The sequence below is a fragment of the Pseudomonas sp. GW821-FHT02A08 genome (assembly GCF_059422045.1).
Window position 1 is genome coordinate 57,672 of sequence record NZ_JBWKWD010000011.1, and the last position, 94,753, is coordinate 152,424.

The 94,753-nt window shown below is 55.9% G+C and carries 72 protein-coding genes, 2 tRNA genes and 2 pseudogenes (1 of these 76 running past the window's edge); 37 read left to right on the forward strand and 39 right to left on the reverse strand.

The annotated features are described in order from the left end of the window. Positions 1-1,981: the 5' portion of an exodeoxyribonuclease V subunit gamma gene (recC, locus tag AC07W4_RS10630; protein WP_495032383.1), read on the reverse strand. Its footprint begins 1,490 nt before the window's first position; the window shows 1,981 of its 3,471 coding nt (coding positions 1-1,981); the start codon lies at positions 1,979-1,981; the stop codon falls past the left edge of the window. Positions 1,982-2,506: 525 nt separating this feature from the next. On the opposite strand from recC, the pseudogene AC07W4_RS10635 reads away from it, so the two are divergent. The 3 genes and pseudogenes from AC07W4_RS10635 (at position 2,507) to AC07W4_RS10645 (ending at position 5,584) form a co-directional block, all read left to right on the forward strand. Further along, positions 2,507-2,836 (forward strand): annotated as a pseudogene (locus AC07W4_RS10635) (hypothetical protein). 51 nt (positions 2,837-2,887) lie between these two features. Then, entirely contained in the window at positions 2,888-3,385 is a 498-nt protein-coding gene (radC, locus tag AC07W4_RS10640) for a RadC family protein (RefSeq protein ID WP_076013790.1), read from the forward strand. Between the two features lie 357 nt (positions 3,386-3,742). Further along, positions 3,743-5,584, forward strand: coding sequence for a UvrD-helicase domain-containing protein (locus AC07W4_RS10645; protein ID WP_495032384.1), 1,842 nt, complete (start codon positions 3,743-3,745; stop codon positions 5,582-5,584). A 316-nt stretch (positions 5,585-5,900) separates the two neighbouring features. Here AC07W4_RS10645 and AC07W4_RS10650 read toward each other — a convergent pair whose 3' ends face one another. The 7 genes from AC07W4_RS10650 to zorA1 form a co-directional block, all read right to left on the reverse strand. Further along, positions 5,901-9,023, reverse strand: coding sequence for a type I restriction endonuclease subunit R (locus AC07W4_RS10650; RefSeq protein WP_495032385.1), 3,123 nt, complete (start codon positions 9,021-9,023; stop codon positions 5,901-5,903). A 188-nt stretch (positions 9,024-9,211) separates the two neighbouring features. Next, positions 9,212-10,384 (reverse strand): restriction endonuclease subunit S, encoded by a 1,173-nt coding sequence (locus AC07W4_RS10655; protein ID WP_495032386.1) that lies wholly within the window; start codon positions 10,382-10,384, stop codon positions 9,212-9,214. After that, positions 10,374-12,107, reverse strand: coding sequence for a class I SAM-dependent DNA methyltransferase (locus AC07W4_RS10660; protein WP_495032387.1), 1,734 nt, complete (start codon positions 12,105-12,107; stop codon positions 10,374-10,376). The genes AC07W4_RS10655 and AC07W4_RS10660 overlap by 11 nt, the downstream gene beginning before the upstream one ends. Before the next feature lie 432 nt (positions 12,108-12,539). Beyond that, entirely contained in the window at positions 12,540-15,788 is a 3,249-nt protein-coding gene (zorD, locus tag AC07W4_RS10665; protein WP_495032388.1) for a type I Zorya anti-phage system protein ZorD, read from the reverse strand. Then, on the reverse strand, positions 15,788-17,416 hold the full coding sequence (zorC, locus tag AC07W4_RS10670) for a type I Zorya anti-phage system protein ZorC (protein ID WP_495032389.1): 1,629 nt from the start codon (positions 17,414-17,416) through the stop codon (positions 15,788-15,790). Before zorC ends, zorD begins: the two co-directional genes overlap by 1 nt. Continuing rightward, positions 17,413-18,156, reverse strand: a complete 744-nt coding sequence (zorB1, locus tag AC07W4_RS10675) for a type I Zorya anti-phage system protein ZorB1 (protein WP_495032390.1) — start codon at positions 18,154-18,156, stop codon at positions 17,413-17,415. The genes zorC and zorB1 overlap by 4 nt, the downstream gene beginning before the upstream one ends. A gap of 13 nt (positions 18,157-18,169) precedes the next feature. Then, positions 18,170-20,362 carry a type I Zorya anti-phage system protein ZorA1 gene (gene zorA1, locus AC07W4_RS10680; protein ID WP_495032391.1) on the reverse strand — a complete coding sequence of 731 codons (2,193 nt, stop codon included), beginning with the start codon at positions 20,360-20,362 and terminating at the stop codon, positions 18,170-18,172. A gap of 607 nt (positions 20,363-20,969) precedes the next feature. Here zorA1 and AC07W4_RS10685 point away from each other — a divergent pair. The 10 genes from AC07W4_RS10685 (at position 20,970) to AC07W4_RS10730 (ending at position 39,445) form a co-directional block, all read left to right on the forward strand. Continuing rightward, the gene (locus AC07W4_RS10685) at positions 20,970-23,078 is read left to right on the forward strand and encodes a hypothetical protein (protein WP_495032392.1); all 2,109 of its coding nucleotides are present in this window, start codon (positions 20,970-20,972) and stop codon (positions 23,076-23,078) included. Further along, positions 23,053-24,990, forward strand: a complete 1,938-nt coding sequence (locus tag AC07W4_RS10690) for a dynamin family protein (RefSeq protein WP_495032393.1) — start codon at positions 23,053-23,055, stop codon at positions 24,988-24,990. Before AC07W4_RS10685 ends, AC07W4_RS10690 begins: the two co-directional genes overlap by 26 nt. Beyond that, positions 24,987-26,099, forward strand: coding sequence for a hypothetical protein (locus tag AC07W4_RS10695; protein WP_495032394.1), 1,113 nt, complete (start codon positions 24,987-24,989; stop codon positions 26,097-26,099). Before AC07W4_RS10690 ends, AC07W4_RS10695 begins: the two co-directional genes overlap by 4 nt. A 302-nt stretch (positions 26,100-26,401) precedes the next feature. After that, positions 26,402-26,617: a hypothetical protein gene (locus tag AC07W4_RS10700; protein WP_495032395.1), complete on the forward strand. Its 216-nt coding sequence runs from the start codon at positions 26,402-26,404 to the stop codon at positions 26,615-26,617. A 181-nt stretch (positions 26,618-26,798) separates the two neighbouring features. After that, complete coding sequence (locus AC07W4_RS10705; RefSeq protein ID WP_495032396.1) at positions 26,799-27,326, forward strand: hypothetical protein; 528 nt, start codon at positions 26,799-26,801, stop codon at positions 27,324-27,326. 317 nt (positions 27,327-27,643) lie between these two features. After that, a complete protein-coding gene (locus AC07W4_RS10710; RefSeq protein WP_495032397.1) occupies positions 27,644-31,378 on the forward strand; it encodes a hypothetical protein in 3,735 nt (1,244 codons plus the stop codon). Between the two features lie 559 nt (positions 31,379-31,937). Beyond that, entirely contained in the window at positions 31,938-33,107 is a 1,170-nt protein-coding gene (locus AC07W4_RS10715) for an IS30 family transposase (protein ID WP_495032398.1), read from the forward strand. A 332-nt stretch (positions 33,108-33,439) separates the two neighbouring features. Further along, complete coding sequence (locus AC07W4_RS10720; RefSeq protein WP_495032399.1) at positions 33,440-34,039, forward strand: patatin-like phospholipase domain-containing protein; 600 nt, start codon at positions 33,440-33,442, stop codon at positions 34,037-34,039. Further along, a complete protein-coding gene (locus AC07W4_RS10725; RefSeq protein ID WP_495032400.1) occupies positions 34,020-37,088 on the forward strand; it encodes a toll/interleukin-1 receptor domain-containing protein in 3,069 nt (1,022 codons plus the stop codon). The genes AC07W4_RS10720 and AC07W4_RS10725 overlap by 20 nt, the downstream gene beginning before the upstream one ends. Before the next feature lie 155 nt (positions 37,089-37,243). After that, positions 37,244-39,445, forward strand: a complete 2,202-nt coding sequence (locus AC07W4_RS10730) for a toll/interleukin-1 receptor domain-containing protein (RefSeq protein WP_495032401.1) — start codon at positions 37,244-37,246, stop codon at positions 39,443-39,445. 702 nt (positions 39,446-40,147) lie between these two features. Here the strand turns inward: AC07W4_RS10730 and AC07W4_RS10735 are convergent. Next, positions 40,148-41,110: a hypothetical protein gene (locus AC07W4_RS10735; protein ID WP_495032402.1), complete on the reverse strand. Its 963-nt coding sequence runs from the start codon at positions 41,108-41,110 to the stop codon at positions 40,148-40,150. 386 nt (positions 41,111-41,496) lie between these two features. On the opposite strand from AC07W4_RS10735, the pseudogene AC07W4_RS10740 reads away from it, so the two are divergent. From AC07W4_RS10740 to AC07W4_RS10760, 5 genes and pseudogenes are all read left to right on the forward strand, one after another. Beyond that, positions 41,497-41,623 (forward strand): annotated as a pseudogene (locus AC07W4_RS10740) (IS5/IS1182 family transposase); the annotation flags it as partial. Between the two features lie 780 nt (positions 41,624-42,403). Next, entirely contained in the window at positions 42,404-43,651 is a 1,248-nt protein-coding gene (locus tag AC07W4_RS10745; RefSeq protein WP_495032403.1) for a pentapeptide repeat-containing protein, read from the forward strand. Positions 43,652-43,907: 256 nt separating this feature from the next. Further along, a complete protein-coding gene (locus tag AC07W4_RS10750) occupies positions 43,908-44,297 on the forward strand; it encodes a hypothetical protein (RefSeq protein WP_495032404.1) in 390 nt (129 codons plus the stop codon). Between the two features lie 28 nt (positions 44,298-44,325). Continuing rightward, positions 44,326-46,425 carry a tetratricopeptide repeat-containing protein gene (locus AC07W4_RS10755; protein WP_495032405.1) on the forward strand — a complete coding sequence of 700 codons (2,100 nt, stop codon included), beginning with the start codon at positions 44,326-44,328 and terminating at the stop codon, positions 46,423-46,425. A gap of 36 nt (positions 46,426-46,461) precedes the next feature. Further along, complete coding sequence (locus tag AC07W4_RS10760; RefSeq protein WP_495032406.1) at positions 46,462-47,655, forward strand: patatin-like phospholipase family protein; 1,194 nt, start codon at positions 46,462-46,464, stop codon at positions 47,653-47,655. Between the two features lie 479 nt (positions 47,656-48,134). Here the strand turns inward: AC07W4_RS10760 and AC07W4_RS10765 are convergent, their stop codons facing one another. After that, positions 48,135-48,887: a hypothetical protein gene (locus AC07W4_RS10765; RefSeq protein ID WP_495032407.1), complete on the reverse strand. Its 753-nt coding sequence runs from the start codon at positions 48,885-48,887 to the stop codon at positions 48,135-48,137. Between the two features lie 275 nt (positions 48,888-49,162). Here AC07W4_RS10765 and AC07W4_RS10770 point away from each other — a divergent pair, with 275 nt between their 5' ends. After that, positions 49,163-49,501 (forward strand): RES family NAD+ phosphorylase, encoded by a 339-nt coding sequence (locus AC07W4_RS10770; RefSeq protein WP_495032431.1) that lies wholly within the window; start codon positions 49,163-49,165, stop codon positions 49,499-49,501. 174 nt (positions 49,502-49,675) lie between these two features. Next, positions 49,676-50,893, forward strand: a complete 1,218-nt coding sequence (locus AC07W4_RS10775) for a hypothetical protein (protein ID WP_495032408.1) — start codon at positions 49,676-49,678, stop codon at positions 50,891-50,893. Between the two features lie 836 nt (positions 50,894-51,729). On the opposite strand, the gene AC07W4_RS10780 is transcribed toward AC07W4_RS10775, so the two are convergent. Continuing rightward, the gene (locus tag AC07W4_RS10780) at positions 51,730-53,103 is read right to left on the reverse strand and encodes a phospholipase D-like domain-containing protein (protein ID WP_495032409.1); all 1,374 of its coding nucleotides are present in this window, start codon (positions 53,101-53,103) and stop codon (positions 51,730-51,732) included. Positions 53,104-53,472: 369 nt separating this feature from the next. Continuing rightward, positions 53,473-54,069, reverse strand: coding sequence for a recombinase family protein (locus AC07W4_RS10785; RefSeq protein ID WP_495032410.1), 597 nt, complete (start codon positions 54,067-54,069; stop codon positions 53,473-53,475). Positions 54,070-55,458: 1,389 nt separating this feature from the next. Here AC07W4_RS10785 and AC07W4_RS10790 point away from each other — a divergent pair. The 6 genes from AC07W4_RS10790 (at position 55,459) to AC07W4_RS10815 (ending at position 61,284) form a co-directional block, all read left to right on the forward strand. Next, positions 55,459-55,989 (forward strand): hypothetical protein, encoded by a 531-nt coding sequence (locus AC07W4_RS10790; protein ID WP_495032411.1) that lies wholly within the window; start codon positions 55,459-55,461, stop codon positions 55,987-55,989. A 134-nt stretch (positions 55,990-56,123) separates the two neighbouring features. Continuing rightward, entirely contained in the window at positions 56,124-56,393 is a 270-nt protein-coding gene (locus AC07W4_RS10795) for a hypothetical protein (protein WP_495032412.1), read from the forward strand. Beyond that, the gene (locus AC07W4_RS10800; protein ID WP_495032413.1) at positions 56,390-59,215 is read left to right on the forward strand and encodes a hypothetical protein; all 2,826 of its coding nucleotides are present in this window, start codon (positions 56,390-56,392) and stop codon (positions 59,213-59,215) included. The genes AC07W4_RS10795 and AC07W4_RS10800 overlap by 4 nt, the downstream gene beginning before the upstream one ends. Beyond that, positions 59,193-59,771, forward strand: a complete 579-nt coding sequence (locus AC07W4_RS10805; protein WP_495032414.1) for a hypothetical protein — start codon at positions 59,193-59,195, stop codon at positions 59,769-59,771. Before AC07W4_RS10800 ends, AC07W4_RS10805 begins: the two co-directional genes overlap by 23 nt. Positions 59,772-59,815: 44 nt before the next feature. After that, positions 59,816-60,232, forward strand: coding sequence for a hypothetical protein (locus AC07W4_RS10810; protein WP_224794411.1), 417 nt, complete (start codon positions 59,816-59,818; stop codon positions 60,230-60,232). After that, positions 60,133-61,284 carry a tyrosine-type recombinase/integrase gene (locus AC07W4_RS10815; RefSeq protein WP_495032432.1) on the forward strand — a complete coding sequence of 384 codons (1,152 nt, stop codon included), beginning with the start codon at positions 60,133-60,135 and terminating at the stop codon, positions 61,282-61,284. The genes AC07W4_RS10810 and AC07W4_RS10815 overlap by 100 nt, the downstream gene beginning before the upstream one ends. 84 nt (positions 61,285-61,368) lie before the next feature. Here the strand turns inward: AC07W4_RS10815 and AC07W4_RS10820 are convergent. The 9 genes from AC07W4_RS10820 to thrS form a co-directional block, all read right to left on the reverse strand. Next, positions 61,369-61,445: transfer RNA gene (locus AC07W4_RS10820), tRNA-Pro, on the reverse strand. Positions 61,446-61,534: 89 nt separating this feature from the next. Further along, positions 61,535-61,891 (reverse strand): MerR family transcriptional regulator, encoded by a 357-nt coding sequence (locus AC07W4_RS10825; RefSeq protein WP_003179985.1) that lies wholly within the window; start codon positions 61,889-61,891, stop codon positions 61,535-61,537. Then, the gene (gene ihfA / locus AC07W4_RS10830) at positions 61,872-62,174 is read right to left on the reverse strand and encodes an integration host factor subunit alpha (protein WP_002553164.1); all 303 of its coding nucleotides are present in this window, start codon (positions 62,172-62,174) and stop codon (positions 61,872-61,874) included. Before ihfA ends, AC07W4_RS10825 begins: the two co-directional genes overlap by 20 nt. 3 nt (positions 62,175-62,177) lie before the next feature. Then, positions 62,178-64,556, reverse strand: coding sequence for a phenylalanine--tRNA ligase subunit beta (pheT, locus tag AC07W4_RS10835; protein ID WP_495032415.1), 2,379 nt, complete (start codon positions 64,554-64,556; stop codon positions 62,178-62,180). Between the two features lie 26 nt (positions 64,557-64,582). Beyond that, complete coding sequence (gene pheS / locus AC07W4_RS10840; protein ID WP_007975711.1) at positions 64,583-65,599, reverse strand: phenylalanine--tRNA ligase subunit alpha; 1,017 nt, start codon at positions 65,597-65,599, stop codon at positions 64,583-64,585. 109 nt (positions 65,600-65,708) lie between these two features. Then, on the reverse strand, positions 65,709-66,065 hold the full coding sequence (gene rplT / locus AC07W4_RS10845; protein WP_007905879.1) for a 50S ribosomal protein L20: 357 nt from the start codon (positions 66,063-66,065) through the stop codon (positions 65,709-65,711). A 28-nt stretch (positions 66,066-66,093) separates the two neighbouring features. Next, on the reverse strand, positions 66,094-66,288 hold the full coding sequence (gene rpmI / locus AC07W4_RS10850) for a 50S ribosomal protein L35 (protein WP_002553160.1): 195 nt from the start codon (positions 66,286-66,288) through the stop codon (positions 66,094-66,096). 60 nt (positions 66,289-66,348) lie between these two features. Next, on the reverse strand, positions 66,349-66,900 hold the full coding sequence (gene infC / locus AC07W4_RS10855) for a translation initiation factor IF-3 (protein WP_172435703.1): 552 nt from the start codon (positions 66,898-66,900) through the stop codon (positions 66,349-66,351). Next, the gene (gene thrS / locus AC07W4_RS10860; protein ID WP_007975710.1) at positions 66,900-68,822 is read right to left on the reverse strand and encodes a threonine--tRNA ligase; all 1,923 of its coding nucleotides are present in this window, start codon (positions 68,820-68,822) and stop codon (positions 66,900-66,902) included. The genes infC and thrS overlap by 1 nt, the downstream gene beginning before the upstream one ends. Before the next feature lie 383 nt (positions 68,823-69,205). On the opposite strand from thrS, the gene AC07W4_RS10865 reads away from it, so the two are divergent. Together AC07W4_RS10865 and AC07W4_RS10870 are read left to right on the forward strand one after the other, a co-directional pair. Next, complete coding sequence (locus AC07W4_RS10865) at positions 69,206-69,505, forward strand: hypothetical protein (protein ID WP_495032416.1); 300 nt, start codon at positions 69,206-69,208, stop codon at positions 69,503-69,505. Positions 69,506-69,797: 292 nt separating this feature from the next. Continuing rightward, on the forward strand, positions 69,798-70,010 hold the full coding sequence (locus tag AC07W4_RS10870; protein ID WP_003179963.1) for a cold-shock protein: 213 nt from the start codon (positions 69,798-69,800) through the stop codon (positions 70,008-70,010). A gap of 70 nt (positions 70,011-70,080) precedes the next feature. Here the strand turns inward: AC07W4_RS10870 and AC07W4_RS10875 are convergent, their stop codons facing one another. Next, on the reverse strand, positions 70,081-70,401 hold the full coding sequence (locus AC07W4_RS10875; protein WP_008047240.1) for an I78 family peptidase inhibitor: 321 nt from the start codon (positions 70,399-70,401) through the stop codon (positions 70,081-70,083). A 165-nt stretch (positions 70,402-70,566) separates the two neighbouring features. After that, the gene (locus tag AC07W4_RS10880) at positions 70,567-70,872 is read right to left on the reverse strand and encodes a hypothetical protein (protein WP_007975706.1); all 306 of its coding nucleotides are present in this window, start codon (positions 70,870-70,872) and stop codon (positions 70,567-70,569) included. Positions 70,873-71,004: 132 nt separating this feature from the next. Between AC07W4_RS10880 and AC07W4_RS10885 the strand changes: the two genes are divergently transcribed. Continuing rightward, positions 71,005-71,217, forward strand: coding sequence for a hypothetical protein (locus tag AC07W4_RS10885; RefSeq protein ID WP_007993387.1), 213 nt, complete (start codon positions 71,005-71,007; stop codon positions 71,215-71,217). A 21-nt stretch (positions 71,218-71,238) separates the two neighbouring features. On the opposite strand, the gene AC07W4_RS10890 is transcribed toward AC07W4_RS10885, so the two are convergent. The 8 genes from AC07W4_RS10890 to AC07W4_RS10925 form a co-directional block, all read right to left on the reverse strand. Continuing rightward, entirely contained in the window at positions 71,239-72,207 is a 969-nt protein-coding gene (locus AC07W4_RS10890) for a nucleoside hydrolase (RefSeq protein WP_495032433.1), read from the reverse strand. A gap of 103 nt (positions 72,208-72,310) precedes the next feature. After that, positions 72,311-72,715, reverse strand: coding sequence for a D-ribose pyranase (gene rbsD / locus AC07W4_RS10895; RefSeq protein WP_495032417.1), 405 nt, complete (start codon positions 72,713-72,715; stop codon positions 72,311-72,313). After that, on the reverse strand, positions 72,712-73,629 hold the full coding sequence (gene rbsK / locus AC07W4_RS10900; RefSeq protein WP_495032418.1) for a ribokinase: 918 nt from the start codon (positions 73,627-73,629) through the stop codon (positions 72,712-72,714). The genes rbsD and rbsK overlap by 4 nt, the downstream gene beginning before the upstream one ends. A gap of 74 nt (positions 73,630-73,703) precedes the next feature. Further along, the gene (locus AC07W4_RS10905) at positions 73,704-74,723 is read right to left on the reverse strand and encodes a LacI family DNA-binding transcriptional regulator (RefSeq protein ID WP_495032419.1); all 1,020 of its coding nucleotides are present in this window, start codon (positions 74,721-74,723) and stop codon (positions 73,704-73,706) included. Positions 74,724-74,726: 3 nt separating this feature from the next. Continuing rightward, positions 74,727-75,704 (reverse strand): ABC transporter permease, encoded by a 978-nt coding sequence (locus AC07W4_RS10910; RefSeq protein WP_495032420.1) that lies wholly within the window; start codon positions 75,702-75,704, stop codon positions 74,727-74,729. Next, complete coding sequence (locus AC07W4_RS10915) at positions 75,701-77,254, reverse strand: sugar ABC transporter ATP-binding protein (protein ID WP_495032421.1); 1,554 nt, start codon at positions 77,252-77,254, stop codon at positions 75,701-75,703. Before AC07W4_RS10915 ends, AC07W4_RS10910 begins: the two co-directional genes overlap by 4 nt. Positions 77,255-77,309: 55 nt before the next feature. Next, complete coding sequence (locus tag AC07W4_RS10920) at positions 77,310-78,266, reverse strand: sugar ABC transporter substrate-binding protein (protein ID WP_495032422.1); 957 nt, start codon at positions 78,264-78,266, stop codon at positions 77,310-77,312. Positions 78,267-78,459: 193 nt separating this feature from the next. Further along, complete coding sequence (locus tag AC07W4_RS10925; RefSeq protein ID WP_495032423.1) at positions 78,460-78,921, reverse strand: hypothetical protein; 462 nt, start codon at positions 78,919-78,921, stop codon at positions 78,460-78,462. A gap of 352 nt (positions 78,922-79,273) precedes the next feature. On the opposite strand from AC07W4_RS10925, the gene AC07W4_RS10930 reads away from it, so the two are divergent. From AC07W4_RS10930 to AC07W4_RS10940, 3 genes are all read left to right on the forward strand, one after another. Then, positions 79,274-80,362, forward strand: a complete 1,089-nt coding sequence (locus AC07W4_RS10930; protein ID WP_008047250.1) for an asparaginase — start codon at positions 79,274-79,276, stop codon at positions 80,360-80,362. Between the two features lie 180 nt (positions 80,363-80,542). Further along, on the forward strand, positions 80,543-80,812 hold the full coding sequence (locus AC07W4_RS10935; protein ID WP_033047987.1) for a DUF1654 domain-containing protein: 270 nt from the start codon (positions 80,543-80,545) through the stop codon (positions 80,810-80,812). Between the two features lie 4 nt (positions 80,813-80,816). Next, the gene (locus tag AC07W4_RS10940; protein WP_495032424.1) at positions 80,817-81,506 is read left to right on the forward strand and encodes an endonuclease; all 690 of its coding nucleotides are present in this window, start codon (positions 80,817-80,819) and stop codon (positions 81,504-81,506) included. A gap of 83 nt (positions 81,507-81,589) precedes the next feature. Here AC07W4_RS10940 and AC07W4_RS10945 read toward each other — a convergent pair whose 3' ends face one another. Continuing rightward, the gene (locus tag AC07W4_RS10945) at positions 81,590-81,955 is read right to left on the reverse strand and encodes a hypothetical protein (protein ID WP_008047252.1); all 366 of its coding nucleotides are present in this window, start codon (positions 81,953-81,955) and stop codon (positions 81,590-81,592) included. Positions 81,956-82,205: 250 nt separating this feature from the next. On the opposite strand from AC07W4_RS10945, the gene csrA reads away from it, so the two are divergent. Continuing rightward, on the forward strand, positions 82,206-82,397 hold the full coding sequence (gene csrA / locus AC07W4_RS10950) for a carbon storage regulator CsrA (RefSeq protein ID WP_007975691.1): 192 nt from the start codon (positions 82,206-82,208) through the stop codon (positions 82,395-82,397). Between the two features lie 185 nt (positions 82,398-82,582). On the opposite strand, the gene AC07W4_RS10955 is transcribed toward csrA, so the two are convergent. Continuing rightward, the gene (locus tag AC07W4_RS10955; protein ID WP_495032425.1) at positions 82,583-83,038 is read right to left on the reverse strand and encodes a DUF2214 family protein; all 456 of its coding nucleotides are present in this window, start codon (positions 83,036-83,038) and stop codon (positions 82,583-82,585) included. A gap of 203 nt (positions 83,039-83,241) precedes the next feature. On the opposite strand from AC07W4_RS10955, the gene AC07W4_RS10960 reads away from it, so the two are divergent. Further along, on the forward strand, positions 83,242-83,994 hold the full coding sequence (locus AC07W4_RS10960) for a carbonic anhydrase (protein WP_008047254.1): 753 nt from the start codon (positions 83,242-83,244) through the stop codon (positions 83,992-83,994). Between the two features lie 75 nt (positions 83,995-84,069). Here AC07W4_RS10960 and AC07W4_RS10965 read toward each other — a convergent pair whose 3' ends face one another. Then, positions 84,070-84,264, reverse strand: coding sequence for a hypothetical protein (locus AC07W4_RS10965; protein ID WP_095943661.1), 195 nt, complete (start codon positions 84,262-84,264; stop codon positions 84,070-84,072). A gap of 251 nt (positions 84,265-84,515) precedes the next feature. Between AC07W4_RS10965 and AC07W4_RS10970 the strand changes: the two genes are divergently transcribed. Then, on the forward strand, positions 84,516-84,722 hold the full coding sequence (locus AC07W4_RS10970; RefSeq protein WP_008047256.1) for a hypothetical protein: 207 nt from the start codon (positions 84,516-84,518) through the stop codon (positions 84,720-84,722). Positions 84,723-85,016: 294 nt separating this feature from the next. Beyond that, the gene (locus AC07W4_RS10975) at positions 85,017-86,441 is read left to right on the forward strand and encodes a DUF1254 domain-containing protein (RefSeq protein ID WP_495032434.1); all 1,425 of its coding nucleotides are present in this window, start codon (positions 85,017-85,019) and stop codon (positions 86,439-86,441) included. Positions 86,442-86,935: 494 nt separating this feature from the next. On the opposite strand, the gene AC07W4_RS10980 is transcribed toward AC07W4_RS10975, so the two are convergent. After that, positions 86,936-87,012: transfer RNA gene (locus tag AC07W4_RS10980), tRNA-Val, on the reverse strand. 184 nt (positions 87,013-87,196) lie between these two features. On the opposite strand from AC07W4_RS10980, the gene AC07W4_RS10985 reads away from it, so the two are divergent. Further along, positions 87,197-88,480 carry an NAD(P)/FAD-dependent oxidoreductase gene (locus AC07W4_RS10985; protein WP_495032426.1) on the forward strand — a complete coding sequence of 428 codons (1,284 nt, stop codon included), beginning with the start codon at positions 87,197-87,199 and terminating at the stop codon, positions 88,478-88,480. A gap of 160 nt (positions 88,481-88,640) precedes the next feature. Here AC07W4_RS10985 and AC07W4_RS10990 read toward each other — a convergent pair whose 3' ends face one another. The 4 genes from AC07W4_RS10990 to AC07W4_RS11005 are packed head-to-tail and all read right to left on the reverse strand — an operon-like array spanning position 88,641 to position 94,218. Then, on the reverse strand, positions 88,641-89,612 hold the full coding sequence (locus AC07W4_RS10990) for an XdhC family protein (protein WP_495032427.1): 972 nt from the start codon (positions 89,610-89,612) through the stop codon (positions 88,641-88,643). 1 nt (position 89,613) lies between these two features. Further along, positions 89,614-90,852 carry a c-type cytochrome gene (locus AC07W4_RS10995; protein WP_495032428.1) on the reverse strand — a complete coding sequence of 413 codons (1,239 nt, stop codon included), beginning with the start codon at positions 90,850-90,852 and terminating at the stop codon, positions 89,614-89,616. A 2-nt stretch (positions 90,853-90,854) separates the two neighbouring features. Continuing rightward, positions 90,855-91,394, reverse strand: a complete 540-nt coding sequence (locus tag AC07W4_RS11000; RefSeq protein ID WP_007982256.1) for a (2Fe-2S)-binding protein — start codon at positions 91,392-91,394, stop codon at positions 90,855-90,857. Continuing rightward, complete coding sequence (locus AC07W4_RS11005; RefSeq protein WP_495032429.1) at positions 91,387-94,218, reverse strand: xanthine dehydrogenase family protein molybdopterin-binding subunit; 2,832 nt, start codon at positions 94,216-94,218, stop codon at positions 91,387-91,389. The genes AC07W4_RS11000 and AC07W4_RS11005 overlap by 8 nt, the downstream gene beginning before the upstream one ends. Positions 94,219-94,753: the final 535 nt, after the last annotated feature.

Below are 94,753 nucleotides of genomic sequence, written 5' to 3' on the forward strand. Positions count from 1 at the left end.
AGCCGCCCTCTTCAATGCTGGAAAGCCAGGTTTCATGCATCACACTCAACGGCAACAGTTCGTCGAACTGCGCGGACTCGCAGGTACGCAACCAGTCATCGAGCAGCTTGAGCAACTGGTTGACCAGCAATTCTTCGGCATCCCCCACCGGGCGGAAGAACACCTTCAACAGCGATTGCAGACGCTCTACCCAAAGCCCTGGTGTGGCCGGCTGCTGCAGGTCTTCGCGAGCAATTTCCAGGTGGTCAAGCAAGGTCAACAAAGGCCCCGCCAGTGCCGCTTCCAGCCCGGACACTTCGTCGTAGGGCTCGATGCCATTCAGCTCGGGCCCTTGGCCGGTCGCGTAGCCCAACAACATGCGGCGCATGCCGAAGCGCCAGGTGTTTTGCTCTAGGCCCGCTGGCATGTCCAGGCTCTCGCGCTGCTGCGCATCGAGGCCCCAGCGCACGCCGGCACCGTCGATCCAGTGCTGCAGGATCGGCACATCCGCTTCCTTGATACCGAAGCGCGCCCGCAGCGCCGGCACATCCAGCAGGTCGAGGATATTGCTGACGGCGAAGCGACTATGGGGCAGTTTGAGCAAGTGCTCGAGGGCGATCAGCAATGGCTGGCGCCCACGCTGTCCCTGGTCGGCCAAGGTAAAGGGCAGATAACGAGGGTCATGACGCGGCACCTGGCCGAACACGGCCTCGATATGCGGCGCATACGCGTTGATGTCCGGCACCATCACAATCACATCCCGCGGACTGAGCTGGGGGTCTGCGCTGAAGCGGGCGAGCAACTGATCGTGCAGCACTTCCACTTCGCGCTGCGCACTGTGGACCACGTGAAAGCGTACCGAGCGATCCTGCGCCACGTCGACAGGGCCCCAGACTTCACGGGTTTCCGCCAAAGGACGCAATTCGAGAATGTCGCTCTGCAATTGGCCCAGCAGAGTGGAAGGCGGTTGGTCATTGAACAGATCAATACGCCCGCCATTCAGGCCCTCGAACAGGTGCCGATAACTCGCCGGCTCGTCATAGTGGTCGAGCAAGTTGATGTAGTCGCGACCTTGCTTACCCCACGCGGCGAGCAACGGCTGGCCATGTTGATTCGCCGCCATGGGAACATTTCTGTTCGGCTGACGGCGATAGGTATGACCCAACAACTCCTTGTCGGCGACGATATCGCCCCAATGATGTCGACAAGGGTTGTGCACACACAGCAACACCTGGCTGTAGCGCGAGAGCATGGCCAGGGCTTCGAGCACCTGCGCCGGCATCGACGAAATACCGAAAACCACCACACGCCGAGGTAAACCATTCGGAGCCGGCCCTGCTTCACGCAAGTGTGCGACAAAGCGCTTGTGAACACCGGCACGGCTGCGCTCAAGAGCACCCTCGCCAACATCCGCCAGCACCTCACGCCACAGCTCCGCTTGCCACAGGTTGTCGGGACCCAGCGGCTTCACCCCGCCTTTGATGTGCTGTAGCTGATCACGCCCGGCTGCCCAGTCCTCCAGCCAATCGGCACGATAGACCTGATACTGATCAAACATTTCCGCCAGTCGCTCGGAAAGCTGGTGAAGCTTGCGCTGATCGTCATCGTCATGGAGGAAACGCTGCAAACTGCTGAAATTGGTTTTGCTGAGCAATTGAGGCAGCAAGCGCATGAGCCGCCAACTCAGTGCCGTCTTGTCCAGCGGTGAAGACTCGGGGGTTGTCTCGGCCCCCAAAACAGAGCGGTAGGCCTGCCACAGGAAGCGCGCAGGAAGCTGCACATCCAACGCTGCTGCGATACCACAGCCACCGTGTTCAGGATCTTCGGCCAGCGCCAGCTTCAACCATTGCGCGATGCCATTGCTGTGTACCAGCACGACTTCGTTTTCCAGTGGCGCCAGCGGGTAGCGCTGCATCCAGTGCACCGCGAGCTCACGCAAGTCGTCCAAACGATTGCCGTGAATGATCATGAAGCCGGGCTTCAACGAGTCCGCATCCTGCATACGCCACCCTCAGATCTGAATACGCAGCTCTGTGACACAGAGCAGCAAAATGCCATCACTTTAAAACGATAGGGCTACACGCCGCCAGCCCGAAGAAGGTCAGCACAACCCTTCACAGGTGCCGAGCATAGGTTGCCCAAGGAGGAGAGCAAATGCTGGGTGTTTGCACAGGTCAACTTCTCATGCACATACCCAACCGTTTCTGCTGAGACGACAGTGAGAAAGAAATTAAAAGGCGTAAAAATCTGTGCAGTTTGTTGACAGTCCACGGCCGGATACCCAATTCCACCAACGGCAAGTGATGCTCACCAAATGAAACGGCCAAAATATCCAAAGTCTCTCGTAGATCATCAGCTCCTAGATGATTTTTTCGGGGCAAATAACTCTCCGAATTGGTCAAAATCTCATTCAAAAAAATTCAAACCTATATCACCTCTGTGAACGCCAGCCGCATCAACTGCGGCAGGGATTTTGGCGTGCCCGCTTCTTTGGCTCAGCACGCTCATCACTTGAGAGGATTTACGTATGCATTCCCCTTGTCCTAGCTGCAGCTCTGGACGTGTCGTAACGAAAAATATCGGTAAGTAAACAGGTGGTTTGATTGGCGCTGCAGGCGGTGCAGTCAGTGGGGCCGCCGGAGCCCTGTCGGGAGCGGAAGCCGGTGCAGTACTCGGCATAGTCGGAGGGCCTGTTGGGATCGCCGTGGGCAGCATCGCTGGCGCCATACTTGGAGGGCTGTTTGGTGGTGCTGCCGGCGGGATCGCTGGGGCCACGCTGGGTGAACAGATTGATGACAGGGTGCTGGATAACTATCAGTGCCTGGAATGCGGTTACAGCTTCAGTATCAACCGTTAAGTCTTTACTCAATCCCCCTCCGTTCTCACGCACTCGTACAGGAATATCCGCATGAAATATCACAAGCTAATAGCCGGTGAAACGACCGGTACCTATGTCATGGACTCCCCTGTCACCGAAGCTGACATCCTGCAGATGGCTCAACAACTGGCGATGAGTCGCCTAGCTAAAGGTCGGGCCCTGACTGAACCGAAGCAGGTCTTCAGCCACCTGCAAACACTGCTGCGGTACCACGAGCACGAAATCTTTGCATTACTGCTGCTCGATACCAAACACCGGGTGATTGGTTTCAGGGAGCTATTCCGGGGCACGCTGGATGGTGCCAACGTGTATCCAAGGGAAGTGGTCAAGATAGCCCTAGAGCACAATGCCGCGGCCGTAATTCTGGTTCATAACCATCCCTCCGGTGACCCGGAGCCCAGCCAAGCCGATCGAACCCTTACGACCACCCTCAAGAACGCTCTCAACTTGGTTGGTACCCGGATATTGGATCATGTGGTGGTGGGTCATGAAGGTTGTGTTTCGTTAGCAGAACGAGGTTATCTGTAACTCCGAGGTCACTGCGGCCGATAGACTCCCTTGGCCGATGCCGAGGGGCTATCGGCACTGTTAGCTCTCACTTAATTTTTTGTCTGCCCCCCTGTACTTTGCTCCGGCTGCAGCCAAAGCCATGGTTGGAGACAATCCAGGTTAGGCTACTGTAGGAATCCGTCGACTGTGCTGGCGCGATCATGATGCTGCGGAAGAGACGATTAAGCAGGGGTGTTCTAGCCTCGATGTGTATTGAATAACCTAAAGAAAGCGGCTGCTCTCAAAGTTGAAAATTGCTTTCAGAAATAACTCCATAAAACCTAAAAGACTGCCTCACTTGCAAGCAGAGTGAGTTCTCAGGGAAGAATGATCTAAATGTCTAATGAAAGAGTGATCCATCCGCCCTTGCTTGAGCACGCAAAATTAAGGCAGCCACTGACCGCTGGCGAGCAACAGGTTTTTCAGATGTTCAACGAGAGTCTTACGTCCGATTGGGAGATTTACATTCAGCCCCATTTGAATGGCTTACGCCCGGATTTCGTTCTGTTGAATCCGAAGGTTGGCATCGCGGTGTTCGAGGTGAAAGACTGGAACCTGAACGCCATGAGGTACTTCACAAAGTTGGATGAATGGGGACATCCGACGCTCTGGGCTGAGAAGGACGGAAAAGAGTTCTGCCTCCAGAGCGAGAATCCTGTCACCAAGGTAAATCTTTATAAGAAGGAAATTTTCGACCTTTATTGCCCACGTATTCAGTCAGAGAGAGGATGGGCAACCATTACCGCGGGAGTCATCTTCCCTTTCGCACGAGCGGAGCAGGTCAAAGGCCTCCTGTCTCCTTTCTTAAAGACTAAGCAAGGTGACGATCACGCAAAATATCAACCAGTCACCGGTTTCAGCGAAATTTCAACAGGAAATATGGAGCTCGTATTCCCGGAAGCCAGCCGCAGCCACTCCTTTCTCATGTCAGAAAATTTGGCCAAAGATCTACGCGGTTGGCTTGTCGAGCCGGACTTCTCATCGACGCAAAGGGCGCCTCTGACCTTGGATCGTAACCAGCGGTCTTTAGCCGAAACTCGCACTGAATCCGGCTATCGTCGGATCAAAGGGCCGGCAGGCTCGGGGAAGTCCCTAGTGCTTGCGGCACGTGCCGCGAGGCTTGCTAACGAAGGCAAGTCTGTACTGGTCGCTACTTTCAACATCACGCTTTGGCATTATTTACGTGACCTCATCGTTCGCGACCTCAATGCACCAAAACGGATAAGGAATGTTCGATTCACTCACTTCCATTTGTGGTGCAAGCATGTCTGTTATGAAGCGGGATGGGAGCAGAGGTATGACGCTCTTTGGGCCAACGGCCGAGAGGATGTTCTGAATACCGAATTGCCACTTTTGGCAGCAGAAGGTGTCATGCAGCCAGGAGCTTCTCGATACGATGCCATTCTAGTTGACGAAGGGCAGGATTATCGCCCGCTGTGGTGGGATGTATTACGCAAGGCCTGCAAACCGAGCGGAGAGATGCTCTTGGTCGCAGATGCGACGCAAGACATTTACGGCACTGCTAAAGCGTGGACAGATGACGTGATGAAGGGAGCCGGATTCCCAGGGGGACGCTGGGCGCAACTTAGTGTCAGCTACAGATTGCCTCCAGATGCGTTAAACCTTGCACGAAGTTTTGCGGAGATGTTCCTTCCTGAAGATGTCGTCGATTTACCGCAGCCAGAGCAAGGATCACTTGATCTGTACCCGTGCCACCTTCGCTGGGTGCAATGTAGCCCGGAGAATGCCAAGGTCGTTTGTTCGGACGAAATCCTCGCCCTGATGCATCAGACCGGAAAGAACGGTTTGGCCAATGCTGACATCACCATGCTGACCGGAAATATGGCATCTGGGGCCGAGGTGGTAAGTCGTCTCAATGAATACAATATTCGGGCTGTTGATACGTTTGGTTCTGACCATCGCCGCAGGAAGATGGGCTTTTATATGGGCGATGCCAAGATAAAGGCAACCACCTTGCATAGCTTCAAGGGATGGGAGTCTCGCCTACTGGTCGTCTATGTGACAGAGGCTGCAAATGCGCAAAGCTTGGCGCTAGTCTACGCAGGCCTGACGCGGCTGAAGCGGAGCCAAGAAGGAAGCTGGCTGACGGTCGTTTGTTCCGCGCCTGAACTGAACAGTTTCGGAACGTATTTCCCAGACCATGCTATTGGCGGCTAATGGCTAATCAGGAGATAAACATTGAGCCGAGGGGGGATAGTCATCCAATCGATACATCTCCCGGGTATAGATCCGACTGGTCACGGTAGGGATGGCAGTTACCTACCACCCCGCTGAAACGTGCGTGCTACGCTGATAAAAACCATTGAATAGCTTCTATCCTTGCGTCCTGCAGTCATTCCTTCATCTAAAATTCCTCTTCGGGAATTGCCCAACGAATCCCATTTTCCATGATTCGCTCGCTTCGGCCAGGAAGCGCCAGAGACTAAGTTTCGACCGCCTAGGTCGCGCACCGTACGGAAATACGCTAAGTCCGCTACAACCATGCCTCGCAGAGCGTTTCTGCCTGATTGAGCACCAACTGCGCCGCTTCCTCGGCTTGATCCGGCGGATACTTGTACTTGCGCAGAATCCGTCGCACCAGGATGCGAAGTTTGGCCTTCACGCTTTCACGACTGCTCCAATCAACACTGACGTTGGCCCGCAAGCTGGCGGTCAGCTCGTGGGCAATTTTTGCCAGGATCTCGTCGCCCAACTCGCGCACCGAGGACTCGTTATTGGCCAATGCATCGTAAAACGCCAGCTCGTCATCGTTGAGCCCCAGTTCATCACCGCGCTTGCTAGCGGCAGCGAACTTCTTGGCCATTTCGATCAGCTCTTCGATGACCTGAGCGGTTTCGATTGAGCGGTTTTGATAGCGTTTGATCACATTGGCCAGTAGCTCGGAGAACTTCTTCTCCTGGGCCAGGTTGGTACTGTAACGGCTCTTGATTTCGCCTTCGAGCAAGCGTTCCAGCAGCTCTACCGCCAGGTTCTTCTCTGGAAGATTGCGCACCTCAGCGAGAAACGCGTCGTCGAGTAGGCCGATATTGGGCTTGTCCAGGCCCACTGCCTCGAATATATCCACCACATCGCCAGAAACCACGGCATTGCCAATGATCTGACGAATGGCCAATTCTCGCTCTTCGTCAGTCTTTTTCTGCTGACTGACTTCACGCTTGATCAAAATCACCTTGATCGCCTGGAAGAACGCCACCTCCTCGCGCACTGCCTTGGCTTCATCCAAGGTGCAACACAGGGTAAAGGCCTTGCTCATGGCCAGCGCGCTGTCAGCAAAACGCTTCTTACCGTCTTCCAGACCCAGCACATGATTGGCTGCCCCGGCGAGCAGCTTATGGCCGCCGATTAGGAAGTCGCTGTAATCGAAGCCATGCAGCAGGCTGCGCAGGACATCGAGCTTCTCCTCCAGAACTGAATAGGCTTCATGAGCATCCACTGTAGGCCGCCCTTTGCCCTTACTTCCGGTGTATTCCTTGAGCGCTGCTTTCAGCTCATTGGCGATACCGATGTAATCCACCACCAGGCCGCCTTGCTTGTCCTTGAAGACACGGTTAACCCGGGCAATGGCCTGCATCAGGTTATGGCCCTTCATTGGCTTATCCACGTACAGGGTGTGGACACAAGGTGCATCAAAGCCGGTCAGCCACATATCACGGACGATGACCAACTTGAGCGGATCGAGAGGATCCTTAAAGCGTTTTTCCAGACGCTTTTTTTGCTGTCCAGAGTAAATGTGCGGCCTCAACAAGGCCTTGTCCGAAGCACTACCGGTCATGACGATTTTGATCGCGCCTTTTTCCGGGTCTTCATCGTGCCATTCTGGACGCAAGGCAACGATCTCGTTGTACAGGTGCACGCAGATCTCGCGACTCATGGCCACCAACATGGCTTTGCCGGGTATCTGCCCCATGCTGACCAGGCCCTGGTTACGCTCTTCAAAATGCGCGACAAGATCTGCCGCCACGCTGTGGATCCGAGGTTCGGCCCCGACCACCTTTTCCAGTGCGGCCCAACGGCTTTTCAGGCGCGACTGCTGGTCATCCTCTTCATCTTCAGCCAGTTCATCGACCTGATCGTCGATGGCGGGTAGCTCACTGTCTTTCAACGACAATTTGGCCAGCCGCGATTCGTAGTAGATGGCGACGGTTGCGCCGTCTTCAGTGGCCTGTTGCATGTCGTAGACATGAATGTATTCACCGAAGACCGAGCGTGTGTCACGGTCTTCACTGGACACCGGTGTGCCGGTAAAGGCCACGAAGGTGGCATTGGGCAGCGCATCGCGCAGGTGCTGAGCATAGCCCACTTGATAACGAGCTTGGTTCTCTGCTGCTTGAAGCCCAGTCGGCGCTTTCAGTTCAGCATTGAATCCATATTGAGTGCGATGGGCTTCGTCGGCGATGACGACGATGTTTGGGCGCAGGGACAGTACCGGGAAGCTGTCTTCATCAACCCCTGGCATGAACTTCTGGATCGTGGCAAATACAATACCGCCACTAGGCCGGTTGGCCAGCTTGGTGCGCAAGTCACCTCGTGACTCAACTTGAACGGGCTGCTCGCGTAGTAGATCCTGAGACAGCGAAAACACCCCGAACAACTGGCCATCCAGGTCGTTCCGATCGGTTATCACCACGATGGTTGGGTTCTCCATCGCCGCTTCCTGCATTACCCGGGCGGCGAAGCACGTCATGGTGATGCTCTTGCCCGAGCCCTGGGTGTGCCAGACCACCCCGCCCTTATGGTTGCCACCGGGACGCGAGGCAGTGACCACCTGCTGAATGGCAGCGCGCACGGCGTGGAATTGGTGATAACCGGCAATCTTCTTCACCAGTCGACCGTCATCTTCGAACAACACAAAATAGCGCAGGTAGTCGAGCAGCATCTCAGGCGCCAATGCACCGCGCACCAAAGTTTCAAGTTCGTTGAACTGCCCCAACGGATCGAGGGTCTCGCCGTCGATGGTTCGCCAGTTCATGAAGCGCTCAGCATCAGCCGACAACGAGCCCATACGAGCTTCGCTACCGTCGGTAATTACCAGAATTTCGTTGTACTGGAACAGGTCCGGGATCTGTTCCTTGTAGGTCTGAATCTGATCGAATGCTTTGCCCAGGTCAGCCTTCACATCCGCTGGGTTTTTCAACTCAAGCAACACCAACGGCAGGCCGTTGACGAACAGGATGATGTCCGGACGCCGGGTATGTTTTGGCCCTAGGATGCTGAACTGATTGATGGCCAGCCAGTCGTTAGCCTTAACGTCGGCCCAGTCGATCAGGCGGATGAAGTCGCCACGAGTCTCGCCGTCTTTTTGGTACTGCACCGGAACGCCGCTGACCAACAGACGATGGAACAAACGGTTGGCCGCCAGTTGTACTGGCAGGCCCAGCTCGAGCACCTGCTTGAGGGCATCTTCGCGCGCGGCCAGTGGCACCTTTGGATTGAGCTTGGCCATGGCGCTGCGCAGGCGCTCGGTCAGTACCACCTGACGATAGTGAGCCCGCTCCGGGCTATCACCGTCATGCGCAATATCCGGTCCGTAGAGGTGCGTGTAGCCCACTTCAGCCAGCCAGCCGAGGGCTTCCTGTTCCAGTTGGTCTTCAGTCATTTCATTTCACTTCCTGTTCAGTTCGCCTGCCAGCTCTGCCTCGGTCAAGGCCATGTTCGGTAAAATTTCGATCCAAAGTTTTGGGCTAGTTGAGTTATATCCATTGCGCCAATTCGCGGGCAGTCTGCTGAGTGTCTGGCAGGCTCTGCAGGCGTTCAATCACCCGCTCGCGCAAATTCATAGCCATATCAGACAGTCTCTGACAACATATTTTCGATGGAGGCTTCCGTTTCTGGCAGGCGCAGTTGGCCGGACATCAGACGCGGTAGTAACGAGTCGCGAAGTTGCGTAAGGGTTTGAGCGTGCTGGCTGTTCAAGAACATCTTGTTTCGCAGTGAGGAGACGATCTCATCAAAAGACTCAAGAATAGATGTTGTCGCCACAACCACTGGTAACCTGTAGGCATTGTTTCGGTTCAGTCCAGGCACAGCAGCATCAGTATTCATGTCCTCAAGGCCGAGTGTTTGTAAAAGGTAGTAACAGTACGTCAAGGGATTATCCGTCCTGACGTAAAAAACGGTGTCGATAGGAAAGAAAGGTCTATCTTCCCAATAAAGGCTACCGACAGTCCCTTTCCGTCCTACGATGACTGATGGGCCATTGATCAATGATTCATTGTGGTAACCAGTGATCCCGCCTGAACCATATACAGGAACAGGGCCGTCAACCCGATCATTTGCTTTCAATGCTTTCCCGTAGGGTAACTCCATCAGGTCTTTGACTTTGCGTATCTTCCACCCTCTCGGCACCAACCCCTGCTCGGACTCTTCGAAGCTATCCGGAAATAGCTCCGCAGTAGCCGCGTCCATGCCTTCTGGCTCAAGTCCTTCGACCTTAGTGCGCACCGGGTCGAAATCGACGAACCAGGATTTGAATAGTGCCTGGGCGATGGTCTCGAGAGTCGTGTTGGTTTCGCGCAAAAGTTTTATGCGGTCGTCTATAGCCCCCAGAAAAGAAGCTATTTCAATCTGTTCTTCAAGTATCGGACAGATCATGGGCATAGGGTGCAAGTGGTTACGGTTGAGCGTTGGCACACCGCTCCCGGCGTTTAATCCACTGAAGTCGATAGACCGAAGTAAGTAGTAACAAAACCTCGGATTGTTACCTTTGAAATCCTTGACCCACAAGGTCGTGTTTAACGGCCAAAAATCGGTCTCGATATATTGTCCACCGCCAATACTACCACTTCGCCCAATTATAACCCCTGGGCCTTTTACGGGTGCCTTGCTGTGGTAACCGACAACTCCGGTAGAAGCGACAATAGGAACATTACCGTTCTTTCGGCTTTGAATAGGTAGATCCATACCCCGCTGCAGAGTCAATATTTCTCCAAGTGTCGTTTGTTCCCATTTAGAACTCATAGCCCAGCCCCTCCAACTTCTGCCGGATCAACTGATCGAGGTCCGTTCCCTTGGCCACCTGCTCACCCAACAGGGCGACGAGGCTCTGCATTTTGTCGGCAAAGGCCTCATCATCATCCTCGACAGCCTCCGCACCGACATAGCGTGCTGGGGTAAGCACGTACCCATGCTCGGCAATTTCAGCTAGGGTCACGCTGCGGCAGAAGCCAGCCACATCAGCGTATTCGCCAATTTCACCGCCGACATCCAGCGGCTCACCGCGCCAATTGGCTACGGCCTGGGCAATGCATTCGACTTCGCTGTCGAGCAGTTCTATCTGCACACGGCTGACATTAGTACCGAGGTTGCGCGCATTGATAAACAGCACTTCGCCCGGACGGGCGACTTTCTTTTTGGTGAGGAACCACAGACAAGCGGGGATCTGGGTATTGAAGAATAATTGACCGGGCAACGCGACCATAACTTCCACCACGTCGGCTTCGACCATGGCGCGGCGAATGTCACCTTCAGTGTTCTGGCTCGAGCTCATCGAGCCGTTGGCTAACACGATGCCGGCGCGGCCACTGGACTTAAGATGAAACAGCATATGTTGTAGCCAGGCGTAGTTGGCATTGCCTTGCGGCGGGGTGCCGTAGACCCAGCGCTGATCGCCCTCAAGGCTGCCGTGCCACCAGTCACTGACGTTGAACGGCGGGTTGGCCAAGACGAAGTCGGCGCGCAGATCATTGTGTTGGTTGCGGACGAAGGTGTCAGCGGGTTCACGGCCGAGGTTGAAGTCGATGCCGCGAATTGCCAGGTTCATCGCCGCCAGACGCCAGGTGGTCGGGTTAGATTCCTGGCCGTAGATGGATACGTCACCGAGCTTGCCACCATGGGCCTCGATAAACTTTTCCGACTGGACAAACATACCGCCGGACCCGCAGCAGGGGTCGTAGACCTTGCCATGGTGGGGGTTAAGCACCGCGACCAGAGTTTTGACGATGCTAGCCGGGGTGTAGAACTGTCCGCCCTTCTTACCTTCAGCGCTGGCAAATTGGCCGAGGAAGTACTCATAAACCTGGCCGAGCAGGTCGCGGGCTTGGTTGGAGTCGCCACCGAAGCCGATGGTCGATATTAGATCGACCAGCTCACCGAGCTTGCCATCAGGCAGTTGGGCACGGGCGTAACGCTTGTCGAGGATGTTTTTCAGTGGCGGGTTTTCTGCTTCGATTGCGGCCAGTGCCTCGTCAACGCGCTTGCCGATGTCCACCTGCTTAGCGGCGGCACGCAGCGACTCCCAGCGCGCCACTTCCGGCACCCAGAAAACATTCACTTCTTTGTAGTAGTCGCGCTCTTCCAGTTCGCTGGCCAGCAGCTCGGCGTCCTCCCTGCCCAGGTAGTAATCGTCGCTGGCGTCGGCAAATTTCAGCTCCAGCTCGGCGCGGCGGCCGGCGAAGCTGTCGGAGATGTACTTGAGGAAGATCAGACCGAGGACAATGTGCTTATACTCGGCGGCGTCCATGTTGGCGCGCATCTTATCAGCGGTGGCCCACAGAGTTTTCTGCATATCCTGCAGAGTACTGCTGGTTGTGTTGGCGACGGCTTTACGTCCTCGCTTTTTTTTCACCGGCTCAGGTTCTGCGCTGACCGAGGTTTCGCTCGGGGCATAACGGGCGCGGGCCTCGTTAAGTGCTTGTTCAGCGAGACTAATGGCGACCTGCTCGGCACCCTTTTGATCCGACATGGACTATTCCCTACTTTCGACGCAGATAAATTGCGCAGTAAAAATGAAAACCCGACCACAGAGGTCCGGGTGAAGATGGGCAGCATGATAACTGGTGGAAGATCTTTCGTCTGACTCCCTCAGCACTCATCGACACAATGACTGCTTCGGCTTATGCAACTCATGATGCCTATTTCCGCGCACAGTAAGCCGTTCAACTGTCAGCGCCAACACTGGACGTGCGCACAGGTAAATAATCCACTCAGATCTTGCTGGCGCTACTCCGCTAGGCAAGCGTTAGCACACTGAAAAAACTGTTTTCTTAGCAAATTTAAGTGAACCACCTGCGCCCATAATTGACACACTGTCGAGCAATAATCCCTGCCAACCAGAAACCTGGGCTTTGTTGTATCAACCTAAACCTTCAGAATCTTAAATCGTCTGATTCGACCTTTACCGCGCGCCCAGTAACCCCTCAAAATCCGAAGCCTGGATGTCCGAAGCCCCACTCAACATATCCCGCGCCAACGCCCGTCGCTTACTCAACAGCTCATCCAGCGTCGCCTCAAACGTCGGCATCGCCGCATCCCGAACCGTTGGGTAGTACACGTACACATCCTTCTCCTGCCCAATCCGATAGGCTCGATCCGTCGCTTGATCTTCCTTGGCCGGGTTCCAGCAACGTGTAAAGTGAATGACGTGGTTGGCCGACTGCACGTTCACTCCAAAACCGACGGCGATGGTCGACAGGATGATGACTGCGAAGCCTGGCAGCTCCTGGAATTGGTCGATCAGCTTCTGGCGACTATTGGCGCTCTGACTGCTGGTACTGGTATCGCCGTTGATGACGGTCGCCCTAAACCCGAAATGCTCCTGGATTGAGTGCTGCAATTCCCGCTGAATATCACGCAATTCGGTAAATACGATAACCTTGTCGCCGTTCCCGGCCCTTTTGATCGACTCGAGGGTTTGCATCAACCACTGCAGCTTCGGCGAGTTGTCGCGCAATCGCGTATCAGGCTGAACGCTATACGGATGAGCACAAATGAGCTTGAGCTTGTGCAGCAACCCGAGCATGCCGGAGGTCTTTTGATCGAGCTGTTCTTCAATCTGCTGCTTCTGGCTGTACGCGGATATTTCGGACAGGTACAGATTGCGCTGCAAGGCGTGCATGCTCAATGAACGGCATGCCGTGTCTTCAATTTTGGCCGGCAGGTCTTTGGCAATGTCTTGCTTGGTTCGGCGCAAAGTCTGCGGGTCGATAAGCCCACGCAAGCGATCCAGGGCAACCGTATCGCGCTCCAATGCGGCTTCGATTGGGCGCTGATACTCGCGACCGAACTGGTTCAAACCGCCTAGAAAACCTGGCTGAATGAAGTCGAACAGACACCAGAGATCGATCAGGGTGTTCTCGACAGGCGTACCGGTACACGCCACTCGAAATCTCGCAGGAATGGCTTTGATCGCTTGAGTCACCAGTGCAGCAGGGTTCTTCAGTTTCTGCGCTTCATCGCACACGACGATCGACCACTGCTGGCGCGCCAGGGAAAACTCCTGATCGCGAAGTGTCTCGTAAGTCGTCAGGACGATTCGGGCGCCGCCCATCCAACCTGGGCGCAGCAAATTCTTGATGCCTTTGGCTTTCAAGTCCGCAGGGATTTCTTCCTTCTTGAACTTCACTGCACTCAAGGCTGAGCCATACAGCTTTAGCACTGGCAGCGCGTCAGCGAAGAAGAATCGATGAAGCTCACGCTCCCAGTTATCAAGCAACGAAACTGGGGCGACGATCAGTGTCGGCTTGACCTCTGGGTACTTTTCCAGATACCAAACCAGGAAGGTGAGCAACTGGATCGTTTTTCCAAGCCCCATGTCATCAGCGAGCAAGCAACCTGACACGTCCGCGGGGGACAAGCGGAACAAATGCTGCAACCACGCGACGCCTTGAAGCTGGTGCTCACGCAATACGACCTCAGGCTTGAGCAAGCTGGGCAACTCTGGCGTCGCGTCCAAAGCGGCACGCAAGGCTGCCTGGCGAATCTGAACGTAGGTCGGTTCGTCGATGTTGTGGCCGATTTGCAGTACGGCGCGACCAACCTTTTCCTGTGGCTGGACAAGGCTGGTCTCGATAGGGGCGATTTTCTTGGACCAGGCAGCAAACAGTTGCTCGGCGGCGGCAATCGAGAGCGGTGTTTCGGACTCTGGCAAACAGACCGTTTCATCACCGGCAGCGCGAGCTTCGTCCAATCGCTGCTCAAACGCTTCAAATTGAGCGCGGTCGGATGGATCCCAACGCCCGAGGATTTCTGCGTCAATACCCAACGCCGCCACATCCTTCGGCAACCAGTTCTCGGTCGCCTCTTTGACCAGGAATGGCGAAGTAATTTTTTCCGCTTCCCCGATGCCAGTCACACGGTCGCCGTATAGAGACAGGTCCAGGACCGAATCGAACTCAATGCCTGCCGCTTCGTTTTGCCAACGCTTAAGCAGGTCGCTGATACCTGCCAACTGGCGCAAATCAAAATCGCTGAGCTCCAGCTCATAGCCCTGCCAGAAGCCCGCTGGCATACCAGCGGCCAGTTTCAGTTGCAACTCATGCACGAACGGCGCGAGGTCATAGGCCGCTTTGAATTCAACTTCGATGGGGGCTTGCGGGGTTGACGAGATCGGTTCGAGTGTCAGGTTTACCTGCTCGATGCGCTGTCCCGCTTCATCCAGTTTCGGTTCCAGATGAAAGCGGTGAAAGAAAATTCCGGCTTCGGCGAGCTCGTCTTCATAGGTCTCGGCATCCAGCACTTGCGCGGCACTTTCGCCGAGTGCGCTGTAAGGGTTGCGGACGAAAGAAAGGGCATCGTCGCCAGCGACCCGACGCCCGGGCAACGAGCGCACATAGTCCAATACAGATTTGACTTCAGGCTCAATCAGGACGTGGGTCAGCGATCCATCATCAGCGGTCACCCGGTATCGATCCTGAACCTGATTGGCACCGTCAAAACTCTCAAGCCAGTTTGCCGGCTGACCTTCGAAGGTTGGTTGCAGCTCGATAACCGGCGTATTACCTACTGTCGATTTTCGCGGGTTGAGTCGCAGGCTTTCAGGTTTGATTACGACGGTCTTATCCAGGAAACCATCCATACCGGCAGCCGCCTTGCGTGCCAGTTTTCTGATGCTGGCCCAGCCGATCTGGTTGGTTATTTCACCTGGCTCATTTTGTTGAGCCAGATAAAGCTGTCGTACCGCTCCGGTCAGTTTCCAGGACGCCTCAGGCAGAATTTCTGTGGTTCCGTGATACTGGACGATGGCGCCCGTACGCTGCACCTGCACATTGGCATTGGACTGCGGATCACGCCATCCACTGACAGCGACTATGAAATCGTCGGAGGCAAGACTGCCTTGGCTGCTCAATTGAGGGATGAGGGCTGTCTGTGGCGGCAACCCCAATAGCGGCAGACTTGTTAAGTGCTCTGGCTCATCAAGCAGCCGATAGAGCTCATCCCACGTCAGCAGCCAGCGATCGCTCAGTTGGGAGACGAACTCCTCTTCTTCCAACTGATCCAGATAGCTTGCCAGCGGCCAGGATTCTGCGTTTTCCGCCAAGCCAAGGGGATAACAAATGCCCTGCTCTTCAATGGAAAAAGCAGGTTCAGTTTTTTCTACCGTCGAATTCGGCTGCCGGCCAATCCCTTTTAGAAAACGCTTGAGCACTACTGTCTCCAGAACCGGAGTGGCTGTTGATTGACGGGCTTGAAACCCAGGCGCTGGAGCGCTGCAACGGCAGCCAGGTCGTTGGTATCAAGCTGGACCTGAAACGCACCGCCGCGCGCGCGCTGGTCATAGATTTTGTGCCTGGCCGACTTCAAAGCGTCACGGACTTGGTCCTCCAATGCCATGGGTTTGGATGACCCTGGCGTGCCGGCCTGACTCTGCACACGAATACCCCATTTCTCGAGGGCATCATCAAATTTGCTGAGCCAGCCTTCTATGCGATTCGGGCGGCTAGGTGCAGGTGAGTGCCGCATTCGATCCAGCGCACGGTTAGGCTGCTTCAGTTCGCTAGCCAACTCGAGTAGTGACTTATCTGGATTGAAAGGCGACTTGTCTGCTTGATACACATAGCAAGCATTACCGGTTCCGGAGAACTCCACGAAAAAATAGTTCCCGATCTGCATGATGACTGCGTTGTTATGACCGGGACCGCCAACCAGTCGGCTAAGGCGTCCTTTGTTCTTCTCACGGAAATGAACGAAGTCCCGCCCACTGTCATGCCAGGCATCCGAACCCATGACGATTCGGGTGTAGCTCATCTGGTTAGCAAAACGCAGCCAATAATGCAGACGTGATTGATCGACCTCTGCTTCCCCTTTGAGCAAGTTGAAGAAATGTTCGAGGTCTTCTTTCGCGAACCACGCTACGACCATCGCACAGACGTCTTTTTCAACGTACTGCAGCCAGCTGTTTTGCCTGGAACGAATTTGAGGGCTGCCCCAATTGTCGAGTGCAACCTGTTTGAGCAGCGACGACGGCTTTTCTCGATAAGCTGCCAAGTGATAACGCGACAGGCACGCACTCAGAATGTCGTTCATGTAACGCGGATGCTGCCGTCCGATATCGACAAGGTCGGCCAGGCGATGAGAAAACTCTGCGTCATCCAACATGAAAATACGAGAGATAAGTACGTTAAAGATCCTTCGCCACAGCCAGCTGCTGTCAGGGATCTGCGCAATTGTCTGCAGCGCTGAAAGGTCGCTGATCTCCCCCTTAAACATCTGGTCACCCAGCCTCGCACCAGCCTTTTCGGAGAAAAGCTCCTGATGCTGCTGGACGATTTGCACCCATTCCTTCTCGCGTCTTTGCTGACCTCTGACGCAATCAAAGCCAAGCTGAACGTCTGCCCGCAATACACACCAATTGGCGTTCTGATCAGGCGTGGCAGCCTCGTACCCAAAGTAGCTAAAACACAGCGCCAACCAGTCCCGGCGGCTCAGCCTTCGTTTTTCGATACGGTGATGGATTTCCTTGTGCACTCGGTCAAAGAGCTGGTCATCGTCCAGTATCGGCCCGACTCGATCACTCTTGTCCGAGAGACCGGCGAAGACCAAGCGCCACTCTGTAGCGTTGAGCGGCAGTACATTGCGGAACTTGCTTATCGCCGCACGGCGCTTTTCCTGAGGTGGCGGCAAGGCCTTTTCAGCGCGCTCGAATCGTTCGTAAAGATCAATTCCCGCAGCACCCAGACGGGGGAATCGCGCCAACGGTTCTGGCGCCGGCCCCGCTCGATGCGTGGAAAGACTCAGGTTAATAGCGGCGGAAAGCCTCGCGATAGGGCTGGTCATCGGTTCATCGCCAACTGACACTTTTCCATATCGGTGTTATTGAACACCGGCACATCTGGCTTGAGGTTTTCTTCCTTTTCCTTCAAGCCAAAGAACTGCATGCGCAACTCCACTCGCCGGCTTTCTTCCTTGGTGTCCTTTGCATTGTTGAAGGACACGCCACCCGCCAGGAACATCGATCTGATTTGCTGCTGGTGCTCCGGCGACAATCCGACCTGGAGCGGACTGCGACTATCGAGCAGACTGCACATCACCCACTCCGAACGCTGCAATGAAAGGTGCAGGTTATAAAGATAGGAACCATCGGTGTCTGTCGATCCCTCGATTACAACCTGCTTGAACCATTTACGGCCTTCTTCACTGTTAGCCGCATCCAGAATCATCGGCACAACCTCCTGAAGTGCCGACTGGCCATCATTGCTCAGCGCGTACTGGTTATGCCCAAAGCGGCCAGCATCGCCGAAGCTAATCCGGTTGTCCTTGCAGTCAACGACGATGGTCTTGCTGGCAGTCTTCGCCTTAAGGCTCAGGTGCTCGCAGATCTGACTGACGTCCTTATTACGCTGCTTCTCCCCCTGCTCCGCCTGGTTAATGCGCTGCGTCACAGAACTCAAAGCCGCCACCATGACAACGAGAAACAGAATCATCATCGCGGTCATCAAATCAGCGAAGGAGATCCAGAAAGGCTTCTCTCCTTCGTCTTTGGAGCGGGCTGCCGAAGGCATTTGCTTACCAAACATCGACTAGCCTCCGTTACTGCCTGATTCGTTCCATGATGTCGCCGAAGTCTTCGAGACTTTCCTTGACCCCTTCTACACCGCCAGCGAGGCTCTTGACTGCTTTATCCAGCTCGGCATCCAGGCTACCCAGGGTTTGTCTCAACACCCGATCCATGCCATCACCGAACTCTTTGAAGCCGTTACCCAGCACACCACTGATGTTTTCCAGGTATTCATACACTTCACGGTTAAGCGCCTGCATCCGCTCGCTTTGAACCTTCAGGTCCTGGAGATACTGGCTGCGGCCGCTGGCCTCCCCTTGTGCACTTGCGACAACCCCTTCGATGACCGCGAGCGTTTTCGCTAGTGCTTCACGATTGTTTCGATAGTCCGCGACCACGGTGTTCAACTCACGTGATGCCTGTGCAAGCTCAGTACCTGCGCCCTGGACTGTGCCCATCAGCCCCGCAGTCGACTCACTGGCTCGCGCAACGCTTTGTCCGGCCGTTTCGAACCGCTCAGCCGCCGCCCGCATTTTGTCTGCGCCTAGCTGCATGCTTTGCAAATGCTGCTCTGTTTGGGCACTCAACGCCTTAACGGTGTCCTGTGCAGACTTCTGTTGCTCTGACACTGTTTGCAGCAACGCCTTGACCTGCTCGTCAAGGCCGCCCACCAGGTCACGGGTGCCTTGATGCAGGTCAGCTTGTGCAGCGCGGGTGGTTTGATCCATCTGCTGCTGGCCTTGCTCCAATTGCTTGAAGACTACCGAGAGTTGCTCACCCAGCACCTCAACGGAGCCCGCAATTTTCGCCATGGTTTCCTGTTGACCCTGGCCGATGTTCTGCTTGATCGACTCAACAAAAGCCTGGAGATTCTCAGCCATTGCCTGTTGGCGAGCCTCGCTTTGAGCAAACAACTTCTCCAATTGCTCGGCCATTCGAGCGCCTGCCCCCTCCCCTTCGTTACCGATACGGGCAACCGAAGCCTGGAGATTGACGAGCATCTCGTTCATCCCCGCTTGCATGGCGTTCTGTCCGGCCTGCATATCGGAGAGTAACTGGGCAATCATGGTCGAGCTGTTTTGAGTCGATGACTCGCTGGCCGAACGCATATCCTGGATCAGCGTTGAAAAGCCCTGCTGCATCGACTGCATGGCAGCGACGGACTGGCCCATCAGTTCGTGCAGTCCATTGAACTGTTGGCCGAACGTACCTTCCAGCTTGTTCATGAAGGCAACCAGAACATCCTGAAGAAGGTTCTGTACTTGCCCTGATTGATCGCCACTAGCGGCCTGAACCGCACCCGCGATAGCTTCAAGCGGGGATTTGAGGCTGTTCTCAATTGCACCGCTGACCTGATCGGCCAACAACTGCCCAGAGTCACGGTAAGTGGTCGACAAGGTATCCGCTAATTTGAGACTTTCACGGACTTGGGTATCAACAAGGTTCTGCAGCATTTCACGCAGATCGGTAACCAGGCTGTCCTTGAGCTGACGGGTTTGGACCGAGCTTTCAGCACTCGAGCGCACAAGCTCCGCCAGATACTCCTCACCGACACCGCTGTCGAAAAGCCCGTCGATGGTTTCGTTGAACGTTTCAAGCAGCTTGTAGCATTGCCCTAGACGCCACTTTTCAGTAATCGTGACGGCTATAGAGGCCATGATTGAAATAAAGGAGCCGATGAACGCAAACAACACGTCCTTTAGCAGCTTGTCGACGCTGGCATTTACCTGTTCCGGGGTACTCGGATCAAAATGCTGAAGGCCAAGCATCAGGCCAAAGAAGGTTCCAACAATACCGATACCCGTCAAAATTCCAGGCAGGTGTTTATAGAATTCGGTCCCCAGCGGTGTATCAACCACACTTTGTGGTGAGAAAAAATGCGCCGCTCCGGCAGTGGCGCGCGACCGGACCAGGACCTGCTCACCTTCCTGAAACTCAAACTGGTCGTGCAGTGTTTCAGCGTACTCATGCCAGGAGTGCTCCAGCTTGCTTCCATTGAACAGTCGCTCCAATTCAGAGCGCCGCTGAGACGGGGCGAGCGCTTTCACACCCTGCACGCGTTTAGTCAGACTTTTCAGCTGACTGCCAAGTTTGAAGGATCTACAAAAATAACGGACAAAGTACCAAGCGCATAAAATGAAAACGAAGCCAACTACCATTTTTGGTGCGATCAGCTGCTCGGAGCTTGCTGCACCCCAAAGATGCAACAGCGTCGAAAAATCCATACTTTCCGCCTTCAATTAAGCAATTTTTGATGTTCAGGACGTGCGCAGCCCCATTGATGCGTCAATCGAAGACAGCACCTTGCTCGATAGATACTTTTTCGGGGCAAAACGAATTTTGGATGGAAGGCGGTGGCAGTTTCACAACGACCAATCTGCAGTCTTCCATGGACATAGCCTATAGAATCATGTCCTTATGCCAGCACCTTAGCCCGAGTCTTGAGCGACGTAAAGCTGGAAGCGATCGATGGATCTTTGACCTAAGAGTTTGGCCGCGGTTTGCTGGATATGACGCGGATAGCCAGTTAACCCGTCAGCGACCACCCTCGCCTCTCTGATCGTCAACGCAACTGGCCACCATGGCTGCCGAAAAACATGAGTCGTAAAGCCAATGCAGGACTAACCCGCCAATAGAACGTTTCTTGGGAAGTCTGAAATCAGCTCGAGTCAGCTCCAGAAAACCCAACAGCGAAGTCCAGCTAAATAAAACTGTTGCTCGGCCGATACGCTGGCAATTCACCCTTTTCCCTGCAGCGCATGTAATCACGTCCCAAGCCTTCGGCAGGGGTTGACCTAATACGACCAGCACCGTTTAACAAGGAGTCCCGGCATGTACGCCACCCTCATCGACCCGGTCAATGAAGCACTGCGGCAAATCCTCAAAATCGCCGCGCAGTTCGACCGCACCAACGCTGAGCGCGAAAAAATCCGCGCCGTGCTACGCAAATTGCTGGTCATCCGCGAAATGCACTCGACTTACTTCATTTGCGTAGGCGGGACGCAGGGCGCAGGCAAAACCCACCTGTTACGCGAACTCTATGGCCTAGATGATTGGCTGCAAGACAACCCTGGACGAGGTGAATGTCGTCCGCTGTTTATCCTCGAGCGAGACTGCGAAACACCTTATGCCTGCGGCGTAGATGAAAACGGCCAGGAATGCCCTATCGACCAGGAGACACTCTCCAAAGAGTTGCGCAGCTTCTCTACGGGCGAGCGTTTCTTGCTGCTGCGCTTATATGTGCCTCGCCGCCATTTCAGTGATGGCTTCGGTTTTCTGCTGCTGCCTGGGTACGAACGACTAAACCGAACCAATAGCCTTTGGCAGGAGGAAATGCGCGACACCCTCAAGCATGCCATGGGCAGCATCATGGTCACCAACGCCAATGCCCTGGCAACTCAGGCGACCAATGAAGTGCTCGTTGACATGTTGGAAAACGCCCTGCAGGGTCGACAACCAATCATTGCCATTGGCCGCACCGAAGGCAAAAGCGACGATGAGCGCGACACACTACGCCTTTCGGCCGCTGAAGCATGCCAAGTGCCTGCCGAGGAATTGGACCGGGTACTGTGCGTCGGACGCGGTGCCGAGTATCGCGCCCAATGGGCCCCGCAATTGATCGAAGCCCTGGCCAAGTACGCTCAAGTCCCTGACAGCATTCACCACCAGCGCCTGACGGATCTGCGCACCATCGTGGAACTGGAACTGGAAGCTGCCGTGACCTTGCTCGAATCGCTGGTGGAGGACGCCGGGGCGCGCGCCAGTGCCCAGGACACGTTGATTGACGCCATCCTTAACAAGTTCCGCCATTCAGTCGGTACCTACCGTAAAAAGTATCAGAAGTCCTTGCACTATTACGTTGGCCACTACGCTCATCAGGCCACGACCAGCGCCAAAAAAGCCTATGCCCAAGAAGAGGAAGGTTGGAGCAACAAACTAAGGACCGCCAAGGACTTTTTCCTGCTTAACGCCAGTGAGACCGAGCAACGGTTCATCGATCGCATCAATCAGCACTGGGAGGAGCAAGATGGCCAGACCCCGGTTGACGCGACCTATCTAGCATTAACGCATGTCGCAAACGACATGCTCGCGCTGGGCCATGCACCTGCCGATCATATCGACGCACACACGCTGTTGAGCCAGCGTAATCAAAATTTGCCTGAACGATACCTCGGTTACGAGAAAAACGACGGTGCAACCATCACCCCTTTCGGTAACAAGGTGGATCCGCAAGCGCTTCAAAAGCATATTTGCCTGCTGCTCAACGAAACCTCAACCGAAAACCACCTCGACGCCAGCACAACTCGAACCCAACAGTTCAATACTGCACTTCAGCACCTGCCGGCCTTGACGATGGAATACCTTCGCATGAGCCAAGGCGTCGCACTGTGTCGGCGCAACGTCGTAGATACCTCGCAACTAGTCAACTACGACCCTGCTCAGCTCGCCAAGGACATTGGCGAAACCCTGCCGAAGTTCACCCAGGGTGCCCAACAAGCTATCCGCGCCCTGCTGGCGATCACCGCCGTGGATTTGGCCATCGATGGCAGCCTCGATGTCATTCCGGCGCTCACCGGAGGCGCAGCAACCGGCCTCGGTGCCTCCTTATCGGTGGCTGCCGTCGGCCTGATGGGTCTTGGGTTCATTGGCTACAAAGCGGCAAGCTCAGTGCATCACTACGACGTGGCCAAACGGAACTTCATCGGCGCAAGTGTCGAGCGCTTCAAGGACCACCTGATCGAGTCGAGTCTTGAACACTATGACGAATTGATGGAGGTTATCGAGGCACGCATCCAGCACAACCTCAGCCTGGCGTACGGTGTGGACATAGACCAGTTCGCTGAGCGCGATGCACTGGCGCGCTCACTACGGGCACTAGACGTTTCGCGGCGCAATCTGGAGGCCGAGATCGACCGTGCCCATTCCCGCTACCTGGCTTGAACGCCACCGGCAGCGCCATGATTGGGCATTGCAGGCCTTCGACCGGTTCGTTCACGAACTAGCGCCGGAGGTTAGCGATCAGGTCAGACGTTCGGATCAGGTGACAGTGGTGGTCTATGGCGCGACTCAGGTCGGCAAGACCACCCTGATCCTCGACCTGCTTGGGCTGGCATCGAGCACACGCGATGAAGTGGCCCGCGTCTTGCGCGGCGGCCAAGCCCTAGGTAAGTCTGCCACCGTCATGCCACTGCGCTATGGCCGCGCGCCCGATGACCACTGGTACATCGGAGGCGACCTCCCGCTCGATGAACTCCAGGCATCCGATGCTCTGGCCAATATTCGGCTAGCAGTCGAGCAAGGCTCACGACAGGACACGGAGCTGACCGATATTCTAATCCCAGCCCGGCTATTCCCGGCCGCTTCGGACGACGCATTGGATGTTGACGTCAAACTGATCGACTTGCCCGGTTTGGATGCGCGCAACCGGCACGAACAGCAACTCGTAGAACAGCTCGCCCGACGTTATGTGACCGTGGCAGACCTGGTATTACTGGTCACCCAGGCCAGCAGTCTTGGCTTCCTACAACCAGAAAACCTGCAGATCGAGGAGTTGGCCCACTGGGCCAGCCAGCCAGTACGCTATCGCGTGGTGGTGACCTCTTGTTTCTCCCTTAGCAGCGTGCGTAACCGCTTCCTTTCCACACCGCTCGACGTGCAGGAAGTGCGTCAAGCGATGATCAGCGAGATCGAAACCCTCGATTTAACAGTTCCCCGGCGCTTTTCCGACAATCTCTATGTGCTGGAGCTGGGTGACTCCGCCCGTGAACTGGCCACCACTGATCCTGAGTACTACGCTCGAATTGCGCCGGTGGTCAGTGAATTCAGACAGCAACTGATAACTGACATTAAAAGCGCATCCGGTCCGTTCTCCCGGTTGTTTGCGGCATTTCAACTGGATAGCGTTGTACAAGGACAGATCGCCGTTTTTCGGGCACGCTTCGAAGAATGCAAAACAGAGCTGGAGGTAGAACTGCAAGCGTTAAAGACGCAACTGAATAAGCACTACCCAACACTGCCCGAAGATCTGTGTGGAGAGAATCTTCAGGATCACCAAGCCAACCTGGACGCAGAGTACACAACCCAAAAGCAGCTGGGTGCGACACTGAAGATCCTACTGCGCAACGATTGGATGCCTTTAATCGCGTCTTTATTTGACGGTCCACCTGTCAATGTCTCCTCTCAGAGTGTGTTAGCGCTGCAAGAGGCGCTCGAAGAGGAAAAGAAACGCTTGCGAGACCTGTCCCGACATTGGGTGGACAGCATCAAGAAAATGCTGGAGCGAGTGGCCAAGGATGAACTGAAGCTGCGTCTGCTCGAGTGTGCTGACCAGTTGCCCTCCATTGCTTTTGACGACAGAGACTTCCATCCGATCGAATATCATTTGGACAGATATAGCACCGACAGCTATTTCAGGACGTCGAGCTTCGAAAACGACACTACGGTGCTTGAAATGGCTTTTCGCAATAGCCAGCAACGCCATGCGGCATTAGCGCATCAAAGCTTCATTGACTCATTCCGAGCGCAGGCTGAGCACATCGATAAATCCGTGCGTACTCTTAAAGCGCAACGGCACACCGTGCAAAAAAACCTGCAACGACTCCAGGTCCACCTTGACGCCCTTGCGACACTGCAATCTGAACTGGATGCGAATCTGGCCAGGATGAGCGGTTCGCTGCAGATTGCCGAACACTTTGAACGGCATGTCAATGATGCCTTTCTGCAAGCCCTCCAAACCGTCAAGGCAGGTATCGTGAAGGGACCAACAGCCATGGACAAACTCCTGGCGCTGTTGAACACCCATTTGCTGATCAGCGAAGCGGAAAAACTCTATGCCGGAAAACCCCCGACATGACTGACAAAATAGTTCAAGACGAAATACGCGCGGCCAGGGAAGACATGGCACAGCTGCTTAACGATATTGTAATCACACCACTCAAAAGCGAACTCAATAGCCTGCTTGGCGACGCTCTGTATCCGATAGATAAAGAGATTAAGGTTCGCCACGATGGCGTGATGGCGCAGATCAGTAAGATCAAGCGAACTATTGATCGCCATTATCCCTCCACCAGTCTTCCACTAGATGACCAGTTTCAAGCGTTGCTGGATATCCAACACAGTGCCGAAGACCAGGCACAAACCCGGACCAACGAACTGGCGAATACGCTGAGCACTCAAGCTGAAACGCTCAGTCAGAAAACCTTGGAAGCTCTGCTCACCAAAAGCGATGCACTCGACGCCCGGTTGACCGACCACCATCAAGCCTTCCACACCCTTACGCAGACGCAGCTACAGGCCCTGAAAGATGCTAACCGTGTAGCCCATCGCGAAAGCAATGACCTGTTCCTCAAACAGATGGTCGTGCTGAATGACGCCCAGCAATGCGCTGAGACTCAGGCGATAGCCCGAGCCAACCATCTGACCGAAACTTTGAGCGCCCAAGCCGAATCACTCAGCCAGCTAACCCTGCATGCCCTGCAAACCCACAACGACACGCTCGAAGCCCGGTTAAACGACCACCACCAAACTTTTCAGACCCACACTCAAGTGCAACTGCAAGCACTGAGCGATGCAAGCGAAGTAGTCTATCGCGAGGGCAACGATCAGTTATTCGAGCAATTGAAGCAACTCGGCCACGAACGCACGAAGCGGCTGGAAGCGCTAATTGCCGTGCTGGCCAGCAAGGGCCGTACTTCGGTGACCCAGGCCATTACGCAGCAGGAGCAGCGTCTGCAAGCCACGTTCTCGTCACAAGCGGCAAAGGTCGGTGCGCAACATGAAGTTACCTTGCAAACACTTGCAGTCCTTCAGCAGCATCTGCTGGCGCAAGACGCCAAGATCGACGACCTGCAATGGCAGCTCCAGCGTGCAGCAGGACATGCCAAGACCCTGCTCTACAGTTGCTTGCCAATGGGTCTGGGCAGCTTAGGAGCGCTGGCATATTTAATTTTTCGCATTGGCTAGCGCTGGCATTGCGGGTTGCGTCGCGCCGCATAGGTAAAGGTCCCAGACTCATCGATAAAAATGTGCATATCTCTCCCTTTGTCCCTAGTTCGACTGAGATGGACACCCTCTCGATTCCTAGGGATTCGAACCCCTCCTTGCGTCCCTGTAGACCGCTTCAGGCCAGTAAATACTGCGCTTTCGCCCTTTACTCATGGCGTCCAGCGGTCCATGGTGGCCCTGAATCTGTCCTAATTTTGCCCTAAACCTCTTCACCACTACCGCTGCTATGCTTGGATCTTCCTCAGAAGGAGTCGCCCCCCATGCCAGGTGATTACTCACTACCCGATGTACTGGAAAGGATCTACCACAATCAGCTCGCTCTGGAGGCGGCGGTAATGGAGCTGACGTTGTGGGTGGAACAGCAGGACTCGGCTGAAGTAGGTAACAATGTCCGTGGAGCTCTGGAAGCTGTTGGGGAAAACGCGGGCCACATCAAACAGGGCTTGGCCAAGCTCAGGGGCACGAATCTAAGCTAGGCATCAGCCTTCCCGAGACGATTAAGCCTAACGATTCCCAATATGACGTTTCTCGTTAGACCGCTTTCGCAAAATGCTGACGCTCGATACACACAAAAGTAGGCTGCATCTGTGCGCTCAATGACTAACGGTAAAGCCGTGGGCTGCCGTGCTCCTCAAAGGTTAGGTCACAAAAAAGTTTATGACTCTCGATCAACATATCCAAATTTGGAACGCCATCGGCACTTGGGTTGCCGGGGTGGCCACACTGGCCGCAGTTATCGTCTCGCTACACCTTGCACGTCGAGCCGATCGAGTCCGCGTACGTATCTCTGTGGGCCTGAGGCTCGTATTCGCAGGAGATGGAACACCTGCCGAAGAACACGTTGGTTTCACCATCGTCAATCTTGGAGATCGGTCAGTTACCGTAAATGCAATTGGGTGGCACGTTGGGAGGGGAAAGAGCGCCCGCCAAAGCATTCAGCCTCTCTATGGGCAGTACACGCAGCATTATCCAAAGCAGCTCACGCACGGCGAGCAAGCAAACTTTATGGTTTCACTTCTGGTTCTACCATCCTGGCCGAAAGAGTTCGCCACAGGCTTCGTACAAGATCTATCACCGAAAAACCTCGGAACGCTACGAGCCCAGATTCACACGTCTTTGGGTCAAACGATTCAAGTCAAACCAGAAGAAAACTTACTACAGCGGCTTCGCGACGCTGGGACTTAACAGTCAATGTCGTGCCGACGCGCTCTGGTAAGCCCATTCCCACTGATCGTGCTTTTCTTGGTGGCCAGCGCTTGGGATCCACGCCAGACTGCTTCACGCCCTGAGAAAGTCAGTCGCGAAAGGCATGAGTGAGTCGTTTGCGGCCCATAGCGACAGACAGAAATCGGCCAGAAGCGGACGTTGATTGATCAGATCTAGGTAGTTATGCCAAGTCGCTGGAGAAGGCAATCGAATCACTGAAGTCGATGGCTGAGGGCCCCTCCACCATGATCATATGAATTCTGTTATAAGCAGAGTTTTGCATCCGTGGTGGGGTTATGTTTGAAATTACTGGCGCTGACATCACGGACTTGAACGACGGCGATCTTCGCACGCTCGTCGCTCGCTTGGCTTTGTCGGAGTTACGCGCACAAGGCTGTCCACTTTCTTCCGTTACTGCCGGGGGTAACCAGGATGCTGCGGACGGTGGACTCGACGTTCGTGTCGAATGCCCAAGTGAGATTGCTAAACCAGACTTCGTACCGCGAGCTCTTACCGGATTCCAAGTCAAGAAGCCCGATATGTCCGCCAGCGCAATTCGCAACGAAATGCGTCCCAAAGGTGTTTTACGGTCGGTCATAAGTGAGCTCGCAGAGGCGTCCGGCGCATATATTATTGTCAGTGCCCAAGGATCTGTCGCCGATAGGCCGTTGGCTGATCGGCGTGCGGCGATCCGCACTCAGATTAGCGAACTGCCCACCGCCAGTAAGCTCCATACCGACTTTTATGATCGGGACCGACTGGCCAACTGGGTAAATGAATACCCAGGCATTGCCGCATGGGTCCGTAACCGGACCGGACTCGGACTCACCGGCTGGAGCAGCATCGGCGATTGGAACGGAACAAAGGTCGCCGAACCCTCCACCTACCTCTTCAACGATAAAGCGTGCTTAACCGATGAGCGGTCTCGCGAACGCGAACAGCTGACCATCGGTGAAGGAATCGTTCGGCTGCGCGCAGCGCTACGAACGCCTAGGCAATGCATCCGACTAATCGGTTTGTCGGGTCTTGGCAAAACACGGCTAGTGCAGGCCCTTTTCGAAAGTGGCGTGGGCGAAGAACCACTGGACCCAAGCCTGGCGGTCTACACTGATTACTCCGTAGAAACCGATCCATCTGCCCGCGACATGGCACGCCAACTCGTCATGCGCGCCCAGCGCGCCATCCTCGTAGTCGATAATTGCAATCCGGCCACGCACAGTGAACTCGCCCGCATTTGTTCAGAAGGCGCGAGCAATGTCAGCTTACTTACCATTGAATACGACGTTCGCGACGATGAACCAGAGCGGACAGAGGTATTCCGCCTTCAGTCGGGATCCCCCGAGCTCGTATCGCAATGGCTAGAGCAGGCCTTTCCTGACATTTCACAAGTAGACCGAGAAACGATTGCAGATTTCAGCGACGGCAATTTCCGCGTTGCACGAGCACTCGGAGAAACACTAGGCAAGGGCGAAACCCTTGGCAAGCTCAAGAACCGCGACCTATTCAGTCGCATCTTCCAGCAACGCAACGAGCCCGATCAAAACCTGCTTTTGGCGGCAGAAGATCTCTCACTCCTCTATTCAGTAGACGGCGAGGACAGCTCGGACGATGGCGAGCTGGCACGGATTGGACGCATCCGCTCTGTCAGCGTACAGGCCCTGTATGGGGCGCTAGCCACCTTGCGCCGACGGGGTATAGTCCAGTCCCGCAGCCGGTGGCGCGCGATCCTGCCACATGCGATCGCCAACCCACTAGCTACCTTCGCACTGGAAAGAGTTCCGCCCGCGGATTTCGATCGTTTCTGCAGGTCGCTGACACCGCGAATGCAAAAGTCGCTTTCGCGGAGGTTAGGCTACCTTCACGACAGCCCCGAGATCCGGGCGGCCGTCGACCGATTTCTCCGTGCTGACGGTCCCTTCGGAGATCTTTTTTCGTTGGGCGAAGCTGGACTTCAGATAATCATCAACATTGCGCCCGTAGCACCCGAAGACGTGCTTGCGAAAATTGAATACGGACTGAATGATCCAAACGGGAAGCAGATTCTGGCGCCCAATTCTGGAATGCGTGGGCGGTGGATCCGTCTTATCAAAATGCTCGGCTACGACCCTCATATGTTCGAGCTCGCGGCGATGTTGCTGGCACGCTTTGTTGCCACCGAGCCTGATGACGATAAGAACAACTCTGCCCAAGAAGCGTTCGCTGAGTTGTTTCATTTACACTTGTCCGGAACTCGAGCCACTCCGAACCAACGACTTGAAATCGTCAAGAGACTGGCGAAGTCAGCCGATTCAACGCTACACCGATGTGCGTCTATAGCGCTCAGGGCATTACTGAAGGCAAGCTATTTTACCTCGTCGAACGACTTCGACTTTGGCGCACGATCGCGTGATTGGGGATGGGAACCAAAACTGAACCGAGAGGTTTGGGACTGGTACAACACCGCAATTGATCTCTGTGTCGAGCTATCACCTATCTTGGCGGACGCCCGTAACATCCTCGCCGATAGTATTCGCGACCTTTGGAAAATCGACGCCTGTCGTGATGCGCTCGACTGCGCCGCTGCAACCTTTGTGGACGAAAGCCCCTGGATCGAAGGGTGGATCAGTTTTCGAAAGTCGCTTCGTTTCGAGAGCAAGGCGATGCCTGATCATGTCAGGGCTAGGCTCGAGGCGATCATTCAGCGGCTGAAGCCTTCTGATCTCCTACATCAGGCTCGTGCTGCGATACTCAAACGTGGCTACGGTGGTTGGGACATCGCAGACAACGACGACAAGTTGAAGCCGTGGCAGCTTGCGGCATTGATGGCGCAGGATATCGGACGCCAACTTGCACAAGATCCAGAGACCCGCAAGGAGTTTCTCGCCGAACTTATGCTCAAGGCGAATCCGCAACATGTCGACGAATGTGGTCAAGGTCTTGCCGAAGGGGCAGAAAATCTCTCAAACATGTGGGATGAATTGGTCGCTCAATATACATCGGCGGATCCAAAGCAGCGCAAAGCTACGATACTCTGCGGATTTCTCTATCAGATGCATCAGCAGGATGCAGCTCTCGCTCAGACAAAACTAGAGGCAGTTGTCCACGATCGTGAACTCGTATCACGTCTACCTTATCTCCAGGCGCGCGTTGGCATCGATAATGACGGCATCGCAAGATTGCGGCGAGCAATCAGCAAGGGTGTACTCAAGGCCAGTGACTTTTACGACATCGCCAATGGCTCTGTGGGCGACTCATCCTCAGAGCCACTGGGAGCGCTGCTTTTAGATATCGCTGGGCTTTCAGGCGGCGTGGAGGTCGCCCTCGAAGTTTTGCACATGCATTTTTATCGTGACCGAAACGAAGGACGACCACAGAACAAATCACTGATCGAAATAGGCCGGGACCTTCTGCGCCGTACCGATTTCAGTAGAGTAAGTGAAATTCACGACATCGGCCTGCACACGGTTCTACGCATCTGCTGTGCAGGTGTCGACGGCGAAGAAGCTGCGCGTGAGATCTGCGCACTTCTCAGCGCTGCACTCAGGTCGGCCCACCTCTCTCTCCATGAAGTAAATAACGTGCTCAAGGCGATGTTCGAAACTCAACCCTTCATCGCATTGAACATGCTCTTGCTGCCAGGGAAAAATTTCGGTTTTGACAACCCGATTGAGGACATGGATCCGGTAGTTCTTCGCCAGTGGGCAGATATCGAACCCGCAATTCGTTACCCACAGCTCGGCGAAGCCATCGGATTGTTCAGACACAAAAACGGCGAAGCGCAAAACGACTTTCCGCCACTGATGTTGGAGATGCTCGAGTACGCGCCAGATAAACGCGCCTTCCTCGGAAATCCTTGGCCCCGTCTGCATCCCAGCGGCTGGAGCGGGTCGCTCGCCGACATTTTAGTATTGCGTCGGGCAAAGCTGCTCGATTTACGCGAGAGTCCGCATGCGGAAGTACAGCAGTGGGTCAATGAAATTCTGCCCGATCTGGATCGCTGGATCGAGCGTGAGCGCGAGGATGATTTGAAGCAAGAAGAGACTTTTGAGTAGAGCTTTTTTCACTTAGTGAGATCCCATCGGGGGGACTCACTGCAGCGAACTAGCCTTCCGGCATTGTTTTGTGACCGTGAGGGCAAAGCTGGGTACAGCATTGAAGACGAGCTATCCTGCCAATGAAAAATTCGCTCGCCCATGCGGGAAAACGTGCCGCGAGTACGGCCAACGAATCGACGCGGATGGCCTGCGTCCAGGTATTAAGCGCGACAAACGCAGCATACGACCATGCTCTGATAGATTTGGTCGAGACCGTACGGGTTGCTCTTTATGGGCCAGAAGAAGACTAGGTGAACTGTTAGCAGCCCTTCGTGACAGGCAGCAATCGGCCGAGACTGTGTAAAAACGTTTTAGAGCAGGTTTGACGGTCTGAACCAAAACGAAAATCGCGTTCCTACGCAAATTTCAGGTCTGCTGACTAGCCAAGCGCTGGCAGATTTTTACGTAGCAACGCAGATTTCCAAACGGTGTCTGCGTTTTTACACACTCAGGGCTGTGGATTCAACCGGTCGATGCAACACAACTAAATTCTGTGTAAGCAGAAGGAGTGTTGCAGATGAAGCAGAGACCTCGGATCTATTACACCGAAAGCCAGAAAAAACTGATGTGGGATCACTGGCAGAAAGGCGACTCTCTCCAGCACATAGCCCAACTATTTGATCGAAACCATTCATCGATACAGCGCATCTTGGCGGAAACAGGCGGTATCAGACCCGCTGTACGCCGCAGGTCCAGATTGGCGCTGACGTTGGCTGAGCGCGAAGAGATTTCGCGTGCAGTGGTGGCAGGTAACTCGATCCGTTCCATGGCCGCGCTGCTAGGGCGAGCAGCCTCTACGATCAGTCGTGAGATCAGACGCAACGGTGGCCAAGGATGCTACCGGGCTAATCAAGCTGATCAGGCTGATCAGGCTGCCTGGGATCGCGCACATCGACCTAAGGTCTGCAAACTTGTTGAGAACCGAGCGGTGGCGCAAATTGTTGCAGACAAGCTTCAATTACAGTGGTCGCCGGAACAAATTGCCGGTTGGCTGAAGCGTTCCTACCCGGACGATACGAGCTATCAGGTGTCACACGAGACGATCTATCGCACCCTCTTCATACAGGCTCGCGGGGCTCTGAAGAAGGAGTTGCTTGAGCATTTACGGCGCACGCGGGCCATGCGTCGCTCGCGCCATCACACGCAGAAGAAAGAAAATCACGGTCGCATCACAGATGCGGTATCGATCCGTGAACGCCCGGCTGCGGCTAAGGATCGGGCGGTGCCAGGTCACTGGGAAGGTGACCTGCTGTGCGGTAGCAGGAACAGCCAAATTGCCACTCTTGTTGAGCGCCATACCCGCTACGTAATGCTGGTGAAGTTGGTCGGTAAGGATAGCGAGACGGTCATCAGCGCCCTGATCGAAAACGCCCGCAACTTACCCCAGGAACTCTACCAATCGCTGACGTGGGATCGCGGCAAAGAGATGGCTGACCATAAGCGTTTTACGGTGGCGACCGACATCAAAGTCTACTTCTGCGATCCTCATCGTCCTTGGCAACGGGGATCGAATGAGAACACCAACGGGTTGTTAAGGCAGTACTTCCCGAAAGGAACCGACCTTGCGGATCACTCGCAGGCCACGCTCAATGAAGTCGCAAGGCAGCTAAATAGCCGCCCTCGGAAAACACTAGACTACGAAACGCCCGCTGAACGATTTAGCCAATCTGTTGCATCGACCGGTTGAATCCACAGCCATAAGCAGACAGTGGAAAGATTCACTGCGAAATGACTTGCGTCCGCTGCGCTCCATTCGCGCAGCTTATGGATGGTGGATGCTGACACTTAGTTCAAACTGCCTAGAAAGTACTACTCTTATGGCCTCATCGACTGAAATCGGAGCGCCGCTATGGATATCACAAAAGCCGGACCGCCAGAGATTCGTGACGTCGACGTTGACTGCGATGTCTTGTTCACTCTCAACAAGCGGGAAGTGGAGACTCTGAGCAACCCTGTCACTCAGGGTATGATCGCGGCACAGTTGGCTGGTGCCGCATCACCATTTGGGGCCGCTGCGGCGTGACCACCTACAACAATGCCGCCTTCCTTTCTTTCCAGATGGCCACCAGCGCGCCCTACCAAATGAACTGGTCCACCGGAGCCGACAGGTTGCTGATTGTTTCGGTGGGTACCGGCAGCGCCGCTACTGCCCGTCCCGGCCTCACACCCTCTGACATGTGGCTCCTTGACACTGCCAAGACCGTACCCGATGTGCGGATGAATGCCGCCAGTGCTGGCTGGGACATGGCCTGCCGACTACTCGGCGAGTGTCGCTTCGGCCACCCCATCGACCGGGAACACCTCGATATGGTCGGCCCCTTCGAGGGACGCCCAAACTTCAGCGGCACCAAACAGTTCGCCTACGTCCGCTACGCCCCAGACGTAAGTCAGCCGGGACTCGACGCGCTCGGCCTAGCCGACATTAAAGCAACCAACGTTCAAAACCTGGACTCCATTGAGCACATCGCTGACATCCAAAAAGTCGGTGAGGTCTTTGCCCGGAAACATCTTAACGTCGCCGAGCACTTACGCGGCTTCATCCGAGCAACAGTGGTGGCCTTCTGTAATGGTACGTCTCTAAAGAAAGATGGGCCAAACTATGAATTCTACCGAGCTTGAGCCTGCGCCGTCGAAGTCGCCTGATGGTGGCCCAATAACGGGATGGGCCAGATACTTCGGTTATGACATTTTCATTTCTTTCGCACTGGGCCCGAAGCCAAGAGGATGTCGAGCCTATGCGTCCGACTTGGCGCGCAGATTGCGGGAGCGCGGCTTCACTGTCTACTTCAGTGAAGATGAAGCGCCAGCAGGTTCTGAGTTGGACATCACGCTGCGTCGCGCACTACGACGCAGCCGCATATTGGTGGTGATCGCCAACCGAGGTACCTTGGCTGACCCACGCTACGTGCGACGGGAGGTAGAGGAATACATCGGCAACCGCAAGCAAGCAACCGTGGTGCCGATCAACGTCGATGGCGCGCTGCAGGACCCTGCGCTCACCGATACGACCCAAGAATGGCTGCCATTCGCTGGCCGTATCTGGGTCGACGAGGATGCCCAAGCCTGTGAATCTGGCCGCGTGAGTGACGCGGTGGTTGAACGGCTCGCGACAGCACCCTATGCCGTCCGATCGGTTGTTCGCCTGAGGGGCGCTATCGTGCTCGCACTGACTGGTTTTGCACTGATGGCCACCTTTGCACTACTTCAGCGCAATACAGCTATCGACGAACGCAATCATGCACAACAGGAACTACTGTCGTCGGCGGCACAGCAGGCTCTGTTGTTATCCCGTGATGGACGCGCTCATGAGGGCTGGGATGTTCTGGTCAACGCGCTTGCGCAGGCGCAGCCCGATGTAGACGGTGTATTGCCTAAAGGTTTTCTCGAGGCTGCGCTGACTTCGCTGGTGGAAAACCGGCGCGGCCCTACACTCGATTTCGATACGACTACTAACGCGCCAGAAGTTAGAGAAGAAGACGACGTTATGCCTCCACCATTTGCATTTGATGCCAGTGGTAATAGAGTGGCCGTGGCAGCCGGATCTCAACTGGCAGTTTGGACCACCGCCGACGGCCACCGTCTTACTCAAGTAGAGTTGCCGATCCATGCTGAGCAACTTACTTTCGCGGCAGGAGGCACCGTACTCATCGCAGAGGGACCTGCGCCGCTTCCCGAGCAGCCTGAGTCAGCCCCAGAAAAGCCTGGGGCAGATACGGAGCCTGCTGCTACCCAGCGCGCAATAGCCGTCGATATCGCGAGTGGCAAACTGACAACGTTACCACTGACATTATGTGAGCAATGGATTCCATGCCTTTCTGACGGTAGCGCTACCACGCACTTGCTGCCGATGGCCGACCTGCCGGCCACGGCACTGGTCGATTGGCCGCATGGAAAAGCCTTTATCGCAACGGCCGAAGGTCAAATGCGTGTGCACGAGAGGTCAGGAGAACAGTTTGTGTTGCTGACTCGCGTCCAGGACCATAACGAGGAATGGCTTCTACTCGATCGCAAGTCCGGCATCGCAGCTCCACTCAAGGTGCGCCTGCAGCGAAAAAAGGGAAGTGAAGCCAATCACTACAGCCTGGCTAGCGCGGCTCCTTTTATCGTCGCCAGCGCCGATCAATATCACCCTTACCCCGACATCGTGGTCCACCGAATAGTAACTGGCGCGTTGGGGCCACGTCTCGTGGAACCGCATCGTTTTAGTGCCAAGCAGGCAAGTGCCACTGAAGATGTGCGCATCGACACGAAGGGAACAACACTTATGTACCAGAACGCCGTCTACGGCACTGGTACCGGTGTAGGTATCGGTCGCACAGTGGTGCTCGATATTGCCAGCGGGAGAGAGGTATGGGCTCGGAGTGAGGGAGACGTGGTATGGGGGCACACGCTCGTCGCGCTTCAGGAGGACGGGGCTGATACACAGCTGCTGTCGGCAGAAACCGGGGCTACTTGGTTCATTGTGCCAGGCAAACCGATCGGGTTTGATCCCAGCGGGCACATGCTATTGATGTGGGACAGCGAAAGGAAGGCGTCCCCTTGGCCTCGAGTGCACTTGCTCGAGACACTCCCGATACGGCAGTTCGCACGTGACCCACGTGGCCCAGCCAGCACGCTTGAAGCCTGTATGCCGCTTAACGGATTGCGCTTCTCGACGCTAGGGGAGCGAATCGATCGGATTTGGAATAGCGATGACTGGCACCGACAGACCGCGCAGTCTGCCATGACCAAGGCGCCTTATGGCGTTAGTGAAACGGTATCAGCACGCTTGCCTATGAGTTTCGAACCGTTGAATGGAAAGACGCAAGTGGTGTTCCTTAAGGCAGACGGCAGCCGCTGGCATTTGAGCGATGATTCAGGGGAAACCGAGGACTTGGAGCGGGCAGAAGTTGAGCGCCGCTATCCGCTGCTCGGTAACGCACTAAACTCGGGCAAGGACATCAGGGCCTCATTGTCATCGTCGATGGATGGTCGCTGGAATGCTGTCGTGATGCTCATAAACGACGATAAGCAGCAGGTGGGCACTTGCAACGGATGGGCGCAGTGGACACTTTACCGGGGGTATGATCCAAATCCAGAAAAATCGGGGTGCACTACAGGTGGACCTTCCGCTCCGAATCAAGTACCCGAAGTATGGTTCCTACCAGGAGAGGTCGGAAGCAGAAATTCGATGCTTGTCGCAGTGCCAAGCGATACCTGTCATTACGAACTGCTGGACCCGGAGCAAGGTACCCAGCTGGGAGCCGTAATCCCGGCCTTTGGCAACGTGGTTAAGTTCGAGCGGGTGTCTCCCGATCTGCTTGTCATACACTCCACTGACTGGTATGGCGCGACGCGGGCCTATCAACTGCAAAGCTTGTCCTCGCCTAGCTCTGGACCGGTATTCATGCTCGCTGACCGTAACCCCGGCGACGAGGACGAAGCCCTTACAGTTAAGCAAGGCACCGCGACGGACAATCTGCATCTGCTGTATGTGCCTGCCGCTTATTCAGAAGAAAGCGACAGCGAGATCGGGGTCGCTTTTTCGACCGGTGGTGACATGCTAGAAATCACCCAAGAAAGCCAACCAACAACTATCATCACAGTCCCACCCTGGGGAGACCGGTTGATAGAGCGATTACGTAACGCCGTTCTGGCGCGGCGTCAGGAGCTTATAGTTAAGCCATAGCTGATCTGTTCGGGCTTGCCATTTGACGTCCTCGACAGTTCTAGCTGTGGTCCCAGTACGTCGCTCAGTGAAAGTACAGCGCAACTGGGCCTTTACTGACCACAAATAGCCCGCAGTGAGTTTTCACCGAAATTTTTCGCGAGCTCTCACAAACCATGAAATACGAAGCATTTATATCCTATAGTCACAAAAATGATCGGCTATTAGCCAAGAGCCTTCAACGAGTCATTCAGACACTCGGAAAGCCTTGGTACCTTGTCAGAGCTGCAAGAATATTCCGGGACGAATCGAGCCTTTCTGCCACCCCCGAACTATGGCCAACGATTAGGGAGGCCTTGAACAACTCGAGCTTTCTTTTACTCATTGCCAGCAGAGAGGCGGCGGAGTCCAAATGGGTATCGAAGGAAGTCGAATGGTGGCTGTCCAACAAGGGCACCAATACATTATTGATCATCCTTTCGGATGGAACACTTCAATGGAGCAATTCACTAGGTGATTTTGAAAAATCCGCTTCGAAATCGTTACCCCCCGCGTTATTTAAAAGGTTTCAAAGCGAACCACTTTGGATCGACCTCAGGGACTGGCGACATGCCAAAAATAATGTTAGTAATGACGTCCAATTTAAAGCACTGACGAGCAAGATTGCCGCTAGACTCAAGAATATCCCGCCGGAAGACTTGTGGTCTGAGGAATTAACACAACAGCGCCGAAACCTTCGAATAGCGGGCTTTTCAGTGGCAACCCTTGTTGCTCTACTATTCGCTTCCCTCTGGCTGACTTATTTTGCTATGCAGCAAAAAGCAACTGCACTAATCTCAAATATGGAAGCGACAGTTCGAAACGGAAACCACCCACAAACACTTGCTAGCGCAGTAGCATTGAAAAGACCGTATTTTCTAACAAATGCACAAATTCAGAAGGGCGAAGTCCTGCTATACGATGCCCTCTGGCAAAATCGATTAGTCAAGACAATACGAATTAACGATAAACAAACCCTTCAATTCGAGGATGGCACCGAGCATGTCTTAACCAAGCAATTCGAAGAGGGTATCGTACACCCTTTAACAAGGCTTACTCAAAGACTCACAGAGGGTCAAGACGATATCACAGAATACCATCCCCCTCGACACTGGCAGATGCCACAGGGGTTTGGTACCTGGAGCGATGATAGACGGCAAATCCGAATTGATGTACCCGCCACAAGCGAAAGAGCCCCCGCTTTCAGCATCACTGTGACATTGAATAAATGCCTCGCTAATGGGGATGACGCATATCGAATCGAAGAAAATGTAAGTGAGGATGAACCTCCCCACCTGATATCAAAAAAAGAACTGTTAGGCAACACATCGAAGGCAATAGAAGCTCGAAAGAATCTCATTGCCCCCATCTACTACGTAAAGTACGACAGTGAAAAGTGGTACCTACTAGTTGAAATAGCCTCACTTGCAACGATGAACAATTCTTTAAAAAACCAGGAAATTCTTTGCGCCTTGAGCATAGATCTTCAAACAGCAAAAATAGTTGGCATATACAACCCAAACCTTACATTAGGCTTATCTTCGCGGATTGATAATATCTATGGTCTTCGTCGAATATCACCTAATGCAAGAAGCTACCTAGAGATGAAAAATGGTGGCTCACTGACTATAAGCGCCCCTCCGCACCTGGAAGACAAAAGAATCCTCCTCGACAATTTGAGCAGCCTTCCATACAACAACGATATTGACCAACGCGTCGCATTCTCCAAAGATGGAAACAACTACATTGTCTCTGGCTATCGCCGCGAAGGGAGTTGGGAGCAACCCTATATAGCGAGCGTAGACCAACAAAACCGCATCAAACTTAACGGACATAACCAAGAAGTTATCACAGCCCTAATTTCTGACTCTGGAAAGACGGCAGCAACTATCGACCATGAATTAATCGCTAGATTTTGGAATTTAACCGAAAACCCTATGGGTGAATGGCTAGATAAAAGCCGCACCGCTATCAGGCCCGAATGGATTGCCGACTTTAAAATTGAACTGCACAACTTTGACAAAAAAGGTGAAAGCCAGTACAAAGACTTACTAAAACAACTCCTAAGCATAAAAGAACTCAACGGTCTTTACGCTGCAACGGGGCCAAAATGCGGGCGCACCATAGTTAAATTCGGGGGCAATGAAAAGTCTGGCTTAATAGGCGAGAGAGATGCTGCAGGGTACATTGGACTAGTAGATTTAAATCAAAGAAGACTTGTTTATTCAATCCCTGAATCGGATTTTACAGGGGAAGTTTTCTACTTCTGCTCTCCAGAGGACGCCGCTACCTTCGCGGTAGAGTTCGCAGATGAAACTCGAGGCACAGAGGGCATTTAGGGTGCTTCCACTTCGTTTTTTTCGTGTGGTTATTTCTGTGTATAGGCGCTGGCTTTGTAGACACTTCCTTGCCTCACGATGAGGCTCTTTAAGAGGCGCAATGAGCACCATCGCCGATCCATAGTCCGCGCCAATCCGTCCATTCCACCAGTCCCAGGCGGTCTATCTCATCGGCCACGAGAAACTCGTTCCTCATGATAGGGGCTGGGGCAATTTCGACGCAATGCGTGGTTACCCAGGTGGACATTGGTCAACATCATGTTTGCTTTTGGCCCGATTACTGCCTTCCAGCAACGGCAGCTTGGGTCGTTTTCAGCCGGTCGCGAGAGGCAGAAAACGATCCGGAGCTGCTGGTGGCAACAAGTAGAAAACGGCCAATTTCTGCCGATGCTGTCCGGCAGCTTCACGCCCTGAGGAGGTCAGTCAACCAAAATCGAGGTTCTTGAGGAGCGGTGAACCACGCTTCCTCAAGGCATTCAAATAGGTGGTTTCATCGTAGAGCGTCCTAGTCTGCCAGCACCGATACAAAATCCGAGTCCACTTAAACGCGAGTGCGTCACCGGGCGCTCATCACAACCACCCAGCGTCACGTCCTCGGGTTGGGCGCAGGCTCAATTTCCGGCGCTGCTCTGGCGACAGCTGCCAGCCACCACCTAGCTGCTTCTGTTTAGGACGTCGATTTTTAAAGAGATTGAAAGTGAGTTAAGCTCGCGCATCTATCCATAGTTCAAGTAATTTATTTCTAAGCTCTTGTCTGCTGTTAGTGCAATCAACTATATAATGAGCCCCGCCGCGCGCATTAAACAAGAGTCCGCTAGGCGTGTACTTCGGTAGTTCGATATCTTTCTTTTTTAATGCTGCCGTTATTTCATTCCAGTGTTCTTCCGCCCAAAACATGCTGCGCTCAGGAGGCATAAAAAAAATGGTTTTGGCTAGCAAATAATGGGTTTCGTGTATGTAAATCACTTCTTCAGTAATGCTTTCGGTATGCCAAGGGAATATAAAAATCCCCATACAGTGCTTGAGTAGAAGTCGAATATCTTCTCGCCAAGTCTCATCAGTTGACGGTACTCTCGCGGCACCCAATTTTACATCTTTAATTTCATTACCTAGGCAAAGAGTCGGCCCAATTGGAGACAGTACTTGCGTCAGTTCGTCGTCAATTGTCGTCGAATAAAGCATATCTACGCTCATAAGATTACTAGGCTCGTACCAGGCACAACCCGTATTTTCAGCGTCGAACGGTCTTAGAAAAACAAAGTAACGACGTGGGCGACCGCCTTTCTTTATTTCAGAAAGTATTTTTTTGCTTTCTCGCTCCTGATTTTCCATTGCTTGTCTGTTTTTTTCGATTCGAGATTGACGGTAAAATTTTTCAGTAATTAAAAATGCAACCATCCCCCAAAGCAACCAACTGCCAAAGCGGGAAATTACAGAGGCTGTTTTCCAACCTTCATGATCGAGCCAATTGGAGAACCCCGATCCCGCAAAAATAATAGGACAGAATACCAACATGACAAGTGGAAATATTACCCAGCCTGATACGATCCGTTCATATGTTTCATTATCAATTTTATTTTCTGGGGTGTTAGAGCCACTAGGGCGGCTAGGTTCGAGTCTTGGTTCAGAAGGAGTCTGTGTATTTTTGTCCTTGGGGGCTTTCATGATTTATTACTTATTTCTTTGCAAGTAACAAATATGCTCATTGCCGTCAGGGGCTGGCGAGTATCACTTCTCAATTTTGTTCTCCCTTTATGGGTAGATTTATTTCTGCAGTTACCATGACGGCATAGAAGGATCATAGAAAGCCAGATCTGACTAGAAAGCCAAAGGCACTCCCTTATTAATATCAAACGCTAGCTCACTCCACTGAGCGCGTCCATTGCAAGAGTAAAATAAGGGGCATGCTGAGGTGGACATTATTTCTACTACCTTTGCGTCTACGCGGGCTAGGCATCTTCGCCCCCCACCAGCTAAGGAGTCTCTGCCCCCCCATCTCTGGCTAAATACCCGGCTAAAACGAACACGGCGGTTGAGTTCCGATGTAACAGATGTCCTTTACCAATACCGAATACGCCCGCAAACGTAAGCAGACACGCCGCGAGCGCTTACTGATCGAGACGGAGCAGGTCGTGCCAAAAGGGCTTGATGGCTTTGACCGAGCCGCATTATCCGAAGGGTTAGCTAAGTATCAAGCGGGCACCTTCAAGACCGGTGCCTCGTTTCTTGCCAGAAATGACGGTATTCAACATAGTTCACTTCGTTGTGGCGATGTGCTCATGAATGATGGTTGACATACCATGCCAACTTTCTTGGTGTAAATCTACACACAGAAATTGTCGTGACCACATGGCAGTTCCTTCATGAGCACTGGAGTAGGCCACTTCAAGCGGAATCAGCATCTGTAGAATCTTGATCACGCTTTCGAGGGCTGGAGGTCGTCCCCCGACGCCCGTATATGCACTCCTCCTCATTGTAAGTCTCCTTTGCCTTGGCTCCCGTGCCGACTGCACACGTATATTCGGCCTCTTACTACGGGATCCTTTCGATACAGGGCCATGACGGGCTATTCGCGCGTCGGCTCCCGATCGCTTTTACGCGCTCTATGCGCCTGGACGTTGAAGGGTTTTGTCGACTCCGGTTCGACCGGTTTGCCATCGCTCGGGTTGCATCGCAATCGTGGTGTGTGGGGCTTCTCCCCCCTGAGCAAACGGTTTTTTCTTCTTATCATCACCAACAATGGGTAGACAGGCCAATGCTCTCAATTAACTGACCTGTTGAGTCTTGGCCATGGATATTTTTTTGGAATCCAGCTTTCTGAATTTAATACTCAAACGCGATAAGTAGTCAGCCGAAATAATACCAGTCTCAACTGAATTTTCGTCTAACCTACTCAGCTAAAGGCTTGTCACAGCAGGTAGTTTGATGAGAGCACCAAGCAGGAAAGTTGGAGGATAAATGGCGATTTCAAGCCACGTAGCTATCTTACGTACAGGAACAGATACTTGGAATACATGGCGTAGCCAGCATCCAAATGTTCGACCAGATTTGAGCAGCGCAGACCTAAGCGGCATTAGATTGTGCGGCGGTGATCGGGATGCTTCTTATTACTCCTCATTACCGACCACTGATGACTCTTGGGAGCCAACTTTTGATAAGTTTCGCGACGGTGCCGATCTACGCGGAGTTATCTTGCGGGGTGCCAACCTCTCTGGTGCTAATCTCTACTATTGCGATCTTTCGGGCGCAGATCTGAGAGGGGCACTTTTGTCGAGGGCACTCTTATGCCGGTGCCGTTTTGTTGACACAAATTTTTATTGGGCAAATCTTTGTGAAGCAAATGCACATCAAACCCAATTTGTTCGATGCAATCTGGATCACGCTGACTTTAGTGGCGCTACGCTGTCGTCTGCAAAATTTCTTGATTGCTTTGGAACAGACATTAGCTTATCTGATTGCGACCTCACAAATATGACTATTCAGGATACCACTTTGTGTGCTTGTGATATGACCCAGGCAAAATTGGTACGAACTAAATTTGTCCGAAGCAATCTCTCTGAAGTTAAGATTTACGGTGTATCAGTATGGAATGTTCTCAATGATGGATCAAAGATGTCAGAGCTTGTGATTACTCCTGACAACGAACCAAAAATAACAGTAGACGATATTGATATCGCTCAATTTCTTTATCTCGTTCTAGAGAATAAGCGATTGCGGCGTGTCATTGAAGGTGTCACGGGGAAAATGGTTCTGATCCTCGGACGGTTCTCGCCAGATAGAAAGAAAATCCTCGACGCGTTGAGAAGTAAGCTTCGGGAAAGCGGGTTTATTTCAGTGCTATTCGACTTTGATAGGCCCGCTGGCCGTAATTTGACAGAGGTCATTGGCCTGCTGGCTCACATGTCATGCTTTGTCTTGGCTGACATAACAGACCCGAACAGCATCCCGCAGGAACTTCAAAGAATTATTCCAATGCTCCCGTCGGTGCCCGTTCAACCCTTGATTTCGGCGGAGGCTATCCCCTACCCAATGTTCGCGGACTTCGGGGGTTATCCGTCCGTGCTCACACCGTATGTATACGATAACGATGAGGTACTTCTGTCGGAAATTGATAGATGTATTTTGCCGGCCATTTACGCACGTATCACAGAAATTCAGAAACGTCGTGAGGAGTTCGAGCACATCGTGATGAAACTCGGTCAGTGAGCGCAGAATAGCCCAGAGAATCCGGTTCTGCGCAAACTGTCGATTACTCCTTGTTGAGACCATGTTGAGTGCCACTGTACAACCTTGGCGCTCATGCTCAAATTAATCTGAGGCGAAGAGAATGCATGCCGGGACGTCAAGTGCTAGTGAGGATACCTCGGACCTAGTTGTGAAGAGCTAAACGTCGGGTCCCTAATACGTAGGCGGTTGATTGGCCGCATACTTACTCTGTTCTCAACAAATCAAGGTTCTCCCCATGAGTGACCGCAAACGCTACCGGCGGAAGCCGAGCCAGCCAATCGTGGCCGTACAGTTAAAGCTGGACACGGAGGGCTTCAAGTACAACAAATGGGGCGGCGAGCAGCGCTGCAAGGCTAATGACTGGTTGGTGGACAATGGCGGCGAGGTGTACACGGTGGATGCCGAATCCTTTGCGCGAACCTACACGGCGGCGGGGCAAGGCACATATGTGAAGACAGGCAAGGTGTGGGCCGAGCGGGCCGGCTCGGCAGGTCGCGTGACGACGAAGGAAGGCAGCACTGGCTACGAGGCAGGTGACTGGCTCGTGTCCAACGAAGAGGATGGTTCTGACGCCTATTCCGTCAGCGCTGGGAAGTTCGAGAAGTCGTACGAACTGGACGAGTGATTGATAGCGCAATCTGTGGGGAGCCGCCATGGACTGTTTTGTGATTCGGGGTTTCGGGAAGAAGAAGGACTCTCAAGGGCTGGAAATTGACTTTGACCAGGTCGACGCAGTGCTGATCACGCCGGCTCTGGAGAAGTGCGGATTAACTGGTGGTACGACAGTCTGGGTGGTGGATGCGGGAGCCGTCCACAAGGACATGTTTCAACTCATCCTCAAGGCTGACATCGTCATCTGCGACATCACGATACACAACCCCAATGTGTTCTACGAGCTGGGTGCGCGCCATGCCCTGCGCAAAAAGCACACGGTGCTTATCAAGGGAAGACCATCGGCTGATGCGACACCATTCGACATCACTGGTGCGCGCTACACGCATTACGAGGTGGCTGAGCCCGGCAAGGCGTTGGATGGTCTCGTCGCTGCGATCAAGACCTCTCTGGCCCGCGGCCGCGAGACCGATAGTCCCATCTTCCTGATGATGCCGGAACTACCGGAGGCCGACGTCAACAGCGTCGCCATGGTGCCGCTGACTTTTGTCGAGGAGGTGGCGCGGGCCGAAGCGCGGGCTGACAGGGGATGGTTACGGCTTCTGGCCGAGGACGTGCGTGGAGAACTCTTTCAGCGAGAGGGGCTCAAGCTTATCGGTTGGGCCCAGTGGGTGTTAAAGGACTACCAAGCCGCAGTTGATACATGGGAAGCTGTTCGTCATTACGCAGATCAAGACCTCGACGCTAACCTCGCACTTGCCAATATCTACGAGCGCCTGTTTCGGCAGACGGAGGATCCCGTCCAGCTCCAGAGCTCAAACCAAGCGATCGCGCGGGTGCTGCAGTGCGAGAACCTCTCACCTGCACACGAGTCCGAGGCGCTGGCGCTGCAGGGCCGTAACCTGAAGACGCTTTGGCGCCAGACTTTCGAGAAGCTGCCTACCGTGCAGCTGCGACGCGAGCGCGCCCTCGACCGCAAGGCCTACGAGGCCTACGAGGCCTACCGGGCCGCTCACAAAGTCGACCTCAATAACTTTTTCCCCGCGTTGGCGGCCTTGCAGATGGGGCACATCCTGCACTCTTTGTCAGGTGAGGCACGCTTCAGGAACCTTTTCAGCGACGAGAAGAAAGCTAGGCGCTTCATCGAAGACCTGAAGGAGGAGTTGAAGTCCCTAAATCAGGTGGTGCGCGTATCGATAGAGAACGCACTCACAATTAAGGAGAGCAAAGATCGCCCTTGGGCCCAGATCAGCAGCGCGGACCTGATCTTTCTGGAGCATGTGTACGATTCGACTGAGGCCGACCTGAATGCAGTGGTGGATGCCTACCGCAACAATGTACCCGAAGACGGCGCCGCACCGAAGGATTCGGGCCGATGGAAGGGGCGTTCCGCGCCGAGGGACAACTTCTTTTGGGATTCCGCGCGCGGACAACTCATGCTGTTTGAGCAGCTCGACATCGGGGCTGCGGCCGCGCGCGCTGCGATCGAAGAATTCGACGGACCGGTTGCGCTGACCAACAAAACAAATGGCTTACCGCAGAAGAAGCGCCATCTTGTCGTCTTCAGCGGCCACAAGGTAGACCCGGTGGACCCGCCGCCGGCCGTTCCGCGCTTTCCCTGCAGCGCACAAGGCCGGGCCCGCGATCTGATCGAGGCGGCCCTGATAAAGCTTAGGAACCAAGGCGACCAAATTGAAGTGCTGGTGTCTGCGGCGCCGGGGGCGGACATCCTGGCGCTGGAAACCTGTAAGGCGCTTAATCTTGCCACATGGCTGTGCCTACCCATGCAGCGTGATGCCGTCGCTCGAGAAGTGTTCAAGGACTACGATGACTGGCGCAACCGCTTCTTTGCCTTGGCCGACGCCCAGCCGCGGGACCGAACATTCGTGCTCAGCAATAGCGGCGGTCTGCCTAAGTGGCTAGGCGCACGCACGATGATGACGACTTGGTCGCGCGGAAACCGTTGGATGTTGCGCCAGGCCCAGGCCTGGGGCGCCGACCGCGTCACACTGCTGGTTCTCTGGGACCACAACAAGGGTGACAAGTCACTGGATGGCACTGCCGGGATGTTGAAACTTGCGCAAGAAGCCGGCGGCATCTATATAGAGCTAATCGATTGCCGCCCACTGGCGTCAGGCTGATCCGTGAGCACTCTTCAACCCCGAATGGAGGTTTCTATGAGCTACCGCTCGTTCGCCGATCACCTGAAAGCCGATGGAACGCCCAAGCGCATCTTGTCCCTCGATGGCGGCGGACTGCGCGGCATGATGACTGTGCAGATACTGAGGAAGATCGAGTCGCTACTGAGGCAGCGCTACGGCGACGAGAAGATGCTTCTCAGCGACTACTTCGACCTCATAGCCGGCACCTCCACCGGCGCCATCATCGCAGCAGGGCTGTCGCTGGGCATGACTGTCGACGAGATCGATAAACACTATTGCGACCTGGGCGAAAAGGTCTTCAAACGCAGCTTCTGGCGCCGGGGCCTGGCGCGAGAGATGTATGACGCCAAGGAGGTAGCTGGTGCTCTGAGCAACGTGCTCGGCACCGCCAAGCTGAAAGACGCCAAGTTCCACACTGGTCTGCTCGTCGTGGCCAAGCGGCTGGACACCGGCAGCACTTGGGTAATGACCAACAACCCCAAAGCCAAGTACTTTGCCCCCAACCCGGATCGCCCTCAAACCATCCCCAATGGCGAATACCCATTGTGGCAAGTGGTGCGTGCCAGCACGGCAGCGCCGACCTACTTTGAGGGTGAGGAGATCCGCATCCATTCCAATGAATCTAAGGATCGCAAGGACACCGTGGGCTTATTCATCGACGGCGGGTGCAGCCCACACAACAATCCATCGCTGCAGGCCTTGATGGCCGTGACGATGGATGGCTACAAGTTTGGCTGGACGGCTGGACCCGACAAGTTGCTGCTGGTTTCTGTGGGCACCGGCAAGGCCAATGCTATGGTCGATGTCTCCAACAAGCTTACCGAAGCGGCGGCCGTCCAAGGGCTGTTGGCACTGAAAAATCTCATGGAGGACTGCGGCGACCTCGTAGAGACGGTGCTGCAATGGATCTCGGCACCCACGCCGACGGCGCGCCTCATCGACCGCGTGACGGAGATTGCCGGCCCCGTGCTGGGCGGCGGTGGCGGCCTGCTTACCTACCACCGTTACAACGCACTGTTTACGCAGGACTGGTTCGACCGAGCGAACCTGGGTATCCAAGCGGATGCCGCCTACCTAGCCAGCATGCAGGAGATGGACAAGCCCGAAAACCTCACCAAGCTACGCGAGCTGGGAGTCGCGGTGGCTAGGAAGCAAGTTGACGCCGCACACTTCCCAACGAAGTTCGACGCTGGAGTACGCGTGTGCTGAAACCAATAACGGACTCCCTAAGTTACGGGAGTTGATCGCCCCGACGCCGCTTGCTAGCGGTTAAGGATGATTTAAAATCCATCACTTCTGAGTTGCCCCCCCGAGGGCTATCTCAATCACAAGGGTGACTTTGTAAGTGAAGACGGCATGGGGCTTGTCACGGCAGATAAATTTCAGGAATACCGCGACTACCTGCTGCTCTACGAAATCAGCTTACGAGTGACTGAGTTCTAAGTCACACCTGTATTAATCGATAAGGCGTCTCTTATAACTCGTGGATACCACAAGTTTCGATGGGGAAAGGTGCATCCCCCACTGCTGCCAATCGCTGAGACCAGTAGCTCACCATTGGGTAACCGGCAGACAGCAACCGGCCAAAATCAGTCATTCGTTGCCTACAACTCCCAGGCCGATTCAAATTTATAAACTTCGGCGGTGCTTAAGCCAAATAAACCAGCTCTCAGAGGCAATGTCGTCGTTTAAGGTCCGCAGGTAAGATAGCTTTTTGGCAATATTGGGGTGGTCTGCACGCCACCCGATAGCTCATAGGGCTCGAACTGGCCGTAAATATGAGGACGATTAAGTTGGTGAATCCGATGTTTGATCTCAGCTCGCGCCAAAAAGACTCTTTCGGGAAAGCCTCGGCCGCCGCCAAGTTGGCGTTCGTAAGTTTTGCCAAAGTTTAGGATCTGCTCCGCTTGAGCGCGCTTCGTGACGAAGTATTGCAATGCTTTGGTGCAGAAAAACACCAACCGCTGGCCTGAGAGCCTTGCCTTGTACTGCGTCAGATTGGTCGGTTTATTCCTTCGGACAGAGCCATAGCTGACGCCGAATTTCCCGCTAATCCATTGCAGCGTAGTCTCACTGGTCATCGAGATCGACATCACGGGTACGTAGCGACTGGGGCCTGGAACCTGCATGACACCAAAGCTACCTTCCCCGTCAATCAGCCCTGCCAAGTAGACCAGTTCTGGCTCGGTCAAAAGCTCGATGGGGTCCGCTGGTTGCGCAGCCTTCTGAGCGTCCATTTGCATCTGGTAACGTCGCGCCCAATAGGGTTTGCGGGCTGCGTTTATCACCTCTCGTTTCAGTTCGTACCTACTCTTGGCCGCAGCTAAGCAACATTGTTTGCATTCCGTCGAAAGCCCATCTGGTTTTGCTTTGTTACGGTAGAACCACTCCGGATTTGCGGGCTTAAACTCGCCACATGGGCCGCAGTGCTTGAGTTTCATGAGGTACGCTCCCTACTTGATACTTCAATCGTAGCCCCCTCCCCATAATAACCTCAGCTCCTACCTGGCAACGCAGTTCAATCCATTTGCCCAGGGAAACGCACGGTTCAGCCCCATCAAGAACTCCTCCAGCACGGTAATACCAACCCTGTATGCGGGAACACATTCGACTGCACCACGATGGAAACGGTATTCCATGACGTCCCTTTCCAGCTAGGTTTCAAGACATACCCCATAAAAACAGGCTTGGTCGACACCGGCACTCTAGAGCCGAGATCACCGCTGATCTCAAGTTGGTCGACCTGACGAGCAAGGTACTCCGGCTGCAGGGGGTGACCAGAGGTCAATTAATCGACACGAAGAAGGATCAGTATCCCTTCACACTCCAATGGGCCGAGGCAATCCACGCCCAACGGGCGGACGCCAATTGTCTCTACTGGGTGTCGCGGCAGGATGACACCGCAGTCGCCATCGTGCTGTTTGGCGACAGGGCTCCAGCGGGGACAATAATTCCGCAAGAAGATGAATGCGACCTGCTCGACGATGAAGCGGCCTACACGTACCTCGTTTCGCTAGCGGGAAAAATCGGCGTGCTCATAATCCCAAGTGAGTAACTGAAGACATTCCTATTATGGGGAGTTGTGGTCGGTAGTGCCTAAACCGAAATGGATGCAGTGAACTAGCCGAGCCGTCGACGCGCGCCGTGGCGAGAAGCTAGCTGGATGCACCATGGGATAGGTGCGCTGTGAGAGAATATGTAGATTGTCCGTGCTTGCCAAGGATAGGTAATGAGTCTCTTTGAACGTCTGTTCACATTCCGTCAAAACGATACCCGTTCCCCCTTTGAGGACTTCCTCACTGAGGTGCTAGCCGAATGGCTGCGCCAAGTCACCCTGTCCGGTTCTCTCGCTGATGTGCTGACTGGCATGTTCAAAATGCGTCCGGATCAGATTTGCAACGCAGCCGACCTCAACGCAATTACTTGGGAAACTCAGCACATCGTTGGCCCGGGACACCGCGCAACCGGGAAACGTCCAGATCTCATCGGCCGTGGCCCTGATTTCTTTCTGATCATCGAGAACAAAATCTCGGCGGGCTTCACTCAACATGAAGACCACTTGGGCGAGTTGGAGCAGCTCCCTCTTTACGAGTCTTACTGGGAGGAGCGGAGTGAGAGCCATGGCGGCACTTTATTGCTCACACACACCACGTTGCCCCCCAAAGGCTGGGCCCACCGCACGGTTTACTGGCGGGATCTAGAACAGCATCTGCGCGCATTTGCAGGCTCCAGTCCTGGTTCAAGAACCTCGGTCCTAGATTACCTCACCCGGCAACTGAGCTTATTCCTTGGAGAAAATGGCATGAATGGAACCCGCATTGCTTTGGAAGACATCACAGCCTTCCCCGCCTACCAACGGCTCACACAAGGTCTAACCGGACTCGGCAAAATCGCCGAAAACCACCTGAAGCTGGCGCTCCAAAATGTGGACTTATCCGAACTCAAAGCCCCACGCGGTGGTGCCAGCGGTGACTTCATCGCACCGTCCTTCTTTGGCTGGACGTTATCCAATGGCGGCTTCAAGACCCATGACGCCTGCCTGGTACTATGGAGTGGAACCGTCGCTGGCGAGATGTACCACTACATCAAACCAGCTACCGCGGGCATCCCGGAACTCTCTGTCGGTATCGGTCTGTGGTGTGATCCAATTACTGATGACGATCGGGCCCACCTGGATGCGATTGTCCGCCAACTGAATCTCATGCCGGCCGTTCAGTGGGACCTGTGCATCTATCCCCGAAATGACGAAGGCCCAGTCATCCTAATATCCGCCCGGCGCTCGCTAATCGATGCGCATGTTCAATCTGCAGGCGGCGACTTGGACGACATCGCAGGGGAGTTTTACCAAGTGCACTGCGCGGCGTTGCTCCATGTGCTGACCATACCAATGCCCAACAGTGACAAAAGTGTCGAGCAGTACCTGTACCATCTGACCTATACGGAATGACCGTCTTTTCTACATCGAGGAACCGGGCCGGCGGCGCTGGCTGGCCCATTGCACTCAGAGAGCGACTACTGGCACCTTCTGACACCATTTGATTGAGCGCAGAACCTCCTCGGTAGGGAGATGAAGAGATTGCCCAGCAAAAATGATGACGGCTGATCGTCTTCTGTGCCCAGGTTTCGTAACTCAATGGTTGTGTTCGGTTTCCCCTGATTTCGACCATCAACCCATGCGGTTGCAACAGGTAGCCAGTCAACCCACACCGCAATGGCGGCTGGTGCGAGAAACATGAGACAATAGAACATAGGTATCGACTACGTGACCGAATACCTAGTTTTGAAATATTACGTTTTCGTACTGAGTATTTATCGGCTACCCGACTGATTATTCGCTTGCTATTTATTAGTTTTATTAAATGAGTAGTTATAGTAGCACTGATAGCAATAAATTCTCTCAAAAGCGATAATCGAGTAAAATCATCAACACATTGATTCAATTACAAATTACCTGAAAGCACGCGAACAGATCCGTGAAGATCTTGCTTGACAAACAAGTCACCAAGTCAACAAAAAACACTTAGCGGCTTAATTTTTGATGGTTTCGATACGAGCTATTTTCACTTAGAGTGACTTTCGCTTTTTTAGCCTTTCTTTCTAATAAAAATAAATAATTATTAGATATTTATATATAGATAAGAAAGAGTAGCCAAAAGTAGCGGCACAAGATTCAGCCCTGCGAATGTAACTGAGTCCTTCTGCCGGTCCCCTGTAGGCAATCGGAGCCTTGGGAGGTTGTTGGCGCGGGAAAAAACGGCCGTTTCACCCTGAATCGCCCAGCGATCAGAGTGGTGTCACGTCGAAGATGTGGTGACCCCTGACAGTCACGAGCTCCAATCGACAGCATGTACCAATCGGCCCAAAGAATTTGTTCGCATTGATACCCGCAAGCTTGCTTCCATCGGAATATACGAAGTCTTGAACAACCTGATTCCAAATCAGATCCTCAAATACCTGCTTGTTCTCCTTCAGCCACTTCATGAACTGAATGGTCATCGGGGAGTTTCTTGTGGGGCGACTCGTGCCATTAGAGCTTGGCCGGTGAGCAATAGGCTTGAACGCCCTTATTGAGCTCACGTCAAATTCCATGGGGACTGTGCACATTTTTCTATCGCCATCCCATAACTGAACTGCTAGGTTGGCGCTCGCCGTCGGCAATTCTTCAAGGACTCGTGGGACAGCTGAGAGCGCAACCTTGAGAGAAGGAAACGCCGGAAGCACGTGATTTCCTAAGTTGACAGCTCTGCCGATTTTCGTGATGCGAGTCTTTGCAACTCGCGCCCAGCCAAACACGCCTGTCGGCAGCACGCAAAGATAACGCTGCCCAGGGCGAACACCCTTAATTCTTTTCTGATAGACGAACAGTTCTGTACCTTTCTGATAGGCTACAAACAGATCTGTACCTTCTACATTGACAAGCGTATCCCCCAGGTCCCACTGGTCAAGACCACCCCCTTTGTTGATTTTCAGGGTTGGGCTGAGGTTGACGTCATCTTGCCAAACCTTCCCATGCTTCACTGTTGTTGATCTGGGGGCGTTTCCGACTGAATTCCTCACTCGGATTCCAATTTTGCGCAGCGCACTCTGACGTTTCGCTTCTGCTTTCTGCTGGGCTTTCAGCGGGCGCTCAAGCTCGTTGGCCTCAATTTCGTGCTGACGATGGTCACAGGCGTCACTGAAATCACGATAGGCTTTCCTGAGGTCAGGCAGCGCCTTGATCATGTCCTTGACCATTTCGGGCGAGATCTTCTTGGCCTCGCTGAGCCAGGGCTCAACGAGGGCTCGCACCGTTTCCTGGTCTTTTTCACCCAAGATGCACCCGCTTAACTCTCGGTTCAGCTTGCTGCCTCGGCTGGTCAGGTTCTGACTGCCAAGCGTGGCGAAACTGTCTCCATCCATTACGACCTTGGCATGAAGGTTCCTCAGGTGGAACACCTGATATCCTTCTTGAACTAATTTGGCGATTGATTCAATTTCCGATGACCCCGAGGCGAAAACGCTGGCGTCAAACAACGTGTATATCCGCGAATCTAGCCTTCCCTTAACCAAAGAAAATGCTTTATCCCCTGTGATGTAGGGGGAGAGAATGATGAGTGGAGTCTTTGACTTCCGGCAATTGCTCCGCCACTGAGGGGCGATGTCGGTCCTAAACTGCATGCATTCGTACCTTCGAGGGCTCCCGAACATACGACTAGACTGGCTGGTTTTGGAGAAGAGCGCCAGTGTGATCAGTGGCTATGCAGTACGCACACTGGAGGCTCCGTCACTGGCTGCAAACCAGCCCCTAGACCCCAGCAATACCTGAAAACGACTGCCATCCCATTTTCCGTGAACACAACGCCGGGCCTGCTGGTATGCTTCCTAAGAGGCCCGAAACGCTTCGAGCGATTACCGGCTTCGCTCAATGTCCTGTTCCGAGGTGGCGGCCCGCAAGTACGCTCGGACCAATGTCGTGCGGGTGGGCACAAGGCCTCCAATAGTATGGGGAGACGCTTGTACATAACGGAAAAACCCGAATTGACACCTTCATAGTTCTAGCGTGAATGGGTCGCCTGTCCGGGCCTGGGATGCGGTTCGGTAAAGGGCCAGTTCACGGTAAACCGTGGCCTGCCCGACACCAAGCTGCTTGGCAATCTCGACCTTAGTCACGCCCTCGCCCGCCAAGCGCAGTATGGCCGCGCGTTTTTCTTCGTGGATTGGCTTACGCCCCTTGTACTTGCCGGCCTTCTGCGCTTTGTCGATCCCCTCGCGCTGCCGCTCCAGCATCATTTCCCGCTCAAACTGAGCAATCCCACCCAACACGGTCAGGATTAACTTGCCGGTGGGCGTGCTGGTATCCAATCCCAGATTGAGAATCTTGACCTCAACCTTCTTCAGTTCCAATCGGTGCAGTGTCTGCAGCAGGTCGGTGATCGAGCGGGCCAGCCGGTCGAGCTTAGTGACCACAAAGGTATCCCCCACGCGGGCAAACTCAATGGCCGCTTCCAGCTGGACGCGCTGGGCCACGGACGACACCTGCTCTTTAAATATTTTTTCACAGCCACATCGTTCCAATTCGCGCAACTGGGACTCAAAGCCAGCCTCTTGTTCGATGGTTGAAGTACGTGCATAGCCTATATCCATGGGTTTTCTCCCACATATGTTTAAGGCTCTGTGATAGCGCACCTCCCAAATAAATTAACCCATTTATATGAGAGGTTTAGGTAGGGTTTCGTCTGCTATCACAGGGGCCGGCTCTATTTGTAGATTGTCTAGCGCTTCCTGTCGCACTAGCAGGCAGTGCGCCAATGCCCAGGCGATTGGCGCGCCCAAGTTGCCGCACTCTTCGCGACCTTTTCCGTCAGTAACTGCACATCGATGGGCACACCACGCGAACGGGTTGTATTGGCTGCTATTTAGGCGCGGCGTTGCAGATAGTTTTCGTGAACGATCCATCTAGGGCAATCCAAACAACTGTCCAGGCCTTTGGAAAGAGCAACAAACTAGCCGCCAACACAAACCGACTCACGTTACAGTGTCACGCACTTTTCCGAGCGCACACCTTTCTGCTTTAGACAACTAATACGCCAAGAAAGCAGCCACCCACAAAAACATTTAAGCACAACCATAACAACATAAAATAAATATTTAATTACTCACTATATTATTTTGAGATAAATAAAACCACCAACCAAACATCAAGTAAATCATCAACACCATGCCAACCAACAACCCCACCCACGACTTTTTCAATACCGTTTATCTGAAGGAACAACATTAGACCCCATCACCATACTCACCAACCACAAAACCCCAGCGGTACTGAGTACAATCCTCAAAAACCACGCAAAATTAAAAAACCACAACTACCAATAACACCTTACTTACGAAAGATACGCTTACCCCACCTTGATCCACACTTAAAGCAAGCACACTAACGAACAATATCGCGAGACAAATAGTAGCTAACTATGCAATCACCTAGGTGACTATCAGCCACGATAAAAATATGTGCATTGAAACACTTAACAACAATAGATTTAGAGAGACGAAAGTTCGAGCTCAAAAAGACAAATACTACCAAAACGGGCTGGAACGCTTAAGAAAACTCCGAACAAGTTAGCCAGGGATGCCCAGTACCAGCAAAAGACCAAGTGTTCGCGAGTTTCAGAGTTTGATGCGGAGCGTACAGCGGTCTCTCAACGCACCTTGGCTTTTTATGGGCACAGCTCGCCCATATAGCGTGCCCCCAGCTTTCGACAAAAAAAGGTCAGCGTTACCCAAGCAAAAACGCCCTCGTTTTGCAGGATAATCCGAGCAGAGAAATGAGAATCAATCACCAACCTCCATCTTGCCGAGATCATGGCTAAATGAGCCATGCAGCCCGCCGATTTGTACTACCCCTACCCCCCTGAAGCCCAGTGATTACGGGGCTCTCACATTTTTTTTCATACGAAAATCAAGAGTTGGTTAATACTCAAATTACTCGCTGATAGCGCAAGCAAACACAAATAACTGATAGGAGCTAGGCGTATGGATACCAATAACGCATCCGCTAAAAAGCCCGCTTGGGTTGCTGACGATATTGCTATCAAGGTCGTCAAAACTGGCACTCTCAGCTACGAACGCTTGACCATGGTAGTCGGTGCTCGAGATTTCCAGCACCAGCCCGCCACCCTGCTCTACGACGCTCTGGCACTGAGTTACAACCAAGCAGAGCCGGGAGACCTGTTGATGGTAGCGCTGCCAAATCGCCCATCCACCAGCAACCTCCGCAAGATTCTCGAAGCTCGGGGAGTGAAAGAATGCGACTACCGCTTGTTCCGTCCAGTGTACGACGAAAACGGACAGCGCTATCCAAATCAAAATCGCCCCCTAGTTTTGCAACGCATCACCGACAGGGTAATGAGAACCATTCAGCCATTCCTTGCTGTGGCTAAAAACATGGCAAAGGAAGCCGAACAGCGCGGTATCCGGTATAGCTTCATGCAGTCTGAAACGCCCGTAATCGCTGCGTCGGGAGATTTTTTTCAGGCAGGGGATCAGGACCTCGCTTCTACTTAAATTGTAGGTCTGGTCATGAGTGACCACCCCAAAAGAGGGTGGCACTAGTACCGGACTAGTCCGGGCCTATTCCTCTCCTTCCGCCTTCCTATATCACCCCCCTGTTTTTTTGGGGGGGACCATCGGAGCGTCCAATGAAAACTAATAAGAATCAATACACAACTTATGGGCAGCGTCTGACCGCCGAAAGACGTTTGGCTCTAATTCGCAGGATGGCCAGAGTTCATGGCTTGACTCAGCTGAAGCTTGCTCATCTCACCGGCTACTCGCTCAGTACCGTGCATGGCTGGTTCTCCAATTGCACTTCTGCTCGGCACCGGAGAGTAACAGCCAAGGCAATCGATCGCCTGCTGCTGGAGTTACCTATTAGTCGCAAAACCAACAACAAGTCAGCGAGGGGATGATGTATCACTATTATCAGCGATCTGAGCACGATGCGTGGTTCCTCCTGTCCTGCCGCCCCGAAGAAGACCCGGTCGAGTTGGCCAAGGCGCAGGGCGCGAAGAAGCTCACCATCCTCGCCCTGAACGAGATGGTCAACGATGGTACCGAGGCCGAACTGCCGCGCAACCGCGACAAGATTGGCTACCGGGGCCCGCTGTACTTCGACATCGACTGCAAGGATGACCTCGGCCAGGCCATCAGCAGCGGCCAGGAGCTGCTCGGCAAACTAATCCGCATGGGCGTGCCGAAAAGCTGCATCGAGATCTACCTGTCGGGCAGCAAGGGCCTGCACATTCTGGTCAGCGAATTGCTGTTCACGAGCAAGCGTTTCACCCTGCGGCTGCCGGAAATTTACAAGGAGATGGCCCGCGACCTGTTCGTCATTGGCGTCGACTTCTCGGTGTACAGCAGCGGCCGAGGCAATAGCTTTCGCATCGTCAATCTGCAGCGCCATGACGGCAAGTACCGGGTGCCCGTGACCCCGGATGAGCTGGCTGAGCTGACCGTCGAGCAGTACCGCGAGTTGGTCCAGGCGCCTCGGCAGGCGAAGGTTGACGCCCCACAGGGGCGGGTGCACGAGCTGATGGCGCTGTTCGAAGAGGCCAAGAAGCGCGTCAACGCCAAACCCAAGTTGGTGATCATCGCTTCCTCGGCGGACATGGAAGCCATCCGCGAACCGGTCCCGGCCTGCATCCAGATGATCTGCGACAGCGAATCGCTGAAGGCGGATGCGTCCTACAACCAGGCCGCCACCCAGCTGGCCACCTACATCGTGCGTGCCGGGGTGTCGCAGACAGTGGCCGAAAGCCTGGCCGCACGCCTGGCCAGTAGCGCCAAGAGCAGCAAGTACGCCACGCCGAAGCTACGCCGCGATCACATCGAAGCGCAGATTCGCTATGTCGAACACACCCCGACGTTCAGCTTCGGCTGCAATGCGATCCGTGCCCTGCTGAGCAAGCGCCCCTGCGAATGTTGCGCGATCGAGGCCGGGGTCAACAAGGAGGGTGACCCCGACGCCGACCTGAGCGCGGTGGCCGAGCCGGATGGGTATTACATCCGAGTGGGTGACAGCAAGCGCCGCATCAGCAACTTCACCCTGCAGCCGATTGACGTGTTCATTGACGTGCCGCATGACGGCACCAGCCCGCGCCGCATCGGCACCCGCATGAACGTGATGAAGGGCGGCGAGACGCTGGGCAAGATCATTTTCAAAGAGCCGGCGTTCTCCAGCCGCTCAGCCTTTCTGCGGGAGCTTGAGGGAATCACCGACCTGACGTTTCAGGGCTCCGACCTCGACGTGCAGCGGGTCAAAGTAACGGTTTATCGAGAGGACCAAGACGTGGGAGAAATTTTCCAGGTCTACACCGCCGGGGTCCACCTAGATTTCGTCGATGACATTCCCCTGTTCACTTATGTTGAACCTGATATGTCGGTGAACACGGTCAAGGTGCGTGGCACCCACCAGTTCCTTGGCAATCTGCTGGCCCGTCCCTACTTCGCCCACACCAGCATGTGTGAGAAGGAAGATCAGCACGTAGATCAGGCACTGGTCCACCTGCTCAAAATCACCCAGAAGTACGAGATTGGCCTGATGGTGGGCTGGTGCATCGCGGCGCACTTCAAGACCCACTTCATGCACCAATATAGCCAGTTCCCGTCTCTCTGGTTGTGGGGCAGTGCCGGCTCCGGCAAGTCGAAGGCCGCGGGTCTGATCACCTCGCTCAATGGCACCGATTATATGCAGAAAGACGCCGGGGTCAGCGCCCCGTCGACCTCGCCCTACGGGATGCTCGAATACCTATCCTGCACCACAACGGTTCCTCGCATCGTCGAAGAGCTCAACAAAAGCAAGATGACCAGTAAGGCTTACAAGGGCGTGTGCGAACACATCAAGCAGGCATGGAACGGGGAGGCGATCCTGAAAGGTCGGTTGGGAGGGCACGTCATGGGTCGTACCAGTGCAGAAGCCATCGCCATCCCATTGTCGGCGCCGGTGATTGTCATTTCAGAACAAGAGATTGAGATGCCGGCGTTGCAGGAGCGCAGCATTCGCGTCCATCTGACCAAACTCAAACGAAGTCACTGCCGGGAACACTTCCGACTGGCTACTGAGGGCTGCGAACACTTGCGCAAACTAGGCAAAGCGATCATGTCCACCGCCCTGACCACATCACCGGGGGACATTAAGCAACTGATGGAAAAAGCCTCGCAGCTACTTCCGGAAAACATGGACGACCGGCCGCGCTATTCGCAGCAGGTGGTCTTGGTGGGTCTGTGGATGCTCATGGATATTTGTGGGCAACTGCACCTGTTCAACGCGATGCTTGTGTTGGACATGGTGATCAAGGTCTTAATTGAGCGATATGCCGAGGACGGCGACGGTTATGTACAGAGCGAGATCGACTTGGTGCTGGAAAAGATCGCGATCATCGTGGCCATATCGCGCAGTGCCGATGAGGCGGGCCAAGGCAATGTGTACCTGACCGAGGGCCTGCACTACAGCGTAACGTCCGAGCACCTGATTCTCGACCCAGTCCTTGCCCACGCCAGCTACACCCGATATTGCAACGTAGATGAACGCAGCCCGCCGGTGATCAGCAGCGGCGCGCAGTTCGTGAAGTTGATCATCGAAGAACCCTATTTTGTGAAGTACGAACCGTATTCCGGTATGGGTGGAGGGCGCCCGATGTTGTTCCTGTCGCTGCAACTGCTGCAGGAAAAGAACATCGACATCAGCCTGCTCGGTCAGGGAGGTACGAATGCAAACGCCACCTTTAGCTGAATACTTCCAGCGCGTCGGCATTGATCGTTATCCGGCGTTGACCCCGTTCGTGCAGCTGGATAAGAAACCGTTAAGTCCAAAGTGCAAAAGCCAAGCCTCTGCATGCATAACCAATGGTACGGACCGCCCCATGAACCGGGCAGTGGGAAATCAATACCAACGGTGGGGGCTGCCCCACATTACATCTGCATGGGTAAGCCCTCCACGCAGCGGTCAATCATGTTGCGCTCTGAAGGCCAAAATGCTTGAGCAGGGCGAGAGTGTCGAGTTTTGGCGTGGCTGGAAAGCCGAGATCCCGCCCCCTTGGGAGCCAGACGAATACTTCGAAGAGATGGCGCTTGAGCAACAGGCAGAGGCGAAACGCCTTCGCGCCTTGGCGATCGAGTACGGCGTCCAGAACGAGGAGTTGGCCCAGGCACTGAAACTCAACCGTGAATATCTCCGTGCGTGCCAAGGGACCATTCATCTGGCTGGCGGTTTCGATCCGGCCTACGTGAACGACGCGCAAGGCGCAATGAAGATTGCAGATGCCGCCATAGCCAAAGTAACCGCCTAACTCCCCCCCTTCTGCCGCCACGCGCGGTATGGAGCAAGACGCACATGGCCAATAACAGTGCAGCCCAAGTTTCAGCCCCTCCCCCGCGCTTTATCCGCCTCAAGCACGCCTACGGCTACCTCGGCATGTGTCGGGACGAATTCAACAAGTCCGTGCGCCCCAATGTTCGCGAGTTTCCCATCGGCACTCAGGGCGTTGCGTTCGACCGGATCGAGCTCGACGAGTGGGCGGATGCCTGGATCGCAAGCAAGTCAGTTGAAAAGGTGGCGAATCAGGACAACAATCGGCCTCGCAGCGAGCGCCATGTGGAAGCCAAAGGAGCAGAACCATGGCCCAAAAAGCAATTACAGGCCTCCAAAAAATGCCGAACGGCATCTGGAAAATCGACAAAAAATACCGAGGAGAGCGAATTCAAGAGAGTACTGGCACTTGTGACCGGGCAGAAGCCGAGCAGTACCTGATCCACATGCTGGAGAAGTTGCGGCAACAGAAGGTCTATGGCGTCAGGAAGGTGCGGACATGGCGGGAGGCTTCCATCAAGTTCCTGCTTGAGGTGAAGGATCAAGCTTCGATTCATATATCAGCAACTTATATGGCGCAGCTAGACCCGTTTATAGGTCACCTGCCGATTACGCACGTCGACGACAACAGCCTGGCGTCTTACATTCGCTCGAAGCTGGCACCGGAGATCGGAAAGCCGGTAACGAACAGGACGGTGAATATCGCCCTTCAGCGGGTGATTAGGGTGCTGAACCTGTGTGCACGGAAATGGCGGGATGATGAGCGCCGGCCTTGGCTGGACGTAGTGCCAATGATCTCACTGCTGGATGAGAAGACGACCTGTCGCAAGCCCTACCCGCTTTCGTGGGAAGAGCAGTCGATCCTGTTCGCCGAACTGCCCGCTCATCTGCAAACCATGGCGATGTTCAAGGTCAACACGGGATGCAGGGAGCAGGAGGTGTGCAAACTTCAGTGGGATTGGGAGATTGCCGTGCCAGAACTGGCGACGAGCGTGTTCCTGATACCGGCCAATTTTGGCGGTAGGAGCGCACGGGCGGGAGTGAAGAACGGCGATGAGCGCTTGGTGGTGCTGAATGACGTGGCCAAGTCGGTCATCGAAAAGCAACGAGGCAAGCACCCGCTGTTCGTGTTTCCGTTTGGCAAGCCAGATGGCGAAGGGAATGAAACGACCGTGCACCGCATGAATGACTCAGCCTGGAAGAAGGCGCGGATCAGGGCGGCGAAGAAGTGGCAGGAAAAGTACTTGAGTCCAGCGCATGACGGATTTTTGCGAATCCGCATCCACGACCTCAAGCATTCTTTCGGTAGGCGCTTGCGTGCCGCTGGTGTGACGGAGGAAGACCGGAAAGCTTTGCTCGGGCACAAGAACGGCAGCATCACCAGCCACTACTCGACAGCGGAGCTGGATCAACTGATTGCAGCGGCAAATAAGGTATCAGCAACCGACTCACGCGCACCAGCGCTGACGATCCTGAAAAGGAGGCAGGTATAGCGGTAAAACCCCTAGGGTCACTCGGAATGTCACTAGCGCAGAAACGAAAAAGCCACCAAAAGGCGGCTAAGTCGTTGAAAAATATGGTCGGGACGGAGTGATTCGAACACTCGACCCCTAGCACCCCATGCTAGTGCGCTACCGGACTGCGCTACGCCCCGACTAGGCGTGAAACCTGTTCCTCACCTCGAGGAACGCTCAAGAATATATCGCAAGCTTTTGAAAACTGGAAGTATTTAAAAGCGAGAATTTATTTCTTGAGTACCACCAGAACATCTTCGAGCTCGGCGATCATCTGGCGGATCATTTGCTTGTATTGGGTGGTGTCGTCTTTGGCCTCATCACCGGACAAGCGTAGACGCGCTCCGCCGATGGTGAACCCCTGATCGTAAAGAAGCGCGCGGATCTGCCGGATCATCAGCACGTCCTGGCGCTGATAATACCGGCGGTTTCCGCGGCGTTTGACAGGGTTGAGTTGAGGAAACTCCTGCTCCCAGTAGCGCAGCACGTGTGGTTTTACCGCACACAGCTCGCTGACTTCACCAATGGTGAAGTAGCGTTTGCCCGGGATGACGGGGAGCTCGTCGTTATGACTTGGTTCCAGCATAAGCCTCAACTCGGGCCTTCAACTTCTGCCCTGGACGAAAGGTGACCACACGGCGAGCCGTGATCGGGATTTCTTCCCCCGTTTTCGGATTGCGGCCAGGCCGCTGGCGTTTGTCCCGAAGGTCAAAATTGCCGAAACCGGACAATTTGACTTGTTCGTTGTCTTCAAGAGCGTGCCTGATTTCTTCAAAAAACAGTTCGACCAATTCCTTGGCCTCCCGTTTATTCAGGCCCAGCTCTTCATACAGACGTTCCGCCATCTCAGCTTTCGTCAGAGCCCCCATACGTCACTTCCTTAACGTGGCGTTCAACCTTTGTTCGAGCGAGGTGAGGATGTTTTGCGTTGCGGTATTCACCTCATCGTCATTAAGAGTGCGCGATGGATGCTGCCAGGTCAAGCCGACTGCGAGGCTTTTTCTATCAGGATCAATGCCTTTACCCTGATACACGTCAAATAGCCTGAGGTCTGTCAGCCATTCGCCTGCATTTTCACGGATTACGTCCAGTACAGCCGTGGCTGCAACATCTTTATGCGCAATCAGTGCAAGGTCACGACGCACCTCAGGAAAGCGCGATAACTCGTGGAATTCAGGCATTTTGCCCGACGCCACTTCCGCCAGAACCAACTCGAAGACGAAGACCGGACGGTCGAGACCGAGGGTTTTCGACAATTCAGGGTGGATCGCGCCAATGAAGCCGACCAGACGACCGTCACGCTCGATGCGCGCGGTTTGACCCGGGTGCAGCGCTGGGTGCTTGCCCGACAGGAAAGTGAACGCATCCAGGGCACCGGCGAAGCCCAGCACCGCTTCCACGTCAGCCTTGACGTCGAAGAAGTCGACGGTATCGCGACCCTGCGCCCAGCCTTCCGGCAGGCGACTGCCGCAAACAACACCCGCCAACATCGGCTCTTGCTTCAATCCTTCAAGCTGACCAACGAAACGCAGGCCGCTTTCGAACAGACGCACGCGATCCTGCTGACGGTTCAGGTTGTGTTGAAGCGCCTTGACCAGACCCGGCCACAGCGACGAGCGCATGGCAGCCATGTCATTGGAAATCGGATTGGCCAGCAGCAACGGCTCTACACCCGGATTAAACAGTTCGAACTGTTTCGGATCGATGAAGCTGTAGGTAATAGCTTCCTGATACCCACGGGCAACCAGCAGGCGGCGCAGTTCAGGCAGGTCGCTACGGGCTTCCGCCTTGGCTTGCGGCGCCAGACGCGCTTGTGGATAACGAACCGGCAGACGGTTGTAGCCGTACAGCCGTGCCAGTTCTTCGATCAGGTCGACTTCCAGGCTGATATCGAAGCGATGGCTTGGCACTTCTACACGCCACTGCCCTGCCCCGTCGGCAGTAATGGCCAGGCCCAAGGCATTGAGCAGGCGCTCCACTTCGGCCGAATCCATTTCCATACCCAGCATCTGGGTAATGCGCTGGGCACGCAGGGTGACCGGAGCAATTTTCGGCAGGTGCTGTTCGCTGACGGTCTCGATGATCGGACCCGCTTCACCACCGGTGATGTCCAGCAGCAGGCCAGTCGCGCGCTCCATGGCCTCGCGGGCCAGTTGCCAGTCCACGCCACGCTCATAGCGATGGGATGCATCGGTGTGCAGGCCATAGGAACGGGCCTTGCCTGCTACGGCGATCTGGTCGAAGAAAGCGCTTTCCAGGAACACATCGCGCGTGGTCGCGGACACACCGCTGTGCTCGCCACCCATGACGCCGGCGATGGCCAGTGCGCGGGAGTGGTCGGCAATCACCAGCGTATCGCTACGCAGGCTGACTTCCTGACCGTCGAGCAGCACCAGCTTCTCGCCGTCTTCGGCCATGCGCACACGGATGCCGCCGTTGATTTCGGCGAGATCGAAGGCGTGCAGTGGCTGACCCAGCTCCAGCATCACGTAGTTGGTGATGTCGACGGCAGCATCGATGCTGCGCACATCTGCACGACGCAGACGCTCAACCATCCACAGCGGCGTAGGCCTGGACAGGTCGACGTTACGGATCACACGACCCAGATAACGCGGGCACGCGGCCGGCGCCAGCACGTCTACCGAACGCACTTCGTCGTGGGCGGCAGGAACCGAAGCCACCACCGGACGGACCACTGGAGCGGCGTACAAAGCACCCACTTCACGAGCCAGGCCGGCCAGGGACAGGCAGTCGCCACGGTTCGGGGTCAGGTCGACCTCGATGCTGGCGTCTTCCAGATCCAGGTAAACGCGGAAATCCTTGCCCACCGGCGCATCGGCCGGCAGCTCCATCAGACCGTCGTTACCTTCACCGACCTGCAGCTCGGATTGCGAGCACAGCATGCCGTTGGATTCAACGCCACGCAGCTTGGCCTTTTTGATCTTGAAGTCGCCTGGCAGCTCGGCGCCGATCATGGCGAAAGGAATCTTCAGGCCCGGGCGCACGTTTGGCGCACCGCAAACAACCTGGAAGGTTTCCGAACCGTTGCTGACCTGGCACACGCGCAGTTTGTCGGCATCCGGGTGCTGCTCGGTGCTCAGCACCTCGCCAACGACCACGCCACTGAAAACACCGGCGGCCGGCGTAACGCTATCGACCTCAAGACCGGCCATCGACAGACGAGCAACCAGCTCGTCGCGACTTACCTGCGGGCTAACCCAGCCACGCAGCCATTGTTCACTGAATTTCATCCTGCTCTCCTAAGAATTCGTTACGACTAGCGAAATTGCGCGAGGAACCGCAAGTCGTTGTCGAAGAACAGACGCAAGTCGTTCACGCCGTAACGCAGCATGGCCAGACGCTCTACGCCCATGCCGAAGGCAAAGCCCGAGAACTCTTCCGGGTCGATCCCGGACATGCGCAGCACGTTCGGGTGAACCATGCCGCAGCCCATCACTTCCAGCCAGCCGGTCTGCTTGCAGACGCGGCATCCTTTACCGCTGCACATCACGCATTCCATGTCGACTTCAGCGGATGGCTCGGTGAACGGGAAGTAGGAAGGACGGAAACGCACCGCCAGTTCCTTTTCGAAGAACACCCGCAGGAACTCTTCGATGGTGCCTTTGAGGTCGGCGAAATTGATGTCGCGATCGATCAGCAGGCCTTCGACCTGGTGGAACATCGGCGAGTGGGTGATATCGGAGTCGCTGCGGTATACACGGCCTGGGCAGACGATGCGGATCGGCGGCTGTTTCGACTCCATGGTGCGGACCTGTACCGGCGAGGTATGGGTGCGCAACAGCATGTTCGCATTGAAATAGAAGGTGTCATGCATCGACCGGGCCGGGTGGTGGCCTGGGATGTTGAGCGCTTCGAAGTTGTGATAGTCGTCTTCGACCTCAGGGCCTTCGGCGATGCCGTAGCCAATACGGGTGAAGAACTGTTCGACGCGTTCCAGAGTGCGGGTAACCGGATGCAGACCACCGGAGGTCTGACCACGGCCAGGCAGGGTCACGTCAATGGACTCGGCGGAGAGTTTGGCAGCCAGATCGGCTTCTTCAAACAATGCCTTGCGCGCATTAAGGACCTCTGTGACACGCTCCTTGGCAACGTTGATCAGCGCACCGACCTGCGGGCGCTCTTCTGCCGGCAAATTCCCCAGGGTCTTCATCACCTGAGTCAATTCACCCTTCTTGCCAAGGTAGTGAACCCGGATTTGCTCCAGGGCATTGATATCTTCAGCGCTTTGCACAGCCTCTAGAGCTTGAGAGACGAGCGCATCCAGGTTTTCCATGTACAGACTCCAGATACAAAATAGGGGAAGAGCTTGAAGGCTCTTCCCCTATTTATGACGTTTAACACCTGACCCCACAGATGCGAGGCCGGGTGACTGTCGGGGGTACTTAAGCCAAGGTGGCTTTAGCTTTCTCGACAATCGCAGCAAACGCCGCTTTTTCGTTCACTGCCAGATCAGCCAGAACCTTACGGTCGATCTCGATGGACGCTTTTTTCAGGCCGGCGATGAAACGGCTGTAGGACAGACCGTTGATACGAGCACCAGCGTTGATACGAGCGATCCACAGAGCGCGGAACTGACGTTTTTTCTGACGACGGTCACGGTAGGCGTATTGGCCTGCCTTGATTACCGCTTGCTTGGCAACACGGAATACGCGGGAGCGTGCGCCGTAGTAGCCTTTAGCAAGTTTCAGAATTTTTTTGTGACGCTTACGGGCAATGACGCCACGCTTTACACGAGCCATGAGTTACTTCCTCTATTCTTGACTAAAATTAACGAAGGCGCAGCATGCGCTCGACTTTTGCCACGTCAGACGGATGCAGCAAGCTGCTACCGCGCAGTTGACGCTTACGCTTGGTCGACATTTTGGTCAGGATGTGGCTCTTGAAAGCGTGCTTGTGCTTGATACCGTTAGCAGTTTTCAGAAACCGCTTAGCAGCACCACTTTTGGTCTTCATTTTTGGCATGTTCGGATACTCCGCATTCAGTTGATAAACATAATCAGAAGGCCTGCCGTGCCCTGTTGATTACTTCTTCTTTTTCGGGGCGATGACCATGATCAGCTGGCGTCCTTCCATCTTAGGATGCTGTTCGACCGAACCGTACTCGAGCAAGTCACCTTCAACTCGCTTGAGGAGTTCCATCCCCAGCTCCTGGTGGGCCATCTCACGGCCGCGGAATCGCAAGGATACCTTGGCCCTGTCCCCGTCACTCAGGAAACGTACCAGGTTGCGCAGTTTTACCTGGTAATCCCCTTCCTCCGTCCCTGGACGAAACTTGATTTCTTTAACCTGAATCTGCTTCTGGTTTTTCTTGGCCGCAGCAATCTGCTTCTTCTTTTCGAAGATCGATTTGCCGTAGTCCATCAGTTTGCAAACAGGTGGTACTGCATCGGCGGAAATCTCCACCAGATCCAGCTTGGCCTCTTCAGCCTTAAGAAGCGCGTCTTCGATTGACACAATCCCGAGCTGTTCACCTTCAGCCCCAATTAACCGAACCTCGCGTGCCGAGATATTCTCGTTGATCGGGGCTTTCGGTGCAGTTCGTTTATCTTGTCTCATTTCACGCTTAATAATAATTACTCCGAATCTTGGCGACCACGCCGGGAAACCGCTTGGGCGAGGAACTCAGCGAACTGGGCGACGGGCATCGAGCCCAGGTCAGCACCTTCACGAGTACGCACAGCGACAGTCTGCATCTCGACTTCCCGATCTCCGATAACCAAGAGATAAGGAACCTTGAGCAAAGTATGCTCGCGGATTTTAAAGCCGATCTTTTCATTTCTCAAGTCAGACTTGGCACGAAACCCGCTTTCGTTGAGAGTTTTTTCCACTTCGGCGGCAAAATCAGCCTGTTTATCAGTGATATTCATCACCACTGCCTGGGTCGGAGCCAGCCACGCGGGGAACGCACCCTCGTAGTGCTCGATCAGAATCCCGACGAAACGTTCGAAGGACCCCAGGATCGCCCGGTGCAACATGACCGGGTGCTTGCGGCTGTTGTCTTCGGAGACGTATTCGGCTCCCAGACGGACAGGCAGGTTAAAATCGAGCTGCAGGGTACCACATTGCCAGACGCGACCGAGGCAATCTTTCAGCGAGAACTCGATCTTCGGACCGTAGAACGCACCCTCGCCCGGCTGCAGATCGTACGGCAGGCCCGCGCTATCAAGGGCTGCGGCCAGTGCAGCTTCGGCGCGATCCCAAAGTTCGTCGGAACCGACGCGTTTTTCCGGACGAGTGGATAGCTTCATCTCGACATCTTTAAAGCCGAAATCGGCGTAGACGTCCATGGTCAGCTTGATGAACGCGGCGGACTCGGCCTGCATCTGCTCTTCGGTGCAGAAGATGTGGGCGTCGTCCTGAGTGAACGCGCGCACACGCATGATGCCGTGCAGGGCACCCGATGGCTCGTTACGGTGGCACGCACCGAATTCGGCCAGGCGCATCGGCAACTCGCGGTAGCTTTTCAGGCCCTGGTTGAACACCTGCACGTGGCAAGGGCAGTTCATTGGCTTGATCGCGTAGTCGCGGTTTTCCGACTGGGTGGTGAACATGTTGTCGGCGTAGTTGGCCCAGTGCCCGGATTTTTCCCACAGGCTGCGGTCAACCACTTGCGGCGTCTTGATTTCCAGGTAGCCGTTGTCGCGCTGAACCTTGCGCATGTACTGCTCGAGCACCTGGTACAAAGTCCAGCCGTTCGGGTGCCAGAACACCATGCCCGGCGACTCTTCCTGGGTGTGGAACAGGCCCAGGCGCTTGCCGATCTTGCGGTGGTCGCGCTTTTCGGCTTCTTCAATGCGCTGGATGTAAGCCGCCAGTTGCTTCTTGTCCGCCCATGCGGTGCCGTAGACGCGCTGCAATTGCTCGTTCTTGGCATCGCCGCGCCAGTAGGCGCCGGACAGCTTGGTCAGCTTGAAGGATTTCAGGAAGCGGGTGTTCGGCACGTGCGGACCGCGGCACATGTCGACGTATTCTTCGTGATAGTACAGGCCCATGGCCTGCTCGTTCGGCATGTCTTCGACCAGGCGCAACTTGTAGTCTTCGCCACGGGCCTTGAACACTTCGATCACTTCGGCACGCGGAGTGACTTTCTTGATCACGTCGTAATCTTTCTCGATCAGCTGCTGCATGCGCTGCTCGATGGCCGCCAGGTCGTCCGGAGTGAAAGGACGCTCGAAGGCGATGTCGTAATAGAAACCTTCGTCGATGACCGGACCGATGACCATTTTGGCGGTCGGGTACAACTGCTTGACCGCGTGGCCAACCAGGTGGGCGCAAGAGTGGCGAATGATCTCCAGCCCCTCTTCATCCTTTGGCGTGATGATTTGCAGCGACGCGTCGCTGTCGATGATGTCGCTGGCGTCGACCAGCTTGCCATCGACCTTGCCGGCAACGGTGGCCTTGGCCAGGCCTGCACCGATGGATGCGGCGACCTCGGCTACGGAAACCGGGTGATCGAATGAACGTTGACTGCCGTCGGGAAGAGTAATAGTTGGCATGGCGCCTCCTCTCCTAGTGGTGACCCCTACCAAAGGTCACGTGGGTTGGGATGAGCCAGTACAAGATCCGGTCCAGGCCATTCAATGACGAACGCCTGCCTTACAGCGGCAGGAGCCTTGCGGCCAACCGGAAAACCGAACCAGAGTGACTGGGATTCAAATCAGGGTTAATCGTGCGTTTGCCGCTACCGGGACTGAAGGTCCGTCGGAGCCTGCAAACGCCCGAGCGGGGCATCCTAGCACAGATGAACGGTTGTCGACTTGCACGCATTCAGGCCGTGAAGATTTCCTCACTTTTCAGGCGCAAAGTGAACTTGAGATATACGAGCTGCCTCAAACTGACTGAGAATCGCCACAGATATCGACCCCAAGGAGTTCCTGTCATGCGCCTTACCCGTCTTTTTGCCATTGCCGCCCCGCTTGCCCTGCTGCTGCCACTGAGCGCCCACGCCGCCTGGCCAGCGGGCCTGAAAGCCAAATACATGACAGATTGCTCGGCGGCGGCCAGCAAAAGCATCAACCCGTCCGCAGCACAGAAGCACTGCGCGTGCGGCGCCGACGTCCTGGAGAAGAAATTCACCACGCAAGAGATCGCGCAACTGATGGACCCGAAAACACCGCCATCAAACGAATTGGCACAGCGCGCACTGACCGAAATCTCCGTGTGCAAAGCCAAGAAATAACGCGCCCAGGTAGAAATTTTGAAGGTTTCGAAGGCCAAAACCAGCCAAAAAACCGCTGATTCACATAATTTACGCAGCTTTTATGGCTTTTTTTAATCACCCATTTTCAGGCGCAAAGCCGCTTAAACCGGGGCTTTCAGCCATTCGACCCAACGAAAAGTGTGCGATAGCAGAGCAAACAGCTCGCCCGGGGGGCTCCCAAACCGAACATTTCGACTATGATACCCGGGTGTGCCCAGTTGGCCTGAGCAGCACAGTACTACTGAAAATATATGTTTCTTGGAGATACACCATGTCTAATCGCCAAACCGGCACCGTTAAATGGTTCAACGATGAAAAAGGCTTCGGCTTCATCACTCCTCAAGGTGGCGGTGACGACCTGTTCGTACACTTCAAAGCTATCGAAAGCGACGGTTTCAAAAGCCTGAAAGAAGGCCAGACTGTTTCCTTCGTGGCTGAGAAAGGCCAAAAGGGTATGCAAGCTGCTCAAGTTCGCCCAGAGTAATTTCCAGGCGCACTAAAAAAACCCCGTCCATGTGACGGGGTTTTTTATGACCGGAACAAAAGCCGGGCAATCAGCCGCAGTTGACGCGGGTCACTACCCGGCTGGCATCGGTGTTCAGGTTCAGGCGATCGGAACGGTACTCCAGCGTCACCATATCGGTTGGCAGCAGGAACCGCGCGCTTTGCGCCCCTGCCCGGGTACGCGCCTGTTCGAGCAGCTGCGGCGATGCCTGTTTGCCGATGGTGAACTCGGCAGCCTTTGCCTCACAGCGACTGTGACCCGTGTCAGTCGTCGCAACATCCGTTGTTGCCGACTCCGTAGAGGGAGTGCTGCAACCGGCCAGCGTGGCAACGGCCAACAAAGTACCCAATGACGCGAGCTTCCAAGGCATGAAGCCTCCTTATTCAATGATTAAGCTGAGATCGTGCGACAACCAGACTGACGTTTGGTTTCACAGGGAGCATTGGCACCCTGCCCATGATCCGGACGAGCCGCGATTCTGCCTGAGCGCCGCCCTGCCCTTAATCATTGAATCGTGACTGAATATGAACGACGCTCAATAGACGTCGATATAGTCGTAAGGCGGATTGGGCCAGTTCTCTTTCAAGGCATTGAAGATTTGCATGACCCAGACTTCATCGCTGGCAGCGACTCGCCCGACATAACCGGAGCCCTTGGCCCAGGTTTCGAGCCGGAACAACAGCCCGTCGATATCGGTACCGCCCACGACGCCCGAGGAGATGTAGGCAATGCCGCCTTTGGTGACCCGCAACTGGGTGTGCTCATCGTCACTGGCGCCGGCCAGCAACTGACGCACTGCCTCGAGGGTCAGGCCATCCGGGGAGTTCAAATCGATCTGCACAGCGCGTTCCTTGAATATTCGTCAGAGACCAAGTGTCGCACAGCCCTCCTTTCATGCCTAAGTCGACGTGTCAAAAGCCCCGCAAAATGGTTAACTCGGCACTCAGACTTCCCCGACCTCACGAGTGCCATCATGACCACCGTAAGCATCGACGCTGACATCAAGGCCAAGTGGCAAGACGGCCACAGCTCCTACAGTCCAGGCAGCACGGAAGAGCTCGCCATTATCGGTATCGACCTTCTGGTCAGGGACCTTGGAACCGAGGCCGCCCAATCGTTTATCGAGCAGATTTTCGAGAAACATCTGTCGGACCAAAAGGCCGAAGCGGTCAGCGGGCGGGAGTGAAACACCTGCGGGAGATGATGCTTACTTCAGGCGAGCCAGGCGCTCGGTCAGCAGATCGAAGAAGCCCTGGGCATCGCCGCTTTCGACCCAAAAGGCATTCTTTGGCGCTTTCAAGCCGTCATACCAGTCGACAATGGTCTGCCCAAAGGTCGGGCCTTCGCGGCTGTCGACAACCACATTGACCGAACGACCGCTGAACAATTGCGGCTTGAGCAGATAAGCGACAACCGTGGCGTCATGCACCGGGCCACCCTGAATGCCGTAGTGTTCCATGTCGCCCTTGATGTACTCATTGAGAATGTCGCTCACCAATCGGCTGGCGTTGTTATTCAGAGCGGCAATCTGTTGCAGGCGCGCTTCGCTGGTAAGGATCTTGTGGGTCACATCCAGCGGCAGGTAGGTCAGCTTCACGCCGCTCTTGAGCACCACTTCGGCCGCTTGCGGGTCGGCGAACAGGTTGAACTCGGCCACCGGCGTGATATTGCCGCCGTTGAAGTGCGCACCGCCCATGACCACCACTTCCTTGATGCCCTGAACGATACCCGGCTCCTGGATCAGCGCCAGGGCCAGGTTGGTCTGCGGGCCAAGCATGGCGATGGTAATGCTGTGGGGTTCGGCAGATTTCAGGGTATCGATCAGATAGGTGATGGCGCTGCCCTTGGCCAGGCCCTTCCTGGGCTCATGCACGGCAATGCCCGACAACCCTTCCTTGCCATGAATGTCCTCGGCGTAGACGGGTGTGCGCATCAGGGGCCTGGGCGCCCCCGCATAGACCGGAACCTCTTCGCGCCCCGCCCACTCCCGGGCCAGTCGCGCATTGCGCGAAGTCTTGTCCAGGCGAACGTTGCCGGCAACGGTGGTCAATGCCCGGACATTCAATTCTTCCGGCGACGCCAGGGCGAACAACAGGGCAACAACATCGTCAGCCCCTGGATCGGTGTCGATGATCAGGTCGATCTTTGGTGCTGCCAGGGCGTTGGTTGAGGTCATCTGGGACAAAAGCAGCAGACTCCGGAACAGTGGGTGCAGTTTCTGAGCATAGCGATACGGGGCGCACGCCTTGTGCCAGGAACATCAAAACGCGGACAGCCCGTCAAAAGGTAACGCCGGCGACCAGTACAATGTTGCAGTACGGCTGGCATTCGCCTGTACGAACAATCGCTCTGGCTTGTCGGCTCAGGACCTTGAATTGTTCATGGCTGAGCACCTCGCGCCGACCCAACGCGCCTTCGTCGCTCAGCTCGTCCAACGCGACCAGGGCCGACGGCTTTTTATCGAAGATTTCCTGAGCCAGCACATGGCTTTCAACCTGCATCTCACTGAGCACGACCTTCAAGGTGCTGACAAAATCCGGAATGCCATGGGTCAAGGCCAGGTCGATCAATTCAACACCTGGAGGAACCGGCAACCCCGCATCCCCGATGACGACCAAGTCGCCATGCCCCAATGAAGCGATCAGTCGCGACAGCGCAATGTTGAGCAGGGGTGTCTTTTTCATGGGGTTTTAAACGCCTGAACATCGCTCAAGGCGGGTATCGAAGGTTGCGCGCCGGCACGGGTGACCGACAGCGCCGCGGCCACCTGTCCGAAGCGGATCGCCTGCGCCTCATCCTTACCCGCAGCCAGGGCCGCAGCGAAACCGCCGACGAACGTATCGCCGGCCGCCGTGGTATCGACAGCCTTTACCACGGGCGCGGGAAAATGCTCGAAGCGCTGGCCATCGGCAAACAGCGAACCCTGCGCACCGAGGGTGATGATCACCTTGCCGGCGCCCAGTGCAATCAGGCGGGTCGCCGCGGCTTGCGCGGTGTCCAGGGAGTCCACCGACAGACCGCTCAGGGCTGACGCCTCGCTCTCGTTGGGAATCAGATAATCGATGGACGCGTACCAGTCCGATGGCAGCGGGCGGCTGACCGGTGCAGGGTTGAGGATGACTGTCTTGCCCAGCTCGCGACCGCGCTTGAGCGCATGGCCAACAGAAGCATCGGGCACTTCCAGCTGACAGATGAGCACGTCCGCCGCGCGCACCACCGAATCAAAACGGTCAATGGCTTCAGCGGTCAACGCCCCGTTGGCGCCGGGGACGATCACGATGGTGTTCTGACTGCTGTCGTCGACCACAATCAACGCCACGCCACTGGAATCGTCAATGGTGCTGACCGCCTGGCAATCGATCTGCTCGGCCAACAACGCCCCGCGCAGCGCCTCACCATAAGCGTCATTGCCCACGCAGCCGATCATCGACACCCGGGCTCCCAGGCGCGCCGCAGCCACGGCCTGATTGGCGCCCTTGCCGCCGCAGACGGTAGTAAACGACTGACCGATCAGCGTTTCGCCACCCTTGGGCAAGCGTGGTGCCCGGGTCACCAGGTCCATGTTCAAACTGCCTATTACCACTACTTTTGCTGACATACATTGCTACTCATCGAGTCTGTTTCGGCGGCGCTGTTGATTCAGCGGCTTTTTGTTTCAACGGCTCTCTGTTTTCAACGGCACTGGGCAAACACGCCGGCCAGTGGCGCCGTCGACTCACGCACGACGATGCTCGGCGTCACGATCCGCTGATCGGTCACCAGGCCAGGTGTGGCGATTCGCCGTAAAAGCACTTCGGCGGCCATTTCGCCGAGTTGCAGGATCGATTGCCCGACCGTGGTCAGCGACGGGTAGACATAGCGACTCATCTGGATATCGTCGAAGCCGATCACCGACAACTCGCTCGGTACGCGAATATTGCGTTCGGCGGCGGCCCGTAGCACGCCGATGCCGATCATGTCGTTGGCGGCAAAAATGGCGCTGGGCGGATTGCTTTCCAGCAGAATCGCGGCAGCGCCATAACCGCCGGTGCTGGTGAAATCGCTTTCCAGCATGCGCCCGGGAGAGACTTCGACGCCCGCCTCCTTCAAGGCCCGGCGATAACCCGCCAGACGCATCTGCGCCACACTGGTGTTTTCCGGCCCGCTGATGGTGGCGATATCCCGGTGCCCCAATTCCAGCAGATGCCGGGTCGCCAGATACGCGCCGTATTCATGGTCGATGCGCACCAGGTCCGCATCGACACCGTCCAGTCCGCGGTCGACGATCACCATGGGTGTGCGGACGCCTTTCAGGCCTTGCACCAAGCCACTGTCGCCACCGGCCGAGGCGACAATCAGGCCGTCGATGCGTTTTTCCAGCAGCACGCGCAGGTAGCTGCGCTGCTTGTCCGGATTGTCGTCGGAGTTGCACAGGATGACGCAGTAACCGTTTCGCTCGCAGTAATCCTCGATCCCCCGGGCCAGTTCGGCGAAATACGGGTTGAGGCTGTTGGGGACCAACAGGCCGATGGTCGCCGTGGTCTTGGCCTTGAGCGAGCGGGCCACGGCGCTGGGGACGTAGTCGAGAGTCTGGATTGCCGCCTCGACCTTGATCCGGACTTCTTCACTGACCGGGCGGGTCTTGTTCACCACATGGGAAACCGTGGTGTAGGAAATGCCGGCAAGGGCTGCCACATCTTTGATGGTCGCCATGACTCAGGTCCGCCGGCTTGCGCGTTGACTGCGATAAGTATCCAGCACCACCGCCACCACGATCACCGCGCCGGTAATGATGCGCTTGGTCGGCTCGGTTGCCCCGATCTGCGCCAGCCCCGCGGCGAGCACGGAAATGATCAGGACGCCAAAAAACGTGCTGATCACCGAACCGCGCCCGCCCATCAGGCTGGTCCCGCCGATCACGACCGCTGCGATCACCTGCAACTCAAGACCGGAGCCGGCATTCGGGTCGGCGGCTTCCAGGCGAGAAATCTGGAACAACGCGGCAATGCCGGCCAGCAACCCCATCAGGCTGAAGACCAGGATTTTGTATGGCTTCGGATTGATCCCCGCCAGCCGCACGGCCTCTTCGTTGGTGCCGATACCGATCAGGTAACGACCGAACACCGTGCGGGTCAACACGGCCTGGGCGACGAAAATGATCAACAACGCGATGATGAACGACGGCGAAATGCCAAAGGCGATCGGGTTGGACAACCAGGCAAACGCATCGCCGATGTAGGCCGTACGTGAACCGGTCATCTGGTACGCCACCCCGCGCGCCATTTCCAGCACGCCCAGGGACACGATGAACGACGGAATACGCCATGCCACCGTGATCGAGCCGGTGACCGTACCGGCGAGCGCCGCGACGGCCATGCCCAGCAGCGCCGCCGGCAGCACGCCCCAGCCCCAGCCAAGAATCGCCACGCTCACGGTCGAGGCCGCCAGCGCCAGCACCGAGCCAACCGACAGGTCGATACCGCCGATAATCAACACAAAGGTCATGCCGACCGCCAGCACCATCAGGTCCGGAATCTGGTTGGCCAGGGTGCTGAACGTATCGTAGGACAGGAAGTGACTGCTCAGAACCGAGAACAGCACGATCATCGCCAACAAGGCACCCGCCAGGCCCAGATAGGTGCCCAGGCCGTAGAAGTTGCCACTGCGTTTGCCGGCGTAAGAAGCGGTATTCATGGAAGTTCCCCAAGCGCGGCTTCAAAGAGCTGCGCATCACGTTTTTGGTAGCCGGCGAAAGCAGCGGCGAGCAACTCATCCTGGGTCCAGCTGTCGCGATCGAATGTATCGATCAGGCTTCCTGCCGACAGCACGCCGATCCGGTCGCAGATCAGCATCAGCTCGCGCAAGTCGCTGGAGACCACCACCAGCGCCTTGCCCTGGCGGGTCAATTCGCCGAGCAGGTTGTAGATATCGAACTTGGCACCGACGTCGATGCCGCGGGTCGGTTCGTCGAACAGCAGCACTGAGCAATCGCGCTCCAGCCAACGGCCGATGACGACTTTCTGCTGGTTGCCGCCGGACAACTCGGACACCAACTGTGCCGGACCGGAGCTGCGAATGCGCATGGCGTCGATCTGACGCTGGGCCAGGGCGTTTTCGCCATCGTTGTCGACAAAGCCCGCGCTGGAGATGCCGGGCATGTTGCCCAAGGCGATATTGGCGCCAATCGACTGCGTCAACAAAAGGCCTTCGCCCTTGCGATCTTCAGTGATCAACGCGATGCCATGCCCGACCGCATCCACCGGCGAGCGCACATTGATGACCTGCGCCGACGCCCCCAGGGCAATCGTGCCGCTGTCGGCGATATCGGCACCGAAGATCAGGCGCAGCAACTCGGTGCGCCCCGCGCCGATCAAACCGGAAATCCCGAAAATCTCTCCGGCACGCACTTCGAACGACACGTCGCGAACCTTGTCGGCACGGGTCAGGCCCTTGACCGTCAGCACCGGAGCGCCGATCTTGCGCGCGCCCATATCGATGTGTTCGCCGAGCTCGCGGCCGACCATCAGGGTGACCAGTTGCTCGCTGTTGTAGTTGGCCATCGGCTCGACGCAGACCAGGTTGCCATCGCGCAACACGGCAATGCGCTGCGCGACTCGCGCCAGCTCTTCGAGGCGATGGGAGATGTAGATGATCGATACCCCGCGCGCCTGCAGGCGGGTGATCTGCTCGAACAGCATTTCGACTTCGCGAGCGGTGAGCATCGCGGTCGGCTCATCGAGAATCAACACATGACAATGGCCAATCAGGTTGCGGGCGATCTCCACCATTTGCTGGTGGCCGATGCCCAGTTCGCCGACCAGGGTGTCCGGGTCAATGGCGTCGAGCCCGACATGAGCCATGGCCTCGATGGCGGCCTTGCGCAACTGCTTGCGACTGATCCACCCACCTTTGCCGGGCAGGTTGTCGAGAAACAGGTTTTCCGCCACCGACAGGGTCGGCAGCAGATTGAGCTCCTGCATGACCATGCGGATACCCAGCGCCTCTGCCTGAGCCCGGCTGCCCGGACGATAGTCCTGCCCCTGAAACTGCATCTGGCCGGTGGTCGGCGTGACCAGTCCGCCAATAATCTTCGAAAGCGTGCTTTTGCCTGCACCGTTCTCGCCGGTCAACGCCAGCACTTCCCCGCGCATGAGCGTCAGGTCGATGCCGGCCAGGACCGGTTGGGCGTAGGTCTTGCCGATACCGCTGACCGAAAGGACAGCGTCCGGAGCGCAAACTGACATAAAAACTCTCCATGCGCTCGTCCCGCTGGACGAGCGCCGTTACGTCGCCGCAAGGTTACTTGGTGACCAACTCTACCGGCGTTTCGATCACGCCATTGGCGCCGTCGTCGACCTTCTCGCCCTTGAGAATCTTCAATGCAGTCTCGATGCCGAACACCGCCTGCCTGGCCGCAAACTGGTCCGCGGTGGCCAGCACGCGACCATCCTTGAGCATTGGCTGGATGGCATTGATGTTGTCGTAGCCGACCACTTGCACCTTGCCGGCCTTGCCCGCGGCGCGCACGGCAGATACCGCACCGACCGCCATGCTGTCGTTGCCGGCCAACAGGGCCTTGGTTTGCGGGTATTCGCTGAGAATCGACGCGGCGACCTTGTTGCCCTTGTCGATCTCCCAGTCACCGGATTGCAGGGACACGACATTGATCTGCGCCGCCTCCATTGCATCCTTGAAACCCGCGGTCCGCTGTTGGGCATTGGTGGTGGTGGACACACCCTCGATGATGCCGACTTCGTCACCGGCCTTCAGCTGTTTGGCCAGGTAATCCCCCACCAGCCGTGCGCCCTTGCGATTGTCCGGGCCTACGAACGGAACATTGATGTTTTTGCTTTTGACGACGGCAGGGTCCAACTGGTTGTCGATGTTGATCACGGTGATACCGGCATCGATGGCTTTCTTGATCACCGGGACCATGGCCTTGGAGTCAGCCGGTGCAATCACCAGTGCATTGACCTTGGCCAGGATCATCTGCTCGACGATGCGCGTCTGGCCTGCGGTGTCGGTTTCATCCTTGATGCCGTTGGAGATGAGGTCGAATTCGCCGGAGTGATCTTTCTGGTAGGCCTTGGCGCCGTCTTCCATGGTCAGGAAGAACTCGTTGGCCAGGGACTTCATGACCAGTGCGACTTTCGGTTTTTCTGCGGTTTCAGCAAAGGCCGAAGAGACAGGTAGTGCAGCGGATGCGGCAGCCAGCATAGCGACAGCGAGAAGACGTCCAGCGAATGGCAGCTTCATGGGTTCACTCCGATCTTATGATTATTGTGAGCAACGCTTGCGCTGGCGCAAGCTTCACGGCCCGCCGCGATGAAAAGCCATCACTTGAGCCGCGCAAACGTTTGCGTTAACCAAACTATGGGAACCCTGCCGGTATTTGTCAACGACCTGAAATGCGCTTTCACAGATGTACGGCGAAAAAGCGGCATTCAACTCATGCCGTGGTGTTGACCACCGATCCCGTGCCGGAACCCTTGGCCAGCTCCTTGATCAGGCTCGCGTTCACTTGCAGGATGGCCCCGCTGGTGTTGGCAACCTGCCCCTGAATGGCTGTTACTGCCGTGGTCTTGGCTTGCGGGGTTGGATAGGACGCCGCCTGGGCTTGCGCCAGTTGCTGCTGTTGCTCGCGCAATTGCTGCTGCAACTCCTTCAGACGCTTGAGCAAGACCTTCACCGCCACGCTGGTGTTATCGCTGGTTTGCGATTCGGCCTGTGCGCCGGCGCTCTCCCCCAGACCTACCGGGCCCGTCTTGACCTGGTTGCCGTCGCTTTTCTTTGCACCCGACGCTTGAGCAGCCGCATCAGCTGTTGCGTCGCTCAAGGCACGAATGGTGGTGGCCGACTTGCCACCGATGGTGATGTTAGCGGCATTGGGAATGCCAACAGATAACGACATGTGAACTCCTGAAGAAAATGATCCCTTGAAGGAGCATCGACCGGCGCGGGCGTTTCTTTAGTCGCTATCTATGATTTGACCCGTTGAAATCTTAAACAAGACCGCGATCCGTTTCGGCGAGCCGAACGCAAAAGTTAAAAATGTTCGGCATTCCGGACGCCCCGCCCCCGAAACCGTTCCGGACATAAATAGCAATACCGTTACAAATCATTAACTTAGGCGTGTTTTTCGATTCAGCGTATTACTGGTACAGATCCTGCTCTTCCCCTCGCACCCCCGGCATTCAGATTCGCCCGGGGCGTATCTAGATGAACCTGCATCTGCACCGTCTCACAACTAGAAGAGAAAAATAATGACATCTGCACTCAAGACCTTTGTTCCGGGCGCCTTGGCCCTGCTGCTTCTTCTGCCCACCGCCCTTCAGGCCAAAGAAGCCGAAACCCAACAGAAACTGGCCAACGTGGTGATCCTGGCCACCGGCGGCACCATTGCCGGCGCGGGGGCCAGCGCCGCCAACAGCGCAACCTATCAAGCGGCGAAAGTCGGCATTGAACAGTTGATCGCCGGCGTTCCTGAACTGAGCCAATTGGCTAACGTTCGCGGCGAACAGGTCATGCAAATCGCCTCCGAAAGCATCACCAACGAAAACCTGCTGCAACTGGGTCGCCGCGTAGCCGAACTGGCCGACAGCAAAGACGTCGATGGCATCGTGATCACCCACGGCACCGACACCCTGGAAGAAACGGCATACTTCCTCAACCTGGTGGAAAAAACCGAGAAGCCGATCATTGTCGTAGGCTCCATGCGCCCAGGCACCGCGATGTCCGCCGATGGCATGCTGAACCTGTACAACGCGGTGGCCGTGGCCAGCAGCAAAGACGCACGGGGCAAAGGCGTGCTGGTGACCATGAACGATGAAATCCAGTCGGGTCGCGACGTCAGCAAAATGATCAACATCAAGACCGAAGCGTTTAAAAGCGCCTGGGGTCCGCTGGGCATGGTGGTAGAAGGCAAATCCTACTGGTTCCGCTTGCCAGCCAAGCGCCACACCATGGATTCCGAATTCGACATCAAGACCATCAAGAGCCTGCCTGACGTCGAGATTGCCTATTCCTATGGCAACGTCAGCGATACCGCCTACAAGGCCCTGGCTCAATCGGGCGCCAAAGCCATCATCCACGCCGGTACCGGCAATGGCTCGGTATCGTCGCGAGTGGTCCCTGCCCTGCAAGCCCTGCGCAAGGACGGCGTGCAGATCATTCGCTCCTCCCATGTCAACGCCGGCGGCTTCGTATTGCGCAACGCCGAACAGCCTGACGATAAATACGACTGGGTCGTGGCCCACGACCTGAACCCGCAGAAGGCCCGCATCCTGGCGATGGTCGCGCTGACCAAGACCAACGACAGCAAAGAACTGCAACGGATGTTCTGGGAATACTGATTCGCCCTCGCCCGACCGATCCGGTCGGGCACCCTGTGCGCCATTCTCCAGTCCTGGCGATTGGCGTCACTCGATCTGACAAAAAAACTCCCTGCGCCTTACACCAAATAGAACAAACCGCTGTCAGAGGATTTTCTTGATTTTTAAGCAGTTGCGAAATTGCCCACAGTTAAATACTGTATGCACGTACAGCTTAATAAGGATAATCCCGTGGACACTACCTCTGCCTCTCCTGACACCTATGTACGCATGGGCCTGCGCGTTCAGAAAATCATCAACTCCCCCACCGCACAAAAAGCCAGGGCAGCACTGATCTTCCGCCTGCCTGACGAACCGGTGGATGAATGGGAACGCTTGCTGGAAGAAATCGACGAGAACGACAACGTCACCCTCGCCTATCGCGACGATGGCGGCGTGCAGATTTTCTGGGTTGTGCCGAAGGAAGATTGAGGCGATGAGTGTCCGCTGGTTTGCTTTGCTGTTTCTGTTTTTTGTCATGGGCGCGCAAGCCGACGCGCCGCGCACCTTCACCGAAGCGAAAAAGGTGGCCTGGACGCTCTACGCGCCCCAGTCCACCGAGTTTTACTGTGGCTGCAAGTACACCGGCAACCGGGTAAACCTTGCCGCCTGCGGTTATGTGCCCCGTAAAAATGCCAAACGCGCAGCCCGCATCGAGTGGGAGCATATTGTTCCGGCCTGGCAAATCGGTCATCAACGCCAGTGCTGGCAAGAGGGCGGTCGCAAGAACTGCACCCGCCACGACCCGGTTTACCAGAAGGCCGAGGCTGATTTGCACAACCTGGTGCCCAGCATTGGCGAGGTCAACGGCGATCGCAGCAACTTCAGCTTTGGCTGGCTGCCCGAGCAGTCGGGGCAATATGGTTCCTGCCTGACCCAGATCGACTTCAAGGCCAAGAAAGTCATGCCCCGCCCTTCCATTCGCGGCATGATCGCCCGGACCTACTTCTACATGAGCAAGCAGTATGGCTTGCGCCTGTCGAAACAGGATCGGCAACTGTACGAAGCCTGGGACAAGACCTATCCCGTACAGGCGTGGGAGCGTCAACGCAACCAGAGCGTGGGCTGCGTCATGGGGCGCGGCAACGAGTTCGTAGGCCCGGTAGACATGAAGGCCTGTGGCTGATTCCAGAACGGGACACCTGAAACGACAAAGGCCCCGGGCTAAACACCCGAGGCCTTTTTTGTATCTTTAGCGTCTGCGCTACGTTATTGAGCGGCTGGACGCTCAAGCACCAGCAATTCGATGTTCTGTTTCTTCGAGCGAGTGAGCGCCGCGCGGACTTCATCCTGCTTGGCTTCGGCCTCGGCTTTCGAACTGAACGGCCCCATCAGGATTCGGGTATTACCATTTTCCTTGACGACGCTGGACATGAAGCTGTGCTCGATCAGCCAGCCACTCAAATCGCTGACCGCCTGAGGGGTTTCACCTCGCACTTCAAGATCCCATTGCGGGCCGGACACTGCCGCGGGTACGGCAGCCATGGCCGGCTTTGGCTTTGGCGCATCCACACTGCCGCCCTCACCACATCCCGCCAGTGCCAACATCGCGAATACCAAGACCATTTTGCGCACGGCGTTTCCCTCTAAATGCTTAAAGCGGGGATTTTAACATCCATGAATACTTCACGAGTGCCGTAAAATGGGCTCAAAACAACGAGAATCATGGTGGCGGCCTCTGTATAGTTACGCCTTGGGAATTAATGCCGCATCTGCGCGTCAGAAAGAGGCACCCAAACCGCGAGACTTCGCACTAATCTATACATAACACCGACCTCTGCACTGTCCGAATCAGGTGCCCCACAAAGCAATCAAGGAGAAGACCATGCTGATACTCACCCGCAAAGTCGGTGAAAGCATAAACATAGGTGATGACATTACGATCACCATCCTCGGCGTAAGCGGCCAGCAAGTCAGGATCGGCATCAACGCTCCGAAGGACGTTGCAGTGCATCGTGAAGAAATCTACCAGCGCATTCAGGCCGGCCTGACCGCCCCGGAAAAGCCACAATCCTGAATCCTGTTGCAGTCAGTAGCCAGCCCGTTCAGTCCGCAATCACGGCTGGCTAAAGATTCAGCACCCCATCGCCCTGCACTTTCGCCCCCACCCAAACCCCAGAGGCCGATACTAGCGGCAAGCCTCACCCTATTGCTGTCAGACTTTTCTGGTTTACCCAAGGGAAGGATGCGCTCACTGCGCGGTCAACCAGACATCACGCCTCGCGCCATGCCCGTCGCCGCCACCACCATCAGCAACACCAGCAGCGCCTCGACATGACTGATCCGTGCAAACAGCTTCGCACGGCCGGTATCGATCGCCGCTTTACGGGCAAGCGCTATTCGCCACTTGATCAGCGTCACCATGGGTGCGATTTCCAGCAGCAAGATCAGGACGAACAGCGTCATCTTCAGATGAAACAGCGGCTGATGCAGGTAATAGTCCGAGCCTTTCTCGTACCCGCCAAACGCTCGCATCCCCCCACTGATCAATAAAACGACAGCTGAAATACCCCATATATTGTCCGCCATCAGAACACTGCGCACCTCTGCGGCTCCATCGGCCAAACGCCGAAAAGCCGTGCCTCGAACCAACACGGCCCAAAATCCCAGGGCAAATGCCAGAAGATGAACCGCCGCCAGAAACCAGTGAGTCAGCATCGAGAAACTCCTGCCAGGTCGAAGTTGTTTGAGTCTGTCAGTAGTAGCCCATGTAATGGCTGCGTGCACGGCATCCGCGGACGATGCCCGAAACACAATATGACAAACCAACTAGACTCCACTGCGCTGGTATCGAGCGTCAGCGGCAATACCCGCCCCAACAGCAACTCACTCCCACCGCATTGAACTGAGTAAACAAAATCATGTGTGAATCATGTGATTCAAGCTCTGCTTCAAACACAACAGGCCGTCGTCGTTTTCTTCAATTTGCCGGATTGAGCGCAGGCGCACTGCTGCTGACCGGCACACTGCCCGGCAAGATCATCCAGGCAGCCGAAAAAGCGTCAGCCCCACCCAAACCACAAAACGTAATCAGTCCCGACATGGCGTTGAAAAGACTGATGGAGGGCAATGCACGATATGTAGGCGGTACTTCCACGACGCACGATTTCAAGGCAGAGCGAGAGGCCCTGGTGTCCGGTCAAAATCCGTTCGTGGCCGTGCTGAGTTGCTCTGACTCAAGGATCGCCCCGGAATATGCGTTCGACACCGCGCGCGGCGATCTTTTCTCCATCCGCGTCGCGGGCAACTTCGTTACCCCGGAAGGCCTGGCCAGTCTTGAATACGGGGTTGCCGTACTGGGCGCCCCGCTGATTCTCGTCCTTGGACATGAGAGCTGCGGCGCCATCGAGGCCGGTATCAAGGCCGTCAAGGATCAGACGATTTTCCCCGGCCATATCCCGAAACTGACTGACGCACTCAAGTCGGCAGTCGAGGCAGTACTCAAGCAGCCCGGGAACCTGATGGAAAACGCCACCGTGCAAAACGTCAAGAATTCGGTAAACAGCCTGAAACAGGCCTCGCCATTGCTGACAGATGCCCAGAGTAAAGGCGTACTGAAGATCGTGGGCGGTATCTATCGCCTGGCGAGCGGCAAGGTAGAGTTGATCGATTGATCCACAACGCGCACCTCCCCGGCATCAGTGCATGCCCCCGCATGCAAAGAGCCCAGCGCGACGGCTGGGCTCTGGTTATCTTCGGTTTTGCATCATTTTGTCCGCGAGGGTTCTGGCCCTCTCGATCAACAGGTTCTGCCTGTCCTCGTGGGTAGCCCCACCCACAATCGGAGCAGTCAGATTGCTTTCGGCAATCAATGCAGCGCAGAAATATCGATCCCAGACAGCCGTGTCCACAGGTGCCTGCTTGCTCATTTGATCGGCGTTCATAGGCGGCTCCTTTTGATAAGGTCGCATCGCTAGTTTACGCCTGAATGACAAAAAAACCGGGCCATCATTCATAGTGGCTCGCCATTCGTCGCCTGCCGGAACACCACGAGGAATTCGCCCGTATCTGTGGCTTGAGGCTTGCTAAGATCGCCCGTAGCAGCGCCGTAACGACAGGTTTCTGACGCCGCAGCCATTCAATCAATGCTTAAGGACTCCAGCGATACGCTTGGTCAGTCACCGGGAGATGTAACGTGTCAACGCTCAACGAAATCGCAATGAACCACGCGAGAATGGCCAAGGAAAAAGCAGAAAAGTCGACCGAACTGAGCGAGCGACACTTCCAGATAGTAGGAAACTTCGAAGTACCGTCCATTGAGGTACAGCAGAACATCCCAATGCACCTGATCGTGGGAGCACAGGAAGGCCACCACGGCCTTGCAGCGAGCTTTGCCCTCTGACCCCTGCCGAGGCTGGCGACGATCTGAACGATTTACCCGGTAATCATCCGGCATCCGTTCAGCAATCGTCGCGCCTTGATGACCCGGCACTACTTTTCTGATCCGGGCATCTCATCTTTCCGATACCGCGAAGTGATTGCCTGCTGGACGCAAGGTTCAGCAAATAACACGCAATGACTTGTGGATTGAAAATCCATGAACTAGACATAACCCCACAGTCAGCTTCCCCAAAGATCGGCAATGATTCTTGGCGCCTACTCACATATCCGGCATGACAAATGGAGATGCATGTTCATGAAAAACCCAATACCGAAAGCCATTGGCGGCACGGTGATATTGCTGGCGTCATTCATATCCACTTTCACCCACGCAGCAGATATCACGCCCGCTGAAATGAAGGCTATCGCCACGGAAGGCTATATCTACGGCCTGCCCATCGTGATGAACTACGCGGTCATGTACGACTACGCCGTAGACAAAAACTCCGGACAGTTCAAGGCACCGCTCAACCAGATTCATAGCCTGCACCATGTCGCAACCTATAAGGACACAGCTGTTATTACGCCAAACAGCGACACGCCCTATTCGATGATATTCATGGACCTGCGCAGCGAGCCAATGGTGTTATCGGTGCCGGCGGTAGAGAAACCACGGTATTACTCGGTACAGCTCGTCGATGGCAATACCTACAACTACGGCTACATCGGCAGCCGCGCCACCGGCAACGAAGCTGGCGACTACATGGTAGTCGGACCCGATTGGAAGGGCGCGACGCCACCGGGCATCAAGAAGGTGTTTCGTTCCGGCACCCAATTCCCCTTCGCGATCTTTCGCACCCAACTCTTCAACCCGGCTGACCTGCCGAACGTGGTAAACGTCCAGTCAGGCTACAAGGCACAACCGCTATCCGCCTTTCTCAAGCAACCGGCACCGCCTGCCGCGCCGGTGATCGACTTCCCGAAGATCAACACGGACCTCGCCAAGACCGGTTTCTTCAAGTATCTCGACTTTGCCTTGCAGTACGCCCCGGCCGCACCGGATGAAGTGGCGATCCGGGCGAAACTTGCCCGGATCGGCATTGGCGCCGGCAAGGACTTCAACTTCCAGGATCTGTCCGCGGAACAAAAGGCCGCAGTTGTTGAGGGCATGCAGGCCGGGCACGCGCAGGTCGAGGACGGGATCAAGAATCTCGGCACGAAGATCAACGGCTGGAACATTGCCGGAACCGGCGGCGACAGCGCCTTCTACAACGGCGACTGGCTGAAGCGTGCCGCCGTCGCGCAAGCGGGCATCTATGCCAACGACGCCGAGGAAGCCACCTATCCTCTGGCCAAAACCCTGCCCGATGGCGAACTGCTTGATGGCAGCAAGCACAACTACTCCATCACCCTGCCCGCCGGACAATTTCCGCCGGTCAACGCCTTCTGGTCAGTGACCATGTACGACGGTAAATCGCAACTGCTGATCAAAAACCCGATCAATCGCTACCTCATCAACTCGCCGATGTTGCCCGACATGAAGAAGAATGCGGACGGCTCGTTGACGCTGTATATCCAGAAGGATTCGCCTGGCGCGGACAAGGAAAGCAACTGGCTGCCCGCACCGAATGATCTGATCTACCTGGTGATGCGGCTGTATTGGCCGAAGACAGAAGCGCCTTCGATCCTGCCGCCAGGGAAGGGAACCTGGAGTCCGCCCGCGATCGTCAAAGCCAATTGACCGGACGCAGGGTCATACGTCAACTATGACCCTGCAGCCCTGCTTGCAGGATTGATTACCAGCACACTGGCAAGCGAAGCCCGCGCCAAATTCACTTACCCGCCAAGCGAAACATGACACCGCCAAGACACAGACCCGTAATGGCCTTTACGACGTAATACCCAGGCCCACCGCACTCGGTATAGCGGTATATCGAAGAGCCAAGGAAAATGGTTGATACGATCAAGACGACGATCGAAATCCCGCGTTGAATGCGAATCCTGTTTTTCTGACTTCCGATGTACATCAAGCCCTCCCTGAGCTATTCGACTCCAACTACAACTGGATCCCGCTCTACACTGATATACCAAGTGCAGTGCGTACATCAACGTTCACATTGTCCATGTGTGAACGAACCCGATATTTTGTGAACGCCCTGAAGAAATCAAGGACAACAAAAAAGGGCTCACCTTTCGGTGAGCCCTTCTAGACCGCCCAGCAGAGCGGATTTTGTTTGGTAGGCGCGATTGGACTCGAACCAACGACCCCCACCATGTCAAGGTGGTGCTCTAACCAACTGAGCTACGTGCCTGCTGTGAGGCGGCATTCTACGGAATTCCGGAGGGGTGTCAACACCTTTTTTCGCGCTAACCCTATGAATATGCAAAATATTTAATTTTGCCGCTGCAAAGAAGATTTTCCGGGTGGCTGGCGGGCGATTTTCAACTCGGGTAGGATCAACGCACTCGTAAAATATATTAAACAGAGGCTGCCGGATGGCTAACACTCCCTACCCCGAGTCCTACTACGCCGCATCGGCCAATGCGGTTGCGCCGCGCCCGGCGTTGCAGGATGACGTCGATACCGATGTCTGTGTGATTGGCGCCGGTTATACGGGGCTGTCCTCTGCCCTGTTTCTGCTGGAGAACGGCTTCAAGGTCACGGTGCTCGAGGCCGCCAGGGTCGGTTTCGGAGCGTCCGGGCGTAATGGCGGCCAGATCGTTAACAGCTATAGCCGCGATATCGATGTCATCGAGCGCACGGTTGGCCCCAAGCAGGCTCAGTTGCTGGGACAGATGGCGTTTGAAGGTGGGCGAATCATTCGTGAGCGGGTCGCCAGGTACAACATTCAGTGCGATTTGAAGGACGGTGGCGTGTTCGCCGCGATGACCGCCAAGCAGATGGGTCACCTGGAGTCGCAGAAGCGCCTGTGGGAGCGATTCGGCCACACCCAGCTCGAGCTGATGGATCAACGCCGCATTCGCGAAGTGGTGGCCTGCGATCAGTACGTCGGCGGGATGCTCGACATGAGTGGCGGCCACATCCATCCGCTTAACCTGGCGCTGGGTGAAGCGGCGGCGGTCGAGTCCCTGGGCGGGACGATTTATGAGCAGTCGCCGGCGGTGCGCATTGTGCGCGGCGCCAACCCTGTTGTGCACACGCCGCAGGGCAAGGTCCGGGCCAAATTCATCATCGTCGCCGGCAACGCTTATCTGGGCAACCTGGTGCCGGAACTGGCCGCCAAGTCGATGCCTTGCGGCACGCAGGTGATTACCACCGAGCCATTGGGTGAAGAACTGGCCAGGACCCTGCTGCCCCAGGACTACTGTGTCGAAGACTGCAATTACTTGCTCGACTACTACCGCCTCAGCGGCGACAAGCGTCTGATTTTCGGTGGTGGCGTGGTGTATGGCGCGCGGGATCCGGCGAACATCGAAGCGATCATTCGACCGAAGATGCTCAAGGCATTCCCGCAGCTCAAGGACGTGAAGATCGATTTCGCGTGGACGGGTAATTTCCTGCTGACCCTGTCGCGCCTGCCCCAGGTCGGACGGCTGGGCGACAACATCTACTATTCCCAGGGTTGTAGCGGCCATGGCGTGACCTACACGCATCTGGCGGGCAAGGTACTGGCCGAAGCGTTGCGCGGTCAGGCCGAGCGTTTTGACGCCTTTGCCGACCTGCCCCACTACCCGTTCCCGGGCGGCCAGTTGCTGCGCACACCGTTTGCAGCGCTGGGTGCGTGGTATTACGGATTGCGGGATAGATTCGGGTACTAAGCGACACGCAATACATTGTGGGAGCGAGCTTGCTCGCGATATCGGACTGGCAAACGACATCCGTGTTGAATGTGCTGGCCTCATCGCGAGCAAGCTCGCTCCCACAATGTTTTTTGGATACCCGCAGATTGCGTACACCCGCTCCCACAGGGGTTTTGGGTTAGAGACGATCCCGTGCGATTCCGCTGCGGATTCGCAAGATGTCAGCCAACACCGCCAGAGCGATTTCTGCCGGGGTCTTGCTGCCCAGGTTCAAGCCGATCGGCGCATGAATCCGCCCCAATTCGACATCCCCCAGACCACCGATGCGCCGCAAGCGCTCGAAGCGTTTGTGCGAGGTCTGCATGGAGCCCATCACACCGATATAGAACGCCTCGGTGCGAACAGCCTCCATCATCGCCAGGTCATCGATACGTGGGTCGTGGGTCAATGCCACCACCGCCGTGTCGCTGTGACAGCCGCCTTCGGCGATGAACACCGACGGCAGTTGACGACGAATCTCCACGTTTTCCAGCACGACGCCTTCCAGCACTTCGTCCCGCGGGTCACACAGAATCACCTCGAACCCAAGCCCCACGGCAAACTCCGCACAGGCCTGCGCGACACTGGAATACCCCGCCAGCAACAAGCGCTGGGCCGCGCCGACGCGCACACGCACCCGGTCGATTTCCCGCTCGATACGCACACCCTGTTCACGATCATCGAACAGGCTGCGCGCACCGCTTTGCAAATCAACCTCACGGATCAACCGACGTCGGCCCAACAGCGCCGACTCCAGTTCCCGCAAATGCGCTTGCACCTCGCAATCGGCGTCAAGCTTCTCGACCAGCACATCCAGCACCCCGCCACACGGCAGGCTGACGCGCGAGCGTGGGTCATCGCCTTCGCCGTAACGAACAACGCTGACCGGCTCCAGAAACGCGCCCTCGGCGACTCGCTCGAGAAAGTCTTCCTCGACACAGCCACCGGACAACGAGCCGATCCAGTGCCCCTGGGTGTTCACCGCCAGCAGCGAACCCGGTGCGCGCGGTGCCGAGCCATAAGTGGCCAGCACCGTACACAGCCAGATGCGCTGACCGGCCGCCGACCACTCCAGCGCCCGGCGCACCACCTGCAGATCCAGATGCTGCATATCAGTGGGCCTTGTGCTCGAGTGGCGGCGCATCGGCCCGCAACTTCTGCACGTCGTTTACAGCCAGTTCATTCGGCTGACCACCCCACCCCTGACGCAGGTAGTTCAGCAGATCCGCGAGTTGCCCGTCGCTCAATTTCGCGGCGAACCCCGGCATCGGTTGCATGTGCTCGAAACCGGAGAACTTCTGCTCACCGATACCGTCGTCGATCACCCGCACCAGGTTGCGCGGGTCTTCCAGACGCAACGTGGTATTGCCGCGCATAGCCACCGCGATGTGCGGCTTGCCTTCGCCACCTGGAGCGTGGCAACCGGCACAGACATTCAAATATTCCTGACGGCCGCGCTGGGCACTCGGGCTCAGCTTGTCCACCGGCACTTCGGTGAGCACTTTCGCCGCGGGCGGCTGATCGCCCAGCAGGAAGGTCGCCATCGCCGCCAGATCCGGATCGCTCAGGCCCTGGGTGCTGTTGTGGAACACCGGGAACATCTCGTTGAACATCGTGCCCTGGGCGCTCATGCCGTGTTTGAGGAACGAGCTCAGGTCCTGATGATTCCAGCCACGGGCCGCCAGATCAGCGGCCAGCAGGCTCGGCGCCAGATAGCCATTGAGGATGCCGCCGGTCATGCGTTTGTCCATCTGCATCGCGCCAGGCAGACCGCGCGGGGTGTGGCATTCGCCACAGTGGCCGAGTACGTCGACCATGTACTGGCCGCGCTTCCAGGCTTCGCTCTTGCCTTCAGCCGGCTCCAGCTTCACGTCCTTGCCATACATCATGTTCCAGCCCATCAGGCCCAGGCGCACGTTGAACGGGAAGCTCAGGCTGGTGACCGGTGCTGCACGTTCGATCGGCTCGACGGTTTTCAGGTAAGCGTGTATCGCATCGGAATCCGCACGCGGGATCAGGTGATACGAGGTGTAGGGCATCGCCGGATACAGGTTCGCGCCATCGCGGCGCTTGCCTTCGGTGAGCGCGGTGAAGAACTCGTCATCGCTGTACAGGCCGATGCCGTGTTCTTTGCTCGGGGTGATGTTGGTACCGTAGATCGTGCCGAACGGCGACAGGATCGGCAGGCCACCCGCATAGGGTGCGCCACCCGGTGCGGTGTGGCACGCCATGCAATCGGCGGCGCGGGCGAGGTATTCGCCTTGTTTGACCTGCGCATCATCGGCGTGAGCCGCCACCACAGGCGCAGCCAGACCAACCGCCAACGCCAGGCGGCCAAGTAGAAGCTTCATGCTTAACCCTCCTTGACCAGGCCGAGATCGGTCAGCACGTTGCGGGTGGCGCTGTAGTAGCGCACGTACCCGGTGCAACGGCAGATGTGATGACCGAGGCTGTCCTCGATGACTTTTTCCAGCTGGCTTTTGACGATCGGCTGACGCTGCAGCTTTTCCACCAGCACGGTCGCGGCATTGACGAAGCCCGGCGCGCAGTAGCTGCACTGGAACGCGAACTCGTCGACGAAACGCTGCTGGATCGGGTTCAGCTCGGTGACCTTGCCCTGCTCGTCGCGGGTCGCATGGCCTTCGATGGTCCGTACTTTCTTGCCTTCGAAATAGTGCGCGCCGGTGATGCAGGTGCGCACTTCTTCGCTGGTGCCGTCGGGGTTGTCGACGATCACCACGCAGGCGTGGCAGATGCCCTGGCCGCAGCCCAGGCGCGAGCCGGTGAGGTTCTTGTACTCGTGCAGGTAGTCGATCATCGGCAGGTCATCAGGGATGTCCACCGGGCCGACGGATTGACCATTGAGGGTCAGTTGAAGCGGACGGTTAGCCATTGAGGGCCTCCTTGATGCGTGCAGAAGTGATAGGCAAGTCGCGGACACGTTTACCGATGGCATGGGCCACGGCGTTACCGATGGCACCGACCACCGGGATCATCACCACCTCGGCGATGCCCTTGGACGGGTCGCTTGGCGACAATGGCGGCAGGATGTCCGCTGTCTGTTTCCACACCGCGACGTGACGCGCCATCGGCAGGCGGTAACGGTTGAAGTTCCAGTCACCCTCCCCCGGCCCGCCTTCGTACAGCGGCATCTCTTCCATCAGCGCATGGCCGATGCCCATGGCGATACCGCCTTCGAGCTGACCCCTGACCAGTTCTTCCACCAGCACCCGACCGCACTCGACCCACGAGTGGTGGTTGAGCACCGACACTTCGTTCGAACCCTTGTTGACCTTCACTTCCACCAGCGTCGCCACCGGGCTGTAGTAAGTCACTGCCGCGTTGTTCAGCTGGGTCGCCGGGTAGGCAATGCCCTGCCGATCCAGCAGATGGAAACCGGCGCTGTTCATCTGCGCTTTCTTCGCCTTTGGCGCACCGTCACCGTACTTCACGGCAAGGCCGTCGAGCGGCAAGCGCTCACGCACGCCGTCGATGCTGAACTCGGCCTCGGCCCAGCTCCAGCGGTTGAAACCGTGCACGGTGGCACCGCTCACCAGGCCACGCTCGTGAACGCGCTTGGCCAGCATGGCGAACGGAAGTGGCTCCATGCCGTTGGCCGTGAGCTTGCCGTCGACCCAATGGGCGTCTTCGCGGCGCACCACGTAGGGGTTGGCCTGCCCGCCGTAAGGGCCTTGGCGCCAGATCTCCAGCGCCGCCGGCCACAGGCCGTGGTTGAACAGCACGCGCGCCGCTTCACGGGTGGCGTGGCTGAAGTAGTACGCCGAGTTGGTGGCCGACGAAGCCGAAGCCACCTTGCCGACCCAGCGTGGATTGCGCAGGAAATTGTCCTGCTCGGCCTGGCTCATGATGTAGGGATTGCCGCCACTGACCAGCTGCAACTCTTTCCATTCGGTTTCGCCGGTCTTCACTTCGTGCGCCGGGATACCGAGGAAGTCGGCCACGACCATGGCCTGGGAGGTGGACATGCCGGTGCCGATCTCGATACCGATGTGGCGCAGGCTGATGCGACCTTCGGCAGTGAATTCAATGCTGGCCATCGGCGCTTCGGAACCGGTGCCGAAGTCTTTCTGGCAGATGGCGAAACCGACGCCGTACCAGTTATCGGGGTCGGCGGCTTCGCGTTGTTTCTTGATCGCGTCGCGGTTTTTCCAGGTGTCGTGAACGGCTGCCTTGTCGAGAATCTCGTGCAGGCGCAAGGCACCGGCCGGGATCGCGCCCTGGGTGTTTTTCATGCCCGAGCGCAGTGCGTTCTTGCGGCGCAGCTCAATGGCATCGATACCCAGGCGACCGGCGATTTCGTCGACCATCATCTCGGTCGCCGCCATGCTTTGCAGGGTGCCGTAGCCACGCATCGACCCGGCCTCTACCGCTCGGGAATGGTAAGCCGTGACCTGCAGGTCGTTCTGCGGCATGTAGTAGATCGACTGTGCCGCCGTGGCGCCCACCGCCGCCACCGACGGGCTGTAGTTGATCCGCCCGCCACCGTCGACGCTCATCTCGGAGCGGAAGATCTTGAAGCTGTGATCGTTCTTGTCCACCGCCAATTGGTAGCGAATGTCGAACGGGTGACGCTTGATGCCGCTCTGGAACTGCTCGTAGCGGTCGTTGGCCAGGCGCACCGGCACACCGGCGCCGTACAACGCCGCCAGGGCTGCGTAGTAGACGAAAATGTTGTGGTCTTTCGAGCCATAACCAACGGTGTAACCCGGGTGCATGTTCAGGTTGGCCAGGCCGAAACGCGACGGTGCGATCATCTTCGCGGTTTCGGTCGCCGCCTCCAGCGGACACTGGGTGGCGACGACAAAATGCAGGGTCTTGGTGGCTGGGTCGTACCAGCCGTTGCCGTTGTCCGGCTCCAGGGCGGCCGGTTCGATCGACGGGGTCTTGTAGCGCTCGTCGAACACCAGCCAGTTGTCCGGCGGCGTATCGATCTGCTGCTTCATGCGCTCGGCGTAGAACAACCCGCGCTCGGTCAGGTTGCCGTGCAGGTTCGGCTGGGAGTTCCACACCGGACGACGGTTTTTCAGCATCGGGAACAGGATCGAATCCTTGAGGCTGGCGAACTCGTCTTCGTCCGCCGAAGTCGCACCGCCAACGCGCACGTAGCGGAAGCTGCCGTAGGGATCGCCTTCGTAGAACGGCACCTGGGCACCGTAACGAATCGCCTTGTCATTGAATTTGAGTTGGTTCTTGGCCTGACGGAAGCGCTCGAAATCGTTCCAGATCAGGATCGCCACCGGGTGCCCGATGAACATCGGCACCTTGCCGGCCGGCAACAACGGATCCGGGGCGTGCTCTTCAGGGAACACGATACCGTCCTTGACCAGGTCTTCGGCAGTGACGATGCGGTCCGGTTGCAACCCGGCACCGAGCCACGACAGGTCGATGCCTGCAAAGATGTGGTCGGCCTTGATGGTTTTGAGCAGCATGGCGTGGCCTTGTTGCTGCGGCCAGCCCGGCATGTCCTTGGCGCGGATGTCGCGGGCAAAGACCTTGCTGCCACAGACCTTGGACAAGGCATCGTTACGGGCGCGCGCCTTGCCATTGTTGCCGAGCCACTGCTCGGACGGCACGGTCACGCTGTTTTCCATCAAGGCGGCCAGCGCCTGGCTGCTCAATGGCGTGAGCGTCACGCTCACGCCCGCTACCAGCCCGCCCTGAAGGAACGAGCGCCGGGATATATCACGGTTGGACATGGATCATCCTCTGGGCGGTTATGGGGTCCACCCTTCTGGTTATGTACTGGAAAATCTCGAGTCTTGCAGAAGCCCTTTTTGACGATGCAAAGGGCTGTGTTGACAGTGCAAAGCTGACCGAAAGGTTAAGTTTATAGGCTTATGGCCTGACGGAAAACTAAAAACTGACCAGCAAATCAAAAAAACGCGACTATTCGACGCAGCACATTAAGAGTAGCCGTGAATTTCGGTAGCGTGAGGCTGGAGGGGTGCCGCTGGACGACGGCGTCGTCAGCGTCCGATAGGCCATTGCGGCAACGAGGCATGCAGAAAGGCCCACCAGGAACAAGGCGAGAGGAGAAAACCTGAATTCCGGAAACAAAAAACCCCGGTCTTTCGACCAGGGTCTTTGCTATCGACTCGAAGTAAACTTGCGGTTTTCTTCGTAGCTCCAAGGCGTTCAGTGGGCCTCGGGGCAGATATGGCGCAGCGGACGGGACTCGAACCCGCGACCCCCGGCGTGACAGGCCGGTATTCTAACCGACTGAACTACCGC

Excerpts from the sequence above, each read along its gene's own strand:
- radC (WP_076013790.1), top strand. The coding sequence starts at position 2,888 with ATGAAATATCACAAGCTAATAGCCGGTGAAACGACCGGTACCTATGTC.
- AC07W4_RS10645 (WP_495032384.1), top strand. The coding sequence starts at position 3,743 with ATGTCTAATGAAAGAGTGATCCATCCGCCCTTGCTTGAGCACGCAAAA.
- AC07W4_RS10650 (WP_495032385.1), bottom strand. The coding sequence starts at position 9,023 with ATGACTGAAGACCAACTGGAACAGGAAGCCCTCGGCTGGCTGGCTGAA.
- AC07W4_RS10655 (WP_495032386.1), bottom strand. The coding sequence starts at position 10,384 with ATGAGTTCTAAATGGGAACAAACGACACTTGGAGAAATATTGACTCTG.
- AC07W4_RS10660 (WP_495032387.1), bottom strand. The coding sequence starts at position 12,107 with ATGTCGGATCAAAAGGGTGCCGAGCAGGTCGCCATTAGTCTCGCTGAA.
- zorC (WP_495032389.1), bottom strand. The coding sequence starts at position 17,416 with ATGACCAGCCCTATCGCGAGGCTTTCCGCCGCTATTAACCTGAGTCTT.
- zorB1 (WP_495032390.1), bottom strand. The coding sequence starts at position 18,156 with ATGTTTGGTAAGCAAATGCCTTCGGCAGCCCGCTCCAAAGACGAAGGA.
- zorA1 (WP_495032391.1), bottom strand. The coding sequence starts at position 20,362 with ATGGATTTTTCGACGCTGTTGCATCTTTGGGGTGCAGCAAGCTCCGAG.
- AC07W4_RS10685 (WP_495032392.1), top strand. The coding sequence starts at position 20,970 with ATGTACGCCACCCTCATCGACCCGGTCAATGAAGCACTGCGGCAAATC.
- AC07W4_RS10695 (WP_495032394.1), top strand. The coding sequence starts at position 24,987 with ATGACTGACAAAATAGTTCAAGACGAAATACGCGCGGCCAGGGAAGAC.
- AC07W4_RS10700 (WP_495032395.1), top strand. The coding sequence starts at position 26,402 with ATGCCAGGTGATTACTCACTACCCGATGTACTGGAAAGGATCTACCAC.
- AC07W4_RS10705 (WP_495032396.1), top strand. The coding sequence starts at position 26,799 with ATGACTCTCGATCAACATATCCAAATTTGGAACGCCATCGGCACTTGG.
- AC07W4_RS10710 (WP_495032397.1), top strand. The coding sequence starts at position 27,644 with ATGTTTGAAATTACTGGCGCTGACATCACGGACTTGAACGACGGCGAT.
- AC07W4_RS10715 (WP_495032398.1), top strand. The coding sequence starts at position 31,938 with ATGAAGCAGAGACCTCGGATCTATTACACCGAAAGCCAGAAAAAACTG.
- AC07W4_RS10725 (WP_495032400.1), top strand. The coding sequence starts at position 34,020 with ATGAATTCTACCGAGCTTGAGCCTGCGCCGTCGAAGTCGCCTGATGGT.
- AC07W4_RS10730 (WP_495032401.1), top strand. The coding sequence starts at position 37,244 with ATGAAATACGAAGCATTTATATCCTATAGTCACAAAAATGATCGGCTA.
- AC07W4_RS10735 (WP_495032402.1), bottom strand. The coding sequence starts at position 41,110 with ATGAAAGCCCCCAAGGACAAAAATACACAGACTCCTTCTGAACCAAGA.
- AC07W4_RS10745 (WP_495032403.1), top strand. The coding sequence starts at position 42,404 with ATGGCGATTTCAAGCCACGTAGCTATCTTACGTACAGGAACAGATACT.
- AC07W4_RS10750 (WP_495032404.1), top strand. The coding sequence starts at position 43,908 with ATGAGTGACCGCAAACGCTACCGGCGGAAGCCGAGCCAGCCAATCGTG.
- AC07W4_RS10755 (WP_495032405.1), top strand. The coding sequence starts at position 44,326 with ATGGACTGTTTTGTGATTCGGGGTTTCGGGAAGAAGAAGGACTCTCAA.
- AC07W4_RS10760 (WP_495032406.1), top strand. The coding sequence starts at position 46,462 with ATGAGCTACCGCTCGTTCGCCGATCACCTGAAAGCCGATGGAACGCCC.
- AC07W4_RS10765 (WP_495032407.1), bottom strand. The coding sequence starts at position 48,887 with ATGAAACTCAAGCACTGCGGCCCATGTGGCGAGTTTAAGCCCGCAAAT.
- AC07W4_RS10775 (WP_495032408.1), top strand. The coding sequence starts at position 49,676 with ATGAGTCTCTTTGAACGTCTGTTCACATTCCGTCAAAACGATACCCGT.
- AC07W4_RS10780 (WP_495032409.1), bottom strand. The coding sequence starts at position 53,103 with ATGCAGTTTAGGACCGACATCGCCCCTCAGTGGCGGAGCAATTGCCGG.
- AC07W4_RS10785 (WP_495032410.1), bottom strand. The coding sequence starts at position 54,069 with ATGGATATAGGCTATGCACGTACTTCAACCATCGAACAAGAGGCTGGC.
- AC07W4_RS10790 (WP_495032411.1), top strand. The coding sequence starts at position 55,459 with ATGGATACCAATAACGCATCCGCTAAAAAGCCCGCTTGGGTTGCTGAC.
- AC07W4_RS10795 (WP_495032412.1), top strand. The coding sequence starts at position 56,124 with ATGAAAACTAATAAGAATCAATACACAACTTATGGGCAGCGTCTGACC.
- AC07W4_RS10800 (WP_495032413.1), top strand. The coding sequence starts at position 56,390 with ATGATGTATCACTATTATCAGCGATCTGAGCACGATGCGTGGTTCCTC.
- AC07W4_RS10805 (WP_495032414.1), top strand. The coding sequence starts at position 59,193 with ATGCAAACGCCACCTTTAGCTGAATACTTCCAGCGCGTCGGCATTGAT.
- AC07W4_RS10810 (WP_224794411.1), top strand. The coding sequence starts at position 59,816 with ATGGCCAATAACAGTGCAGCCCAAGTTTCAGCCCCTCCCCCGCGCTTT.
- AC07W4_RS10815 (WP_495032432.1), top strand. The coding sequence starts at position 60,133 with ATGCCGAACGGCATCTGGAAAATCGACAAAAAATACCGAGGAGAGCGA.
- AC07W4_RS10825 (WP_003179985.1), bottom strand. The coding sequence starts at position 61,891 with ATGCTGGAACCAAGTCATAACGACGAGCTCCCCGTCATCCCGGGCAAA.
- ihfA (WP_002553164.1), bottom strand. The coding sequence starts at position 62,174 with ATGGGGGCTCTGACGAAAGCTGAGATGGCGGAACGTCTGTATGAAGAG.
- pheT (WP_495032415.1), bottom strand. The coding sequence starts at position 64,556 with ATGAAATTCAGTGAACAATGGCTGCGTGGCTGGGTTAGCCCGCAGGTA.
- pheS (WP_007975711.1), bottom strand. The coding sequence starts at position 65,599 with ATGGAAAACCTGGATGCGCTCGTCTCTCAAGCTCTAGAGGCTGTGCAA.
- rplT (WP_007905879.1), bottom strand. The coding sequence starts at position 66,065 with ATGGCTCGTGTAAAGCGTGGCGTCATTGCCCGTAAGCGTCACAAAAAA.
- rpmI (WP_002553160.1), bottom strand. The coding sequence starts at position 66,288 with ATGCCAAAAATGAAGACCAAAAGTGGTGCTGCTAAGCGGTTTCTGAAA.
- thrS (WP_007975710.1), bottom strand. The coding sequence starts at position 68,822 with ATGCCAACTATTACTCTTCCCGACGGCAGTCAACGTTCATTCGATCAC.
- AC07W4_RS10865 (WP_495032416.1), top strand. The coding sequence starts at position 69,206 with ATGCGCCTTACCCGTCTTTTTGCCATTGCCGCCCCGCTTGCCCTGCTG.
- AC07W4_RS10870 (WP_003179963.1), top strand. The coding sequence starts at position 69,798 with ATGTCTAATCGCCAAACCGGCACCGTTAAATGGTTCAACGATGAAAAA.
- AC07W4_RS10875 (WP_008047240.1), bottom strand. The coding sequence starts at position 70,401 with ATGCCTTGGAAGCTCGCGTCATTGGGTACTTTGTTGGCCGTTGCCACG.
- AC07W4_RS10885 (WP_007993387.1), top strand. The coding sequence starts at position 71,005 with ATGACCACCGTAAGCATCGACGCTGACATCAAGGCCAAGTGGCAAGAC.
- AC07W4_RS10890 (WP_495032433.1), bottom strand. The coding sequence starts at position 72,207 with ATGACCTCAACCAACGCCCTGGCAGCACCAAAGATCGACCTGATCATC.
- rbsD (WP_495032417.1), bottom strand. The coding sequence starts at position 72,715 with ATGAAAAAGACACCCCTGCTCAACATTGCGCTGTCGCGACTGATCGCT.
- rbsK (WP_495032418.1), bottom strand. The coding sequence starts at position 73,629 with ATGTCAGCAAAAGTAGTGGTAATAGGCAGTTTGAACATGGACCTGGTG.
- AC07W4_RS10905 (WP_495032419.1), bottom strand. The coding sequence starts at position 74,723 with ATGGCGACCATCAAAGATGTGGCAGCCCTTGCCGGCATTTCCTACACC.
- AC07W4_RS10910 (WP_495032420.1), bottom strand. The coding sequence starts at position 75,704 with ATGAATACCGCTTCTTACGCCGGCAAACGCAGTGGCAACTTCTACGGC.
- AC07W4_RS10915 (WP_495032421.1), bottom strand. The coding sequence starts at position 77,254 with ATGTCAGTTTGCGCTCCGGACGCTGTCCTTTCGGTCAGCGGTATCGGC.
- AC07W4_RS10920 (WP_495032422.1), bottom strand. The coding sequence starts at position 78,266 with ATGAAGCTGCCATTCGCTGGACGTCTTCTCGCTGTCGCTATGCTGGCT.
- AC07W4_RS10925 (WP_495032423.1), bottom strand. The coding sequence starts at position 78,921 with ATGTCGTTATCTGTTGGCATTCCCAATGCCGCTAACATCACCATCGGT.
- AC07W4_RS10930 (WP_008047250.1), top strand. The coding sequence starts at position 79,274 with ATGACATCTGCACTCAAGACCTTTGTTCCGGGCGCCTTGGCCCTGCTG.
- AC07W4_RS10935 (WP_033047987.1), top strand. The coding sequence starts at position 80,543 with ATGCACGTACAGCTTAATAAGGATAATCCCGTGGACACTACCTCTGCC.
- AC07W4_RS10940 (WP_495032424.1), top strand. The coding sequence starts at position 80,817 with ATGAGTGTCCGCTGGTTTGCTTTGCTGTTTCTGTTTTTTGTCATGGGC.
- csrA (WP_007975691.1), top strand. The coding sequence starts at position 82,206 with ATGCTGATACTCACCCGCAAAGTCGGTGAAAGCATAAACATAGGTGAT.
- AC07W4_RS10955 (WP_495032425.1), bottom strand. The coding sequence starts at position 83,038 with ATGCTGACTCACTGGTTTCTGGCGGCGGTTCATCTTCTGGCATTTGCC.
- AC07W4_RS10960 (WP_008047254.1), top strand. The coding sequence starts at position 83,242 with ATGTGTGAATCATGTGATTCAAGCTCTGCTTCAAACACAACAGGCCGT.
- AC07W4_RS10965 (WP_095943661.1), bottom strand. The coding sequence starts at position 84,264 with ATGAACGCCGATCAAATGAGCAAGCAGGCACCTGTGGACACGGCTGTC.
- AC07W4_RS10975 (WP_495032434.1), top strand. The coding sequence starts at position 85,017 with ATGAAAAACCCAATACCGAAAGCCATTGGCGGCACGGTGATATTGCTG.
- AC07W4_RS10985 (WP_495032426.1), top strand. The coding sequence starts at position 87,197 with ATGGCTAACACTCCCTACCCCGAGTCCTACTACGCCGCATCGGCCAAT.
- AC07W4_RS10990 (WP_495032427.1), bottom strand. The coding sequence starts at position 89,612 with ATGCAGCATCTGGATCTGCAGGTGGTGCGCCGGGCGCTGGAGTGGTCG.
- AC07W4_RS10995 (WP_495032428.1), bottom strand. The coding sequence starts at position 90,852 with ATGAAGCTTCTACTTGGCCGCCTGGCGTTGGCGGTTGGTCTGGCTGCG.
- AC07W4_RS11000 (WP_007982256.1), bottom strand. The coding sequence starts at position 91,394 with ATGGCTAACCGTCCGCTTCAACTGACCCTCAATGGTCAATCCGTCGGC.
- AC07W4_RS11005 (WP_495032429.1), bottom strand. The coding sequence starts at position 94,218 with ATGTCCAACCGTGATATATCCCGGCGCTCGTTCCTTCAGGGCGGGCTG.